This window comes from Frateuria sp. GZRR33 (genome assembly GCF_051900425.1).
In the GTDB taxonomy this organism is placed as follows: Bacteria; Pseudomonadota; Gammaproteobacteria; order Xanthomonadales; family Rhodanobacteraceae; genus Frateuria_A.
In genome coordinates this window covers 115084-227465 of record NZ_JBHZGK010000002.1, presented here as the reverse complement: position 1 = coordinate 227465, position 112382 = coordinate 115084, and the positions used below count along the sequence as shown (strand labels likewise).

The window sequence follows — 112382 nt, the reverse complement described above, 5'->3', positions numbered from 1 at the left end:
GACCAGGCCGGGGCGCCGTTGATGCCTTTCTTGTGCGAGGCGACCAGCTGGCGCGAACCGGTGGTGATGTCCTGCACGTAGACCTGCGAGTTGCCGCTCTCGAAGGAGACGTAGGCGATCTTGGTGCCGTCCGGCGACCACGAGGGGGACAACAGCGACTCGCGCGAGCGGGCCACCACCTGCGGGTTGTAGCCGTCCGAATCGGCCACGATCAGCGAATAGGTGGTGTTGTTGCCCAGGCCCACGGCCGTGATGTAGGCAATGCGGGTCCAGAACGCGCCGCGCACGCCGGTGATCTTCTCGTAGATCTGGTCGGCGATCTGGTGGGCCACGCCGCGCAGGTCCCCGGCCGGCGCGGTGAACGCCTGGGCCAGCAGGCTCTGCTGCTTGTTGACGTCCCACAACTCGTACTCGACGCGCAGCAAGCCGCCGCCGGCGTCACTGATGCGCCCGACCGTGATGTAGTCCTGCTTGAGCAGGCGCCAGGTGGCGAACTTGATGTCGGCGCCGCGCGAGGGCGATTCGACGATCTCGCTCTTGGCCAGCGCGCGGAACTTGCCCGAGCGGTTGAAATCGTTGCGAATGACGTCGGCGACGTCGGTCGGCAGCGGCGCGCCACCGTTCTGCGCGAACGGCACGACCACGATCGGGGTCGCCGTCTTGACGCCGCCGACGATGTCCACGTTGAGCGCCTGCGCACCCGCGGGTCCGGCGACGAGGGCGGCCAGACACAGCACGGCAAGGGCGAAGAGCGATTTCAAGTTGGGCATGAACGTCTCACTGCGGCCTGAAGGTAAGGGTCAATTCGCGACTGAAGACGCTCTCGAACCCCTTGTACGGCAAGGTTTTGGTCCTGAGCACGGCGTTTTCGATCGAGCGCTTGCCCGCGTCGTCGTACGGGCAGCTCGAATCGACCTTCGCACTCATCACATCGCCCCCTACCAACTGGACGATATGCACCTTGCACGGAACATCCGGCATGTTATCCGGACGTAACCAGTTGGGCGTGACCGCATTCTGAATGGCCGCTGCATATTGGTCGGCCAGGGAGCTGTTCTGGGCGTTGTTGCCGGTCTGGCGCTGGGCCGCGTGCGGCACGTCGGACAGGCCCTCGTCCTTGGCGTCCTTGAGATCTTCCAGCTGCTGCTTGGCCTGCTTGGCGCGGTTTTCCGCCTTCTGGCGCGCCGCGGCGGCCGCGTCCATCTTGGCGAACAGCTCGTCCAGCTGCTTCTTCTGCTCTTCCTTCTTCTTGGCCGCCTGGGCGTCCAGCTCGGCCTGGCGCTGGCGCTGCTTCTCTTCCTGCTCCTTCTTGGCTTCCTCGGCCTTCTCAAGCGCGTCGGCCACGATCTTTTCCTGGTCGACCGTGTCCGGATGCTCCGGCGGCGGCGGCAGGGTCTTGATCTCCGGCGGCGGCGTTTTGACGTCCGGCGGCGTCACCGTGGGCGGCGGCGGGATGGTCGGCACGGGCTTGGCCTTCTTCTGCGCCTTCGGCGGCGGCGCGCCGGTCGGGCCGATCAACGTGGCCTCGATCACCGGGCCTTGCAGCTCCAGCGGCTTGGAACAGGTGATCGGGTTCCAGCTCGCCGGCAGATGCAGGGTGCTGAACAGGCTTTCATAGAACGAGCACGGCACGATCGCCAGCGCAAGGAAGCCGACGATGCCAAGGTGCAGGACGGCGGAAAGCAGGACCGCCGTGGAAGTGCCCTTATTTTCCCGCATTGTCCGCGCCCGACCCCTGCGGCTGGCTCATCAGGCCGACCTTGCTGACGCCGGCCTGCTGCAGATCGGCCAGCACCTGGTAGACGCCTTCGTACTTGCCTTCGCGGTCGCCGGCCACCAGCACGCTGACGTCCGGGTTGGCCTTGACGAAGGCGCCGACCTTGGCCTGCATGGTGGCGACGTCGACCGGCTCCTTCTTGGCGCCCTCGAGGGTCAGGAACAGGTTGCCCTCGGCGTCGACCGACACGATCACCGGGTTCTTCTTGTCGGCCAGCGACTTGGCGTTGGCCTGCGGCAGGTTGACGTCGACGTTCGCGTTCATCATCGGCGCGGTGACCATGAAGATGATCAGCAGCACCAGCATCACGTCGATGTACGGCACGACGTTGATCTCGGACTTGAGCTTCATGCGCTTGTGGCGCGCGGCGTTTCGCATGGCCATGGACTTGCCCTCGTCAGGCCACTTCGTCGGTCTGGATCTGCCGCTGCAGGACCGAGGAGAACTCTTCCTGGAAGACTTCGTAGCGCGAGGCCACGCGCTCGACCTTGTTGGCGTAGCGGTTGTACGCCCACACCGCGGGAATGGCGGCGAACAGGCCCATGGCGGTGGCGATCAGCGCCTCGGAGATGTGCGGCGCCACGACGGCGATGGTGACGTCCTTGACCTCGCCCAGGCCCTGGAAGGCACCCATGATGCCCCACACGGTGCCGAACAGGCCGACGTACGGGCTGATCGAACCGACGTTGGCGAGGAACTCCAGGTTGCGCTCGAGCAGGCCGATTTCGCGCGTGCCGGCCACGCGCATGGCGCGCTCGGTGCCCTCCATGACGATGCGCACGTCATAGGTCTTGCGCTGGCGCTGGCGGGCGAACTCGCGGAAGCCCGATTCGAAGATCGTCTCCATGCCGCCGTTGTCGGCGCCACGGCCGCTGACCTCGCGGAACAGGCCGGCCAGGTCGCCGCCGGACCAGAAACGTTCCTCGAACGCCTCGGCGTTTTCCATCGCCGCCTTCATCTGCGTGTACTTGCGGATGATGATGACCCAAGACAGGAAGGAGAACACCAGCAGCAGCAGCATCACCAGCTGCACGGGCAGGCTGGCCTCGGCGACCAGCTTGAAAATGTTCAATCCACCGTTCATGGCTTGGGGGTTCTCCGGGGCGTGCTTTTCAAAGGGCGAAGCGTCAGGGGGCAAGGCCGGGGATGAGGTCGGCCGGGATCGGCGCCGGGCGCATGCGGTTCAAGTCCACGCAGGCGACCCGCACCTGGGCGCGGACCAGCTCCGTGCCGTCCGCACGGCCGATCGCTTGATCGAACAGGATACTGGCTGAACGCGACGCTTTGACGTTCACCGTCACCGACAATTCATCATCCAGCAGGGCCGGACGCAGGAAATCCAGCTCCATGGCGCGCACCATGAAGGCCAGTCCGGTGGCCTCGCGGAAGGCCGACTGGTCCACCCCCTTCGCGCGCAGCCACTCGCTGCGGGCGCGCTCCAGGAAACGCAGGTAACTGGCGTGGTAGACCACGCCGCCGGCGTCGGTGTCTTCCCAATAGACGCGGACGGGCCAAATGAAGGGGGGCATGATGGATATCCGAATGTGTGTGAGTGGATCGCAAGGCCTCCCCCATCCGCCCTTCGGGCACCTTCGCCCGCGCGCGGGGGAAGGATCGGGGGGATCCGGCACCTTGAACCTTTTCCCCGCGCGAGGGAAAGGTCCGGGACGGGGCACCTTGAACTTCCGCAGCGGGAGAGGCTCGGGACGCATCACCTTGGTCTTCCCGCGGCGGGAACGCTCGGGACCAGCGCCTTGATTTTTCCGTCCACGGATGGCCAGGGATGCGGCGCCCTGGTCCCTCCCTCCCCCGTACCACGGGGAGAAGGTGCCCGCAGGGCGGAGGGGGGAGACGTGCCTCAACCCTCGGGCGCAGCGTCGAACATGTCGCCCACCATCGCCTGCCGCGGCGGCGGATTGCGGCCCAGGTGCCGCCAGGCCTTGGCGGCAGCCATGCGTCCGCGCGCGGTGCGGATCAGGAAACCCTGCTGGATGAGGTAGGGCTCGACCACGTCTTCCAGCGTGCCACGGTCTTCGGAAAGCGCGGCGGCCAGCGACTCGACGCCGACCGGGCCGCCATCGAAACTTTCGATGATGGTGGCGAGCAGCCGGCGATCCAGTTCGTCGAAGCCCTGGGCGTCGACCTTGAGCATGTCCATCGCCGCCTGCGCCGCCTCGCGCGTGATCTTTCCGCCCGCGCGAACCTCGGCGTAATCACGCACGCGGCGCAACAGGCGGTTGGCGATGCGCGGCGTGCCGCGCGAGCGCCGGGCGATCTCCGCCGCGCCCTCGACCTCGCACTCGATCCCGAGGATCCGCGCCGAGCGACGCACGATCGCGGTCAGCTCCTCGGGCGAATAGAACTCCAGCCGCTGCACGATGCCGAAGCGGTCGCGCAGCGGCGCGGTGAGCAGGCCGGCGCGCGTGGTCGCGCCAATCAGCGTGAACGGCGGCAGGTCCAGCTTGATCGAGCGCGCGGCCGGGCCCTCGCCGATCATGATGTCGATCTGGAAGTCCTCCATCGCCGGGTACAGCACTTCCTCGACCACGGGCGAGAGGCGATGGATCTCGTCGACGAACAGCACGTCGTTCTTCTCGAGATTGGTCAGCAATGCGGCCAGGTCGCCGGCCCGCTCCAGCACCGGGCCCGAGGTGGAGCGCACGTTGACGCCCAGCTCGTTGGCGATCACGTGGGAGAGCGTGGTCTTGCCCAGGCCCGGCGGCCCGAAGATCAGCACGTGGTCGAGCGCGCCGCCGCGCTTCCTGGCCGCCTCGATGTAGATCGAAAGCTGCTCGCGCACCGCCTGCTGGCCCAGGTAGTCGTCCAGGCGCTTCGGGCGGATCGAGGCCTCCAGCGCCTCGTCGTCGAGCTGGGCGGCGGAGGTGATGATGCGGGCTTCGGTCATGCAGCCATTATGGCAGGCCGCCGCAGGCCCCGTCGCTCACCGACGTGGACTGTCCGGCTCCGCCCTTCCGGTTTTTTCAGTGGGACAGGTAGTACAACGCACGCCCGATACTGGTGCCGGCGAGCGTGGCCATGGCGAAGGCGATCGACAGGGCAAGCACGATCATCCCCAGCCGAACGGCAGGCGGGCTCTTTGCCAGTGCGTCTTCGACGCAAGCCAGATCGACCTTCATCATCGCTCCTTGTCCGTCGTCGGGAGATACCATCCTGCCATTGCCGGTCAAACGGCGCATGGCCGCCGACCGGACCGCTGACGCGGTTGGCCCCGGTTCCTCAAATCTCCACCTGCGCGCCCAGTTCGATCAGCCGGTTGCCTGGAATCTGGAAGAACGCCGTCGCCGGCAGCGCGTTGCGGGCAAGGAAGGCGAACAGTTTGTCTCGCCACAGCGCCATGCCGGGACGGCGCGCATCCGCCACGATGGTCTCGCGCGAGAGGAAGAAGGTCGTGTCCATCAGGTCGAAGGTCAGCCCCTCGCGGCCGCACAGCGACAGCGCGTGCGGGATGTTGGGGTCTTCCGCGAAGCCGAACCGCAGCTCCAGCCCATAGAAGCCGCCGTCCATCGGCGTGATCTCGATGCGCTCGTCAGCCTCGGCGACCGGCGTCTCCAGGATCTGCACGGTGAGCATCACGTTGCGCTCGTGCAGCACCTTGTTGTGCTTGAGGTTGTGCAGCAGCGCGTGCGGCACGGCGTACTGGTTGGCGGTGAGGAACACCGCCGTGCCCGGCACGCGCAGCGGCGGGTGCTCGGCCAGGTTCTCGATGAACGGTGCCAGCGCCAGGCCGCCCTGCTTGATCTCGCGCACGACGAGCTCGCGGCCGCGCCGCCAGGTGGTCATCACGGCGAACAGGAACAGGCCCAGCACCAGCGGGAACCAGCCGCCGTCGGGGATCTTCAGCGTATTGGCGCCGAAGAACGACAGGTCCACGCATAGCAGGCCGATGGTCAGCGGAATCACCGCGGCCAGGCTCCAGTTCCAGCGACGCCACGCCACCAGCATCACCAGCAGCGTGTCGATCGCCATGGTGCCGGTCACTGCGATGCCGTAGGCGCCGCCCAGCGCTTTGGACGATTGGAAGCCGACCACGGTCAGGATCACCATCACCATCAGCGCGCGGTTCACCCACGGCAGGAAGATGTGGCCGATCGCTTCGCGCGAGGTGTGCACCACCTGCATGCGCGGGACGAAGCCGAGCTGGATCGCCTGACGGGTCACCGAGAAGGCCCCGGAAATCACCGCCTGCGAAGCGATCACCGCCGCTGCGGTGGCGAGCACGATCATCGGGTAGCCGGCCCAGTCCGGCACCGCATGGAAGAACGGATTGACCGCCGCTTCCGGCTCGTGCAACAGCAGTCCGCCCTGGCCGTAGTAGTTGAGCAGCAACGAGGGCAGCACGAAGAAGAACCAGGCGGCGCGGATCGGGAAGCGGCCGAAATGGCCCATGTCGGTGTACAGCGCCTCGGCGCCAGTCACGCACAGCACCACGGCACCCAGGGCGACGAACGAGATCACCCCATGCGAGGCAAAGAAGCGCACGGCGTACCAGGGCGAGAGCGCCTTGAGCACCTCGGGCGCCTGCAGGATGTTCCACACACCGATCACCGCCAGGGCCAGGAACCAGATGCCCATCACCGGGCCGAACAACGCCCCGACTTTCGCCGTGCCGTGTTTCTGCAGCCAGAAGAGGAACAGCAGGACCAGCACCGCCAGCGGCACGACCCAATTGCTCAGCGATGGCGCCATCACTTCAAGGCCCTCCACCGCGGACAACACCGAGATCGACGGCGTGATCACGCCGTCCCCGAAGAACAGCGCCGCGCCCAGCAACGCCATCAGCATCACGATCCGGCGCGCCATCGGTGAGCCGCCGACCGCGCGCTGGGCCAGCGTCATCAGCGCCATGATGCCGCCCTCGCCGCGGTTGTCCGCGCGCATCACCAGCGTGACGTACTTGATCGCCACCACGGTGATCAGCGCCCAGGTGACCAGCGAAAGCACGCCCAGCACCGTGCTTTCGGACGGATGCAGGCCGTACTCGGGGCGGAACACTTCCGCCAGCGTGTACAGCGGGCTGGTGCCGATGTCGCCGAACACCACGCCGATGGCGCCCAGGATCAGCGCGGTCTTGGTGCCGTGCAGCTGCTCGGCGCCCTCGACCGGGGGCTCGTTACGGGATGCGTCGTTCATGTCTCTCGCTCATGCCGCCGGACCTTCAGTGGCCCAGCGCGGCGCGTAGCGCCTTGCGGATGATCGCCTCGGCGTCGTCGCCTTCGGCGGCGACCTTCTGCACGAGGCGGGTCACTTCGGCGGGCTTGTAGCCCAGTTGCTGCAGGGCGACCGTGGCTTCGCCGGCCGGATCCAGCGGTGCGCCGGCGCTCTTGCCGGATCCGCCCGGCAGGCTTGCGCCCAGGCCATCCACGCGGTCGCGCAGCTCCACCACGATGCGCTCGGCGGTCTTCTTGCCGATGCCGGGGATCTTGGTCAGCGCGACCACGTCGCCGGCCTGCACCAGTCGCGCGAAATCGGCGGTGGAAACACCCGACAGGACCGCCAGCGCGATCTTCGCGCCGATGCCCGAGACCTTCTGCAGGTTGCGGAACAGCGCGCGCTCGTCCTCGCGCAGGAAGCCGTACAGCGCGACGCTGTCCTCCTTCACCGCGTAATGGGTGAGCAGGGTCACTTCCTTGCCGGTCTGCGGCAGGTCGTAGATGGTCGACATCGGCGCCTCCAGCTCGTAGCCGACGCCGCCGACCTCCACCAGCAGCCAGGGCGGCTGCTTGGAAACCAGCGTGCCGCGCAGTCGTCCGATCATCGCCGCCTCCAGGCCGTACGGGGAATGCCCACGCGCGCCAGGCTCGCGCGCGTGTGCGCATGGGTCACCGCGATCGCCAGCGCGTCGGCCGCGTCCGGCTGCAGCGAGCCCTTCAGGCCGAGCAGGACGCCCACCATGTGCTGGACCTGGGTCTTGTCGCCGCGACCGCTGCCGACCACCGCCTGCTTGATCTCGGTCGGCGCATACTCGTGCACCGCCAGGCCCTTGGCCGCCACCGCGCAGATCGCCGCGCCGCGCGCCTGGCCGAGCTTCAGCGCCGAATCCGGATTGCGCGCCATGAATACCCGCTCGATGCCGCACTCGGCGGGCTGGTGGTCGCCGATGATGGCGGTGAGCTCGTCAAAGATGCGTTTCAGGCGCAGCGGGAAGGTTTCCTCCCCCGCCACCGCGAGCGCGCCGTGGTGCACGTGCGTGAGCTTGCCCACCGCATCCACGTCGATGATGCCGAAGCCGGTGCGCTGGCTGCCGGGATCGATGCCCAGGATGCGGCAGCCGGGGGTGTCGGATCGGGTAGTCATGCGGCAATCGATCGCCGGTTCACGGGCGCCGCCGGCGGCATGCGCACGCGGCTCCCGCCCTGCCGTCAGCCATCGGCCGGCAGCTGAGCGTTGTGATAGACCTCACTCACGTCGTCCAGCGCGTCCAGGCGCTCGAGCAGGTCGGTCAGCGGTTCGAGCACGTCCTCGGGCACGGCCACGCGGTTGTTCGGGCGCATGCCCACGCCTGCGTGCAGCGACTCCAGGCCGGCATCGGCCAGCGCCTGCTGCACCGCCTCGAAGCTCTCCGGCGCGCACAGCACGGTGCTTTCGCCGTTCTCGTTCACCACATCGTCGGCGCCGGCTTCGAGCGCCGCCTCCAGCACCTTTTCCTCGGCTGCCTCGTCACCGCCGGTGGCGAAGGTGAGCTCGCCGCAGCGAGTGAACTGGAACGCCACCGAGCCGGAGGTGCCCAAGTTGCCGCCGTGCCTGGTCAGCGCGTGGCGCACGTCCGCGACGGTGCGGGTGGGGTTGTCGGTGAAGCATTCGATGATCATCGCGACGCCACCCGGACCGTAGCCCTCGTAGCGAAGCTCCTCGCCGCCGCCCTCGGCACCCGAGCCGCGCTTGATCGCGCGCTCGATGGTGTCCTTGGTCATGTTGGCCGACAGCGCCTTGTCCACCGCCGCGCGCAGGCGCGGGTTGGCGGCCGGGTCGGCGACGCCGGCGCGGGTGGCGACGGTAATCTCGCGGATCAGCTTGGTGAACACCTTGGCGCGCTTGGCGTCTTCGGCGTTCTTGCGGCCTTCGATCGACGGGCCTCTACCCATGGCGGGAAACCTGAACAATGGACAAGCGGGCGATTTTACTCCAACCCGTGCCGCAGCCGACAAATTCCCATACCGCCGTGTGGTCGCGCGCCGAAGGCGCTCCTACGGGGAAGCGAATCGCCCGTTCTGCAGGAAGTGCACCACTTGTTGGGCGGCATCGGCCGACAGCACCAGGCCAGTGTGGCTGGTTTCGACCACGCAGTGGTCGGTGAGGCCCGGCAGCCGCGTTTCGGCGACGGCGACCGTGCCATCGTGCTCGCCTTCCATGTGCGCGAGCATGGCGCCCAGGCCGATCGGCACGCGGCCGGCGATCACGCCCACCTCGCGCTCGCCGTCCCAGCGCTCCATGCCGTGCTCGAGCAATTCACGGTTATGCCCCAGCAGGGCCTCGCCGCCCTGCCCGAAACCGGCGAAACCGCGCGCCGCGGCGCTGCCCTGCAGCGGGGAACCCAGGCAAACGATCCGCCCCGGCGGCAGGTCGACCGCTTCGCGGCAGGCCTGCAGCGCCAACAGGCCGCCCAGGCTGTGGCCAACCAGATGTACCGGGCCGGGTGCGTAACGCTGCATGCGCAGGTGCAGGCGCTCGACGATGCGCTCCTGCGAGGACACCACGCTCATGTAGTCGAAGCGGTCGACGGCGAAGCCCGCGTCGGCCATCCGCTTGTGCAGCAGGCCCAGCGCAAAGCCGCGCATCCACAGGCCGTGCAGCAGGATGATCTGGTCGGGCATGGCGCGGCCTGTCGTAGGGTGGGCTTCAGCCCACCTTGGGGCGTACGGCGGGGTGGCAAGGTGGGCTGAGGCCCACCCTGCGGGTACCGGTCAGCCGGCGACCTTGACGTGCAGTTCCTTGAGCTGCGCCTCGGCCACGGCCGAAGGAGCGTCGGTCATCAGGTCCTGCGCGCTGGTGGTCTTGGGGAAGGCGATCACGTCGCGGATCGACTCGGTGCCGGCCATCAGCGCGGCGATGCGGTCGATGCCGAAGGCCAGACCGCCGTGCGGCGGCGCGCCGAACTTGAGCGCCTTGAGCAGGAAGCCGAACTTGGCCTCCGCCTCTTCCGCGCCGATGCCGAGCAGCTCGAACACCGCGCTCTGCATCTCCGGGCGGTGGATACGGATGGAGCCTCCGCCGATCTCGTTGCCGTTGAGCACCATGTCGTAGCCGCGGCTGACCGCCGTGGCGGCGTTGGCCTTGAGGTCGGCGATGTCGTCGACCTTGGGCGCGGTGAACGGATGATGCAGGGCGACGTAGCGCTGCTCTTCCTCGTCGTACTCGAACATCGGGAAGTCGGTGACCCACAGCGGCTTCCAGCCCGCCTCGACCAGCCCGCGGTCCTTGCCGACCTTCAGGCGCAGCGCGCCCATGAAATCGGTGACGGTCTTCCACTTGCCCGCGCCGACGAACACGATGTCACCAGTCTGCGCGCCGGTGGCCGACAGCACCGCCTCCATGGCCGCGTCATCGAGGAACTTCGCCACCGGCGAGCTGACGCCCTCGCGGCCCTTGGCGCGATCCTCGACCTTGATCCAGGCCAGGCCCCTGGCGCCGTAGCGGGCGACGTACTCGGTCAGGCCATCGATGTCCTTGCGCGAGAGCGCCGCGCCGCCCGGCACGCGCAGCGCGGCGACGCGGCCGGCCGGGTCGTTGGCCGGCTCGGCGAACACCTTGAACTCCACGCCCTGGAGCGCCTCGGCCACGTCGACCAGCTCCAGCGCAATGCGCAGGTCCGGCTTGTCCGAACCGAAGCGGCGCATGGCCTCGGCGTAGGTCATGCGCGGGAAGCTGGCATCCAGTTCGACGTCTACCACTTCCTTGAACACGTGGCGGATCAGCCCCTCGACGAAGTCCTGCACGTCCTGCTCTTCGACGAACGCGAACTCCAGGTCGAGCTGGGTGAACTCCGGCTGGCGGTCGGCGCGCAGGTCCTCGTCGCGGAAGCAGCGCGCGATCTGGTAGTACCGGTCGAAGCCGGCCATCATCAGGATCTGCTTGAACAGCTGAGGCGACTGCGGCAGCGCGTAGAACTGGCCCGGATGCACGCGGCTGGGCACCAGGTAGTCGCGCGCGCCCTCGGGCGTGGCCTTGGTCAGGATCGGCGTCTCGATGTCCTGGAAACCGCGCGCGTCGAGGTAGCGGCGCAGCGCCTGCACCAGCTTGATGCGCCGGCGCATCATCGTCTGCATCTCCGGCCGGCGCAGGTCGAGGTAGCGGTAGGTCATCCGCAGGTCCTCGTTGGGGTTCTCGTGCAGCGCGAAAGGCAGATCCTTCGCCGCGTTGAGCACCTCGACGGTGTCGGCCACGAGTTCCACCGTGCCGGTCCTGAGCTTGTCGTTGACTGACAGGCGCTTGCGGATCGTGCCGGTGACCTTCAGGCAGTACTCGTTGCCGACCTCGCCCGCCACCGCAAATGCATCGGCGTTCTCGCGCTCGACCACCACCTGGGCCAGACCCTCGTGGTCGCGCAGGTCGATGAAGGCGACGTGGCTCTGCAGGCGGATCGTGTTGACCCAGCCGCACAGGGTGACGGTCTGGCCGACCAGCGACTCGTCGATGAGGCCGCAGTAGTGCGTGCGCATAGGAACGGGAACTCCGGGGATGGTGCCGATTGAGGCGTGCGAACGGACGATTTTAGCATCGCCCCGTCGGCCACATGCAGCCAGCCCTGTAGGAGCGCACCTGTGCGCGACCGTGACGCATCCGGGTCGCGCACCTGTGCGCCCCTGCACTGATGCATGGCTTGGCTCAGTCGCTCGCGGGCTTGCTCTCGGCGGCCGGGGCCGGAGCGGGGGCCGGCGCCGCTGCCTTGGCCTCGCCGTCGCCGGCCAGGTTGCGCTTCTTGTCCCCGTCCTTCTTGAAGTCGGTTTCGTACCAGCCGCTGCCGGCGAGCCGGAAGGAGGGTGCGCTGACCTTCCGCTGCACGCGCGGCGCCTCGCAGGACGGGCAGGCGGATGGGTCCGGGTCGGACAGCTTCTGCAGGCGGTCGAAACGGTGCCCGCACTGGGCACATTCAAATTCGTAGATGGGCATGTGTGGCTAACTCCGGGCAGGCAGCCCCGTCGGAAATGCTGGTGCGCATTATCGAGTCGCCCGTCGCGTTTTCAATGGCGTACGGCTTGGCGCATCCCGGCGCCGGGAGTAGCCTGCCTTTTGGCGCGCATGGACCTACGCGACACCACGCCTGCGCGCGTCTCCGCTGGACGTTGCCCTGCGTCCGTCGATCCGATGCCGGCATCGACCGTGCATCGCCCGCACCGCTACAGGAGTTGCCGTGAATCATCCCCGCCCCCTTCCCCGCCTCGCGCTGCTTCCGGCGGCGCTGCTGCTCGCCTGCTCCGCGGCGCACGCCCAGGACACCGGCGCCACTGCGCAGAAAGCCAGGAACCTCGGTACGGTGATCGTCACCGGCACGCGGGCCGACAACCGCACCGAAAGCAGCTCGCTCACGCCCGTGGACGTGGTGTCGGCGCAACTGCTCAAGCAGACCGGCACCACCGAGCTGTCCACCGCGCTGGCACGGGTGATTCCCTCGCTGACCTTCCCGCGCCCTTCCGCCGCCGACACCGCCGATTCGCAGCGCCCGGCACAATTGCGCGGCCTGTCGCCGGACCAGGTGCTGGTGCTGGTCGACGGCAAACGCTGGCACCCGGGGGCGATCATCCTCACCAACGGGGTGCTGGGCCGCGGCTCCCAGGCGGTCGACCTCAACACGATCCCGATCGACGCGATCGACCACATCGAAGTCCTGCGCGACGGCGCCTCGGCGCAGTACGGCTCCGACGCCATCGCCGGGGTGATCAACATCGTGCTGAAGAAGGGCGCCCAGGGCGGCGACGTGGCGCTCTCCGGCGGCCAGTACTCGGCGGGCGACGGGCGCAAGTGGCAGGGCTCGGCCAGCGCAGGCATACCACTGTCCGATGCCGGCTGGATCCGTTTCACCGCGCAGGCCGGCCACCAGGACTACACCAATCGCGCCGGTGCCAACCGCACGCGTCCGCAGGACGGGGTCACCCAGCGCTACGGCGATCCGGAAGTCACCGATCGCAACCTGATGCTCAACGGTCAGTACGACGTCGGCGGCGCACAGCTGTACGCCTTCGGCCACTACGGCAAGCGTGACTCGGTCTCCCCGGCTTTCTTCCGCAACCTGGACAACGCCAACGCGGTGCCGTCGCTCTACCCCAATGGCTACCTGCCGCTGGAAAACGCCCAGGCGACCGACCGCTCGCTGGTGGTGGGCATCCGGGGCAAGACGGACGGTGGCTGGCGCTGGGACGTTTCGGGCAACTACGGTGGCAATCGCGTGTCGTACGCCACCTTCAACACGCTCAACCGCGCCTACCTCAACGACTTCGGCAGCACGCCGACGCGCTTCCACGACGGCATCCTGGACGCCACACAGCAGTCGCTGGACGTGGACATCGCCAAGGACCTGTCGGTCGGCTGGCTGCCCAATGACGTGACGCTGGCCTTCGGCGCGGAATACCTGCGCCAGAGTTACCAGATCCAGGCTGGCGACCTGCCCTCGTACTACACCGGCACCTCGGGCTTCTCCGGCGGCGCGCAGGGTTTCGGTGGCTACCAGCCGGCCAACGCCGGCTCGCACAGCCGGCACGACGTGGCCGAATACGTGAGCGTGGAGACCAACCTGACCGACCGCCTGGGCACCTCGCTGGCGGTGCGCCACGAGGACTACTCCGACTTCGGCACGACCACCTCCGGCGCGCTGGCCGCCCGTTTCGATTTCACCGACCGTTTCGCTCTGCGCGGCAGCGCCTCGACCGGCTTCCGCGCGCCCTCGCTGGCGCAGCAGTACTACTCGTACACCTCGTCGCTCTACTTCGGCGAAGGCAACTCGCTGGGTCTGCCGGCCGGCATCTACAACACGGGCCTGGTGTCCTCGACCAGCGCCATCGCCACGCTGCTGGGCGGCGAGCCGCTCAAGCCCGAGAAGTCGCGCAACCTCACTTTCGGTGCCGTGTGGACACCGGTCGACGGACTGGACCTCAGCGCCGACCTCTACCAGATCAAGATCCGCGACCGCGTCACCCTCTCCAGCACGATCTCCACGACGTCGCCGGCGGTACGCGATTACCTCGCCGCCAACGGCATCACCAACACCAATTTCAGCGGCATCTCCTACTTCACCAACGCGGTGAACACCCGCACGCGCGGCATCGACCTGGTCGCCAGCTACCTGTTCGACGTGGGCGACGGCGCCTCGCTGCACACCACGGTCAGCTTCAACTACAACAAGAACGAAGTGACCGACGTGCGGGCGAACCCCGCGGTGCTGGACGCCCTGGGCGTGAGCTTCAAGCGCATCGACCGGCGCGACCAGTTCGGCCTGCTGGCCGACACCACGCCGCGCAGCAAGCTGATCTTCAACTGGCTCTACACCAATGGTCGCTGGAGCCTGGACAGCACGCTGACCCGCTATGGCGGCTTCACCTCGTACAACTCGACCGACCCGACGCTGGACCAGCGCTTCGACTCGAAGTGGCTGTTCGACCTGGCGCTCAACTACTCGATGGATCGCTGGATGTTCACGGTGGGCGCGGACAACGTGTTCGACAGCTACCCGGACCGGGTGATCCAGGCCAGCGACAACAACGGAGCGATGCCGTACAGCGTGTTCTCGCCGTTCGGTTTCAACGGGGCGTACGTGTACGGGAAGATCCGCTACAGCTGGTAGCTACAAGCCGCCCCGGAACAGCTCCCTCTCCCCTCCGGGGAGAGGGTTGGGGTGAGGGGCCGAGGCTCGCCACGGACTTCGGGCGGGCGAAGGATAAAGAAAAGCCATTCCTGCTTGCGCAGGAATGGTTCAAGGCAATAGCAGAATTTCCCGCGAGCCCCGCCCCTCACCCCAGCCCTCTCCCCGGAGGGGAGAGGGAGCAGAGCCGCGCGCCGATGCGGGCGTCAGGCAGCTTTGAAGGTAAGGCGCCCGCCCTCGGCATCCACATGGATGGTGGTGCCTGGCGTGAAGCGCCCTTCCAGGATTTCCCGCGCCAGCGGATTCTCCAGCTGCTGCTGGATCGCACGCTTGAGCGGCCGCGCGCCGTAGACCGGATCGAAGCCCACGTTGCCCAGCAGCGCCAGCGCGTTGTCGCCGATCTCGAGCTTCAGATCCCGCTCGGCGAGCCGCTTCTCCAGGTAGGCCAACTGGATCTTCGCGATCGCACGGATCTGGTCCTTCTCCAGCGGCCGGAACACCACCAGCTCGTCCAGGCGGTTGATGAACTCGGGCCGGAAGTGCGCCTGCACCACGCCCATCACCGCCGCCTTCATCTTGGTGTACTGCTCCTCGGGGTCGCCGCCCGAATCGGCCGCGTCCTGGATCATCTGCGAGCCCAGGTTCGAGGTCATCACGATGACGGTGTTGCGGAAGTCCACCGTGCGGCCCTGGCCGTCGGTCAGGCGCCCGTCGTCCAGCACCTGCAGCAGGATGTTGAACACGTCCGGGTGCGCCTTCTCCACCTCGTCCAGCAGGATCACCGCGTAGGGGCGGCGGCGCACCGCCTCGGTGAGGTAACCGCCTTCCTCGTAGCCGACGTAGCCCGGGGGGGCGCCGATCAGGCGAGCCACGGAGTGCTTCTCCATGAACTCGCTCATGTCGATGCGCACCATCGCTTCGGACGTGTCGAACAGGAATTCGGCCAGCGCCTTGCACAGCTCCGTCTTGCCCACGCCGGTGGGACCCAGGAACAGGAACGAGCCGTAGGGACGGTTCGGATCGGACAGGCCGGCGCGGGCGCGGCGGATCGCATCGGACACCGCGCGCACCGCCTCGTTCTGGCCGACCACGCGCTTGTGCAGCGCCTCCTCCATGTGCAGCAGCTTCTCGCGTTCGCCCTCGAGCATCTTGGATACCGGGATGCCGGTCCAGCGCGAGACGACTTCCGCGATCTCCTCGTCGGTGACGCGGTCCTGCACCAGCTTGAACTCCTGCTTCTCGGCGGCCTGCGCGGCGGCGAGCTGCTTTTCGAGCTCCGGCAACTGGCCGTACTGGATCTCGCTCATCCGGGCGTAGTCCTGCCGGCGCTGGGCCGCTTCCAGCTCCAGCCGCGCCGCCTCGATCTGCTCCTTGATCTTGGTCGCACCCTGCAGCGCGGCCTTCTCGGACTTCCACACCTCGTTCAAATCGGAGAACTCGCGTTCGAGCTTCTCGATGTCGCTCTCCAGATCGGCCAGGCGCTTCTTGGACGCCTCGTCGGTCTCCTTCTTCAGCATCTCGCGCTGGATCTTCAACTGCGTCAGGCGCCGCTCCAGGCGGTCGAGCTCCTCCGGCTTGGAGTCGATCTCCATGCGGATGCGGCTGGCCGCCTCGTCCATCAGGTCGATCGCCTTGTCCGGCAGCTGGCGGTCGGTGATGTAGCGGTTGGAGAGCGTGGCCGCGGCGACGATCGCCGGATCGGTGATCTCGACACCGTGGTGCACCGCATAGCGCTCCTTCAGGCCGCGCAGGATGGCGATGGTGTCCTCGACCGAAGGCTCGCCCACGAAAACCTTCTGGAAACGTCGTTCCAGCGCGGCGTCCTTCTCGATGTACTTGCGGTACTCGTCCAGCGTGGTGGCGCCGATGCAGTGCAGCTCGCCGCGCGCCAGCGCGGGCTTCAACATGTTGCCCGCATCCATCGCGCCCTCGGCCTTGCCGGCGCCGACCATGGTGTGCAGTTCGTCGATGAACAGGATCACCCGCCCTTCCTGCTTGGCCAGGTCATTCAGCACGGCTTTCAGGCGCTCCTCGAACTCGCCGCGGAACTTGGCGCCGGCGATCAGCGCGCCCATGTCCAGGGCCAGCACGCGGCGGTCACGCAGGCCCTCGGGTACCTCGCCCTTGACGATGCGCTGGGCCAGCCCCTCGACGATCGCGGTCTTGCCCACGCCCGGCTCGCCGATCAGCACCGGGTTGTTCTTGGTGCGCCGCTGCAGCACCTGGATGGTGCGGCGGATCTCCTCGTCGCGGCCGATCACCGGATCGAGCTTGCCGCTCTCGGCGCGCGAGGTCAGGTCGACGCAGTACTTCTCCAGCGCCTGGCGCTGGTCTTCGGCGTTCTCGCTCTGCACCTTCTCGCCGCCACGCACCTTGTCGATCGCCGCTTCCAGGTTGGCCTTGGTGGCGCCGGCGGCCTTCAGCGCCGCGCCGACCTCGCCCTTGTCCTCCAGCGCCGCCAGCACGAACAGCTCGCTGGCGATGAACTGGTCGCCGCGCTGCTGCGCGAGCTTGTCGGTCAGGTTGAGCAGGCGCGTCAGGTCGTTGCCGACGCTGATGTTGCCTTCCTGCCCGCGCACCTGCGGCAGCCGGCCGAGGATCTCGCCGACGCGCTCGCGCAGCGCCGGCACGTTGACGTGCGCCTGGGTCAGCAGCGGCGCGGTCGAGCCGCCCTGCTGGTCGAGCAGCGCGGCCATCACGTGCGCCGGCTCCAGGATGTTGTTGTCGCGGCCCACGGCCAGCGACTGCGCGTCGGCCAGCGCCTGCTGGAAACGCGAGGTGAGTTTGTCCATCCGCATGATGTGGATCCTTCGAAAATCCAGGGCGGCCCCCGGCCGCGATGCGCATGAGATAGGGGCGTCTCAGTGGCCTTCAAGACGACCGGCACACCTGTTCGGGGCAGGGGCCGGGCCCGTATCATTTTCGGTTCAGCCCGCAGGGACGCCGTGTGATGAAACCTTCCGGATCGCGTGTATGAGCAGCCTCGCGTGGGCGTGGTTCAACGCGCTGCAATTGCTTTTCACCCTGCTCTGGACCGCCGCCTGGATCTGCCTGGCGCTGTTGGTGCGCCTGCTCACCGGCGGACGCCACTGGCCGCTGCGGATGGCCTCTCGCTGCTGGGCGCCCGGGCTGCTGCACGGCGCCGGCGCGCGGCTGGAAGTGCACGGACTGGATCGGGTCGACTGGTCGCGGCCGCACATATTCGTGGCCAACCACCAGTCGATGATCGACATCTGCGCGCTGTTCCGCGCCGTGCCGGTGCCGTTGCGTTTCGTGCTGAAGCAGGAGCTGGCGAAGGTGCCCTTCGTCGGCTGGTACGCACAGGCGATGGGCATGGTGTTCATCGAGCGCGCCAGCGCACGCAGTTCGGCGCGCCGCCTGCGTGCGGCGGTCGAGGTCGTGCGTGGCGGGGCCAGCGTTTGTGCGTTCCCGGAAGGCACGCGCAGCCGCGGCCGTGTGGGCCCGTTCAAGGGCGGCGCCTTCCAGCTGGCGATCGAGGCCGGCGTGGCGGTGGTGCCGGTGGCGATCGAAGGCAGCGGCAGGGTATTGCCGGCCGCGGGCTTTCATGTGCGCCCTGGAAAAATCGTGGTGCGGTTCGGCAGTCCGCTCTCCAGCCAGGGGCTCGTGCCCCACGAGCGCAGTGCGCTGGCCCGGCAGGCGCGCGAGGCGGTGGTCGCGTTACTGGCCGAAAGCTCTGCTCAGTAGCGCAGCAGCGCGTGCAGCGGCGCCTTGCCCTGCCAGCGCGCCCTGCCCGCGAGCGCCTCCAGCTCGATCACCACGCCCGCCCCCACCAATTCGACGCCGAGCCGCTCGAGCAGCGCCTGCGCCGCGGCCAGCGTGCCGCCGGTGGCGAGCACGTCATCGACCAGCAGCGCGCGTTCGCCGCGGGCCAATGCATCGGCGCGCACTTCCAGCCGGTCGTGGCCGTACTCCAGCGCGTAATCGATGGCGACCACCGGCGGCGGCAGCTTGCCCGGCTTGCGCAGCGGCACGAAGCCCGCGTTGAGCTTTTGCGCCAGTGCCGCGCCGAAGATGAAGCCGCGCGACTCGATCCCGCACACCACCCGCACGCCCTCGCCCAGCCAGGGCTCGGCAAGGGCATCGATGCAGCGCGCGAAGGCGCCCGCATCGGCCAGCAGCGGCGTGACGTCGCGGAACACGACGCCCGGCTGCGGGAAGTCGGGAATGGCGCGGATGAAGGCTTCGAAGTCGTGCATGGCATGGCCCTCGTCGGGAGTCGTGCAGGATCGCCTATTTTCGCCGGGCGCCGCGCAGCGTGCCCAGCAGGATGCCGGCCAAGGCCAGCGCCAGTCCCAGCCAGTCGCCAGCACCAGTGGGGCGCTTGAACAACAGCACATCCAGCACGAAAGCCAGCGCCGGCTGCAGCAGGAGCAGCAGCCCCACCAGCGACGCCGGCAGCAACGGCATTGCGCGCACCATCAACAGCCAGGCGATCACCTGACCGAAGAAACCCAGGGCCAGCAACGCGCTCCAGCTGCGCGCCGTCGTCAGCGCGAAGGTGTCGCCCTCGAAGCCGCCCCAGGCGAGCAGCAGCCCCGCGCTCAGCAGGCTCATCAACCCCAGGAACTGGGCAGCCGACAATGCCGTGTGCCCGGACAGCGCCCGCCGGAAGCTCAGCAGGTACAACGTATAGGCCACGCCGCTGGCAAGCCCGAGCCACACGCCCAGCCGATGCCGCGCGTCGAACAGCGACCAGTGCGCACCGACCAGCAGCCACAACCCGGCCAGCGCCACCGCCAGGCCCGGCACGAACCATCGCCCCAGCCGCTCGCGGTAGACCCACCAGCCGACCAGTGCCATCAGGAACACCTGGAAGTTGGTCAGCAACGTGGCGACGCCGGGGCCGACCCAGAGGATCGAGCGGTGCCAGAAGATCAGGTCGAGTGAGAACCCCAGCGCCGGCAGCAGCGCGAGCGTGAGGTCGCGCCAGCGGATGCGTACCCACCGCCGGGTCAGTACCACCCAGCCGAAAAGCATCGCGCCGCCGAACAGCATGCGGTAGAACGCCGAGACGGTCGGCGCCACCTGTGCCAGCACGACGAAGATGCTGGTGGTGGACAGCAGCATCGCGCCCAGCGCCATGCGGCCGACCGCCGCCGGCGGCGCGCCGGGCGCCGCGGCCTGGGGAGCCTGTGCGGTCACGGCGTATCGGTCGCCAGTTGCGTGTCGCCGTCCCAGTCGCCGATCGATGCGCGCGCCTCGGCCAGCTGCGCCTCGACCTGGCGCACCACCGCTTCGGCGGCCTCGGCGGAGGATTCGGGCACCATCACGGCGACGTAGTCGAGCGCGGGCAGCTGGCCCACCGCCCCGGTCAGGTACTCGCCGGACACGAACGCGGGAATGTCATCGCGTTCCAGCGCATCCTTCACCAGATGGGCGTCGATCAGGCTTTCGGCTCGGTAGGCGATGCGCATGCGGCCACGCTACTGCGCGGCGAACGGAGCGGCAAGCGGAACGCCCCGCCTCGCCTCGGAGAGCGAGCGAAGAGGCCCGGTGCTGGAAGGGAACCCGACGAAGCCCTCCTCCCGGCAGAGGGTTGCGCGGGAGCGGTTTCCCCGCCGCCACGAAAAGAACGCAGGGCCACTCGCAACTCAGGGTAAACTCCCCGGTTTCCGCCCCGTACCCGCCCGAGCCGCACCGATGTCCAGCGAGAACCCCGCCGCCGAAGCCCCCAACCAGGAAAACATGCCGCGGGATTTCGTGCGCCAGATCATTCGCGAGGACCTCGCCAGCGGCAAGCACACGGCGATCCGCACGCGCTTCCCGCCCGAGCCCAACGGCTACCTGCACATCGGCCACGCCAAGGCGATCTGCCTGAACTTCGGCATCGCGCGCGAGTTCGGCGGCTGGTGCAACCTGCGCCTGGACGACACCAATCCGGGCAAGGAAGACCCCGAGTTCGTCGAGGGCATCAAGGACGACGTCCGCTGGCTGGGCTACGAGTGGCACGACCTGCGCCACGCGTCGGACTATTTCGATGTGTTCTACCGCGCTGCGCTCAAGCTGATCGAGGACGGCAAGGCCTACGTCGACGACCTGTCTGCCGACGAGGTGCGCGAATACCGCGGCACGCTGACCGAGCCGGGCCGCAATTCCCCGTACCGCGACCGTTCCGTTGAGGAAAATCTCGACCTGTTCAAGCGCATGCGCGCGGGCGAGTTCGCCGACGGCAGCAAGACGCTGCGCGCGAAGATCGACATGGCCTCGGGCAACATCAACCTGCGCGACCCGGCGCTCTACCGTATCCGCAAGGTCGCCCACCAGAACACCGGCGACGCCTGGCCGATCTACCCGATGTACGACTTCGCCCACGCGCTGTCGGACGCGATGGAAGGCATCACCCATTCGCTGTGCACGCTGGAGTTCGAGGACCATCGCCCGCTCTACGACTGGTGCGTGGACAACGTCGACCTCACCGCGCATCCGGCGCTGTGGCGGTCGGTGGTCGAGGCCGGCCTGGAGGCCAGGCCCGCCAAGCCGCGGCAGATCGAGTTCTCGCGCCTGAATCTGTCCTACTGCATCACCAGCAAGCGCAAACTCGCGCAACTGGTGAACGAAGGCCTGGTCGACGGCTGGGACGACCCACGCATGAACACCCTGCGCGGCCTGCGCCGGCGCGGCTTCACGCCGGCCGGCCTGCGCCTGCTGATCGAGCGGCTCGGCATCAGCAAGCAGAACAGCGTGATCGACTACGCCATCCTCGAGAACTGCGTGCGTGAGGACCTGGACGCCACCGCGCCGCGGCGCATGGCCGTGCTCGATCCGATCAAGCTGACCATCACCAACCTGCCCGGCAATCACGAAGAGACTCTCGTCTTCTCCAATCATCCGAAGGACGAGAGCTTCGGCACACGCGAGGTGCCGTTCGGGAGCACCGTGTGGATCGAGCGCGAGGACTTCGCCGAGGTGCCGCCCAAGGGCTTCAAGCGCCTGGTCCCCGACGGCGAGGTGCGGCTGCGCGGCGTGGGCATCGTCAAGTGCGGGGAAGTGGTCAAGGACGCCGCCGGCGACGTGATCGAACTGCGCTGCACGCTCGATCCGGACTCGCGCGCCGGCCTGCCGGGCGCCGACCGCAAGGTCAAGGGCACCATCCACTGGGTCAGCGCGCGCCACGCGGTCGCCGCCGAGGTGCGCCTCTACGACCGCCTGTTCGACGTACCGGCGCCGGACGACGAGAGCGACGGCAAGAGCTGGATCGAACACATCAATCCCGACGCCAAGCGCGTGGGCCGCGGCTGGCTGGAGCCGGCGGCGGCACATGTCGAACCGGAACAGCGCTTCCAGTTCGAGCGGCTGGGCTACTTCGTCGCCGACCGCATCGACCACCGGCCGGACGCGCCGGTGTTCAACCGCACCGTGACCCTGCGCGACACCTGGGCCAAGCAGGGCTGACGTGCTGCTGCCCCTGCAACTGCATCTGACTCTTCCGCCGTGGGTGGAAGAGGTCGCCGATACCCGCAAGCGCTACCTCTCCGACGAGGAGCGCGTGGGCCTGGCCATCGAGCTCGCCCGCCAGAACGTCAGGCGCAGCCACGGCGGGCCGTTCGGCGCGGCGGTGTTCCACGAGGATGGCCGGCTGGTTTCGGCCGGCATCAACCGCGTCGTGCCGCAGAACTGCTCGGTGGCGCATGCGGAGATGATGGCCTACATGCTGGCGCAGCAGCGGCTGGCGAGCTTCCGCCTCAACGCCGGCACCAACGGCCGCTTCATCCTGGCGACCAGCGCGCAGCCGTGCTGCCAGTGCTACGGCGCCACCGTGTGGGCGGGCATCGACGAACTGCTGATCGGCGCGCGCGCCGAGGATGTCGAATCGCTTACCACCTTCGACGAAGGCCCGCTGCCGGCCGACTGGGTCAGCCAGCTCGAACGCCGCGGCATTGCCGTGCGCCGCGACATCCTGCGCGAGGAAGCGCGCGTGGTGCTCGCCGACTACGGCCAGAGCGGAGCGCACTATTGACCCGGCTGCGCGCCGCCCTGCCGTTGCTGCTGCTGGTGGTCGCCGGCGTGGTGCTGTTCGCCTCCGGCGCGCTGGACCGCCTCAACCCCGAGCAACTGGTCGCGCACCAGGCCGAGATGCACGCGCAGATCGCGGCCAATCCCTGGCTCTCGCGTCTGGCCTACATCGGCCTGCTGACGCTTGCGATGGCGACCGGCATCCCCGGCACGGTGATCATCATCTTCGCTGGCGGCTTCGCCTTCGGCGTGGTCGAGGGGACCACCTGGTCGTCGATCGGGTTGACCCTGGGCTCGCTGATCCTGTTCCTGGCCAGCCGCTATGCCTTCGGCGCGGGCAGCCGCCACCCGCCGGCGCTGGTGGCGCGGCTGCACCAGGGCTTCGAGCAGCACCCGGTCAGCTACACGCTGTTCCTGCGCTTCGTGCCGGTGGCGCCGTTCGGGCTGATCACCGTCTGCCTGGCCTGGCTGCGTTGCCCGATGTGGCTGTTCGTCGGTGCCACCTGGCTGGGTGGCACCGTCGCGCTGGTGTTCGAGACCTCGATCGGTGCCGGCCTGGGGCATGCGCTCAGGCAGAGCGACCGGATCGGCCTGGGCCTTTTCATGCATCGCGAGGTACTGCTGCCGTTGGGCGCGATCGCCCTGCTGGCGCTGGTGCCGCTGCTGATCGGCCGACTCACGCGGCGCCAGCGGCAGCAGCAAGGCTAGCGGGTCGTCTGCAAGGGTGACTCCGGGCGCAGCCGGGCGGATGGCGCTCGCGCACCGGGGCGCTCCTGCAAGGGCTCGGTGGCCGCCGCATGCGCCAGTGACTCCAGGAGGCCCGGCAGTTCGTCCATGGTGGTGAACAGGCGGTGCGCGCCTGCCTCGCGCAGTCGCGCCGCCGGCGTGCGGGCCGCGAAGCCGAGCACCGTCATGCCCGCCGCGACGCCGCCAGCCACACCGGCCGGCGAATCCTCGACCACCACGCAGGCCGCGGGCGCCACGTCCATGCAGCGGGCGGCGTGCAGGAAGAGGTCGGGCGCCGGCTTGCCGCGCGCGACATGGGCGGCACTGAACAGGTGGCCCTCGAAGCGAGGCAGCAGGCCGACCCGGCCCAGGCTGAAGCGCACCTTCTCCGGGCCGCCGTTGGAGGCCACACAGAACGGTAGCGCCAACCCGTCGAGCACGCGTACCACGCCCGGCACAGGCGCAAGTCCGGCAGCCAGCGCGTCGAACAGGCGCCGGTCGTGCTCGGCCTCGAAGTCCTCCGGCAGGGCCCGGCCGAGCCGTTCGGCGGCCAGCGCCAGGCAGTGCGCCATGGTGCGGCCAAGGAACAGCTCGTCCATCTGGCTGTCATCGAGAACCAGTCCTTGCTCGGCCAGCAGCCGCGCGAGCACGCAGTTGGCGATCGGTTCGCTGTCGACCAGCACGCCGTCGCAGTCGAAGATGACCAGACCGGGCGGCCCGACGCTCACTCGAACACCGGCTCGCAACGCACGTCGCAGCGCACCGAGTTGGCCAGGAAACACGTCTGGTGCGCCTGGTGGTGCAGGTGCTCGACCTGTTCGCGCGTGGGCCGGGCGTCCCCGGAAAAATCCACGCGCGGACGCAGCAGCACGTCGCGCATCACGGTCCGCCCCTGCCCGTCGCGTCCCATGCTGCCGATCGCGGCGTCGCGGTAGCTGTCCACGCGGAAACCCTGGCGTGCGGCCAGGCTGAGGAACCACAACATGTGGCAACTCGCCAGCGAGGCGACGAAAGCCTCCTCCGGATCCACCGCTGAGGGATCGGACATCGGTACCGGCACCACGTCTGCCGACGAGGACATCGGCAGTTGTTCGCCGCCATCGAAGCGCACCATGTGGCGCCGGCTGTAGCGGTTGTCCAAGAAAGGCTGGTCCTCGCGGACCCAGGTCAGTTCGGCGGTGTGCTTGCTCATGCGCGTTTCCTTTGGGCCCAGAAACCCTTCAGGGGCGCACCCTGTGCGCGACCATGGGCCATGGCGGTCGCGCGCAGGGTGCGCTCCTACAGAAGCGTCAGGTCCGCTTGCGGAAGTACAGCCATGCGCCCAGCCCAAGCACCGCCGCAGGCAGCAGGTTGGCCGGCAGCGGCGGCACCCCATAGATCGTCGCGAAATTGACCAGCGCCTTCTGCAGGAAGTACCAGCCAATCGCCAGCAGGATGCCGACGAAGATACGCTTGCCCAGGCCGCCCGAGCGCAACGCGCCGAAGGCGAACGGCATCGCGCACAGCACCAGCACCAGCGTGTTGAGCGGATAGAGCACGCGGCCCCAGAAGGTCACCGCGTAGACGCCCGGGTTCTGCCCGTTGCGTTCGAGGTAGCTCATGTTGCGGTAGAGATCGCGCATCGGCAGGTACTGCGGCTGGATCACCGACTGCTCGAGCACACGCGGGTTGAGCCGCGAATCCCAACGCTCGCTGGCGTGGCGGGAGGTGTGCGTGCCGCTCGCGTCGAGCGTGGTGCTGCGCACGCCCTTGAGGATCCACTCGCGCCCGTCGTTCTCCGCCGACTGCGCCCAGTCGAAACGGTCGATCTGGCCGTCCGGCGACAGTGTGAACACGCGTACGTCGGCCAGCTGCACCACGTTGTGGCCCTGCACCTGCTTGATCAGCGTGGCCTTGGCATTGACGATCCGGTTGCCGTCGCGCGCCCACAGACCGGTGTTGCCGGACAGGCCCAGGTGGTTGGCCTTCATGCGCAACTGGATGGCCTGCGCCTTCTGGTCGCCCCATGGCGCTGCGGTCTCGCCCAGGATGGTCACGCCCACGATCAGCACGGCGACCACGCCGGCCGCCGAGGCGGCGATGCGCAGCCGCGACATGCCCGCGGCGCGCAGCGCGGTGAGCTCGCCGTTGCCGGCCAGGCTGCCCAGCCCCATCAGGCCGCCGATCACCGCGGCGAAAATGAAGTACTCGTACAGGCGCCGGGGCACCGTCACCAGCACGTAGCTGATCGCGTCGAAGGTGGTGAACCCGTTGCGTCCGACGAAACCCAGCTGGCGCAGCAACTGCGTCACCACGTCGAAACCGGTCAGCACCAGCCAGGTGGTCAGCAACGAGCCCAGCACCGTGAGGCCGACCAGCCGGTCGACCCGCTTGATCGCCAGGCCCATCACGCCACCGCCTTGCGCGGACCGCGTGGCTTGCGCGGGGCGTGCTGTTTCCAGAACAGCCACCCCGCCAGCGCCAGCGCCAGCAGATGCACCAGCAGCAGAGGCAGCGAGTTGGCCCAGTGGCCCTTGCCGATCTGTGCGCGCCCCAGCGCCAGCAGCAGGTAATAGAAGTAGAAGCCCAGCAGCGCCAGCAGGATGCGCCCGTAGCGCGGCTCGCGCGGGCTCTGCCGCGACAGCGGCAACGCCAGCATCAGCAGCACGAACGCCATTGGCGGCGCGTGGATGCGCCAGGCGAACTCGGCGCGCGCGTCGGGCGAAGGCGAGTTGGCCAGCGCCCAGGTGCCCTGCGAGTGGGCCGGATCTTCCTCGTCGTCGGCCTTCACGTCGGACAGGGCGATGTCGTTGCGCGCGTACTGCATGCGCCACCAGTCGTCGCGGCCGAGCGGGATCTTGTACTGCCAGCCGTTGCGCAACGCCATGAAGCGGCCTTCGCCGTTGCTCTCCTGGTACAGCTGCCCGCCCGCGGCAGTGACCACCTTGAGCTGGCGCACGCCATCGCTGTCCGCGCCTTCGGTGGCCACGAAGGTCTTGCCAAGCACGCTGCCATCGCGGCTGAGCGAGTCGACGAAAATGATGCCGCCCTTGCCCGGCAGCTCGGTGAAGCGGCCGGCATCCAGCCCCGCGGCGATCACCGAGCGGTTGGCCTCGGCCACCAGCGCATCGGCGGTGCGCACCGCCCACGGGCCCAGCCACAACGACACCGCACCGGTGACCAGCACGATGATGCCGGCCAGGATCGCCACCGGCTTGAGCAGGCCGCCCGGCCCCATGCCGGAGGAGGCCAGCACGTGCATCTCGCTTTCGCGGTACATGCGGCCCAGCGCCATCATGACGCCGAGGAAGCCGGCCAGCGGCAGCAGGTTGGTCAGTCCGTCCAGCGTGCGCAGGCCCAGCACCGGGAACATCACGCTGGCCGGGAAGCTGCCGCCGGCGACCTGTTGCAGGACCTTGGCGAACGTCGTGCCGGTAATGATCGCGACCAGCACGATGGTCGTGGCCGCCACGGTCTGGGCCAGCTCGCGCAGGAAGTATCGGTCGAGGATGCTCAGCATGCGATAGGATTGAAGGTCTCGCACCGCAGGCCGGCGCTTAGGGATGCTCTGACCGCCAAGTCTAACGGTTCGCACTCTTTCTTACTTCGCAGGACCCCTCCCGATGACGCTTCAGTTCAGTCTGGTTGCCGCCAGCACCTCGCCCGAAACCGTCGATACCCCCTGCCTGGTGGTGGGTGTCTACGAGAACGGCCTGCTGACCAGCGCGGCCGCACGCGTGGATGGCGCGGCCGAGGGCGCGATCAAGCGCCAGGTCGAAAGCGGCGACGTCAACGGCAAGGCCGGCAGCGTCAGCATGCTGTTCGCGCCGGCCGGCGTGGCCGCCCGCCGCGTGCTGGTGGTGGGCCTGGGCGCGCAGAAGAGCTTCGACGCGGCCCGGTACCAGAAGGTCAACCTCGAAGCCATCCGCGCGCTGGGCAAGCTGCCGGTCGATTCGGCCGTGTCCTTCCTTACCGAAGTGGATGTGCCGGGCCGTGATGCCGCCTGGCGCGTGCGCACCGCGGCACTGGCCGCCGACCACGCGGCCTATCGCTACACCGCCACCTTCAAGCCGCGCGAGAAGAACACGCAGCCGGAACTGAAGTCGGTCGCCCTGGCCGCTGGCGATGAAGCCAGGCCTGGCCTCGACCAGGCCGTGGCGATTGCCGAAGGCGTGCGCTTCGCCCGCGAGCTGGCCAACCTGCCGCCGAACATCTGCAACCCGGTCTACATAGCAGCGCGCGCGCAGGCGTTCGCCGAGGCCAACGAGGGCGTCAGCTGCCGCGTGCTCGACCACGGGGAAATGGACAGGCTCGGCTTCGGCTCGCTGCTGGCGGTCGGCCGCGGCTCGGCCAACAAGCCGCGCCTGATCGCGCTCGAATACAAGGGCGGCGCCGAGGGCGACAAGCCCTACGCGTTCGTCGGCAAGGGCATCACCTTCGATTCGGGCGGCCTCAGTCTCAAGCCCGGCGCGGGCATGGAAGAGATGAAGTTCGACATGGGCGGCGCGGCGGGCGTGCTCGGCGCGTTCGTCGCCGCCGTAAAGATGAAGCTCAAGCTCAACCTGGTCTGCGTGGTGCCCTCGGCCGAAAACATGCCCGACGGCGACAGCTACCGCCCCAGCGACGTGCTCACCAGCCTGTCGGGCCTGACCATCGAGGTGCTCAACACCGACGCCGAAGGCCGCCTGATCCTGTGCGACGCCCTGACCTGGACCGCGCAGACCTACCAGCCAAAGGCGATCGTCGATGCCGCCACGCTGACCGGCGCCTGCGTCATCGCGCTGGGCAAACACGCCACCGGCCTGATGAGCAAGCACGACGACCTGGCCGCCGAACTGCTCGACGCGGGCGAAAACACGCTCGACCGTGCCTGGCGCCTGCCGCTGTGGGACGACTATCAGGTGCAGCTGGAATCGGGCTTCGCCGACGTGGCCAACATCGGCGGCAAGAGCGCAGGCGCGATCACCGCCGCCTGCTTCCTCTCGCGTTTCACCGAAGGCCAGCGCTGGGCGCACCTGGACATCGCCGGCACCGCCTGGGACGAGGGCCGCAAGGGTCTCGCCACCGGCCGCCCGGTGCCGCTGCTGGCGCAGTGGCTGATCGACCGCGCCGGCTGATCGCCACGCACCGGCGCCGCGCGCGCGGCGCCGGCGTTCCCTTCCTCCTGCCGAGTCGACCATGCCTCGCGCCGACTTCTACCTGATCGACAAGCCGCGCTTTCGCGAACAGCCGCTGCTGCTGGTGTGCGAGCTGGCCCGTCGCGCCTACGCGGCGCAGCAGCCGACGCTGATCCTCACCCGCGACTTCGAGCAGGCCGAGGCGGTGGACGAACTGCTGTGGGATTTCGACAGCGACGCCTACATCCCGCACCAGCTCGCCGGGGACGAGGACGACGCGCACACCGCGGTGCTGATCGTGCCGCCCGGTATCGAGACCGCGGACCGCGCGCTGCTGATCAACCTGCGCGAGACGTGCCCGGCCGGCCGCTTCGAGCGGGTGCTGGAAGTGGTGGCTGCCGACCCGGCCGAGCGCACCGGCTCGCGCGATCGCTGGCGCGAGTACCAGCAACGCGGCTTCGAGCTGGCCAAGTTCGACATGTAGGAGCGCACCTGTGCGCGACCGGTGACGGCGGATCTCCCGGCGCGACAACACGTCGCTCGCGCACCGGGCCGATCGGGGCGGCTGGCCGCACACGCACAGCGGCGTCCAGGCGGTATGCTCTTGGTCATCTTCGGACAGGGGCCGGACGATGGACCAGGGGATCGAGGAAGCCCAGGCAATGCCGGCGGTCGCGGCTGGCCGCGCGCGCGGCGGGCGCGCCACGCAACAGGATGCCTGCATCTGCCTGCACGACGCGGCCAGCGACGCGCGGCTGCTGGTCCTGGCCGACGGCATGGGCGGCGACGGCGCCGGCGAACTGGCCTCCGCCGGGGTCATCGATGTAACGCGCCGGTTGTGGCAGCAGGGCCTGTGGCGCGAGCAGCCAGGCCCCCTGTTCCTTGAAACGCTGTGCCAGTCCGCCCACGCCGAGCTGCGCCGGCGCGGCGAAGGGCTGGTGGGGGCCGAACCGCACTCGACGGTGGTCGCGCTGCTGGTCCGCGGGCGACGCGCCTGCTGGGCGCACGTCGGCGACAGCCGGCTTTACCGGTTCCAGGGCGGACGCTGCCTCGGGCGGACCGAGGATCACAGCGTGGCGCAACTGAAAGTGGCCCGCGGCGAGCTCGCCGCCGAGGCGATGGGCGAGGACGTCGACCAGCACATGCTGCTGCGCGGGCTGGGTGGGCCGCAGCCGCCGCAGGTCGAACACGGCCTGGCGACGTTGCGCCCCGGCCAGGCCTTCGTGCTCTGCAGCGACGGCGTGTGGGAGCGACTCTCGACCGAGGAACTGGGCCGGTTCGCCCGCCGGGGCAACCTGCGCGGCGCCGTGCAGGAGGCGCTGTTACGGGCAGTGGAGCGCGGCGGCGCGGACGGCGACAATGTCTCCTTGATCTTCGCCCGGATAGGCTGGGTGCAATGGTTGCGCGCCCATGGCCGCCGGCTGTGGAAACGACTTGCCCGCCGCCGCATGGCGAGCGACGTGGGTATCGGACAGGTATGAGGGAATCGGTGCAAAACTCGCTAGACGCGCGCTTCGCGCACAGCCCGCGACTGGGGCCACTGCTGCTGGTCGGAATGCTGGCCGTCGGCCTGGGCGGCTGCGCCCAGCTGCAGCAGCTGAAGGCACGCATCTCCGGCCGCGGCAAGCCAACCGTCACGGTGACGCCCGCCGCCGCCCCGGCGCCGGCGCCGGCCCCGGCGGACGAGGCGCCGCCGCCCTCGCTGACGTCGATCATCAACGACCAGCTGCAGTCCGGACACTATGCCGAGGGCGAGCGGCAACTGCGCCGCTACCTCGCGGCCTACCCGGACGACCGTGCCGCGCAGGCGATGCTCCGCCAGCTCACGGTCGACCCGGAAGAGGCGCTGGGCCACGCCTCGCGCCCTTACGTGGTACGCCCGGGCGATTCCTACAGCACGCTGGCCGCCCGCTTCCTCGGTGACGGCGGGCGCTTCCTGATCCTGGCCCGCTACAACGACTCGGCCGATCCTTCCATGCTGCGCGTGGGCCAGACCCTGCGCGTCCCCGCTTCGCGACTGGCCGCCGGCACGCGGCCGGAAGGCCCGGTGCAGTCCACCGCCGAGCCGTCGGCGGCACCTGCCGCCGATGGCTCGGGCGTGGCCAAAGCGCGCCGCCTGCAGGACGAAAGCCTCGCGCTGCTGCACAAGGGCCAGCACAGCCAGGCGCTGGAACGGATGGACCAGGCGCTGGACGCCGACCCGCAACTGCCGCCTTCGGGCGCCGATGCCAGGGCGCTCCGCCAGCAGCTGGTTTCGGTCTACCACCAGCGGGCGATCGTGCTCTACCGCGACCAGCAGCTGGACCAGGCGATCTCCCTGTGGAACCGCGTGCTGGCGATCGAGCCAGATTTCGAGCCGGCGACGGTGTACCGCGCACGGGCGCTTGAGCTCAAGCAGCGGTTGAAGCAGTTCTGAGGGCTCGCCGGATCGGTATCCTTGCCTGCCCCGTCCTTGGCGGGGCGGCTCAACGGCGCAGGATCCCGGGCTTCCCCCTTCGAGGGAAGGCTGGGATGGGGATGGGCTTCCTCCCATCCCCGCAGGCCGCGCCCTAATCCCGCGTCGCCTTGTCCTCCACCCGTTCTGCCGTCGGCAGGATGCGGGTGGGCAGTTCCAGCGGTGACGTCGGTTTGGCGGTGGGCCGACCGGGCCGCCGCTCGCGTGCCTGCAAGGCGTTGCACATCAGGTTGAAGGCGGTGAACAGGCGGCCCAGTTCGTCGTGGCGCACCAGCCGGATACGATGCCGGAAGTCGCCCCGGCCAACCCGCAACATGGCCTCGCCAAGCACGTCCAGCAGGCCGAGCAGGCGGCGGAACAGCCAGTAGGCCGCGCCGGTCACCGCCGCCAGCGTCACCAGCAACACGGCGACGATGGCCTGGAGCGTGGTCTTCTGGGCTGCCCGCAGCGGGGCATCGCTGATGCCCAGCCGCAACTGGCCGACCTTGGCCGTCTGGTAGTTGACCGGCACGTCGAACACCAGCATCTCGCCGGAGTCGTCACCGTCCGGCAGGCGCACGCGGTAACTCGCAATGTCGGCCGCACCGGGCAGGAATTGCTCGTTGGTGCGTTTTGGCAGCGGCTTGCCCTGCTCGTCCTGGCGCGTGCTGGCGACCACCTCGCCGTAGCGGTTGGCCACCGCGAGGTAATAGATCTGCTTGTTGCGTGCGATGTCCTGCACCAGCGCGCGCGTGGCGGCACGGTCGTCCAGGAGCAGGTTCTCGGCCGCCTCGCTGGCGACCATGCGGCCGAGCGAGCGCCCGTAGTCCTGCGCCAGGCCGGTCACCGCCGCGTTCTGCCGCGCGTAGATCGCCGCCAGGCCGATCAGCAGGGTCAGGCTCAGCACCGCGGCCAGGATGCCTGCCCAACGCAGGCGCAGCGAGATCAGCCGGGTGGCGATCGGCTTCTCGTGCAGGCGCTCGTACTCGCGCAGGGCCAGGCGCAGGTCGTCGATCAGTTCGGCGCCGCGCTGGTAGCGGTCCTGCGGTGCCGGCGCCAGCAGCGTCTGCACGATGTCCAGCAGGATCGTGGGCGTGAACGGGTCGCGCGGCTGCAGCGTGGGCTGCGGCAGGCGCTGGCGCTCGGCCAGCAGGCGCCGGACGTCGCCGGTCTCCTCCCACGGAAGCTTGCCGCTCAGCAGCCAGAACAGCACCACGCCGAGCGAGAACAGGTCGCTGCGCGCATCGGTCCGCTCGCCGCGCAGGTGTTCCGGCGCCATGTAGGCCGGCGTGCCGCCGATCTCGCGACGCGGTGCGCCGGCACTGCGCGGGTCGCGCCGTTCGGCGATGCCGAAGTCGCTCACCTTGGCGTGCTGCCAGCCGTCGGAGAGCATGATGTTCTCCGGCTTGATGTCCTGGTGGATGACGCCCTGCGCATGCGCGTAATCGAGCGCCCCGGCGATTTGCTCGACCAGCCCGAGGATCACCGGCAACGGCGGAAAGCCTTCGCGCGCGACGCGGCTTGCGAGGGTGTCGCCGGACAGGCGCTCCATCGCGATGTAGGGGCGGCCGTCGTCCATCTCGCCCACGTCGAACAGGGTGACGATGTGCGGATGGGTCAGGTGGCCGACGGCGCGTGCCTCGGTGACGAAGCGCGCCCGATAGGACGGATCGGCCGCCACTGCGTTGCGCAGGCACTTGATCGCGACCTGGCGCTCGATTTCCGGATCGAAGCCGGCGTAGACCACCGCCATGGCGCCGGCGCCGAGCACGCCCTCGATGCGGTAGCGTCCCACCGTCGGCGGGATCGCGCGCTCCTCTGCGGCTGGGGTCAGACCAGCCACCATGCCGCCACTCCCATCGCCACCAGCGCCGCCGCGCCGAGCGCCAGCCAGCCGTGCCGGGAGGCAACCCCGGCCCCGCGTTCGCGGGTGAGGAACGTGAACTCCACCTGCCCGAAGCGGACGCGGTCGCCGTGGCGCAGGGTCGCCTCGTGGACCCGCTTGCCGTTGACGAAGGTGCCGTTGGTCGAGAGGGTGTTCATGACCACGTAGTGGCTTTGCTGGTTCATGATCCACGCGTGCGAGGCCGACACGCTGAGGTCGTCCAGCACGATGTCGTTGTCCCCGCGCCGGCCGATCGTCTGCCGGCCCGAGCGCAGGGATATTCGCGTACCCTGGAGCGCCCCGGTGGCGCCCTCCAGCACCGGCGCGGCGGCGCTGGCGCGGCCGAGCAGGACCGGGGCCGCTTCCCGGGCAACCTGGCGCAGTTCCTCGGCGGAGAACAGCCGGGTTCCCTGCGGTCCGGACGATCGCTTGGAGCGGGAAAGAACGGGAGTCTGGCCAGGGCTGTCCATCGATATGCCTCGGTGGGATATCCGCGCACTATAACCAAGCGTCCGTCATCAAGGCATGGGGACACCCGCTCTCCGCCGTCAAGCCGCCGGGCCGCGAACCCCGTCACAGGGCCGGGCACGGCCAGTTCGCCTCCCTGCCCCAGGCCTGGGCCTGTCGGCCGGTAACCGGGTCCCGCGATGGCTTGCGACCGTCGCCCCGCACCCGTGCACGGATCGTGAAAGGCCCGGCTGCCGCCCGTTTGCGGCACTATAGGCGTCTGGGCGGTTCGCGCGTGCCGATTCGGCAGGCTCCGGACGATCGAGCATCCGCACAGCGATGCGGGCGGCGGTTGGAACCACATCGCCCAGTCCACCGCGTCTTCGTCTGCCGGGCCAGTGGCGGCTGTCGGGCTTGCGGCGGCGGGAGACCTGCGGGTATCGGGCCTTCCTGCGCAAGCCCTTCCGGATGGCCGAGGTGATCTCGCTGCTGGAGCAGCTGGTGCCGCCGGACGCACTCGCGGTGACCTGACGCGGGACGCTAATCGGTCGCGTTGATCACGGCCAGGAAGTCACGGCCGTAACGCTTGAGCTTGGCCTCGCCGACACCGCTGACGTCCGCCAGCTCGTCCTCGTTGGCGGGCATGGCGCGGAGCATCGCCAGCAGCGTGGCGTCGTGGAACACCACATATGGCGGCACGCCCTGCTGCTTGGCCAGCCGGGTGCGCAGGCCGCGCAGGGCGTCCCACAGCGGTTGCTCGTAGGCTTCGATGCCCAGGCTCGTGCCGGTCACCAGCTGGCTGTCGCGGCGACGACGGGCGCTGCGGACGGGGCGGGCGTCCTCGCGCAACAGCACCTGCTGGCCGCCGGTCAGCACAGTCCGGCTGGCGGGCGTGAGGCGCAGCGTGCCGTAGCCCTCGGCGTCGGCTTCCAGCAGGCCCGCGGCGAGCAGCTGGCGGAACACCGAGCGCCAACCCTTCTCGTCCATGTCCGCACCGATGCCGAAGGTGGTCAGGCGCTCATGGCCGAGCTGGCGCATGCGCTCGCCTTCGATGCCGCGCAGGATGTCGATCACGTGGCCGGCACCGAAACGCTGGCCGCTGCGGTAGACCGCGGAGAGCGCCTTCTGCGCGGGAACCGTGGCGTCCCAGGTCTTCGGCGGTTCCAGGCAGTTGTCGCAGTGGCCGCAGGGCCCCTGGAAGTCCTCGCCGAAGGCGCCCAGCAGCAGCTCGCGCCGGCAGCGCGTGGCCTCGGCGAAGGCGAGCAGGCCTTCGAGTTTCTGCCGCTCGATGCGCTTGCGCTCGTCGGCTGAATCGGACTGGGCGATCATCTGGCTCATCGTCACCACGTCGGACAGGCCGTAGAGCATCAACGCCTCGGCCGGCAGACCGTCACGCCCGGCACGGCCGGTCTCCTGGTAATAGCCTTCCATCGAACGGGGCAGGTCCAGGTGCGCGACGAAGCGCACGTCGGGTTTGTCGATGCCCATGCCGAAGGCGACCGTGGCGACCATCACCACGCCGTCCTCGCGCAGGAAGCGCTGCTGGTTGGCCGCGCGCGTACGGGCATCCAGGCCCGCGTGGTACGGCAGCGCCTCGACGCCCGCCTCGGCGAGCCAGGCGGCGGTGTCATCGACCTTCTTGCGGCTCAGCGCGTAGACGATGCCGGCCTCGCCACGGTGGCCGTCGAGGAACTGCATCAGCTGCGTGCGCGGGTTGTGCTTGAGCGCGACGTGGTAGCGGATGTTGGGCCGGTCGAAGCTGGAAACGAACTGGTGCGCCCGCCCGAGCCCGAGCCGCTCGACGATTTCCTCGCGTGTGCGCGGGTCGGCGGTGGCGGTGAGTGCGATGCGCGGAACCTGCGGGAAACGCTCGGCCAGTACCGCCAGCTCGCGGTATTCCGGGCGGAAGTCATGGCCCCACTGCGAGACGCAGTGCGCTTCGTCGATGGCGAACAAGGCCACGTCGATCTGTTCGAGCAGGCCCAGGAAGCGGGCCGTGAGGAGGCGCTCGGGCGCCACGTAAAGCAGTTTCAAGCCACCGGCGAGCAGCCGCCGCTCTACCTCGCGCTGGTCCCCGGCCTCCAGGCTCGAGTTGAGGTAGGCCGCCGCCACGCCCGCCTCGCGCAAGGCATCGACCTGGTCCTGCATCAGCGCGATCAGCGGCGAAACCACGATCGCGGTGCCAGGTCGCAGCAGTGCGGGAATCTGATAGCACAGTGACTTGCCGCCGCCGGTCGGCATCAGCACCAGCGCGTCGCCGCCTTCGGCCACCGCCTGCACGATGGCCTGCTGCTGGCCGCGAAAGCTGGCGTAACCGAAAACGCTGTGGAGGAGATCGAGGGCGCTGGAAGACATCGCGTGCATGCTACCAAAGCGACGTCCCACGGCCGTCGGCGACGCACGCCGTTGCGCGTAGGCGCGCCGCCCCCCGAAAGATGAAGGGCGGTCCCCGGCCACCATCCCTAAGTCGAGCCAGCCGAAAACGCTTTTTCTCTGAAGGAGCACGCCCTGCGCGGGACCGGAGACTGCCGCCCGGGGCGAGCTGCAAGGTCAGGGCCGAGCGGTTGTCCGGGGTTCTAGGTGGGCATGCCCCAGAGTGCGCGGTCGAGGTCCGCATCCAGCCCGAAGCGCGACAGCGGCACGCGGCCGTTGACCACCTCGATGCCCTCGGCGCGCAGCAGGCGGCACTGCTCCCGGAAGCCCCTGCTACCCGGCGGCAGCGCGACCTGACCGCTCGCGCGCAGCACGCGATACCACGGCAGCTCCATGCCTTCGGGCGTCTCGCCCAGCAGCCTGCCGACCAGCCGCGCGCGGCCCGGCAAGCCGGCGCGGGCCGCGATCGCGCCATAGCTTGCAACGCGGCCGCGCGGGATGGCGGCGATGGCGGCGTAGACGCGGGCGTGGCTTTCCTGCATGGCTCGTCACTTGGGCACGATGCGGCGGGAGGTTACCATCCAGGCCGCACCAAGGAGTCCGCCCATGCGCCATTTCGAAGCCGTGCGTTCCCACGTCGGCAGCCAGTACGCGCTGCGACAGAACGATCCCTACCTGATCAGCTTCGATCTGGCCCTGCCGCTGGGGCGCCACCAGGGCATCTACCTGGCGGAACTGGAGGACGAGGGCGGCCGCCGCTACCTGCGCCTGTCCACGCCTATCGGCCCGCTGGCGGGCACCGACCCGCGCCGCTGCCTGCGCTTCAACTGGGAACAGCGGACCGGCTTCCTCGCCGTGGCGGACCTGGATGGCTCGCCATTCCTGCACCTGTGCGAGAACCGCCCGTACGAATTCCTCGACGGCAGCGAACTCGAACGCCTGATCGGCGAACTGGGCCTGCTGGGTGACCAGCTCGAACAGATCATCGCGAGCGGAGGCGACAGCTTCTGATGGAACGCTTTTCGTAGCAGCCCGCTTGCGGGCGATGCTCCCGGTCTACCCGCAAGGCATCGCGCACAAGCGGGCTCGGACGGCACGATGTCCGCCCCGGGCGGCACGATGTCCGCTCAGTGGGCGAAGGCCTGCACCAGCCGCACGAAGCCGTAAGCCAGCAGGGCCGTGATCGGCAGCGTCAGGATCCAGGCCCACACCATGCGCTCGACCACCGACCAACGAATCGCGTTGAACCGCTTGGCCGCGCCCACGCCCATGATCGACGCGGACACGTTGTGCGTGGTCGACACGGGGATGCCGAACGCCGACGCGGTGAGGATCACCGCGGCCGAACTGCCCTCGGCGGCGAAACCATTGATCGGGTGCAGCTTGACCATCTTGTGGCCGAGCGTCTTGATGATGCGCCAGCCGCCGCCCGCGGTGCCCGCGGCCATGGTCAGCGCGCACACCACCGCGACCCACGCCGGCACGTTGAAGCCGCCTTCGGCGGAGCCGGCGATGCGCAGGAATCCCAGCCAGCGCGGCAAGTGGTCGAGCTGGCCTGCGGCAGTTCCGCCGGCCAGCGCAAGCGCGATGATGCCCATGCTCTTCTGCGCGTCGTTCATGCCGTGCGCCAGGCCCATGGCACTGGCCGAGACGATCTGCGCCTTGCCGAAGAAGGCGTTGACGAACGGCGTGCGACCCAACCGCTGCAACCCGCCCTTGCGGTTGGCGAGCCAGGCGAACATCGCGTAGAGCGCGCCCATCAGCAGGAAGCCGATGACGAAGCCCATCAGCGGCGAGACCACCATCGGCACGACCACTTTCGGGATCACGCCCTTGCCAGCCCACCAGCCGCCCTGCGACCAGATCACCGCACCGAAGTTGTCGCCCGCGGCGGCGATCGCCGCGCCGACCAGCGCGCCGACCAGCGCGTGGCTGGAACTGGACGGCAGGCCCAGCCACCAGGTGATCAGGTTCCACACCGTGGCCGCCAGCAGCGCGCAGATCAGCAGTTGCGGCCCCGCGTCGACCACGTGGGTGTCGATCAGCCCGGCGGCGATGGTCTTGGCCACCGCGGTGCCCCACAACGCACCGATGAGGTTGGTCACCGCGGCCAGCAGCACCGCCTGGCCGGGACTCAAAACCTTCGTTGCCACCACCGTGGCGATCGAGTTGGCGGTGTCGTGGAAACCGTTGATGTAGGTGAAGGCGAGTGCGATCAGCACCACCGCGAAGACCAGGCCAAGGCTCATGCGCGCGGCCTCAGGAGTGCTTGAGCACGATCGAGTAGACGATGTTGCCGACGTCGCGGCACTTGTCGATCGCCTTCTCGATCAGCTCGAACAGGTCCTTGGCGAGCATCGCCTTCATCGCGTCATGGCCTTCGACATAGAGCGAGCGGTACGGGGCCAGCAGCATGCGGTCGCCCTCGGACTCCAGCGCCTGCAACCGGTCTTGCAGTTTGCGCACCGGGTCGATGTGCAGGCCGCGGCGCAGTTCGCCGATCATCTCGCCGACCACCGCGGTGGACTCTTCCAGCACGCAGGCGCGCTGGGCGAAATCGACGTCGGTCACGCGCTCGGCCACGATGGCGTAGCGCTCGGCGAACTTCTCCACCGTCTTGGGGATCTTGTACAGCGCCGAGTTGAGCGCCTCGATGTCCTCGCGGTCCAGCGCGGTGACGAAGGTGTTCACCAGCTCCTCGCTGATCTGCGCGGCCAGCGCCTTTTCGCGTGCGCGGGCGCCGGCGAAATCGGCCATCACCGGTGCGCGTTCCTTGTGGGCGAGCATCTGGTGCAACGCCTTGGCGCTGCCGTGGGCCGCCTCGGCACTCTGCTCGAGCAGGCCGTAGAACTTGTCGCCCTTACCGAAAATCGTCTGCAGTGAAAACATGCGCGTGCCTGGAGAGGATGGGGTCAAACAGGCGACATGTTACAGGAGCCACCGTGGCAGCGGCAGGAAAGCGCTTTCACCACCCATGCACGCGCCACTGCGGGCTGGCCGGGCATCCCGTACACTGCGCACCCATGCGACCTCGAAGTCACCCGCCGCGATGCTGACCGATATCGCGCTCGTCATCCTTCTGTCGGTCTTCAACGGCTTCTTCGCCTTGTCGGAAATGGCGCTGGTCGCCTCGCGCAAGAGCCGCCTCAAGCAGATGGCCCAGGGCAGCCGGCGCGCCCGCGTGGCGCTGCGCCACGCCGAGGCGCCGGAGCATTTCCTGTCGACCGTGCAGGTGGGCATCACGCTGGTCATGCTCATCACCGGTGCGCTGGCCGGCGACCGGCTGGGCGAGCACCTGTCCGCCTCCCTGAAGGGCAGCTCCGCCGCATGGCTGGCGCCTTATGCGCGCGTCCTGGGCGTGGCGCTGAGCTTCGTCGTGATCTCCTACATCCAGGTGGTCATCGGCGAACTGCTGCCAAAGCGGCTGGCGCTCTCCGCGCCGGAGCGCATTTCCAGCGTGGTGGCGTTGCCGATGCTGATCCTGGCGCGCATCACGGCGCCGTTCGTGTGGCTGGTCAACGTGTCCAGCGGCGTGTTGCTGCGCCTGCTCGGCGTGCAACGGCAGGGCCAGGGCCGCGTCACCGAAGAGGAAATCCGCCTGCTGGTCGCCGAAAGCGCCGAGCAGGGTGTACTCGACGCGGACGAACACAACATGGTCAACCGCGTGCTGCGCCTGGGCGACCGCACGGTCGACAGCGTGATGACCCCGCGCATGCGCATCGCCTGGCTCGACCAGTCCGCGCCGCGCGAGGAGAACATCGCGACCATGCGCGAGACGCCTTACTCGCGTTACCCCGTCTACCAGGGCGACGAGAGCGACGTGGTCGGCGTGCTGGAGGTCAAGAGCCTGATCGGCGGCATCGCCGGCGATGCGCCCGAACTGTTCCGCCAGCTGGCCAAGCCGCTGTACGTGCCGGCCACGGCGCGCGCCATGGACCTGCTGGAGGAATTCCGCGACGCCGAGACGCCGATGGCGCTGGTGGTGGACGAGTACGGGGACATCGAGGGCCTGGTCACCCTCAACGACCTGCTGGCGGCGGTGGTCGGCGCCAGCCAGCTCGGCCACGGCGGCAACGAGGAACATCCGCCGATCGTTCCGCGCGAGGACGGCAGCTGGCTGATCGACGGTTCGCTCTCCACCGAGGACCTGCGCGAGCTGCTGCACGTCGAGCGCCTGCCCGGCGAGGAGGAGCACGAGTTCCGCACCGCCGCCGGCATGGTGATGACCGCGCTGGGGCACATCCCGCAGGTGGGCGAGGTGTTCGCCTGGCGCGGCATCCGCTTCGAGGTGGTCGACCTGGACGGCGTGCGCATCGACAAGCTGCTGGTCACGCCGGCGCCGCGCATCGAGGCGGCGGACGACGAGCAGTAGGCGGCTTTTCCGCAAGCCTTCCCCTCCGCCCTTCGGACAGCTTCCCGTGAACGGGGGAAGGATCCCGCTGGCCAGCTTTCCGGGCGTGCTTGCCGCACCTCCCCGAGGCCTTGCCGGTTCACGGAAGAAGGTGCCGACAGGCGGATGGGGGCAACCGGAGCGCGCACGTTCCTCCTGCGTGGTTCGGCTTTTCACGCCGGCTTTGCTAGCCTCGGGTGGATGTCTTCACCCAAGCCCGCCAGCGTGAGCGCCCCCTTGCCGGCGCCACCCTTGCCCCGGCCGGACCAGCGCTGGTCCCTGTTCCTCGACGTGGACGGCTGCCTGCTCGACTTCGTCGACGATCCCGCGGCAGTGGAAGTGACACCGCAACTGCGGGCGGTGCTGCATGTCCTGCACGGCCGACTCGACGGCGCACTGGCGCTGGTCAGCGGGCGCGGCGTGGACGATCTCGATCGCCTGTTCGGCGCGCCGCCCTGGGCGCTGGCAGGCCTGCACGGCTACGAGCTGCGTCATGGCGACGGACGCCACCGCGAGCTTGCCGTCGATCCGCGCGACCACGCCCGCATGCGCGCGGCAGTGCAGGCGCTGGCCGCGCGGCTCGACGGCGTGCAACTGGAAGACAAGCAGCACGCCATGGCGCTGCACTGCCGGCGCGCCCCGGACCGCCTCCCCGCGTTGCGCGAAGCGGCCGAGGCGATCGCTGCCGAGCTGCCCGGCTACGCGCTGCAACCGGGCAACCTGGTGATGGAATTCAAGCCCGCCGGGATCGACAAGGGCCGCGCGGTGGAGGAACTGATGCAGCACCCGCCGTTCGCTGGTCGCATACCGGTCTACCTTGGTGACGACCTCACCGACGAGCACGCTTTCGAGGTGGTCAACCGGGCCGGTGGCACCAGCGTGCGGGTGGGTCAACGCGAACCCAGCCTGGCGCGGTTCACGCTGCCTAGCCCGGCCGCCGTCCAGGCTTGGCTGGAACGGGTGCGGGACGCGCTCGGCCACGGACAAGACCTTGCACAGGGAGTTTCGATCGATGCCCACAACGGTGGAGGACACCGCCAATCCTGAGTTGCGCCTGGCCGGCGCCGGCTGCCCTGCGCCAGTGAGGCGCTGTGCGCGCACAGGTGGCGCGCGATGACGCGCACTGGCAGGAAACCGGGGCGGCTGGTGGTGGTATCCAACCGCGTGGCCATGCCCAAGCAAACGGCCACTGGCGGCCTGGCCTCGGCCATGCGCGCGGCATTGCAGGAACGCGGCGGCCTGTGGTTCGGCTGGAGCGGCAAGCTCGCCACGCACAGCGCCGAGGAACTGCACCGGCTCAGCGACGGCGCGATCGATTACGTCACCATCGACCTGTCGCGCGCCGACCACGACGACTTCTACGCCGGCTTCGCCAACCGCACGCTGTGGCCGCTGTTCCACTACCGGCCCGACCTGGTCGACTACCAGCGCAGCCACTTGGAAGGCTATCTGCGCGTCAACGCGATCTTCGCCGACGAGCTGGCCAAGCTGCTCGAACCGGACGACATCATCTGGGTCCACGATTACCACCTGATTCCGCTTGCCGCGATGCTGCGCGAGCGGGGCGTGCGCAACCGCATCGGGTTCTTCCTGCACACACCGCTGCCGGCCGCCGCGCTGCTGATCGCGCTGCCCAAGCATCGCGAGCTGCTCGAAACGCTGGCCAGCTACGATCTGGTCGGCCTGCACACCGCCCGGGACCTGCGCGCGCTGGAGGACTACTTCCTGCACGAAGTCGGGGGCGCGATGCGGCCCGGCGGCCGCCTGCGCGCCGCCAACGGCCGACTGTTCCGCGCCGGCGTGTTCCCGATCAGCATCGACACCGCTGAAGTGGCCGACGTCGCGCGCAAGGCCATGTCCGAAGATGCCGTGCGTGAGTTCAAGCAGAGCCTGGACGGCCGCGACCTGATCATCGGCGTCGACCGGCTCGACTACTCCAAGGGCCTGGCGCAACGCTTCGAGGCCTTTGCCCACGTGCTCGAGCGCTCGCCAGCGTTGCACAGCCACGTCACCCTGCTGCAGATCGCGCCACCCTCGCGCGGCGCGGTGCCCGAGTACCGCCTGATCCGCCGCGAACTCGAGCGCATGGCGGGGCACATCAACGGCAAGTACGCCACGCCGGAGTGGGTGCCGATCCGCTACGTCAACCAGTCCTTTCCGCACAGCCTGCTGGCAGGCTACTACCGCGTGGCGCGGGTGGGCCTGGTCACGCCGCTGCGCGACGGCATGAACCTGGTCGCCAAGGAGTACGTGGCCAGCCAGGATCCGAAGAACCCCGGCGTACTGGTGCTCTCGCGCTTCGCCGGCGCGGCGCAGGAACTGACCGAGGCGCTGCTGGTGAATCCGGCCGATACCGTCGAGGTGGCCGATGCGCTGGAGCGGGCGCTGGCCATGCCACAGCGCGAACGTATCGCGCGTTGGCGGTCGATGATGGACGTCCTGCAAAGGCACGACCTGACCGCCTGGCGAAATGCGTTCCTCCACGCGTTGACGAGCTGATCCGGTCGGGGTTCGCCGCTGCCCCCGGGGGTATCGGCCCGCCCCCGAGCCACACCTGCCTGTCGCCCCTCTCCCCGGAAGGGGCGGCGGGGGGGATTGGGTTGGTGGTTCGAGGACAGGCGCTTGTGCGCCGGATCGCCCACCCGCACCCGCAATCGCACTACGCTAGGCCGGTCACCCAGGGGACCCACCATGAAGCCAAGCCTCGCCGTTCGCCCCACCCTGCTGGCCCTGCTGCTGGCCGCCAGTGCCGCCCTGCCCGCCGCCGATGCGCCGCAGGCGAAATACCCCAGCTATCCAAGCGAAACACCGGCAAGCTTCACCCCCGTCACCGCCAGCTTCGACTACGAACGGCGCGAGGTGATGATCCCGATGCGCGACGGCGTGAAGCTGCATACCGTGATCCTGGTGCCCAAGGGTGCAAGGCACGCAGGCATCCTGCTCACCCGCACGCCCTACGACGCGGACGCGCTGACCAGCCACACCATGAGCGGCCACCTGGCGCCGATGCTCCAGGGCTACGACAACGCCACCGACGTGATCGTCGAGGACGGCTATATCCGCGTGGTGCAGGACGTGCGCGGCAAGTACGGCTCCGAAGGCGACTTCGTCATGAACCGCCCGGTGCACGGCCCGCTCAACCCCACGCCGGTGGATGACGCCACCGACACCTACGACACCATCGACTGGCTGGTGAAGAACATCCCCGAGTCCAACGGCAAGGTCGGCACGCTGGGCATTTCCTTCGACGGCTTCGAGCCGCTGATGGCGCTGATCAACCCGCACCCGGCGCTCAAGGTTTCGGTGCCGATGAACCCGATGGTCGACGGCTGGATGGGCGACGACTGGTTCCACAACGGCGCGTTCCGCCAGCAGAACCTGTCCTACATCTACGAGCAGGAAGCCAGCCGCGACAACTCGATCCGCTGGTGGAGCAGCTTCCACGACGAGTACGACCTGTTCATGCACTACGGCTCGGCCGGCGCGATGGGCGAGGCGTACGGCATGGGCCAGCTGGGCTTCTGGAACAAGATCGTGGCGCACCCGGCGTACGACGCGTTCTGGTCGCAACAGGCGGTCGACAAGCTGCTGGCGGGGCAACCGCTGAAGGTGCCGGTGATGCTGGTGCACGGCCTGTGGGACCAGGAGGACATCTACGGCGCCCCGGCCGTGTACCGCGCGATCGAACCCAAGGACACCGGCGGCAACATGGTCAAGCTGGTGATGGGGCCGTGGTACCACGGGCAGGAAATCGAGGAGGGCAGCGCGCTGGGCGCGATCCGCTTCGGCAGCGATACGGCGAAGTATTTCCGCGAACACATCCTGCGTCCGTTCCTGGCGCAGTACCTGAAGGATGGCGCGCCCAGCGCGGACATCGCCCCGGTCACCGCCTTCCAGACCGGCACCAACCGCTGGCAACGGCTGGACCACTGGCCGCTCGCCTGTGAACGGGGCTGCGCCACGACCAGCCGCGCGCTGTACCTGGAGCCGGGCAACAAGCTCGGCTTTGCGGCCCCGGCGCAGGGTGCTGCCTACGACGAATACCTATCCGACCCGGCCCGTCCGGTGCCGTTCCGCGCTCGCCCGATCCAGCCGGTCGGCTACGACAACGGTCTGACCTGGCAGGAGTGGCTGGTCGACGACCAGCGCGAGGCCTCCAGCCGCACCGATGTGCTGACTTATGTCTCCGAACCGCTCACCGCGCCGCTGACCATCGCCGGTGCGCCGGACGTGCACCTGGTCGCCTCGACCAGCGGCACCGACAGCGACTGGGTGGTCAAGCTGATCGACGTCTACCCCGACCAGGTGGCCGAGCAGCCGGCGATGGGCGGCTACCAGCTCGCGGTGGCGATGGACATCTTCCGCGGCCGTTACCGCAACGGCTTCGACAAGCCGGCGCCGCTGGCCGCGAACCAGCCGCTGGACTACCGTTTCAGCCTGCCCAACGCCAACCACGTGTTCCTGCCGGGCCACCGGCTGATGGTGCAGGTGCAGTCGAGCTGGTTCCCGCTCTACGACCGCAACCCGCAGACGTATGTGCCGAACATCTTCAAGGCGATGCCGGCGGACTACGTCAAGGCGACGCAGCGGGTGTATCACGCGCCGGGCAAGGCGAGCTTCATTGCCCTGCCCGTGGTGAGCCGCTGATCCGGTTTGGTCGCCTGCCGATCGTGAGCCGTTGATCCCGATCCTTCCCCCGCACGCGGGGGAAGGTGCGCGAAGGGCCGATGGGGGCGGCCGGAGCGCGCGCCCTCATCCGCTTTTGGCAATGACACCGCCGCGTTGCCGGTTCATGTCGAGGCAGGGCTTCCCCATCCGCCTGTCGGCACCTTCCCCCGCGTGGCGGGGGATTCGGCGTGGAGGCGTATGGCGGCCGATCAGGCGTGCGCGAACTGTTCCTGGCCGCGGTAGAAGCGGTGGTGCGCGAGATCCAGCAGTGCAAGATCCTCGTGGGTGTCGCCGTAGGCGTAGACGCGCCCGTAGTGGGCCAGGTCGTACGTTGCGCGCACGCGCCGCGCCTTTTCCTCACCGACGCACTGCGCGCCCTGGTAGCGCCCGGTCAAGCGACCGTCGCGGTGTTCCAGCGTGGAGCAGACCAGCGCCAGGCCGTGCAGGCAACACCACGGCGCGAGATAGGCATCGAGCCCGCCGGAGACCACCGCCACGGTATCGCCCTGCTGCTGATGCCAACGGATGCGCGCCATCACCTCCGGGCGCAGCAGCGGCGGCAGCGCCTCGTCGGCAAACGCCGCGCCATGGGCCTGCACGCTGGCGAGCGCGACGCCCGCAAAGCCCACGCGCACCACGGCGGCGCGCACCGACACACCCGAGACCACGCCACACTTGTAGCCGGCGACCCAGGGTGCCAGCAGCAACCTCCCCCAGGCCTGCCGGCGTGCAGGTACGGCGCGGTACATGAAGGCCGCCATGGTTTCCCGCGTGGTGATCGTTCCATCGAAGTCGAACAGCGCAAGATTCGCCACGCATCCGTCCCTTGTTTGCGTCCGTGCATTCTAGCGACGCTGCACGCGCCCCGGGCGACAGGGACCAGCATTGCGGTTTTCGTCCCGACGACAGGTGTCGAGGCCAGCCCTGCGCAGACCAGGAGGGTGCGTGGAGCGGATGGAGGTCCGTTCATCGCGAGGTTCCTGTGCGTGGTGGGCTTCCGCCCTGGCAAAGCCGGGCCGGGCCCGTGGCGGGGCTTCCCCGCCGCGCCTGCTCGGTGTAGAACCGCATCCATCGTTGCTACCGAACGACTGCCGCATGAGCGACATGAGCTTGCTGATCCGCCTGGCCGAAGACGACGACGACTTCATCCTGGGACTGGTCCCGCGCTTCGTGGACTTCCCGTTGCCACCCTGGCGCAAGCGCCACGAGTGCATCGAGGGCATCCGCAAGGATCTGCTGCGGCATCTGGAGGACGGGACCGCCAACGATTTCCTTTTTGTCGCCGAAGATGGCGATGGCACCGTGGTCGGCTTCATCGAATTGCAGAAGACGCAGGATTTCTTCACCGGCCGCACCAACTGCCACATCAACAACATCGCGGTGGCGCCGGCCCATGAAGGCCGCGGCGTGGGCAAGGCGCTGATGGCCCACGCCGAGAACTGGGCACGCGAGCACCGCTGCGCGCTGATCACGCTGGCGGTGTTCCCGGGCAACGAACGCGCCCGCTCGATCTACGAGGCAGCCGGTTACGGCGTCGACCTGCTGCGGATGGTCAAGCCGGTCCGCTGATCAGGACCCTGCGGCGCGGCAAAAGCATCGCCCGCAAGCGGGCCGCTACCAAGTGGTCTCGGGCCGCAGGTAGCGCCCGGCGAGCGCCGGCATCACCAGCAGGTTGAGCACGGTGGAGCTGAGCAGGCCACCGAGGATCACGATCGCCATCGGCCCCTCGACTTCGCGCCCGGGTTCACCGCTGCCGAGCGCCAGCGGCAGCAGGCCCAGCGCGGTGACCAGCGCGGTCATCAGGATCGGCGTCAGCCGCTCGCGCGCGCCGCGCAGGACCGTGAAGCGGTTCCAGTGCGCCCCTTCGGTCGCGACCAGGTGCTCGTAGTGGGCGATCAGCAGAATGGTGTTGCGCGCGGCGATGCCGAACAGGGTGACGAAGCCGACCAGCGCGCCGATCGACAGCACGCCACCGGCCAGTGCCGCGGCGATCACGCCGCCGACCAGCGCAAAGGGCACGTTGGCCAGGATCAGCGCCACGCTGCGCCGGTCAGGGAAAGACAGCAACAGCAGCACGATGATCGCCGCGCCGGCCAGCGCGCTGTGCAGCAACAGTGCGTGCTGCGCGGCCACCGCGCCCTCGGCGGCGCCGCCGAACTCCACGTAGTAGCCGGCGGGCAGTTGCAGTTGCCGGTGCAGCGCCGTGCGCGCCTGCGCCACGAAGCCGACCACGTCCGGACTGGACGGGGTCACCGCCAGCACCAGCCGGCGCCGGCCGCCCTCGTGCTGCACGCTCGCCCTGCCCTTCACCAGGTCCACGGCGGCGACCTCCGACAGCGGCACGCTCTGGCCGTCGGCCGCCGGCAGCAGCAGTGCGCCCACCGCCTCCGGATCGCGCACGGTCGCGTTGTCCAGCGTGAGCCGGATCGCCACCGGCTGCACGCCCCGGTAAACCTCGCCCACGATCACGCCCTGGTGTGCGGCGGCAATCGCATCGAGCGCGTCGGTCATGTGCAGGCCGCGCGCAGACAGCCGGTCCGGATCCGGCGCAATCCGCATGGTCGGCACGCTGGGCGATTCGGCCAGCCGCACGCTGCCGGCCCCGGGCAGCGCCTGCACGATCGCCTGCGCCCGGGCGGCCAGCGCGTCGAGCCGGTCGAGGTCGGCTCCGTAGAGGCTCAGCGTGACCGGCGCGGTTTCGCCCGAAAGCGATTCGCTGATGCGGTCGCCCAGGAAGGTCACTACTTCCGAGCCCAGCCCCGGATAGCCGTCCAGCAGCCTGCGCAGCGCGTCCTCGATCCGCACCTGGGCGTCCGCCGCGAGGCCGGGCTTCAATTCCACATGCAGCTCGCCGCGGTTGGGCGGCCAGGTATCCTGCACCGCCTCGGCGCGGCCCATCTGCAGCGACACGCTGGCGACGCCGGGGATCGCCAGCACGCCGCGGCTGATCCGCTCGCCGATGCGGTCCATTTCCGCCAGCGAGGCGCCCGACGGGCCGGTGATCTGCAGTACGAAGTGGCCTTCGCGGAATTCGGGCAGCAGCTCCGCGCCGAAAAATGGAAGCGCCGCCACCGCCAGCGCGCCGACCACCAGCGCGGCGAGCAGCAGCGCGCGGCCGTGCGGCAGCGCGCGCTCGAGCAGGCGGTGCTGAGCAAGCTTCATGCGCTTGAGCCAGCGCGGTTCGCGATGGCGGCGGCCAGGGCGCAGCAGCCACAGGCACAGCGCCGGCGTCACCGTCAGCGCCATCAGCAGCGAGGCGAAGGTCGCCAGCAGGAAGGCGCCCGCCAGCGGCGCGAAGAAGCTGCCCTGCAGGCCCGGCAACAGCAGGATCGGCACGAACACCAGCCCGACCACCACGGTGGCCAGCACCACCGGCCGGCGCACTTCGAGCGAGGCGGCCAGGATGGTATCGATGCGCGGCATGCCCTCGACGGCCGTGCGCAGGCGCCGGTCGATGTTCTCCACGTCGATGATCGCGTCGTCCACCACCACGCCCAGCGCCACCGCCAGGCCACCCAGCGTCATCGTGTTGATGGTCCAGCCGAACCAGCGCAGCGCGAGCACGGCCAACGCCAGCGACAGCGGGATGCTGACGAAGGAGATCAGCGCGGTACGCCAGTCCTTCAGGAACAGCACCAGCACCAGCAACACCAGCGCGGCGCCGAAGGCCAGCGCGTCGCGCATGTTGGCCAGCGCGACCTCGACGAAGGTCGCCGGGCGGTGCAGCGCCGGCACCAGCGTCACGCCCTGGGCGGCGAGCATGGGCTTGAGATCGTCCAGCGCCCTTTCGACCGCACGGGTCACTTCCAGCGTATTGCTGCCGTACTGGCTGGTCATCGCGACCAGGATGCCGGGGCGGGCGTCGATGCGCGCATCGCCGAACGCCGGCGCGGCGGCCACGCCGACGCTGGCCACGTCCGCCAGCGTGACGTTGCGCCCGGCGTGGCGGGTGAGCACGGTGCGGCCCAGTTGGGCCGGGTCGCTCAAGGCCCCGTCGGCCTCCAGCACCACGCGCTGGCTGGGCGTGTCGATGTAGCCGGCGCCACGCACGCCGCTGGCCGCGGCGGCCGCCGCGCGCACGTCCTCCAGCGTGAGGCCGTAGGCCGCCAGGCGGTCCGGGTGCACGCGCACATCCCATTCGCGCACGCCGCCGCCGAACACGATCGCGTCGGCCACGCCGGGCACGGCCAGCAGGCGCGGCTTGACGGTCCAGTCGGCAAGGTCGCGCAAGGCCAGCGGATCGAGCTTGTCGCTGACCAGGCCGATCTTGAGCAGGTCCATGGTCGAGGAAGTCATCGGACTGAGCGACGGCGCGTCCACGCCGGCGGGCAGGTTCGCCGCCGCCTCGCTGACACGCTCGGCCAGCAGTTGGCGGTCGCGGAAGGGATTGCTGCCGTCCTTGAACACCACGTCGATCACCGCCAGGCCCTGGATCGACTGCGAACGCACGGTGTCCACCGCGGTGGTGCCGTTGACCGCATTCTCGATCGGCTGGGTGACGCGCTGCTCGACCTGCAACGCCGTGAAGCCCGGCGCCTCCACCTGCACGGTGGCCTGCGCCGGCACGAAATCGGGAAAGACGTCGTAGCGCGCGACGAACAGTCGCTGCACGCCCAGTGCCAGCAGCAGCACGGCCAGCAGCACCACCCAGCCGGCGGCGCGCAACGCGCTGCGGACGATCGCGCCGAGCACGACGTCAGTCGTCCGAGGCGTCGGCGGCGCTGCCGGGCACGGGCGCGGCATCGACCGCGACCAGTGCCTCGGCGCCCTGCACCACCACGCGCTCGCCGGGCCGGAACGGCGGGCCGACCAGCCAGCCGGCCGGCGTCATCGCGCTCGGGTGCACCGCGCGGCGCTCGAACCGGGTGGCCCCGGTGGCGACGTAGGCCCAGTCCAGCCCGTTCCAGCGCACGATCGCCGCGCGCGGCAGCAACACGCCGCGCACCGGCCTGCCCTCGCCGTGCAGTTGCGCGGTCAGCACCATGCCCGGCACCAGCGGGCCGGCATCGGCCTGCAGCAGCCAGCCGGCGGCCAGGCCGGAAGTGCTGCGCGGCAGGCGGCCGAGCACCTGCGCGAGCGCGTCGGCCCCATGCGGCATCTGCAGCGTGGCGGCACGCACCTTCAAGGTCGCATCCGGGCGGCCCAGCGGCTCGGCCCGGAGCAGCACCTGGTCGCCGCGCACCAGCGCGTCGAGCAGCCGGTCGCGGCGCGCGGGGGCCATGTCCGCAAGGTCGTCGCCCCAGGCGCTGCGCAGCGCCACGCGCGCCTCGCGCAGTCGCGCCTGGTCTGCCGCCGCCTGCGCCTGCGCCGACTCCAGCGCCTTGCGCGACGCGTTGCCCTCCGCGGCGAGAAGGGCCTGCGTGCGTGCCAGCTCCGCGCGGGAGGCACGCGCCGCCGCCTGCGCCGCCTCGAGTTCGTCGATGGCCTTGGCCAGCGGCGCCGGGTCGAGCACGTCGGCCACTGCGCGTGTCGTGGGGGGCATCTCGCCCTGGGCAAGGGTCGCCAGGCGCAGGCCAAGCCGGGCCTGGGATGCAGCATCCAGTTCGGTCGCGGCGGCGCTCGCGGCCAACAGGGCGAACAGCAGGGCGATCGGTGCAAGGCGGTTCATGGGCGGTCTCCCTCGGCGGGCCGGAGCGCGGCCTCGACCGGATCCAGCGGGGTGCGCAGCGCATCTTCGAGCGCGGCCTCGGCCTGCCACGCGGTATCGAGCGCGGTCAGCGTCGACTGGCCTGCGGCGAGAGCGGCAAGGCGTTGTTCCAGCAAGGCGGTGCGGTCGATGGCGCCGAGCGTGAACGCATGCTCGGCCTGATCGCGCGCGCGGGCGGCCGCCTGCTCCCCCGCCCGCGCGGCGTCCAGCGCCGGCAGCGCCGCAGCCAACCGAGCGCGCGCCGCGTCGATGGCGCTGGCGATGTCTGCCTGCACTGTGCGCACGTGCGCCGCGGCCGCCTCGCGCCGCGCGCGCGCCTCGGCGATCGGTCCCTGGTTCTGGTCGAACACCGGCAGGCTGAGGCTGGCGTTGAAGGTCAGTTTGCGGATGCCGTGGTCATAGGTGTAACCCGGCCCCAGCGAGAGCTGCGGGTACTGCGCATGCACCTGCTGGTGCAGCTCGGTCTCGCGGCTGGCGTAGTCGACCAGCGCGCGTTCCACGTCGCTGCGCGCCAGCAGGGCGTGGTCGGCCAGCGTATCCAGTCGCGCGGGCGGCGGCGCGGTGGGCCGGTCGAAGTCGTTCCAGCGCAGGTCCACCCCCTTGAGCGCAGCCACCGGCAGGCCGATCGCACGTGCCAGTTGCGCCTGCGCCCCCGCGACGCGCTGGCCGGCCGCGGCCTGGTCGCTGCGTGCCCGTGCCAGCGCCTGCACGGCCTGCAGGGCGATCTGCGGGGCATCCTCGCCCAGCGCCACGCGCTGGCGGGCGGCCTGTTCGAGCGCGCTCGCGGCGGCTACCGTGCGGGTGGCCAGGGTCGCCTGCCGGTGGGCGATCAGTCGCTGTTCCAACGCATCGCGCACGGCACTGCGCACGCTCCAAAGCTTGCCTGCGTAGTCCAGCCGCGCCGCGCGCACGCCCTGGTCGGCCAGTTGCATGCGCAGGCGCCGGCGCAGGCCGCCATCGAGCAGAAAATCGGTGCTCAGGCCCCACAGCCACGGCGCGCCGTCGGCCTGCGCCTGGGTATAGCGCTCCAGCGCCAGGCCCAGCGTCGGGTTGGCGCGCGCCTTCGCCGTCTGCACCGCGGCGCTGGCCTCGGCCAGGTGCGCGCGCGCCTCGGCCACGTCCGGGTTGAGCGCAAGCGCGGCGAGCACCAGTTCGGCCCGGCCATAGCGTTCGGGCGGCCATTGGCCGCGATCACGCGAGGGCAGCCACGGTCGCAACCGTGCCGCCAGGGCGGGATCGTCCAGCCGACGCGCCTGCCATTGCACACGCGTGGCGGCCGGATCGACCGGCGCGGCACGGTAGGTGGCGCAGCCCACCAGCTGAATCGCCATCGCGGCGCTGGCGGCCAGGCAAAAAAAAGGATGGCGCATGGGCGCCATCCTTGCAGAACGTGCTTAGCGCTCTCTAAGGCCGCCCGAGGGCGGCCCCGGCGCCTTCCGGCCTCAGGCCTTGGCGCGCTCGCGCTGATCCAGGCGCTGGGCCAGGCGGTCGATGTTGGGCAGCGACAGCAGGTGCGCGTAGATCCAGCCCATCACGCCTTCCTTCAGGAACTCGTGCGCGGTCTTCTCGTCGAGCTGGCGCAGCTTTTCCTCGTTGACTACGAACAGGCCGTTGAGGTTGATCGCGTTGCCGTCCTTCTCCAGGCGGATATTGCGCGGCTCGAGCAGATCGTGCTTGCGCAGCAGGTCCATGAACGCATGCGTGCGCGTCACGTGCTGCTGGAACTCGCCCAGGAAGCCGACGGCGTTGGCCAGCATCTCGCTGTCGCTACCGTCTTCCTTGAACAGGCGCTCGCCTTCCTCGCTGCCGAAGCCCTCGTAGGACTCGTCCAGGAACACGGTGAAGTCGTCGCCCTCGGTGCCTTCGGGCTTTTCAGCCAGGATGAACGGGTAGCGGCGCACGAAGGCCGGGACGTAGACGCCCTGCGCCCAGCGGCCCTCTTCGTCCACCAGCAGGTTCTCGTTCTGGCGCAGGCCCAGCAGCGCCATCGGGCCGGCGTCTTCCATGCTCTGGCCGGCGAACAGGATCGGTACGTCGCGCGCGGCGATCGGGAACTCCGCGGCCGTCAGCGGCACGGAGTGCGCCGCGGCGGCGAACTTCACGCCGGGAATGCTCTTCAGGCGCAGATCCTTGTGCTGGGTGCGGTTGAGCGGCACCGGGCGCTCGTAGAAAAGTACTTCAGCCACGTCTTCTTACCTCTGCCCCGCCGTGCCGGGGTCGCCACCGATGGCTCCCCCTCCCAAACCCGGCGTCGGGTCGCGAATCCGTGACTATATCAGCGGCCACGCGCCCGGGCGAATGGCCCCCGACCCCGGCGATCTGCCAAGCGCGTCAAATGCTTACCGCGCGCCGGGCGCCGAAATTGGGCTATGCTCGAAGCACGAGCGCATCGCTGCACCACCTCCGCCGCATCTCATGAACTGGCTGAAGGAAACCGCATGCTGATGGATCTGCCACGCCGGGATCTCAACGCGACCCGGGTGCTTTCGCTGGACGCCGCCGGCCGGATCCTCGACTGGATCAGCTGGCAGGACGCCGTTTGCCTCTACGTGCGCGAGGCCGTGGCCTGGACCCTGGGCGACCCCTGCCTGACCGTCCATGGCGGCCACAACCGCGCCCGCGGCGAACGCAGCAGGCTGGACCTGCACCCGATCATCGCCAGCACCGGCCATTGCCGCGACCACGCGATCGACCCGGCGCCGGCGCTGACCAATACCGCCTTGTTCGCCCGCGACCGCCATCTTTGCCTGTATTGCGGCAACCAGTTCTCCCGCGGCGAGCTGACCCGCGACCACGTCGAGCCGGTCTCGCACGGCGGCAAGGACGAGTGGGAGAACGTGGTCAGCGCGTGCCTCAGCTGCAATCTGAAGAAGGCCAACCGCACACCGCAACAGGCCCACATGCCGCTGCTGGCCGTGCCGTACCGGCCCAGTTGGGTGGAGCATCTGATCCTGTCCAACCGCAACATCCTGGCCGACCAGATGGAATTCCTGGTCAACCACCTGCCGCGCGACCGGCGGCGGGCGATGAGCTAGCGAAACTTCTCGCCCTGATCCGCGTCCGCGTCGTCGCGATCCGCACTGGCCTTGGCCAGTTCGCGCTCGATCTCCCTGATCTCCTCGCAAGCCTCGTCCGACTCGTCCTCGGCGCGGGCGCGATGGCCGGCGCGTTTCGCCTGGCGGGCCTCCTCTTCCTTGTTGTGAGCGAGCTTGCGGTAGTTCTCCCGGATGCGCTCGAGTGCTTCCTCGTCGAGGTTGTCGACGTCCAGCAGGCTGTTGCGGGCTCGCGTGGCGCGTATCAGCTCGTCCAGCTTGATCTGGAGGGCGGCACTGTCGCGGTTCTGGCTGTTCTGGATCAGGAACACCATCAGGAAGGTGATGATGGTCGTTCCGGTGTTGATCACCAGCTGCCAGGTGTCGTTGAAGTCAAACATCGGTCCGGTGATCGCCCACAGGACGATGACCGCCGCGGCAATCAGGAAGGCGGTGGGCTTGCCCGAATAACGGGCGGTGGCCTCTGCGAAGCTGCGGAAGGCCGTGGATAGCTTGGACATGGGTGGCGTCTCTGGCCGTGGTCGCCGCCAGCTTGCGAGCGATTTCGTGTGCCCGGTGTGCACGGCGCCCGCTTCCGTTCACGTCGCCGCCCTTGCCCCGCCCTGCGGCTGGGCCAACAATATGCGGATGATCGACCCATCCCGTTATCCCCACCTGGCCCGCATCGAGGCGCCGGACGACCTGCGCCGCGTGCACGATGCCGAGCTGCCCGCCGTCGCCGACGAGTTGCGCCAGTACCTGATCGAGTCGGTCGCCAGCTCCGGCGGCCATTTCGGCGCAGGACTGGGCGTGGTCGAGCTGACCGTGGCGCTGCACCACGTGTTCGACACGCCGCGCGACCGGCTCGTGTGGGACGTGGGCCACCAGTGCTACCCGCACAAGATCCTCACCGGCCGGCGCGACCGGATCACCACGATCAAGAAGAAGGACGGCCTGGCGCCGTTCCCGCGCCGCGAGGAAAGCGAGTACGACACCTTCGGCGTGGGCCACTCCTCCACCTCGATCTCGGCCGCGCTGGGCATGGCGATCGCCGCGCAACGCAAGGGCGACGACCGCAAGGTCGTGGCGGTGATCGGCGACGGCGCGATGACCGCCGGCATGGCCTTCGAGGCCCTCAACCACGGCGGCGACGTCGAGCCGAACATGCTGGTGGTGCTCAACGACAACGGCATGTCGATCAGCGAGAACGTCGGCGCGATGACCAAGATGATGGCGCGCGCGATGGCCAGCCGCCGGCTCAATGCCGTGCGCGAGCGGGCCAAGAAGGCGATTCCGAGGCAGTCGCTGTTCGGCCGCTTCTTCAAGAACTGGGAGGAGCACGCCAAGGGCATGTTCCTGCCCTCGACGCTGTTCGAGGAACTGGGCTTCCACTACACCGGCCCGATCGACGGCCACGACCTCCCGGCCCTGCTGCGCGCGCTGCGCACGGTCAAGAACCTGCCCGGACCGCAGTTGCTGCACGTGATCACCACCAAGGGCAAGGGCTACGCGCCGGCCGAGCAGCAGCAGATCGAATACCACGCGGTCGGCCCGTTCGACCCGGTCGCCGGCGTGGTGAAGAAGAACGCGCCGGCCAAGCCGACCTACACCGACGTCTTCGGCGATTGGCTGTGCGACATGGCCGCCGCCGACGAGCGGCTGCTGGGCATCACGCCGGCGATGCGCGAAGGTTCCGGCCTGGTGCGCTTCTCGAAGGAATACCCCAAGCGCTACTTCGACGTGGCGATCGCCGAGCAGCACGCGGTGACGCTGGCCGCCGGCATGGCCTGCGAGGGCGCCAAGCCGGTGGTGGCGATCTACTCGACCTTCCTGCAGCGCGCCTACGACCAGGCGATCCACGACGTGGCGCTGCAGAACCTGGACGTGACCTTTGCGATCGACCGCGCGGGGGTGGTCGGCCCGGATGGCGCCACGCATGCGGGCAGCTTCGACCTGTCGTTCCTGCGCTGCCTGCCGAACATGCTGATCATGGCGCCCTCGGACGAGAACGAGTGCCGGATGATGCTGTCCACCGGCTTCGCGTATGCGGGTCCGGCGGCGATCCGCTACCCGCGCGGCACCGGCCCCGGCGCCGCCGTGCGCAAGGAGCTGGACACGCTGCCGATCGGCAAGGCCGAGCTGCGCCGGCGCGGCCGTGGCCTCGCCATTCTGTCCTTCGGGGCGATGCTGGCGCCGGCCGCGGTAGTCGCGGCGGAGCTGGATGCCACGCTGGTCAACATGCGCTTCGTCAAGCCGCTGGACGAGGCGATGATCCTGGAACTGGCCAGGACGCACGACGCGTTCGTGACGCTCGAGGACAATGCGATCGCCGGTGGCGCGGGCTCGGGCGTGGCCGAGTGCCTGGCCGCGCACGGCATCGTCAAGCCGGTGCTGCACCTTGGCCTTCCGGACGTCTACCTGGAGCATGGCAGCCGCGAGGAAGTGCTCTCCATGGCGGGGCTGGACCTCCCCGGCATCCGCAATGCGATCCGCGCGCGCTTCCCGTCGGTGGCGAGCGCGGCCGCCAGCGCAGGCTGAAGGGCGCTCGCGCGCAGAAGCGCGCCTGCAAGGACGACCCGCACCCCACCGTGCCGCTGGCGATCAAGGCGCGCGACCACCACTGACGCGGTCGCGCTGTTCGAGGTCCTGCGCGGTGAATACCTCGTGGTAACCGGCGGCTTCGAGCAGGCCGCGCGCGGCCGCCCCCTGATCCCAGCCGTGCTCGAACAACAGCCATCCATCCGCCGCCAGGTGCGTGCGCGCATCCCGGACGATGCGCCGGATGTCGTCCAGGCCATCGTGTCCCGAGGCCAATGCGCTGGCCGGTTCGAAGCGCAGGTCGCCGTCGCTCAGGTGCGGGTCGCCCGCGGCGATGTACGGCGGATTGGAAACGACCAGGTCGAAGCATTCGCCGGCCAGCCCGCCGAACCAGTCGCCGTGGGCAAAGGATACGTTGCGGATCCGGTTGCCTTCGGCGTTGCGCCGAGCGACGGTCAGCGCCGCGACGCTGGCGTCGGTGGCGAGCACCCGCGCGTGCGCGCACTCGCGCGCGATCGCCAGTGCGATGGCACCGCTGCCGGTACCCAGGTCCACCACGCGCGGCGAGCCTTCCTGCGGGAGCCGCGCCAGCGCCAGTTCCACCAGCAGCTCGGTTTCCGGCCGGGGAATCAACGTGGCTGGCGTCACCTCCAGCTCCAGCGTCCAGAAGCCCCGGCGGCCGGTGAGATAGGCCACCGGCTCGCCTTGCTCGCGACGGGCCAGCAGGCGCTCGAAGCGCTCGGCCGCAGCCTGGTCCAGGCCATCGTCGGCGTGCGCTATCAACCAGCTGCGTGGCTTGTCCAGCACATGCGCGAGCAGGATCTCCGCATCCGCACGCTCGCCCAGGCGGGTTGCGGCCCGTGAAAGGAGTTCGCGCGGGGACGTCATGGCGGATCCGGAGTCGGCAGGAACCCGCAGTGTAAATCCCGACCGCATCCGTTCCGGGCGCCCGGACGTAACTACGTTGTTTGCCGGAGTCATGCGTGCACCTGGGGTCTTCATCGTGGCGGCGGCTGCCTGGCCACCTGGCTTTCCTGATCGGCGCCTGCCTCCTCGGCGGATGCCAGACACTGTTCTTCGGCGGGCTCAACGCAGTCACCGGGGCACGCGGCGTACAGGCCACCCGTGGCGTGGTCTTCGATCCGGCGCGCGGCCTCGCGCTGGATGTCTACCGGCCGCCCGGCGCATCGGGCGCGCCGGTGGTCGTCTTCTTCTATGGCGGCAACTGGAAGTCCGGCCAGCGCCAGTGGTATCGCTGGGTGGGCGAAACCCTGGCACGCCACGGCGTGGTCGCGGTGATACCGGACTACCGCAAATGGCCCGGGGCAAGGCTGGACGGCTTCATGCATGATGCCGCCCGCGCGGTGGCATGGACCCGCACGCATGCGCAGCGGTTTGGCGCCGATCCGCGCGCGCTGTTCGTCATGGGGCATTCGGCTGGCGCGCACATCGGCGCCTTGCTGGCGACCGATGCCCGCTGGCTAGGCGCCGAGGGCATGCTGCCGCGCGACCTGAGGGGTTTCATCGGCCTGGCCGGCCCGTACGACTTCCTGCCGCTCACGGACCCCGACTTCGTCGACATGTTCGGCGACACCCGGACCGCGCAGTTGCGTTCGCAGCCGGTGCACTTCGTCACGGGCGATGAGCCACCGATGCTCCTGTTGCAAGGTGGGGCGGACGACATCGTGGCTTCCCGCAACGCTTCGTCGCTGGGGCAGGCGCTGCGGCGTCACGGCGAGCCGGTGACACTCGAGCTCTACCCGGACGTGGGGCATGCCGGCATCCTGCTGGCGCTGGCGCAGCCGTTCAGGAGCAAGGCCCCGGTGTTGGTCGACCTGCTGGCGTTCGTCCGGGCGGAGGCACCCGTCCAGCCGCTGGCGGTCCCCACGGCGGAGTGACGGTCGTCCAAAAAAAAGCCGGGCGTTGCCGCCCGGCTTTCGACTCCAAGCGTCAGGCTGGTGTCAGTGCAGGATCGCCTGGGGGTCCTGCTTGGCCTTCAGCGCCGTGCACAGCAGCGTGTCCTCGGTGGTCTGCGCGAGGCCGCGCTCGGCACCGGTGACGTCCTTGGCTCGGGTCTTGAAGAACGCCTGCAGGCGATCGGCTTCCTCCTGCGAGCAACCACCGCCACCCATCAGGCCAGGCAGGCGGCCGCCGGCGAAGCTGCCGGTGCGCTCGACGATGCGGTCGTAATGGGCGACCGCCCATTTCCACATCGCGTCACGCTGCGCGCGCGTCTCGCGGCTGCCCCGGAGCAGGGCCGCCATCTCGCCGACCTTGACCTGCTTGTCCAGCGCGAAGTTGCGCACCTGCTCGGCCAGGGCCGGGTCCTCGACCGCGCTCAGGCCAGCCAGCATGGCGTTGCGCTGGGCCGGATCGGAGGTCTTGGGCAGCTCGGCGATGAGCGCGTCGACCGCACTCTTGCCGTGCTCCTGCACCGCCACCGCGAGCGCGGTGTCGAGCAGGTCCGGGTCGGCGGCGTCGAGGTTCAGGTGACCGTCCGCCTTGCGCTGGAGCGCCGCCTCACCCTGCTTGAGCAGTTCGGCGCGCACCTGCGGCAGCTTCACGTCCAGCGCGAGGAAGCCTGCCAGCGTGCTGCGCAGCAGGGAATCGTCGTCCGGCTCGTTCGCCTTGCGGTGGTAACCGAGCAGCTCCATGCGCGGCAGGTAGGCGGACTTGGCCCAGGCATCGAGGGCATTGCGTTGCGCGTCGTTGCCGGCCAGGTAGCGGTTGATCCACTCGAAGCTGGCCATCGGCGCGGTTGCCACCGCACGCACGCGCGAGGCGGTCAGCGGCTTGAGCGCCGCCAGCAGGTCGCCCGCATTGATGTCGCCATGGTGGAAGCTGGCGTCGGCCGCGTCGGCATAAGCCAGTTGTTCGGCGTCGGTCAGGTGGCTGATCTGGTCGCCAAGGCGCGCGAGGTCGCCCTTGTCCATGCCGAAGCGGTAATAGCCGCTGGCGTTGGCGTTGGGCATCACCCAGGTGTTGGCGCTGGCACCCGGCAGCGCGATCGTGCCGGCGGCCTTTTCCAGCAGCTCGCAGTTGACCTTGCTGCCGTCGGCGGTGCCGTAGCGCACGCACACCGGCACGCCCCAGACGTGCTTCGCGTCGCCCTTGCTGCCCACCGGCAGGTAGCGGCTCTGGCTGAGCTTGAGCACGGTCTGGCCGTCCTTCTGCATCAGCTGGGTCTGCACGTAGGGCACGCCGGGCTGGTTGAGGAAGCTCTTGAAGGCCTGCTTGAAGTCCTCGCCCTTGTCAGCGGCCTTGGCGATCGAGTCGACCAGGTCGTCTGCGGTGGCGGTGGAGAACTTGTGGTCCTGGATGTACTGGCGCATGCCCTGCTGGAAGGTCTTCTCGCCGACGTAGCCCTCGAACATGCCGAGCACGCTGGCGCCCTTCTGGTAGGTGATCGAGTCGAACGCGGTCTCGATGTCGCCGTTGCCGGTGATCGGCTGGCGGATCTTGCGCGCGGTGACCAGGGCGTCGTTGTCCATCGCGTACTGCGCGCCGCGCACGCGGTCGAGGTCGGCGCGGTACTCCGGATGCACCTTCATCGTCACCTTCTGCTGCATCCAGGTGGCGAAGGCCTCGTTGAGCCAGATGTCGTTCCACCAGGCCGTGGTGACGGTGTCGCCGGTCCACTGGTGGGCCAGCTCGTGGGCGTTGACGTTGAACGAGCCGCGCACGTACTGCGCCGGGGAGTCCGGATCGAGCAGCAGCAGCCAGTCGCGGAAGGTCACCAGGCCCGCGTTCTCCATCGCGCCGGCGGAGAAGTCCGGCGCGGCCAGCAGGTCGAGTTTGTCCCACGGGTAGCCGAAGGCGTAGTAGTCCTCCAGCGTGTGGATGATGCTCGGCGTTTCCGAAAGCACATGCTGCATGCGGTGGCCTTCGCCCTTGGCGGCGATGCCGCGCAGCTGCAGCGGGGTGGCGCGGTAGGCGTCCGGCGAGATGTCCGGGCCGGCGACGATGTCCCAGGGGCCCACGCCGAAGGCGACCAGGTAGGTCGGCAGCGGCTTGGTGGTGGAGAAGGTCAGCGTCTTCCAGCCCTCACCCGCGGCCACTTCCTTGACTTGCTTGGTGTTGGCCACCGCCTTCTCGTCGCTGGGGATGGTCAGGCTGATGTCGAACGGCGTCTTGAAATCGGGCTCGTCGAAACCGGGGAAGGCGTAGCGCGCGCTGATCGGCTCCATCTGCGTCATCGCGTAGGGCTGGCCTTCGTGACTGACCTTGTACAGGCCCTGCAGCTGCTGGTTGAGCGGCGCGGTGTAGTCGAAGCTCAGGGTCAGCTCCTGCGGCTTGAGCGTGTCGGCGAAATCGACCCTCACCACGCCCTCCTTCGGCGCCGCTTCGACGTACTTGGCGCCGTGCGTCTTGCCGGCGGCATCGGTCACGGTGACCTTCGAGACCTTCAGATCGTGCCCGTGGAGCCAGATGTGGTCGGAGGCCTGCTTGAGGTCCACCTTGATGCGCGTGGTACCGGAGAATTCCTGCTGGCGCGGGTCGACCTTGAAGGACAGCGCATAGGATTCGGGCACCGCCCAGCGCGGCAGCTTGCCGTGCGGCACGGAGTCGGACGTGGCGGCAAAGGCGGCACCGCAGCAGGCGGCCAGCGCGGTGAGCACGAGCGGTTTGACGAGTCGACGCATGGTTTGTTTTCCCCAGGGACTGTGAAGGCAAGTTCCCGAACCTAGGCCGGGCATGACTTGTGACACAGTGCCAAAAGGCATGGCCGGGTTCGATGCAACGTGAAAGCCTCGGCTCGGCGGGCGACGCGCAAGAAAAAAAGCCCGGCCATCGCTGGCCGGGCTCCGTACTGTCCTGCGATCCCGCGGCTCAGCCGGCGACGTCGGCCTGCTCCAGCGCCACGGCGACCGCATGGACCACCGCCGCGATGCGGATCGCGCTCTGGATCGGCTGCGCCGAGAGGCCGTGCTTGCGCAGGGTCTTCTCATGCGAATCCACGCACATGCCGCAACCGTTGACCGCCGCCACGGCCAGCGAGGCGAGTTCGAAGTCGATCTTGGTGCCGCCGGGATTCATCATCGCGTTCATGCGAAGCCCTGCGCGCAGCGTGCCGTATTCGGGCTCGCTGACCAGGTGCACGAAGCGGTAGTAGATCGTGTTCATGCCCATGATGGACGCGGCCACGCGGGCGCCGTTGAGCTCCTCGGCACTGGCATGCTGCGAGGCCTCCTCGGCCACTGCCTGGGTCAGCGGCTTGTAGCGCGAGGCGATCGCCGCGGCGAGCGCGACCACCATGATCTGTTTCTGCGCCAACCCCGGCGCACCGCCCTCGCTCAGCACCGAATCGAGGTTCAGGCGCAGGTCCTTGGCGTAGTCGGGAAGCTGGCTCTTGAGGTCGGCAAGACTCATGGGGACACCTTCTTGAAGTCCAAAAAAAAGGCCGGCGGCGAAGCGGGCTTCGCCGCCGGCTGGGGAGTCCGCGCGTCCGTGGGGAGGGGGAGGGATCCGGACGCGCGGTTACTGCAAGCGAGAGGCGATCAGGCGACCTTGAGGGTGTCTTCGCCCTGGTGCCAGTTGCACGGGCACAGCTCGTCGGTCTGCAGGGCGTCGAGCACGCGCAGCACTTCCTGCGGGTTGCGCCCGACCGAGCCATCGGTCACGTAGACGAAGCGAATGATGCCTTCCGGGTCGACCAGGAAGGTCGCGCGCTGCGCCACACCATCGGCGGTCAGGATGCCCAGCGCGTTGCTGAGATCCTTCTTGATGTCCGCCAGCATCGGGAACTTGAGGTCGCGCAGGTCCTTGTGGTCCTTGCGCCAGGCCAGGTGCACGAACTCCGAGTCGGTGCTGGCGGCCAGGACCTGGCAGTCACGGTCGGCAAACTGCTCGTTGACGTCCGAGAAGCCCTTGATCTCGGTCGGGCAGACGAAGGTGAAGTCCTTCGGGTAGAAGAACACGCACAGCCACTTGCCCTTGTAGGTGTTGTTGTCGATCGTGCTGAAGGCCTTGTCCAGGTTCTCGATCGAGACGGTGGCCGGGACGCTGAACTGGGGGAACTTGTCGCCGATGGTGAGCATGGGCTTCTCCTTAAGGTGCGGGTGGTTAGGCGATCGGTGAGAGCATCATGGGCGCCGTCGATGGCGCGTCATGAGGGCAAGGTTACGCACCGCCCCGGCATTGTTCAAATTGATTGTTGCCATCACACTCATAGGCACGATCTATCGGAGTGGACCATGAACCTGCGCGACCTTGCTTACCTGGTGTCGCTGGCCGAACACCGCCATTTCGGGCGCGCGGCCGAGGCCAGCTTCGTCAGCCAGCCGACCCTGTCCACGCAGATCAAGAAGCTCGAGGACGAGCTCGGCGTGGCGCTGGTCGAGCGCACGCCGCGCAAGGTGCTGCTGACCGAGACCGGCCGCGAGATCGCCCGTCGCGCCCGCGGTGTGCTGGCCGAGGTCGACGAGATCCGCGCCATCGCCCAGCGCACGCGCGACCCGGAGGCCGGCCGGCTGCGGCTGGGCGTGTTTCCCACGCTCGGGCCCTACCTGCTGCCGCACCTGGTGCCCGCGGTGCGCCAGCGTTTCCCGCGGCTGGAACTGCTCCTGATCGAGGAGAAGACCGAACAGGTCATCCGCATGCTGCGTGAGGGTTCGCTGGACGTGGGCATCCTTGCCCTGCCGATCCACGAGGAAAGCCTGCATGCCGAATTCCTGTTCGAGGAACCGTTCGTGCTGGCAGTACCCAACGACCATCCGCTCGCCCACCGCAAGGCGCGCCTGAAGCTGGCCGACCTGGAGGACGAAAGCCTGCTGCTGCTCGAAGACGGCCACTGCCTGCGCGACCAGGCGCTGGAGCTGTGCCAGCTTGCCGGCGCCGGCGAAAAGGTCGGTTTCCGCGCCACCAGCCTGGAGACGCTGCGCCAGATGGTCGCGGCGAACGTGGGCATCACCTTGCTGCCGACGCTGGCAATCAAGCCGCCGGTGGCGAGGACCGACAACGTGCAGCTGCTGGAATTTTCAGGCCACGCGCCGAGCCGTCGGATCGCGCTGGTGTGGCGCAAGAGTTCTTCGCTCGGGCCGTTCCTCGAGCGCTTCGCCGACGTGGTGCGGGGCCTGCCCACGGAACTGCTCAAGCCGGAGCTGGCGGAGCCGGCCACCACCACCCGGCGCAAGCGCGCCTGACGCGCTTCCACAGGGGGATTACCGATGCAGCGACTGCTGTGGCTGGGGTTGTTCGTGCTGCTGGGTTGGGGCGCGCTGGGCTGGTGGCAGCAACGCCCGCTGCACCCGCCGCCCGGCGTACTCGCCGCGCAGGCGCCCGAACAGGTGAACCTGGACGACGGCGCCCTGCTCCAGCGTGGCGACACCGTGTTGCGGACGCGCGCCCACATCGCACTGACCGCACGCGTGCTGTCGCGCGAGGACTATCGCTGGGATGCCGGTGCTTCGCTTGCACCGACCGACCTGGCGCTGGGCTGGGGCCGCATGTCCGACAGCGCCGTGCTCGCCGGCATCGATATCAGCCAGTCCGGTCGGTTCTTCTATTGGCACGTGCGCGACTACCCGATCCCGCGCCGCGAGATCGAGACCTCGGCAACCAACATGCACCTCATTCCGGCCGACGACGACGTGCGCTACGCGATGAAGCACGTACGCCCGGGCGAGCTGGTGCACCTGGAAGGGTTTCTGGTCGACGCCAGCCGTCCGGACGGCTGGCACTGGCGCACCTCGCTGCGCCGCGACGACACCGGCAACGGCGCCTGCGAACTGGTGTATGTGGAAGCGTTGGAGCCGGTCGCGCCGTGAGTGCCGCATGGGGCATCCACCCTGTGCGCGACCGTGAAGCGCGCGGTCACGCACAGGTGCGCGCTCCTACAGGCGCCTGGCCAGTGCGGCCATGCGCTGCGCATCGGCCAGCACGCCGTGCAGGATGCGCAGTTCACGCTCGTCGGGCTGCGCGCGCTGGAACAGGCGGCGCAGGCGCAACATGATCGTGGTCGGTTCACGGCCTTTGTGGAACTCGATGTCGTCGAGCGTCTGCCCCAGGTGCTCGAAGAAGCGCTCCATGTGCGCCGCATCGGCCGGCGGCTCGTCGTGCTCGGCTGGCGCGGCCACCGGTGTGTCGCCGAGCATCGCCAGGCGCTGCTCGTAGGCCATCACCTGCACCGCCTGGGCCAGGTTGAGCGAGCTGTAGTCCTCCACGCTGGGGATGCGAACCATCGCGTGGCAGCGCGCCAGCTCCTCGTTCTCCAGGCCGGTGCGTTCGTTGCCGAAGACCAGCGCGACCTGCTCGCCGCGGGCAGCAGCCGCGAGCGCCTGGGCGGCGCCCTCGCGGGGCGTCAGCTCAGGCAGGTTCACGCCGCGCCGCCGCGCCGACAGCCCCAGCGCGAAGGTCACGCCCGCCAAGCCGTCGACCAGCGCATCGTTCACGCCCGCCTCCGCCAGCACCTGCACCGCGTTGGCCGCCAGCGCATCGGCCTCGCGGCTGGGAAACTCCGCCGGCGCGACCAGCTCCAGCCGGGTGAAGCCCATCGTGCGGATGGCGCGGGCCGCGCTGCCGATGTTGCCCGGGTGCGAGGTGCGCACGAGCACGAAGCGGAACAGTCGGGCGAGATCGGCGTGGTCGGTCATGGCGGCTGAGGCAACAGGCGGGACCGCCAAGGATAGCCGCCTTCGGACGCCCCAACGCCGGCTCTGCTAGAATCGCCGGCCGCATTTGTGCTCTTTTCCCAAAGCCGAAGCCATGCCAAGACCCGCCGTCACCATCGCGGCACGTGCCGCGCGCGCCGCAGGCAACGTGATCCTGCGCTACATGAACCGCATCGACGGCCTGCACGTGGTCGAGAAGCACCGCATGGATTTCGCCTCGGAAGTCGACCGGCTGGCCGAGGCCGAGATCGTCAAGGAACTGCGCCGCGCCTATCCGGACCACGCGATCCTCGCCGAGGAAGGCGGTGCGACCGGCAAGAGCCCGCTCACCTGGGTGATCGACCCGCTCGACGGCACGCACAACTACCTGCGCGGCATCCCGCACTTCTCCGTGTCGATCGCGCTGGTCGAGAAGGGCGTGCCGATCTATGGCGTCGTGTTCGATCCACTGCGCGACGAGCTGTTCACCGCCAGCAAGGGCGACGGCGCCTACCTCAACGACCGCCGCATCCGTGTCTCGCGCCGCGAGAACCTGGGCGGCGCGATGATCGCCACCGGCTTTCCCTACCGCCAGCGCGAGCACCTGGACGCCCAGTTGGCGATGACCCGCGCCCTGCTCGGCCAGGCCGAGGACATCCGCCGCTGCGGCTCGGCCGCGCTGGACCTGGCCTACACCGCCGCCGCGCGCTACGACGGCTATTTCGAGATCGGCCTCAAGCCCTGGGACATGGCCGCCGGCGTACTGCTGGTGCACGAGGCGGGCGGGCGCTACGGCGACTTCGCCGGCCGCGACGGCATGCCCGCCAGCGGCAACCTGATCGCCGCCAACCTCAACGTCGCCAAGGCGATGACCGACGCGATCGGTGCGCAGGCGACGCCGGCATTGCTCAAGGCCTGAGCGCCCCAGGCATCCGCACGTGAGGGCGCCTGCGGGCGCCCTTTTTCGTGGCCCACAGCCAGCCGCGGCCTGGCTTGAATGCATCCCTGGCCTCCCCTTCCCCTCGAAGGGGAGGGTTTCAGAGCGCGTGCAACTGGCCCCCTGTGCCTGATGCAAGCCCGCCTCCCACCAGCGCTCGCCTGCCTGCGCAGCAGGCGAGCGCCGCTGTAGATCTTTCCAGCCGGAGCGTTTTTTCCACCCCCGGGAACGCAGGGTTCCCGGCCCGCACGCACCTCGCGCTGGCATCCGCATTGCAACGCCCCTGCTCGTCCGAAGGGCCCGCGACGCATCGCATCGCCCTTGCGGGCGAGGGAACGTCCGTCGCCATCGAGGCACCACCGGTGCCGATGGGCGGAAGCGGGTCCGCACCCCGCCGGACCCGTCGTTTTCCGCTGGACGCCGGGAAGGCGGCCAGCCGAGCCTTGCAAAACAACGATCGGATGTACCAACGGAGATAACCCATGAGCCGGCAACAGTCCCCAGGCAATCAATCCAACAGCAACAAGACCCAGCACGCCGCCAACGGCACGATCGACGGGGCGCGCGGCAAGCTCAGCGTGCGCGAGGCAGGCCGCAAGGGCGGCCTGCGCGTGCGCGAGTTGATCAACCGCGGCCGCCAGGTCGAGGCACGCCAGAGCGAACAGCGCCCGAACTGAGGGCGCACCACGACAGGAGGGCTTCACATGGCATCACAGAAAAACCAGGGCGACCACGGCAAGCAGGCCGGCGGCAGCCAGCACGACAAGGGCGACATGACCGTGCGCGAAGCGGGCCACAAGGGTGGCGAGATCGGCGGCCACAAGGGCGGTCAGCGCACGCGCGAACTGATCGAGGAAGGCAAGCAGGCCGAAGGCCGCGGCGACAGCCGCAAGTGACCCACGGCGGCGTCAGGGCCGCCTACCGAGGAGCATCGACATGGCAAAGCAAAGCGACAACCAGCACGACAAGGGCGACATGACCGTCCGCGAAGCCGGCCAGAAGGGCGGCCACAAGGGCGGCGAGATCCGCAAGGAACAGCTCGGTCCGGACGGCTACTCCGAGCTGGGCCACAAGGGCGGCCAGCGCGTGCGCGAACTGATCGAGGAGGGCAAGCAGGCCGAAGGCGAGAACAGGAAGTAGCCTCCCGGGCCTGACGTAGGGTGGGCTTCAGCCCACCATGCCGCACCGCGCGGGTGGGCCGAAACCGACCCTACGCCACCTAGGCCTGCCCGCCGCCCTCGCGCAGGAACTCGCGCAGGAACGGTACCGTGATGCGCCGCTTGGCGGCCAGCGAGGCCTGGTCGAGCCGATCGAGCAGGTCCAGCAATGCCGCCAGGTCGCGGGCGTAGTGGCTGAAGAGCCAGTCCAGCACGGCCTCGTCCAGTCCGATGCCGCGCGCCGCGGCCTGCTCGCGCAACACGGCGCGGCGTTCGCCGTCGTCGAGGGCCTTGAGCGCAAACTGCGTACACGCGCCCAGGCGCGAGCGCAGGTCTGGCAAGCCGATGCCCAGTTGCGCCGGCGGCGCCTCGGCGGCGAACAGCATCGCGCCGCCTTCGGCGCGCACCTGGTTGTAAAGGTCGAACAACGCGTGCTCGGCGGCGCCCTCGCCGGCCAGCACGCCCAGATCGTCGATCGCCAGCAGCTCGCTGCTGCCCACCCCGCGCAGCGCGCCGATGTGTTCGTGCATGGCCGAGAGCGGCAGGTATTGCACGCGCCTGCCAGCCGCACTGGCCGCCTGGCAGGCGGCCAGAAGCAGGTGGCTGCGTCCGCTGCCTGCCGTTCCATGCAGGTAGACCCAGGGCGCCCCGGGAACCTCGGCCAGCGTCCGCACGGCCGCCAGCGCCGCGGCGTTGGCGCCGGCGTGGAAGTGTTCGAAGCGCTGCCGGCGCGGCCAGCGCAGCGCGAGCGGCAACTGCGGGATCATGGCGACTGGTCGCCCGCGCTGCCGCGGGGCGCGGACACCCTCGCGCCGCCCTGCCCGGTCCCGTCGGCGGTGTTCACCGTGACGTCGACCTCGGCGATGACCGGATCGTCCGCGCCCGGCTGCGTGTAAAGCTCGCTCAGGCGGTAGCGTTCGAGCAGGTAGCGCAGCAGCACCATGATCACCGAAGCGGCCGGCAACGCCAGCAGCACGCCGAGGAAGCCGAACAGGTAGCCGCCGGCCAGCACCGCGAAGATCACCGCCACCGGGTGCAGGCCGATCTTGTCGCCCACCAGCTTGGGCACCAGCACGTAGCCTTCGAGCAACTGGCCCACGACGAACACGCCGCAAACCATCAGCGGGTGCGCCCAATCGCCGTACTGCACCAGCGCGGCAACGATCGCCGCGCCGAAGCCGACCATGAAACCGAGATACGGCACGAAACTGAGCAGGCCGGCCACCATGCCGATCAGCGGGCCGACCGAGAGCCCGACCAGGGTCAGCGCCACGCCGTAGAAGATCCCCAGCCCGAGCATCACCAGCAGCTGCCCGCGCACGAATGCGCCCAGCACGGCATCGGACTCGCGCGCCAGGTGCGCCACCGTCGGCTGTACCGAGCGAGGCAGCACGCTGTCGATGTAGGCGATCAGCCGGTCCCAGTCACGCAACAGATAGAACGCCACTACCGGCACCAGCACCACGTTGGTCAGCCACATCACGGCGCCGAGGCTGGAGCGCGAGACGGTGCCCAGTACGGTGGTCGCCACCGCCCCGATCGAACCGATGTGCGCGCGGATAGCGGCCATCAGGCGGCTGGTGTCGAACGCGTCCGGGTCGAGCCTGAGCTTGCGCTGCAGCCAGGGCAGCGCGGTGTTCTGGATCCAGTCGACGTAGCGCGGCAGGTTGTGGACCAGGTTTTCGATCTGGTCGGAGATCAGCGGCACCAGCAGCAGCAGCGCGCCGACCAGCAGCAGGATCAGCACGAAGAACACGACGCTGACCGCCCAGGTGCGGTTCATGCCAAGCCGCTCGAGCCGGTCGGCGAGCGGATCACCGAGGTAGGCCAGCATGCCGGCGACGGCGAAGGGCATCAGCACCGGCGCCAGCAGCCACACGAGGAAGCCGATCACCAGCACGATCGCGAGCAGCTGCCAGCGGCGGGAGATGTCGTGGGTCACGAACGGGCCTCACAGTGGTGGTACGTGGTCCTGCCGGAACGCGCGGTCGCGCGTCCTGCCATCCCCCGGTCGCGCATGCTGGCGCGCGCCTGCAGGATCAACGGTTCAGTGCAGCCACTGCAGGCTGGCGTCCGCCCCGGCGTGGGGCGTGCCCTGGATCACCCGCCCGCCTGCGGCCAGGCTGGCAGCGAGCGCGGCCGGCGGCATGCTCGCCTTGATGCCGAGCAGGAAACCCTCGTTGTCGGCCGCCAGCGTGTTCACCTCGCGCACCGAGGGGTCGGCCTGCAGCATCGCCAGCAGATTGGCGTAGGCCTGCGCCGATTCGACCCGGCTCACCCACAGCTTGCCGGTGCTGATGCCCGCGCCGATCACGTTGAGCTGCTTGCCCAGGCGATCGGCCAAGCCATTGCCGGCATCCGCCAGCAGCGCGTCGGCACTGACCGCCTGGTCGCTCCACGGCATCGCTTTGCCGCCGGAGACCAGCGTCCAGTCCGCGCTACCGCCCTTGAGGTTGCCGACCAGGATCAGGCCGGTGTGGTAGCGCTGGGTGATCATCGCCAGCGCCGTCGGATCGGCATTCGCCACCGCCGACGCTTCGGGCACGTGCGACGGATCCGGATAGGCCAACTGGTAGCCGCGCGCCGCGGCCGCCTGCGCCAGCGCGCCCAGCGCGTCCTGGCCGAGCAGGCTGCCGTCGCTGCCGTGCACCAGCACCAGCACCGGGGGCTTGACGCCTGCGGCCGGCACGCCGATCTGCGCGATAAGACGACGCACCGCGCCCGGATCGAAATTCACCTGCAGCACGATGCCGGTGCCGGCACGCTGGTACTGGAACTGCTGCACCAGGCCCGGCGCCCCCTTCAGCGCGTCCTCGTAGCCGGGCTTGCTGCGCAGGTCCTGGCCACCGGCCACGCGCTCGAGCACCTGCGCCAGCGCGGTGGCGAAGGCTTCGTCGCGTTGCGCCTCGCTGGTGTCGGTGACCGGCACCACTACCGCGTACGGCGAGCCTGGCACGGGCGCCGGCACTTGCGCCCATGCCGCTGGCGCAAGCAGACCCAGCAGGAGAAAGGCGAAAAGCAGGCGTGGCAGGCGCATGGGCTCGGGTTCGTCCGTGGCGGCTCGGATAACCGGGGAGTCTGCCCAATCCGGCTCCCAGCGTCCATCCGCGCGGCCGATGCAGGGTGCGCGGCTGCATTTCCCGGGACGCCGGACCGCCGTGCGGCGCCGTGCGGCGCCGCGCCGCGCCGCCGGGAGCGTGCTGGTAGAATTGCACGCTTTCCCCAAGGCCCTCTTCGCCATGTCCGACGCCCTCACCTACCGCGCCGCCGGCGTCGATATCGACGCGGGCAATGCCGTGGTCGAACGCATCAAGCCACTGGTCAAGCGCACCTTCCGTCCGGAGGTGATGGGCGGGCTGGGCGGTTTCGGCGGTCTGTTCGATCTCGCGGGACGCTACCGGGAGCCGGTGCTGGTTTCCGGCACCGATGGCGTCGGCACCAAGCTCAAGCTCGCCCAGCAGTTGGGCCGCCACGACACGATCGGCATCGACCTGGTCGGCATGTGCGTCAACGACGTGCTGGTGCAGGGCGCCGAGCCGCTGTTCTTCCTGGACTATTTCGCCACCGGCAAGCTCGACGTGGACACCACCGTGGCGGTGGTCGGCGGCATCGCGAAGGGTTGCGAGCTGGCCGGCTGCGCGCTGATCGGCGGCGAGACGGCCGAGATGCCGGACATGTATCCGCCGGGCGAGTACGACCTGGCCGGGTTCACGGTCGGTGCGGTGGAGAAGTCGCAGCTGCTTTCGGGCGACGCGATCGTGGCCGGGGACGTGATCCTCGGCGTCGCCTCCTCCGGTCCGCATTCCAACGGTTATTCGCTGGTCCGCAGGATCGTCGAGCGCGCCGGCAGCGCGCTCGATCTCGATCTGGATGGCGTGACGCTCGCCGACGCGCTGATGGCGCCGACCACGATTTACGTCAAGCCGATGCTGGAGCTCTTGAAGACCCAGCCCGTGCATGGGATGGCGCACATCACCGGCGGCGGCCTGAAGGAAAACATCATCCGGGTCGTGCCCGATGGCCTGGGCCTGGCGCTCGACGCCGATGCGATCGTGCTGCCGCCGGTGTTCGACTGGCTGATGCGCGAAGGCAAGGTCGCGCGCGAGGAGATGTGGCGCACGTTCAACTGCGGCGTCGGCTTCACCGTGATCATGCCGCGCGATGCGGTCGATGCTGCCGCGGCGCTGCTCGCGAAAAATGGGCTGGCCAGCCGCGTGATCGGCGAGGTGGTCAAGGCGCAGGGCGACGAGCGCGTCCACATCGGCTGATACAGAACTTCCCTGAGCGCAGGCGCGCAGCGCCGAAGCCGACCCGCCGCCGGCTTCGGACCGCCAGAACCACGCCCACGGCGAACGGCACAGACACACATGCCCCACCCACTTCGCATCGCCGTCCTCGCCTCCGGGCGCGGCAGCAACCTCGCCGCGCTGCTGGCTGCGCGCGAGCGCGGCGAGCTGGCCGCCGAGTTCGTGCTGGTCGCCAGCGACAAGGCGACCGCGGGGGCGCTGCGGCTGGCGGACGACGCAGGCATACCCACGCTGGTGCTGGATCCGAAGGCGTATCCGGACCGTCGCGCGTTCGACCTGGATCTGTTCGGCCAGCTCGCCGCCCGCGGCACCGAGCTGGTCGTGCTGGCCGGCTTCATGCGCATCCTGGATGGCGAGGCGATCGCGCCCTGGGCGGGGCGCATGCTCAACATCCACCCGTCGCTGTTGCCCAGGTACCGCGGCCTGCACACGCACCGGCGCGCGCTGGAAGCGGGCGACCGGGAACACGGCGCCAGCGTGCACTTCGTCACCGCCGAACTCGATGGCGGCCCGGTGGTGGCGCAGGCCGTGCTGCCGATCGAACCGGGCGAGGACGAGCACCGCCTGGCGCAACGGCTGCTGCCGCTGGAACACCGCCTGCTGCCGGCGGTGGTCGCGCTGATCGCCGAAGGCCGGCTGGCCTGGCGCGATGGCACGCCCTGGCTGGACGGCGCGCCGCTCGCCGCCCCGATGCGGCTTGCCGAACGCGGGCTCGTGCCGGCCTGAACCCGATGTTCAGCGAGCGGTGGGCACACTCGGGCGCATGACCTTCCGCCACCTCCTGCGCCTCGCCGGCGCCCTGCTGCTGGCCAGCGCCAGCGGCCTTGCCCTCGCCGCTCCGCCCAAGGCGTTCACCGCCACCTACCGCGTCCTGCGCGACGGCTCGCCGATGGGCGAGGCCACCGTCAGCCTCAAGCCGCTCGGCAACGGCCAGTGGGAGTACAGCAAGCACCTGCGCGGCACGTCCGGGCTCGCCGCGCTGCTGGGTGCGAACCTGGACGAGGTTTCGCGCTTCCGCTGGAAGGGCGACGTGCCCGAGGCCCTCAGCTACGACTATCGGCTGGACGCGGCGATCAAGTCCAAGCAGCGCCACGTCGCGGTGGATTGGGGCAAGCACCGGGTCACCGTGGACGAAGGCAAGGGCGCGATCACCTATGCGACGCAGCCGGGCATGGTCGAGCGCAATACCACCGCGCTGGCGATCGGGATGGCGCTGCGCGACGGGCAGAAGCAGATCGCGCTGCCGGTGGCGGTCAGGCAGAAGGTGGAGACGCAGCGGTTCAAGGTCACCGGCAGGGAGAAGGTGACTGTGCCGGCCGGGGGCTTCGACGCCGTGCGGGTGGATCGTACGGACGCCGACCGCGGCTTCAGCGCCTGGTATGCGCCGGATCGCTATCCGTTGCCGGTGAAGCTGTCGCAGAAGGACGGCGGCAATCTGACGATGGAACTGGTGAGCTTCCGGTAGCGCTCCAGGCACCGCCTCGCCTTGATGGGTCAGTCGCCTGCTCTTGAACGAGCTGCTGCCGCTTTACCGCGGGCGCTCGGAGCTGAGGCAAAAGGGCTTGCGCGTTTGGGTCAGGAGGGCCGAACTTTGCGCCCTCTCCCTCCGGGGGGCTGAGGTGGGGGGCGGGGCTGCCCTTCGCGCTCTGACTTCAGTCCACTACGTATGCCGCACGCGCGGCTGGTGGGCTGAGGCCCACCCTACGGGATCTCGCTGAGTCGCCCACGAGCCCTATTGCAACGAGCAAAAGCGTGCGTGGGAACGTCAGCTCGGCAAACGGCGGATCCTTGCGCCGAGCACGCCGAGCTTCTCCTCGATGTTCTCGTAGCCGCGATCGATGTGGTACACGCGATCGACCGTCGTATCGCCACGCGCGACCAGCCCGGCCAGCACCAGGCAGGCGGAGGCGCGCAGGTCGGTGGCCATGATCGGCGCGCCACTCATGTGGTCGACGCCCTGGATGATGGCGGTGTTGCCTTCGAGGCGGATGTCCGCGCCCAGGCGCTTGAGTTCCTGCGCGTGCATGAAGCGGTTCTCGAACACCGTCTCGGTGATCACGCCCACGCCTTCGGCCACGCAGTTGAGCGCGGTGAACTGCGCCTGCATGTCGGTCGGGAACGCCGGATACGGCGCGGTGACGATGTTGACCGCCTTCGGACGGCGGCCACCCATGTCCAGTTCGATCCAGTCGGCGCCGGTGGAGATATGCGCGCCGGCCTCCTCCAGCTTGGCCAGTACCGCGTCCATCGTGCCGGCGCGGGCGCCGCGGGCACGCACCTTGCCGCCGGTCATCGCCGCGCCGACCAGGAAGGTGCCGGCCTCGATGCGGTCGGGCAGCACTTCGTATTCGGCCCCGTGCAGACGCTCGACGCCATGCACGATGAGCGTGGCGGTGCCGATGCCTTCGATCTGCGCGCCCATCGCGGCCAGGCAGTGCGCCAGGTCGACGACTTCCGGCTCCTGCGCGGCGTTCTCGATGATGGTGGTGCCTTCGGCCAGCGTGGCGGCCATCAGGATGTTCTCGGTGCCGGTGACGGTGACCATGTCCATGGCGATGCGCGCACCCTTCAGGCGCTTGGCGCGGGCACGGATGTAGCCGTTTTCGACGGTCACCTCGGCACCCAGCGCCTGCAGGCCGCGGATGTGCTGGTCGACCGGGCGCGAACCGATCGCGCAACCGCCCGGCAGCGATACTTCAGCCTCGCCGAAACGGGCGACCAGCGGGCCGAGCACCAGGATCGAGGCGCGCATGGTGCGCACCAGGTCGTACGGCGCGACGTGGCTTTCGATGGTGCGTGGGTCGACGTGCATCTTCATGCGGTCGTCCAGCACCAGGTTCACCCCCATGCGGCCGAGCAGTTCGATGAAGGTGGTCACGTCGTGCAGGTGTGGCACGTTGGAGATGGTCACCGGACCGTCGGCCAGCAGGCAGCCGGCGAGGATCGGCAGCACGGCGTTCTTCGCGCCGGAAATGGCGACTTCGCCGTGGAGCGGCTCGCCGCCGCTGATCAGGATCTTGGCCATGAGGGGGTCCTTCGTGGAAAGCAGGAAGCCGGCGCAGCCTCAGCGGCGCGCCGCGGCTTCCTCGGGAGTCAACGTCTTGAGCGCCAGTGCATGGATCGCCCCGCCCATCAGATCGCCCAGCGTGGCGTACACCATGCGGTGGCGCGCCAGCGGCAGCTTGCCGGCGAACTGGCTGGCCACCACGGTGGCCTCGAAATGCACGCCGTCGTCACCGCTGACCTGCGCATTCGCGCCGGGCAGGCCGGTTTCGATCAGTGCCTGGATGCGGGCAGGGTCCATCGGAGGGGTCCATCGTCGGCGCGCGGGCGCGGTTGCATCAACGGTTGATGAACCCAGTGCGCGGCCATATGACGTTAAAATGCGGATATGCCATGGTAATGGAATTCCCGTGGCACAGAAATGCCAAAGGCCGTCGGCCGCCCCAGCAGAGACCCCATGAACGCTCGCATCGCTCCGCCCGTCGCCAACCTGGACCCGGACGCCATCGCCCGCAGCGGGCGCACGGTGATCGCCACCGAGGCGGCCGCGATCCGCGCGCTCGAACCGCGGGTGGATGCCAGCTTCGTCGAAGCGTGCCGGCTGATCCTGGCCTGCCGCGGACGCCTGGTGGTGAGCGGGATGGGCAAGTCCGGCCACATCGGGCGCAAGATCGCCGCCACGCTGGCCTCGACCGGCACGCCGTCGTTCTTCGTGCACCCGGGCGAGGCCAGCCATGGCGACCTGGGCATGATCCAGCCCGACGACGTGGTGCTGGCGCTGTCCAACTCCGGAGAGACCGACGAGCTGCTGTTCATCCTGCCGGTGATCAAGCGCCAGGGGATTCCGCTGATCGCCATCACCGGCAACCCGAAGTCCTCGCTCGCGCACCAGGCGGACGTGCACCTGGACGCCAGCATCTCCAGCGAAGCCTGCCCGCTCGGTCTGGCACCGACCGCCAGCACGACCGCGGCGCTCGTGATGGGCGACGCGCTGGCGATCGCGCTGCTCGAAGCGCGCGGCTTCACTGCCGAGGATTTCGCCCGTTCGCACCCGGCCGGAAGCCTCGGCCGCCGCCTGCTGCTCCACATCAGCGACATCATGCACACCGGCGAAGGCATCCCGACGATCGCGCCGGATGCCAGCCTCACCGAGGCGCTGATGGAGATGACGCGCAAGCACCTGGGCATGACCGCGGTGGTCGATGCCGACCGGCGGCTGCTGGGCGTCTTCACCGATGGCGACCTGCGCCGCGCGCTGGACGACGAAGGGGTGAACCTGCGCGGCGCCACCGTCGATGCGCTGATGACCCGCGGCCCGAAGACGATCACCTCCGACAAGCTGGCGATCGAAGCGGCTCAGCTCATGGAGAAGCACCAGATCCACGCGCTGCTGGTGGTGGACGAGCGGCAGCGCGTGGTTGGCGCGCTGAACATCCACGACCTGCTGCGCGCCAGGGTCGTCTGACCTGTCTCGACCAACCAGGCAATCCAGTCAAGGTCGCTTTTGACGTTCCCCACGACAGTTCCGAACCGTGCCCACTTCTTCCTACCTCACCAACCTCCCCGCCGACCTGCTTGCCCGCGCCGCCGGCATCCGCCTGGCGGTGTTCGACGTGGACGGCACGTTGACCGACGGCCGCCTGTACTACGGCGAAGACGGTCGTGAGACCAAGGTGTTCTTCGTGCAGGACGGCCTGGGCCTGAAGCGGCTGCAGGTGCATGGCGTGCAGGTGGCGATCATCAGCGCGCGGATCAGCCACCCGGTGGCGCTGCGTGCCGAGGAACTGGGCATCACCCACGTCTACCAGGGCCAGGGCGACAAGCGAGTGTGCCTGCTGGAACTGCTCGACGCGCTGAAGCTGGCGCCCGAGCAGGTCGCCTTCGTCGGCGACGACCTGCCCGACCTTCCGGCGATGCGTATCGCCGGGCTCGCCGTGGCCGTGGCCAACGCCCACCCATGGGTGATCGAACAGGCGCAATGGACCACCAGCCGCGCCGGCGGCCAGGGCGGCGCGCGGGAGGTCTGCGACCTGATCCTGCACGCCCAGGGCAAGGCCGGCAATGAGAAGGAGCGCTGGCGGTGAGGGAGTGGCTGCGCGATCGCCGCCTCGCGGCGGCCATCGTCGTGGTCGCGCTGCTCGCTGGCGTGGCCCAGCTGTTGCTGTGGTGGATCGGCCCGCCGCCGAAGGCCAACGAGTTCGTCGGCCCGCCACGCTCGGGCTACACGCTGACCGACTTCAGGCTGACCCAGTACGGCACCGACGGCCTGCCCAGCTTCCTGATCCACGCGCCGCAACTGGAACGGCGCGAGGGCGACGAATCGCTGTACATCAACGCGCCCGAATTCCGCCTGCCCTCCAACCAGCCGGCGGTGCCCGACTGGCTTGGCCACTCGCTGTACGGCTGGGTCAACCACGACGGCACCCTGCTCAAGCTGCAGGGGCCGGTGCACCTGGAGCGGGCCGCGTTCGACGACACGCCGCGCACGACGATCGACACGTCCGACGTCACCGCCTGGCCGAAGCAGAACCGTCTCGAGACGGCCGCGCCGGCGCAGCTGGTGCAGGGCGGCACTAGAATCCACGGCGTCGGCATGCGTGCCGACCTCAACGACAAACACCTGGAGCTGCTCGATGACGTCCATGCCACGTTCCCGCCCCGCCAGCACGCGCGCTAGCACCCGCGCCAGCTGGGCGCTGGCCCTGCTGGGCCTGCTGGTGCTGGCGCCGGTACAGGCCAAGCGCACCGACCGCGACCAGCCGATGGACGTGCAGGCCTCGCACTTCGACGGTTTCCGCAAGCCCGATAGCACCACCACGCTCAAGGGCAACGTGGTGATCACCCAGGGCTCGCTGAAGGCCACCGGCGACCTGGCCAAGGTGCACTTCGATGCGAACGCCGAGATCGACAGCGTGGTGCTCACCGGCAGCCCGGCGCACATCCAGCAGCTGGACGACAACGGCAACCTGATGCAGGGCGCGGCCGCCACCATCGACTACCAGGTGGCCAGGGACTTCGCCGTGCTGCAGGGTCACGCCTCGATCACCCAGCAGGGCCGCGGCGAGGCGCACGGCGACCGCCTCACCTACAACACGCAGACCAGCGAGATGACCGGCGACAGCGGCGGCGACGGTCGCGTGCACATGATCTTCAAGCCCCAGCCGAAGTCGCAAGCGGCCACACCCGCCACAAGGCCGGCATCCGCTGCCAGCGCGCCCGCCCCCGCCACCAGCAGCGGGCAGCCCTGACCGATGCTCGCTGCCGAAGGCCTGCAGAAACGCTACCGCTCGCGCCAGGTCGTGCGCGATTTCGGTTTTTCGATCCGCCAGGGCGAAGTGGTCGGCCTGCTCGGCCCCAACGGTGCCGGCAAGACCACCTGCTTCTACATGGTGGTGGGCCTGGTCGAGGCCGACGGCGGCACCATCCGGCTGGACCGGCAGGACATCACCGGGCTGCCCATGCACGCCCGCGCCCGGCTGGGCATCGGCTATCTGCCGCAGGAGGCCTCGGTGTTCCGCCGGCTCTCGGTGGCCGACAACATCATGGCGGTGCTGGAGCTGCGCGAGGGCCTCACCGCCCGCCAGCGCAACGAACAGCTCGAAGGCCTGATGGACGAGCTGAAGATCGCCCACATTGCCGGCCAGAAAGGCATCAGCCTTTCCGGCGGCGAGCGCCGCCGCGTGGAGATTGCCCGCGCGCTGGCCGCACAGCCGCGCTACATGCTGCTGGACGAGCCGTTCGCCGGCGTCGACCCGATCTCGGTGGGCGAGATCCAGCGCATCGTGCGCCACCTGAAGGAACGCGGCATCGGCGTGCTGATCACCGATCACAACGTGCGCGAGACGCTGGGCATCTGCGACCGCGCCTACATCCTGAACGACGGTGAGGTGCTCTCGCGCGGCACGCCCGCGCACATCCTTGCCGACGAGAAGGTGCGTGAGGTCTATCTGGGGCGCGAGTTCAAGCTCTGAAGCGGTGATGTGACGCAGGGCCCGCCAGCACCTGCCATCGCTATGGTCGCGTCACACCCGCCGGGGTAGGATGATCCCACGTCCCTCCGCACCGGCTGGCATGAAACCCGGACTCCAGTTCCGACTCAACCAACAGCTCACCCTGACGCCGCAGTTGCAGCAGGCGATCCGGCTGTTGCAGCTGTCGCAGCTGGAGCTGGAAGCGGAACTTCGGCAGATCGCCGAAGGCAACCCGCTGCTGGAGTTCGAGGAAGAATCGGCGGAGCCCGGCGAAACCGAAGAAGAAGGCTTCAGCGCCGCTCCGGCCGAGGCGCCCACCGTCGACCACAACGTGGACGACGGCGCCGACTGGGGCGAGACCGATGGCCCCGCCGAGGCGCCCATCGATTTCTCGCTCGGCAGCAGCGCGCCATCGGGCAGCCGCGGCGAGGAGGACTTCGAACCCCAGAACGCCGCGCCAGAAACCCTGCAGGAACACCTGCTTTGGCAGTTGAACCTGTCGCCCTTCAATACGCGGCAGCGCCTGATCGCCACCGTCATCATCGACGCGCTCAACGCCGACGGCTACCTCGCCGAAGGCATCGAAGGCGTGCTCGCGGCGTTGCCGGCGGACCTCGACGCGGGCGCCGACGAGGTGGAGGCGGTACGCCGGCAGCTGCAGCGGTTCGATCCCACCGGCATCGCCAGCCTCGACCTGCGCGATTGCCTGCGCGTGCAGCTGGAGCAGTTCGATGCGGACACGCCCCAGCGCGGGCTCGCGCTGCAGATCGTCGCCGGCGAACTCGAACTGCTCGCACGCAACGACGTCGCCAAGCTCGCGCGCAAGCTGCGCGCGAGCGAGGAAGAAGTCGCCGCCGCGGCGCTGCTGATCCGCAGCCTCGACCCGCGCCCGGGCGCCGCACTCGACGCCACGCCGGTCGAGTACGTGGCGCCGGACGTCTACGCCTACAAGGAAGGCAGCCGCTGGAAGGTGAGCCTCAACCCCGACTGCCAGCCCCGGCTGGGCCTCAACCAGCACTACTGCAGCCTGATCGCGCAGGCGCGCGGCGAGGATGCCAGCTGGATGCGCGGCCAGCTGCAGGAGGCGCGCTGGTTGATCAAGAGCCTGGAATCGCGCGCCGAGACGCTGCTGAAGGTCGCCGACGCGATCGTGCGCCGACAGAGCGCCTTTCTCGACTACGGCCCCGAAGCGATGCACCCGCTGGTCCTGCGCGAGGTCGCCGAGGAAGTCGGCATGCACGAATCGACCATCTCGCGCGTGACCACGCGCAAGTACATCCATACCCCGCGCGGCACGTTCGAACTCAAGTACTTCTTCTCCAGTGGCGTCTCGACCGAGGACGGTGGCGGCGCCTCGGCCACCGCCATCCAGGCGATGATCAAGAAACTCGTCGACGCCGAGGACGCACGCAAGCCGCTGTCCGACCAGGCCCTGGCCGAGGAGCTCAACCGCAAGGGCATCCAGGTGGCCCGCCGCACCGTCGCCAAGTACCGCGAGGCCCTGCGCATCCCCAGTTCCAGCGAGCGCCAGCGCGCTGGCTGACCGTCCCCTGAAACCCAGCACTTGGAACCGGCCCGAACGATCCCATACGAATGAGTGAACCGGCATGCCGCCACGGCATGCGAACCCGCCGCCCCACGGCGGCCCGTAACAGAGGAGGCGCCCCATGCAGTTCCAACTCACCGGCCAGCAGATCGAAGTCACGCCCGCCCTGCGTGCGCATGCCGAGTCCCGGCTCGATCGCCTGACCCGCCTCGACGAAAGGTGCCTGGGCCTGACCATGGTGCTGTCGATCGACAAGCTGCAGCACTGCGCCGACGCCACCTTGAGCACCACGGGTGCCGCGCTTCATGCGGCGGCGTGCGGTGCGGACATGTACGCCTCCATCGACATGGTGTTCGACAAGCTCGCCGCGCAGTTGCGTCGCCATCGCGACAAGGTGACCGACAAGCACCAGCAGGAGGCGCGGGAAGCCCGCCAGATCGGCTGAGCGCCCCCGCCCGGCAAAAAGGCCCGCCCCGGTGGCGGGTCTTTTTTTGCCCGAAGCGACGTGCCCAACATCAAGCCCGCCGCCGCGGCCGCGGGAGGCTGCCGACAGGCGGCTGGGAGCGACTTTGGCGAGCGATATCCGTGTCAGCCCGCCGCAGGGCTTCACCCATCCGCCCCGCAGGCACCTTCCCCGTGAACCGGCAAGGATCCAGCACGCAAGCCAGATACCGCGAGCGCATCGATCGTCCCTGCGACACCCTCTCACCCCCGCCCTCGCCCGCATAGCTGGCACAATGGCGCCCATTGCCATACGGCTGGGAAACCTCTTGGAACGCCTGACCGCACGACAACTCTTCGACGGTGTCCACGAGCGCATGGGCCTGCGCTGGGTGTCGGGCATGCGTGGCGAAGGGCGCGTACTCGAGCCCGGCGCCACCGCCACCCGGCGCCCGTCGCTGATCGGCTACCTGAACGTGATCTACCCCAACAAGGTGCAGATCATCGGTACCGAAGAGCTCAACTGGCTCGACAGCCTGGACTCGCGCCAGCGCTGGGAGGCAATGCACAAGATCGCCGCCTACCAGCCGGTGGCGTTGATCGTGACCAAGGACCAGACCATCCCCTCCGACCTGCGCGAGGTGGCCGAGGAGACCCACACGCCGCTGTGGATCAGCGCCAAGCGCGGCCACGAGCTGCTGACCTGGATGCAGTACCACCTGGCGCGCCTGCTGGCGCCGCGGATCACGTTGCATGGCGTGTTCCTGGAGGTCTTCTCCATCGGTGTGCTGATCACCGGCGAGTCCGGTTCGGGCAAGAGCGAGTTGGCGCTGGAACTGATCAGCCGTGGCCATCGGCTGGTGGCCGACGACGCCACCGAGTTCACCCTGATCGCGCCCGACGTGATCGACGGCACCTGCCCCGAACTGCTGCAGGACCTGCTCGAAGTGCGCGGCCTGGGCGTGCTCAACGTGCGCGAGATGTTCGGCCACACCGCGGTCAAGCATTCGAAGTACCTGCGGCTGGTCGTGCACCTGAAGCCGCTGCGCGAGGGCGAGGACATCGATGCGGCGACGCGCCTGACCGGCGATACCAGCCACCGCGAGATCCTGGAAGTCTCCGTGCCCATGATCACCATTCCGGTCGCCCCCGGCCGCAACCTGGCGGTACTGGTGGAAGCGGCGGTGCGCCACCATATGCTCAAGAGCAAGGGCATCGATCCCGCACAAACCTTCATCGATCGCCAGGCGCACCAGATGCGCCGGCTTCCGCCGTGGTGAGCTCTCCCATGACTACGAACGAAACCGCGTCGACGACCGGCCTCAACGATCCCAACGCCGTGCATCTGGTGGTGCTGACCGGCATGTCCGGCGGCGGCAAGACGGTCGCGCTTCGCGCGCTGGAGGATCTGGAGTTCTACTGCGTCGACAACCTGCCCAGCGGCCTGTTGCCGCAACTGGTGCAGTCGGTGCGCCGCGATGGCGGCGGACGCCGTCGGCGCATCGCGGTAGGCGTGGACGTGCGCAACCGCGGCGAGGATTTCGAGCACATGCCGCTGGTGCTTTCCGACCTGGCGGCGGCTGGCGTGCACGTGCACCTGGTCTTCATCGACTGTCGCGACGAAGTGCTGATCAAGCGCTATTCGGAAACCCGCCGGCGCCATCCGCTGGCGATCCGCGGTGTGTCACTGGCCGACGCGATCGCCGAAGAGCGCCGCCTGCTGCGCCCGCTGATCGGCATCGCCGAGAAGGTGATCGACTCGAGCGACCTCAACGTGCACCAGTTGCGCCGGCTGATCGCCACCGGCTACGCCGCGGCTACCGAAGGTCTCACGCTGATGGTCCAGTCGTTCGCCTTCCGCCGTGGCCTGCCGCTGGACTCGGATTTCGTGTTCGACGCGCGTTGCCTGCCCAACCCGCACTGGCAGCCGAAGCTGCGCCCGCTCTCGGGCAAGGATGCGCCGGTGCGCGAGTTCCTCGAGGCCGACCCGATGGTTGGCGAATACTTCGCCGACACTGCCCGCTGGCTCGACGCCTGGCTGCCGCGCTTCGAACAGGACGACCGCAGCTACGTCACCATCTCGGTCGGCTGCACGGGCGGGCGGCACCGCTCGGTGTACCTGGTCGAGCGCCTGGCCCAGCACTACCGCGCCAGGCGCGAAGGCGTGCTGACCTTCCATCGCGAGCTCGAATGATCATGTCCGCTTTTTTTCATGCCTGCAGGAACGCACCTGTGCGCGACTGCCATGCTGGCCCTGCGACGGCATCCGGACACGCCGTCGCATCCGGGTCGCGCGCAGGTGCGCTCCTGCGGGGCGGACGTATGGGCCGCGGTGGCGGCCGCCCGGCGGGGTTGCGTCCATGAGCGTCGGCGTTCTCCTGATGACCCACGAGGCGGTCGGCAAGGCGCTGATCTCTGCCGCTCACCACGTCATGCCCAAGCTGCCGCTCAGGGTCGATGCGGTGGAGGTACCGGCGCACGCCGACCCGGACGTGATGCGCACGCTCACCGCCCATCACGCCCGTGAGCTCGACCAGGGCGACGGCGTGCTGGTGCTGGCCGACCTGTATGGCGCCACGCCCTGCAACATCGGCCTTTCGCTCACGGCGCTGGGGGTACGGTTGCGTTGTGTGTCCGGGCTCAACCTCCCGATGCTGCTGCGCGTGCTCAACTACGCCGAGAAACCGCTGGACGAACTGGCACAGGTGGCTGCCCATGGCGGCCGCGGAGGAATCTTCATCGACCATGCTTGAGCAGGAAATCACCGTCTCCAACAAGCTCGGACTGCACGCGCGCGCCTCGGCCAAGCTGGTGCAGCTCGTGCAGGGCTTCAAGTCCACCGTGTGGCTGGTCAGCAAGGGCCGCGAGGTCAACGCGCAGAGCATCATGGGCGTGATGATGCTTTCGGCCGGCCTGGGCACCCCGCTCACCGTGCGCGCCGACGGGCCCGACGAAGCGCAAGCGCTCGCCGGCGTCGTGGCGCTGTTCGAGCGCAAGTTCGACGAGGGCGCATGAGGCAACTGCTGCCCGGCACCGCCGCCTCCAAGGGCATGGCCCTGGGCCGCGCACGCCTGGTACAGCCGAGCCGCTACCTCGTTGACACCCGCCCGCTGGCCGAGGACGAAATCGAGGGCGAACTGGAGAACCTGCACCGCGCGCTCGACACCGCGCGGCAGGAACTGCACGAACTGCGCGGCCGCCTGCACGGCGCGCTGGCGCGCGAAGTCAACGAATTCATCGACGCCCACAGTCTCCTGCTCGACGACAAGGAACTGCTGCGCGGCCTGGACGACCTGATCCGCGTCGGCCATTACCGCGCCGGCGTGGCGCTGAAGAAACAGCGCGACCGCCTGGCCAAGGTGTTCGAGGCGATGGACGACCCCTACCTGCGCAGCCGCCGCGAGGACGTCGACCAGGTCATCAACCGGGTCATTTCCGCGCTGCAGCGCCAGACCAGCCGCGAGGAGCGCAAGCTCGCCGCCCGCGTGGGCGAGATCCTGGTCGCCGACACCATCGCACCGGCCGACATGGCGCACCTGGTCGGCAACGGGTTGCTGGGCGTCGTGGCAAGCTCGGGCAGCGCCTACTCGCACAGCGCGATCCTGGCGCGCAGCCTGGACCTGCCGATGCTGGTCGGTACGCGGGACGCGCTGGCCACCATCCACGACGAAGACCTGATCCTGCTCGACGCCGAACGCGGCGAAACCATCGTCCACCCCACCGCGCAGGATCTCGCCCGCTACCGCGCCTGGCAGCGCGAGGCCGCGGCCGAAGGCCGGCGCCTGGCCAAGCTCGCCAACGCCCCCACGCGCACCCGCGACGGCGTGCCGGTAAAGCTGTTTGCCAACGCCGAGACCGCCACCGACATCGCCATGGCGCGCGCCCGCGGCGCCGATGGCGTGGGCCTGTACCGCACCGAATTCCTGTTCCTCAAGCACAAGGGCCTGCCGTCGGAAGACGAGCAGTTCAACGCCTACCGTGATCTGGTGCTGGGCATGGGCGGCCTGCCGGTCACCATCCGCACGCTGGACCTGGGTGCCGACAAGGCCGACGCGGCGGGCCTGGCCCTGCGCGGCGAGGACAACCCGGCACTGGGCGTGCGCGGCGTGCGCCTGTCGCTGCGCTATCCGGCCGTGTTCACCACGCAGATCCGCGCGATCCTGCGCGCCGCGTGCTACGGCCCGGTGCGCGTGCTGGTGCCGATGGTCACCCAGCCGGACGAGCTGATCGCCGTGCGCACGCTGTTCAAGCTGGCACGCGAGGACCTCAAGCACGAGAACGTCGACCTGCCGGAAAAGCTGCCGCTGGGCGCCATGGTCGAAGTCCCCGCCGCCGCGCTCAACGTGCGCGCGCTGCTGGAACACGCCGACTTCCTCGCCATCGGCACCAACGACCTGGCGCAGTACGTGCTCGCCGCCGACCGCGGCAACGACGGCCTGGAAAACATCTACAACCCGCTGCAACCGGCGCTGCTGCGCCTGATCGCCTACGTCATCGCCGCCGGCCGCCGCGCCGGCAAGCCGGTGAGCCTGTGCGGCGAGATCGGCGGCGACGTCGGCTTTACCGCCCTGCTGCTGGCGTTGGGCCTGTGCGAATACAGCATGCACCCCAGCCAGATCCTGCACGTACGCGACCGCCTGGCCACCCTCGACCACGCCGGCCTGCGCCGCGAGGCGCCACGTCTGCTTCGTGCGCACACCCACGAGGATGTCGAGGCGCTGCTCGCGCAACTCGCGGGCCAGGAGCCCGCCGGCTCCTAGCGCCAAAGCGCAGACCTGCGGTCATTCGACCGGCCTGGGCACGTCACCGGGAAGTTCAGGCACCCGCGCCTCGGCAGCTCATGCCGGTGATTCCGGGGCCCGGATGCGCTTATTCATTTCGGCATGGCCTGCTCTCGACGCACAGGACAAGCAGCGCAACGTCGTGACCCGATCGCTGGTTATCCCCAGACGCTGATGCCGCCGCAAGAAGTCCCATCTCGCAAAAGAAAAACCCCCGACGGATCGGGGGTTTAGGATCGAAAATACTAAGAAGGGTCGATGGTAGGTTTTAGAAGGGTTCTTGATACCTGAGCGTCGTCTTCAGGTGACGCAGTTCTAGGCAGCGAGCTAACGTAGCTCTCCAAATCTAACGCGCACGAGCTCGTTTTGTCTCGTTTCGAAGACTGCACGCAGCAGTACGCAACAACCTTGTCGAGTCCCGGAGAACCGGGAGATCCCTGAATAATTCGTTGCCCAGTTAAGGTATACGCAGATTATAAAGCCGAGGGTTGTCTGTGAAATCTTGTTTTGCTGTGTTGAGTAAGCTTTCGAGACTGATGTTTCTGCCTCCACCGCCCTGCTTCAACGTGCGAAGCGCTACGTGCCAAGCAGCTTGACCGGTGGACTTCGACTGGAGGCGGGATAGATCACCACCGGCACGGCTCCACACTTCCTGATCGTTTGGTCCGAATGGGTAGAGCTCAATCAATATCTGTTCAAGAGCTGACCAGTAGTCCGTTTCTTGTACTTCGTCAGCAACTTTCGGGCCGCACAAGGACTTCCTACCACCTTGGCTAAGAGCCACAGGAAAGTTTGCTTCGACATTGTCAGCCTTGAAAACTGGATGCTGGGCATCGGCAAGCAGCTTAGGCACCGCCTCGGATACATAGTGAAAGAGGTCGAAAAGCCGAATGAAGCCGCTTGCGCTCTTGTCGGCAGCCCCGCGCAAGCCTGCCAGCAACGCAGTTGTGAATACGCTATTCCTAGCCCCATGGATTACAGCTGACTCCTCATCAGAGCGGCACGATGCCATCAAGGCGCGTCCACGCCCGACCGCCAACCTCGAGAACGCGTTCTCGCTGTATCCGAATTTTAGATCTCGCCCGCTTCCATCGGTCATGGTCTTAGAGATTGCCGCACCTCCAGCATGACAAGCATCGATGAAGACAAGTAGTCGCGACGCTTTGATTTTATTGAGGGCAACCGATAATTCCACCGAACTAATCGATGTGGTCTCTAGACTAGCTAGGTCGCTATCAAATGTGGCGAGTACGCTTTCCTCACTACTCAGGCCACTCACTATCGCGCCGTGGCCGGAGAAGAACAGGCAAGCCGTGTCTTCAGCGCTCGCCTTATCAGCCAGTTCATCTAGCGCCTTCAACACGGCAGCTCGAGTAGCGTCGACGTTTAGAAGAGTAACGACATTCCGGGGATCATAAGCACAGTAGCCCGGCGACGTTAGGGTCGCAGCGATATCATTGACGTCATTGAGGATCGCGTCAGGGAGGTTAGAGATCTTCTGGTAGGTTGCCACGCCAATGAGAAGAGCGTGCCCTTGCGGGTATCCAATTGCTTTCATCTTTCAGCTAAGAGAGTGTGCGATGGTTAACGCCAGCTAACGATATCGGGGTCGCTAGCATATAGGCGAAGCTTGTAGTTTCCAGGAAAATCTTTGCACATCACCGTGAGGAGCTCACGCGCAGTTGGACGGCCACCATAACGGATCTGGTGCAACGCGCCATGCCAACGCGCCGCTCCATTTTGAGAGATTCCGGGCAACTCGGAATTTTTCCCCCCGGCACGTGACCAAATCTCGCCACTGTCCGGCCCGCTGGGATAGAGCTCGCAAACCTCGCTCTCGAAAGCGATCCATTTCTCGGCAGCGCTAGGCTTTGAGATTCCTAGCAACCAACACATTGTAAAACCGAGCAGGTCTGCGCACAGACGGAGCGCCGGCATTAGGTCTGATCGCCGGTGAGCGCTCTTGTACTCCGCCAGGCAGCTCGCTACTCGTGCCCAGTGGCGGGAGGAAACAAGTGCGCCCATTTGCTCAGCATCCGCCGGGTGAAGGTTGCGGTCCCTTTCCAAGAGATCGCGGAGCCAACTGATGAAAGCTTGTTCTTGGAAGGATGGAAGGGCGCCGATGATCTTTAGGCGTGCATCCAGTGTTACGGATGAACTTCCGAGTGTCGAGCTAAGACTCCCATGCGCCAGGATGACACCCTCTAGAGGCGCCTCAGGGGGAGCAACTGCTACGCCCTTCGCAGCCATGTCCAACCACCCGTTTGCGGTAGCCTGTAGGTAACGGTCTCGTTGTGAAGGAAGGAGGGACCACAGCTTCGCCCTTTGAGGATTACTGCTCAGGTCGGCCAAAGGCGTCTGTGACAGTGCCTCGATAAGGCTGGCATCGACTGGCCTCCCTTTGTTCAGTTGATCTAGTAGGTTGTCGCGCACTGCAACGGCGTTTTCGGGTGCATCCCATAGAGCGGATTTCCTTTTCATCGCGGCGGCCCACAGCTGTTGCTCGGTGAGATCGTCGCAGCGTAAGGCAGACAGGATCTGAGGATGATCGGCGGCTACGTCCGCACACAACTCAATCAAGCGCAAGTCTTTATGAGTAAGCGTGCATAGCAGCATCTCTTGAGGTGTTGCGTAACGGAGCGCCGACCGCAGCCCAGCAGAGTGACGCGGGTTCCTGTCCACTCCGAGCTGCTTTTTAGTGGCATCAAGGGGGGAAAGCGACGAAGCAAGCACAGCTCCGTGTGCATTAAGCCAGTTCTTCTGCAACAGGCAGGAGCACAAGTCGTCTAAAGCTCCAGCTTTGAACTTTCTAGGCAATGCGTCTGCCAGCTGCTGCTCAACCTCTGCATCAGCCGGGAGAATTCCCAAGACCGTTGCGAAGGCATCTTGGCTACGTCCAGCCCATCTCCAAATCGCTGGAAAGATTGCTCGCTCATCTCGGCTAGCCGCAGCCAAAAGGCCTGCTGTCACAGCCCCGCGCCATTGGGGCACTGCAAGTTCTTCATCGGCCAATGTCCGCACGATCTCAATGAGGTCCCCGTCATCTGCTGAGGCAAATTCGAGGCCGCTGACCAAGCGTTCTACCGCCGACCATAGCCGATGCGTGTTGGCAAATCCGACAAGCGCCAAGTTCCTCATTTGCAGCAACTGCCTGCATCCCGCCCCTGGAATCAGGCGGGCGCTACGAGCGAGTAGCTGATCCTTAACTTCTGCTCCATGCGCAGGCTGCACTGAGAGGCCGTCTACCAAGCGTATGGCAGTCAACAGATCTACGAGGCTTTCGTTGCCGGCGAGAAGTGCATGCAGCTGTTCAAATCGGCCGAGCTCCCTGAGCGTACAAATCTCGAGCGATAGGCTCTTAGCGAGCGTCAGAATATGGTGGACATCGCGCCGGCCGCTCAGAATTCTGGCACATTCGGAATTGGGGTCTTGGTCGTCTCGCTGAACTGTGCGGTACTTCGTCCATCGAGCTTGCAGCTGCTCGGGCGTGCATACAAGCAACGGCGTGGGTCGCTCTACCAAGTCGTTCGGGCCGAAGCTCAGCCGGAAGGCGAAAGTGCGTCTCAAGCTTGGCCAGAGGTTCCGCCAGAGAGAATCGATAACGCTCTCAAATTCATCCACTCCTAGGCGGACAACTGGAGCTAATCCCGTAGAGGCGAGCGCGTTGGCAGCTCCGACCAGTTCCGCAGCAGGCGTGTGCGCGCTGCACGGAGTTTCAAGCTCAAGAGCCTCTCTTGAGGCGGAGCAATCGGCGACCGAGCGAGCCAGCCGCTCGAATAGCCCGGCCAGACAGCCAAGTTCAGAGACATCATCCAGAGCGGCGATCAACGCGTGAGTCAGAACCATTCCGCCCCGCGACGCTTCAGGATCCACGAAGGTGCGCGCAATAACGTAATAGTTATCAATAGGGAAGCCCCGGACGAATGGTGACCACGCCTGGACGCTTGGGGGTACCGTATCAGGGAGATCGAGCCTTGATGCGACAGTGGTGGCTATTGGGGCGTCGGTGCTTGACCACCGGAGCCCGTGGCCTCGACCTTCGATCTCCCCATAAACGGCCTGCTCGACTCGCATAATTGCTTAGGTCTCGCGGGCCATCAGGCGGTAGATAGGCAACGTGATGTCCATGCTCTTTTCCCCATTTGGTAGCACCACATAGCCGAACTCTTCAGGGCCGCGAATTGCATACTCTTGGTCTGCGTCCGTCTTGCTAAGAGGTCTTTCCAGCGCCGATAGACCTATCACAGTGAGCGACGACCAATTGCTGCGAACGAACGACCACAGCATCGGCAGCCGGGCCGCCAGAAGGTCAGCTGGCAGCTCTTCCGTATCAAGCTCATCCCAGCAGCTCAACAAAATCGTCAAACGAGGCGTGCGAAGAGGCTGGTCTAAATGAAGCTGAGCCAAGTAGAGCAGCATTTGCAGGAGCTCAACTGTCCGCGCCTGGTCCGACAATTCCGAAGCGGCTGCCTCGGCGCCGGACTCAGCCGCGGCGAACGAGCGCAATGGACGTGAGAACAAATCGTCTTCAGACCGGAATGTATGCAGTCTTATCAGAAAGACCCAGTCGGACGCCTTTACCACTCGCTCGCGCCAAGCGGGCGGGATCCGGCGCTGCATGACCAAGTGGCGAACCTGTTCACCGCCGTAATCCGGCCAAACCAACTCGGCTTCGCGGCCCGCTTCATCCTTGATCGGCCAAACGCTCTCGACGTACGTGCTAGCCGGTGTGTGATCAGTCGACTTACCCTCGGTCAAGCAACTGAGGGCGGTAGTAAACGCCTCCAGGTTTGTCGGCGCACCTGACATCCGGAGGGCGCATGCTTTCACCATCAAACGCTTCAAAAACTGGGCCCCGTAGTGAGTTTTGCCAACGTTTGACTCACCGACTAGCAGGATGGTTTGTTGAGGGGCCACAGACTATCTCCTACCGAATAGAAAGAGAGGATCGTGACCAGACGCTCCTGTCGCGGGCAGGTCAACCCCAAGCCGCGTGCTGCCAAGAATCCATTGGAAGAGCCCCCGGAAACCATCACCAGCGTCGAGATCGCCGCGTGGATGCACGCTCACCGTAAATTCCGGGACGCTGGATGAGTCTGGAGCGACCGCTTTCCTAATCTGAGCTTCCATGGCTGGCGCTACATCTACGTCGCCCTTAGTCCATACGAGCGCTAATCGCCGACCACGGGACTCGGCTACCGCACGCTGGGCAAGCAACTGAAAATCGTTCCGCGCCGCCCCCATCTTGGGGCCAGCGAGTGCTTCACGGTCGGCAATCAGCAGAGTGACGTCTGCGTGCCGAGCGATCCAACGTGCTCCATCGGCGTCGGGCGCCTGCTCGTTGACAGCCCACTTCTGGAACCACTCTCCTGGTGCATCAGCGAAAAGAAAGTCGCGTAGCGCTCCATCCTTTCTGCGAAAGGCAAGGTGAAGCATGCCTGGTGCTCGAGCCGCTCGGCTAGACGTGTGGGACGGGAAGCTCGGAGGCTGACCCGGCTTCCACCGCAAGCAGGCTGCCACCGCCTCCCAGCCTGCCAAAGTGTATGAATTACTAAACGAATTGCCCTCGGCAGTTAGTGCGCCTCGACCCAGCAGAAGATAGAACGCCCCCAAGATGGTCGTCTTACCTGCGCTTTCTGGGCCTACGACACCAACTGTGATGGGCTTGACCTTCCCGCTCAAGAAGTTCAGGTCGGCCTCTCCCATCGCTAAGCCGCTCCATGGGAGCAGCATTTGGTCACCCTCCACCACCGCAATTGCGGTGTCATTGCTGACAGCCTTCCACTCAGGGCACCTGTCGAGCCTCATATGGCCCAGCGTGCAGGTGGTGTTGTCGTCAGCAAAACATTTGGGGTGAGGACACCTATGCATATGCACCCTACTTTTTCTTGGGTCGCTTGGAAGCACCGCCACAGGTAGCTCGTGCGCTTTGAAGCTCTCGAAACAAGTATGTGCCCCACTCAGACGGGGTCATCTTGAACGAAGCGTCCACACCGCTTAGGGCGCGAAACGCCGTTGGATCGGCGGTTCCGGAATCCTGCGGGTGCCCAATCATCGATAGCAATGGTCCTCGCCCAGCTGGCGCAGGTGCGTACTGAGCCGCAAGCGCGCGGAAGGGCTCCATGAGCTTGGTGGCCCGTGCTTCATGCACTAGTCTAAGAATCTCCCGCTCACCCCTGCATTCGTCACTGGTTGCAGCCGGTAGACAGCGAATAGCTTCCCGCAGGAAAGCCGACACGCTCGCAGGCGAGTAGGTTGGAACCTGCTCGTGTAGGTCGAACGCCATCATTGCGGACGCCTCGAAGGGCGGAACGTCTAGATAGCTTGCATGAGTACTTGGGGAATACAGCGCCTCTTTCCACCAAAGAAGGTTCGTCCGGCGCTGGAGTCCTGCCGTCGCGCCACTGAAGCTGGCCAAGGCCCTGTCGACGTGCGTGCTGACCGCTTGCGCCAGCGTAGACAACGGGCCCGAGAAGTCGATGGGAGCTGGCGCAAGCTCTTCAGCCATCTCATCGAGCACCTCCGAGATCGCAACACTCATCCTGCTAGCAAATTCCTGCGACCAGGCGCTCGCATTGTTTTGTGGTGAGTAAGGATTAGGGTCCGCAGGCCCCCACGGCCCGGCAGCAGAATGCATCTTTGCCTTGAGATCATCCCGACCGACCGTGGGTACCGCATAATCCACAGGCAATGGATCGGGCGGGGTATACTTCATCGGGTCGACCGTAATCGTCTCAGGCGTTGCCCACTCTGCTTCAGCACGCGCATCGACCTTTATCTCAATTTCGCTAACCGCCTCGCGCCAAATCTCGCCCTCGTCGGAAGCTTCTGAATGTGCAAGAGCATTGCGAGCGGTGTTCACAAAGGCGACAGCAATTCCGTCGTCAGCTCGCGCCGCTTGTACGGTTGCGTCGAGCAATATGGCCCGCAATACGGCGACAGGACGGCCGGCAAATGCGTTTGCAACAGTCTGCCACTGATTGCGAAGTGCGGTCATTGCCTCATCTAGAACTGGCTCCGTAGCCGGAATGTTGGGGTCAGCCGCCACCATCGTGAAGCTGATGGCCTTTGATGGTGATTTCCGGAGAGCTGCAGACAGTTCTTTTGTGGCAGCTCGCAGCTTGTCTAGCTTCGCGTCATCGCCTTTTAAATCAATTATTCCAACTTCAAGAAATCTCAGAAGAAATTCATGCTCCATCACTGCTCCTGATTTGTCGTACTACCCCGGAATAATTGACGAAATCCCAATTATTCGCCGAATCCACCTAACAGCTTGAATCGAACACCCCACGGCTGACGCTCGCCGGTCAGCATAACTTGCATCCTCGACCTCCGCGCCGGAACCAGCGGAAGCGCATGTTCTGATGGCCCAGTGCGGCTCGGCGGCACTCCGTCCGCGATCGAGTGCGCGCTCGATGAACCCGTGCCCGAGCTCGGAACTGCAACAATTCCCTCCCCGCGGATTGTCCTGGGACCCTGTTCCTAGCTGAAACTACCTAGAGAGGTCGACGCAGCCGCATCTCCTCCGCAAGCAGAGCACAGCCAACGCTCAGTTTTCGCCGAGTTGCGGAGCGGCTTCGACCTGAACGGTTTGGTTACCTACCTCACTTCTTCTTGGGTGGCGGGGGCGGGGGCGGAGGTGGCGGCGGCGGACGCTTGTTTGTCTCCCTGATCAGGCCTCCCTTCACCTGACGGCGTTCCGTGCCTTCGTTGAGCGGCGATCGCTTGTCTGTCATCTGGATTCCCTTGATGTAACGATGATGGTGCTTCGATAACAAACGTCCCGAGCGGCTTGCTGAGGTAAATCGCATCCAGCTCGTACAGCACGCTGGAATCTTCGTAGTTGTAAACAGTTACGTTCGTAAGAACGACCTCTTGCAGTTCTTTCGTCTCGGAGAACGAACGAACCAAGCCGCGATACGTCTGCCCAGTGGTCTTATCTCGGACATAGACCCAATACACATCCGGAGAGTTCAGGAAATAACTGAAAAGATTCTCGTCTCCGTACTTACTGGATATGCCAACACTTTGCGCCAGACGATGCAAAACCTTCTTGTTTACGCAAGTCGTAGCAAAGAGCGCAACCGCAGGGGATAGACCTGTCGCCCAGGCAACCTCCGTAAAGCTAAGGTCGCGGCCAGAAATGAGTGTCCCCCACAATTGAAGAGACACCCTCGGCTGCAGGAATGGCATGTGCCTATCAAAGGCACTAACAATCCAAACAATCCCTTGTAGCAAGACGTACGAGCTAACTCCAAACACGAACGTGTAAACAGTGTACTTGAAGGTATTCCAGCGCTCAGCATGGACGAGAAGCTTGTCGCACACAATTGTCGCGATCAAGCCCGGGAATGAAATTAGACCAATCAGGACCGCGAGTTGGCTCATACATTAAATCTATGATTGAGGACTACGTGAACGCGCGCTCACCTGGATGAGGCTAAGGCGAGAAATTGTAGCTTTACTGGATAAAACCTCGCGGACCACTTGATGAAGGAATATCACAGCCATAGTAGGCGGCAACGCCACGGTCCACAAACGTCCGCACGAGCGCATATCGGCGAGCTATCTCAGTCAACGTCACTTCACCCTGACTCCCAGCGATGTGATGCGTAGCGACGCCATAAGATTAGCGGGATCGCAGTCCAAGTGAGTGTTCCATCAGATGAGCTTGTGCAAGGCGTAGCGGACCACGCCCCATACCTCGAATTCGTCGCCTTCGGCGATGACGCGATCCTCGTAGTGTGGGTTTTCAGCTTTCAGGTACGGGCGCCCGTTCGCCATATAGCGCAGGCGCTTGCAGGTGGCCTTGCCCTGATAGACGGCAATCACGATCGAGCCATTGCGGGGTTCGAGTGCGCGATCGACCACCAGCTCGTCGCCATCATTGATGCCCGTGCCGGTCATAGAGTGGCCCTTGGCGCGCACCAGGTAGGTTGCCTCCCGATGACGCGGGTCCATCACCACCGTGTTGAGATCGATCGGGTTCTCTTCGTAGTCCTCGGCGGGTGACGCAAAGCCGCACGGCACCTCGGTGAAGTGCCGCAGCGGCCAAGGGCTTTCCTGGGCGACGGCGCCGATGTGCTCGACGCCATCAGCTTCTTCCCGCCGCAGGCGTTCGATCAGGCTGAGCACCACGGGCACGTGGGGTTCGGGGACGCGGATACGCTGAGAGGGCGCGACGGGTCGGCCGGCCCCGGGGCGGGTGCCCCCGCGGTTGTTGCTGGACATGCTCATGCTGGTTTGATTTCTGGGACAGAAATCAAAGCTACCACGCCCTCCGGCTCAGGACGCGAGACTTGGCGCCCAACCGGCCACGCGCGTGAGATCCAAGGCCATGACGTGCTTTAGGTCGGTACTGCCCTGCGCCTGCACCCTCGGCTGGGTGATCACCGTCCCACCGCATGGGAGAATGAGGGCATGACCGTACCTACCGACGCCTTTCGCCGCTTCCAGGCCGAACTTGCGGCTCTTGAGTCGAATAGCCGCTCACCCAAGACCCATATGGAACAGGCGAAAGAAGAATTTCTTGCCCTCAGGAAGCGATACGGCCTGACGGTTGCGGACGTCGTAACCTTCTTTCCGGAAGAAGAAGGGATCGCCTATCTGCAACAGCTCATCGCGGCGCGCACGCGATAGCACTGGTATTCGGACCTCGCGCCCCCCATGGCTCTGCAAGGCCACCCGTTATCATGGCGTGATGCACACACGCCTCCTGCTTGCTCTCGTCCTCCTCCTGCCCGCCAACCATCTTTACGCATGGGGCCGCGACGGCCATAACGTCGTCTCCCAAATTGCCGACGGTCACCTGACGCCCGCCGCCCGTGCCGAAGTCCAGCGGCTGCTCGCATTGGAACCGGGTGCCACGCTGGAATCCATCGCCTCGTGGGCCGACGAGCACCGCAGTCCCGCCACCAGCAAGTGGCACTACGTCAATTTCCCGCGCGGCTCGGACCTCCATTACTCACCAGATCTGTGTCCAGGCGGCGATCAATGCCTCGTTGCTGCGCTCAAACGCCAGGAGCTCGTCCTGGGCAATCGCCATGCCTCGGACGAGGACCGGGCGAAAGCGCTGCGCTACGTGGTCCACCTGGTGGGTGACGCCCACCAACCTCTGCATGCCGGCTACGGTGACGACAAGGGCGGGAATACGTACCAGGTGCGCTGGCAGGGTCGCGGCTCGAACCTACACCACGTTTGGGACACGGGGCTGATCGAAACATTTGGGCAAGCGCCCACCGAACTGGCTCAGCGTATCGAGCGAGACCTGCCCCAAGTGGCGACCGGTGGAGATGTCGAGGATTGGGTTCACGAGAGCGGCGCGCTGTTCAGCTTGCCAGGCTTCTACCCACCCCGCAAGATCAGTACGGAATACGTTCGGACATGGCATCCCGTGGTCGAGCAGCGTCTGGAACAGGCAGGATTGCGACTGGCCGCAGTGCTCAACCGGTTGCTGGGCTAACGACAGACGCAGCCGCCATCCACTGCCGCTGCATCGCGAAGCGGCATCCAAACTCTACGCGGCGGCCGTGGCTTCGAATGTTCGCGGCGGATGTTGCTCCAGCAGCAACGATTTCTCGGGAATCACCAGCTCCACCGTCACTTCAGACCCCGTGCGCTCGTGGTAGTCGCGACCGAGCTTGCGCGCATGTTTGATGGCGCTGGCTAGCGCAAGTGCGTCGGCCAGGCAGGTCGCACCTTGACGCACACGCCAGCCAACGACGCCTTCTTCGACGCAAAAGACAGACCGCATAAGCCACACACCAGGTAAGGAAGGGCCCCGGTCATCGGTCCGCGCCTGGACACCCATGGTCGGCTCGCGCCTGACTCCCTGTCGCCTTGGTCCTGACTCGCGGGGCAGCCATAGCTTGTTCGGCGCCACCGTGCTTGCCTATCAGGCGCCCGCGACCCAATCTGTAAGGCAATGCCGACAACTGCCCGGGTGCGCTGCCAAGGCATGGCAGCGCCCACTATCGCAGTCGAACGGCGTCGCATCGCTGGTGCTCGATGTCGACCCAGCCTCGATTCCCCTCAGATGGGGTGAGACTTACCGAGCGGCAGCTGCAGTTGCACCTGCCATGGGCCGCCACCGGTTCGCTCGAGCAGCACGACCGCCCTACACGCTGCACGAATTCCCTCGCCACCGCCAGGCAATGCTGCGTTGAGCGCCGCCATCACTTCTTCGCGTGCATCTCGTACATGGCGCGCGACCGATAGGTGCGGTGCGTATCGCGGGAACGGATCCTCAGGCAAGCGCCGCTCGAAGATCTTTTCTACAGCCGCGCGTAGGGCGACGAACGACGCCATCGGTTCGGGGTCGAGGAACACAGTCGTCGGGAAGAGAGAAACGCGCGCAAGGGTGTAGTGGAAGCTCGGCACAGAGGCGACCGCGTCCGCCAGCATCGCCTGGTCGCGCGGGCTAAGCGCCCTGAGCGGGAGGAAGGGGTAACGGAGGGTGATGTGCGCGTCCAGCCCACGCCGCACTGAGGGGTCCCAGCGCTCTCGCAGAGGGCCGACAACCGGGTCGGCCTCAGGCGTCAGTACGGCCAGAAACGCCGCCATGCGCATGCACTTCGCGGTAGGCCGAGAGCGCCGCGGCCTCGTCGAACTCACCCGGGCCGTACAACCCCGCGACGTCGCAGAACTCGACAAAGGCCTGCTCACAGGCCTTGCAGCCACATTCTCCGGCGCAACGGCTCGGGCACCCATGGACACAGGTGCACGGCAGCTCGCGGTCCGGGGCAGCTTCGATCTGCGATGGGTCCGGGAAATAGCCTTGCGTATGCGGGTAGCGGCGGCGGCCTTCGGGTGTGGGCTCAGTCATGGCTCGATTTTACGCGGTCGTCTCGACGCCGTCCGGTCACGCGGCGAGCCTGTGTTGGTAGTACGGCCGCGCCCGGTCATCCAGAATGGCGTACAGGGCCTCGCGTGGCGCCACGGCTGGATTCAGCCAGGCATCGACGTGCTCGGGCTTGATCGGGACGATGCAGCGGTCGTGGCCTGCGGCCGCAACTTCCGGGGGTGGTTCGTCCGTGATGGCCGCGAAGGTGAAAAGGTCCGATCCGTTGTCCGCGCCCTTGGAAACGTTCCACAGACAAGCCACCAGCATGTCCTGAGGCGGCTGCGGGTCAAAGGCGAGTACCACGTTCTCCTCCCTTTCTCCCTCTGCCAGCGCTCTACCCTCGAGCCGGTGGCGGGCCACATTCTCATAAAAGCGTGTGACCACCAGAATGCCATGGCGGTAGCCAAAGAGTTGGCTCCAGGATTCCTCCAGCTTGTCCCGCCGGGCGTTGTAGGTGCCGGGATACTTGCGCTCCACGGCCGCGCTCCAGTCTGGCATGCGGCACTGGTAGCGCATGGGCACCACAAACCGCTGGCCATCGCGCTCGATCAGCACAGGCGCATACGAACCCGGGAAGATTCGAGCATCGTCATCGACCAGGTCACGCCGCTGGAGTGCCGCCAGGTTGGCTTCTGTCGCCGCGATCTTGTTTGTTGCGATGCGCTTGTCTTCGGCCGCCTTCTTGGTGGGCTTGGGGCCCGCCAGCACTGCTTCCGCCTTGGTCAGACGCTCCCGCTGGGCCGCCAGATCCTCCCGGTAGCGCTGCTCCAATTCGCGATCCCCCTCAGCCACGAGCTTGGCAAGCTCAAAGCCCACCTCGCTATCCGGGTGCCGGAAGCTTTCACGAAGGGCTTTGGGGATCTTCGACCACGTGCCGTCCCGGCGGCGTTCCCAGAACAGCTCGGTAAAGCGCTGAAGGCTGACCGTCGCGCCAAAGTGGCGCACATAGCGGACGTAGTCGGCCTTGATCTGGGCGGAGTAGCACATGGCGGACGCTCCGGCGTAGGGAGGGATCAGCATACCGGCCGGGGCGTCGAGGTCGCGCGGAGGTGCGCACCTCGCCAGTCATCAACCAACGAGCTTGCCTGCCAGTCTCATCGGGCGAGACGCGCCCTCGATCTACTGCCACCAAGTACCAAAGGTGGCTCCCATTGAACGCTCTCCCTGATCGTTACAGCGCTCTCCCTGATCGTTACCAAGCGTCGGACGATCTCGTACTGCGCGGCCCGAGCGACGGGCGCGCGCTAGCCCAACGGTTATCCAATCGCTACGCCGAGCGCGTCACCGGCTCCTTCGTGGTGCCGGGCCGCGAGGGCTCGTTTGCTCCCTTGCCTGCGGGCCTTCCGCCGGCACTTGCCGGGGCCCTGCGATCGCGCGGCATCGAGGCGCTCTACAGCCACCAAGCCGAGGCCTGGGACGCGACTCAGCGCGGCGAGCAGTTGGCGATCGTGACGCCGACCGCATCCGGCAAATCCCTCTGCTACACCCTGCCGGTCCTCAGTGCCGCGATGAAGCAAGGTGCCAAGGCGCTGTACCTGTTTCCGACCAAGGCACTGGCCCAGGACCAGGTTGCCGAGCTGCTGGAGCTCAACAAGGCCGGCGAGCTGGGGGTCAAGGCCTTCACGTTCGATGGCGACACCCCCGGCGATGCCCGCCAAGCGATCCGCCTGCACGGCGACATCGTAGTGAGTAACCCTGACATGCTGCACCAGGCAATCCTGCCGCATCACACGAAATGGGCGCAGTTCTTCGAGAACCTGCGCTACGTGGTGATCGACGAGGTGCATACCTACCGCGGCGTGTTCGGCTCACACGTGGCCAACGTGATTCGCCGGCTTAAGCGCGTGTGCGCGTTCTACGGCGTCACCCCTCAGTTCATCCTGTGCTCGGCGACCATCGGCAACCCCAAGGAGCACGTCGAGGCGCTCATCGAACACCCGGTCACCGCCATCACCCAGAGCGGTGCGCCCTCGGGCGACAAGCACGTGTTGCTGTGGAATCCACCCGTGGTCAACCCCGATCTTGGTCTACGCGCCTCGGCACGTTCGCAGACCAACCGGATCGCCCGGCTGGCCATCAAGGCGGGCATGAAGACGCTGGTGTTCGCGCAAAGCCGCACGATGGTCGAGGTGCTAACCAAGTACCTGAAGGACGTCTTCGATCACGACCCGCGCAAGCCGCCGCGCATCCGCGCCTACCGCGGCGGCTACCTGCCCACCGAACGCCGGGCCGCCGAGCGGGAAATGCGTGCCGGAAGCATCGACGGCATCGTGAGCACCTCAGCGCTCGAGCTGGGCGTGGACATCGGCAGCCTGGATGTCGTGGTGCTCAACGGCTACCCCGGTTCCATGGCGGCGACCTGGCAGCGGTTCGGCCGGGCCGGCCGGCGTCAGCAGCCGGCGCTGGGCGTGCTGGTAGCCAGCAGCGATCCCCTGGACCAGTACCTGGTGCGCCATCCGGAGTTCTTCGAAGGCGCCCCACCCGAGCATGCGCGCATCGCGGCCGACCAGCCGCTGATCCTGCTCGACCATATCCGCTGCGCGGCCTTCGAGCTTCCGTTCGTGGGCGACGAGGTATTCGGGCCGGGTACGGCCACGCCCTGGCTGGAAGTGCTCGGCGAGGAGGGCGTGCTGCACCGCGAGGGCGACCGCTGGGAATGGATCGCCGACAGCTATCCGGCCAACGCCGTCTCGCTGCGCAGCGTGGCCGATGGCAACTTCGTGGTCGTCGATCGCACCGGCGGCAAGCAGACCATCATTGCCGAAGTCGACTACACCGCCGTGCCAGTGACGCTCTATGAAGGGGCGATCCACATGATCCAGTCGGTGCCCTACCAGGTCGAGCGGCTGGACTGGGAGGGCCGCAAGGCCTTCGTGACGCGCACCCACGTGGACTACTACACCGACGCCATCGACTACACCAAGCTCAAGGTGCTCGACAGCTTCGGCAGCTCCAGCGCGGGGCGCGGCGAGGCCCACCACGGCGAGGTGCACGTGGTCCGGCGCGTGGCCGGCTACAAGAAGATCCGCTACTACACCCACGAAAACATCGGTTACGGCCCGGTCAACCTGCCTGACCAGGAGCTGCACACCACCGCGGTCTGGTGGCAGCTTGCCCAGCGCGAGCTTGAACAGGCCTTTGATGGCCGGCAGCAGGCACTGGACGGTTTCCTCGGGGCCGCCTATGCCTTGCACATTGTCGCCACCGTGGCAGTGATGGCTGAGTCGCGCGACCTGCAGAAGTCGGTGGGAAGTGCCGACGGGGCGTGGTTCGTCGCCTCGGACATCGCGGGCCGCGGCCAGCTGCGCGGGATGGATGGACAGCCAACGGCACTGGCGTCCGATGCACCCTTCACCCCGACGGTTTATCTCTACGACGCCTTCCCCGGCGGCGTGGGCCTGAGCGCGCCGTTGTTCGAGCGCCGCGAGGATCTGGTGCGCCTGGCCATAACGTTAGTTGAGCGCTGCGACTGCGCCGCCGGCTGCCCGGCCTGCGTCGGACCGATCCTGGCCGCGGACGAAGCGGCCGGGGACACGCCCAAGGCCTTGGCCTCGCGGGTCCTAGGCCTGCTGGGGGCCCTGTGAGCGCGCTTGCCGACCGGCTGCGTCAACTGCGCGCGCAATCCGGGCTGTCGATTTCCGCGGCCGAGGTGGCGCCGCCGAAACCCAACTTGGCCGCCGACGTGCTGCGCCTGATCCAGGGCCGTTCGCGGCTGCAGCGCGCGGAACCCCGTACATTTTCAACGGATCGCTTCGTGCCTGGCGAAGAGATCGCAAGCGGACTGTTCCTCACGGAAGCGGTGGTGGACTGGCTCCCGCCGCCGCCCGTGATCGACACGGCGTTCGCCCGCTGGAGTGAGCCGGTCGCCAGCGGCCGACTGGTTCATTTCGATACGGAAACAACCGGGCTCGCCGGCGGCACTGGCACGCGTGCGTTCATGATCGGCGCGGCTCATTGGGAGGCAGACGGCCGGTTCCGGTTGCGCCAGTTGACGATCACCACCATGGCCGCCGAGACGGCGATGTTGCAGGCCTTCGCCGAATGGCTTCGCGAAGACACTGTACTCGTCAGCTATAACGGAAAGTGCTACGACGCGCCGCTACTCGCTACCCGCTATCGCCTAGCTCGGCTGCCCAACCCGCTCATCGGCCTCGGTCACCTTGACCTGCTCCACCCCGTCCGTCGGCGCTGGAAGGGTGTGTGGGAGAACTGTCGCCTCGCGACTGCCGAACGGCAGCTCCTCAAAGTGGTACGCGACGACGACCTCCCAGGATCAGAGGCGCCAGCTGCCTGGTTAACCTTCCTTCGAGGTGGACCTGCAACTGACCTGCGTCGCGTAGCTCAGCACAACGCCCAAGACCTGCGCAGCTTGGCGGGTGTACTGCTGCACGTGTCAGCTCTTGGAGAATACGTGCCTACGAAATGTAAGCCTGCTACGCACCAAATCGATGACCAAGAGCAGGCTTGCGTAGGGACTAGTGCCCCCTCTTCTCACGAAGCCGCTCTGCAAACCGTCCGATGAAGTCTGCCATGGCGCCACGAAACCGCAGCGCCTCTGGAGGCAAGGCAACCCCGAGTTCACGAGCGATACTGGTCGCGTATCGCAGCTGTGCGTCCGTGGGTGGCTTCAGGTCTGCGTCCAGGCAATCGGTCAATGCCTGCGCGAAGCTCGTTGCAAGTCGCTTTTGAAAGCCCTCTGCTCTCCCTGCCTCCAGAGAACGTTCGTACTGGATCTGCCACGCCTCTTGGATTGACGGATCCAACGGGATCCCAACTTCGATGTCTTCGCTGAAGAGCAGTTGCAGAGGCATGGTGGCTCCGGTGCAACCAAAGTTGGTTGCCTGTACGCGATGCTACGAAACTCGTAGTATCGCAGGCAAGCCGGAACTACGAGCCTCGTAGGGTCTCCCTACCAGGCTCAAGATGTGCCACGCGCGACAGACGTACGGCTGGTTTTTCAGCGCCGGCTCAAGGAGGTACGGCTCGCGCGCCAGCTCTCACAGAAGGAACTTGGCATCCATGCAGGCTTGGATCCCTTCGTGGCTAGTACACGAATAAATCGATACGAGCTGGGGGTCCACCAGCCGGACCTGGCTAGCATTGAACGGCTTGCTCGAGCTCTGCGGGTGCCCACTGCCTACCTGTTCACCGACGACGACCGCCTAGCTCGGCTGATACTGGCCTTTGAACGGCTATTGCCAGTCGAGAAGGATCGCCTCCTGAAATCTATTGAAAACGCATGATGTACGCGGATTAAAGAAAGGTTCCCCCGGGACGGTGCCCCCAATCAATTCGTTCACGCGACCCGGCACGGGAGCATAAGTGCGGTCTAGCTAGCTCAATTCCGGTTGCCTAATTCCGCAAGACCTCTTTTCTATACCCTTTCTGTCGTCGCGCCTTGTGTCTCTCATGGAGGGGAAGCATCAGCAGATACAGTGCAACGCCCCATCCCGGAGACCGCGAATGACTATGCCAGACGAACGCACTCGCAGCATGCTGCAGGCAGGGGCCTTCCTGAAGGAATTGAGCATGCATCCGCGCGTCCCGGCTGCCATCCGCGAGGAGGCTCGTCGGCTCGCACGGCACTACCCAACCGAAAGCACGCTGCGTCTACTAGCAAGCCTAGCTGGCGGGTCGAACATTCTCACACCAAACATTGACCCCGCCTGGTTAGAGCAATACGCGCCCGGGGCACCCACCAACTAGCCTTAGGATCACCTGATTCGCTCGCCAAAAGAGTCGTCTTCAGCTATCACGCGACGCAAATGGCTGCTTGGGAGCCCCTCCCCCAAGAGGCAAGCCTGTCAGGCGCACTTGTTTGGTTCAGACCTCTCCCGATCTATTCTCAGAAGCGAGGCATCAAGTTCGAACTTCGTGAGCCCCCTTTTGTGAGCGTTGTACTGCCACGTGACAAATTGAGTAAGGCCTAAGGCGCTTACGCCTGGCCCTGCCGGACATCCGCATCAGCACGATCTGACCCGAAGCCCAATGAAGCTCCCGCCATCACTTCACCGAGCGCCCTCGATTGATTCTCGGTAGGTCAGCTTCCAACTGCGCCTCGGTCATGCCGTGCTTGTAGGCGTTGTATTGCCAGCGAACGAATCGCTCCAACAACGCGCTGTTTTGCGCCTTGAGCTCATCAATCTCACTCTGCTGGCGAGCAAGCCGCCGCGCTGCAATGGCAAGGCTGCTGGGCATCGGAGCGCGAGCACCGCGGATCTTTAATCCGTCGCGCCTCGCTTTATAAGCGATCTTGATTGCGTCATTCGAGTGCAGCGTCTGCCTGGAAGGCCTGCGACCAAGGAGTTGAGCGGCCTCAGCACATATCCTCTCCCAGGTGATTTTCGCGTCTGGCCACCCGCGAATACATTCCACGATGACCTTTACCTCACGAGACTTGAGGTGCTGAGCCATAGCTACTTCTCTTCGAGCGCGGGAGAGTGGCCAAGGCGGTGACCCGGGGCCTCAAGCGTGTCATGCAAAAGCTTTTCTTTGATGGCACGGCCCAGATGACTGTAGTCACCGCCATCGCTCAGCTTGATTAAAGAACCGTTCGGATAGGCCGGATCGTCGAGAATAGCCACCAACTGTGCGAGCCGGCGACCTAGCTTTTCATGATGTTCCAACCACCGGTCGGCACCCATGTATCCCTTGTCCACGGCGTCGCGCGCAGCGGCCAAGTCAATCTCAACCTCCCGCTTGCGCAGGCGAATTCGCTTCTCCTTTTCCATGTCTCCCTTGATGCATACTTGCTCATGGCAGTTCAAGCAATCGCGAAATCGGTCGCACGGGCTGACCACATAGTCGTGGACACAGACTCCGTAGTCTGTTGCGTGGACGGCCCCACGCTCTACCAGCGCCAGGTCGTTCATCGAGATCGGCGCATGAGCCGACACTTGGCCGTCCGGACCAAATAGCTCCCTCCCTGGGTCGATCGTCTCGGCCTCAGCGACCCGCTCGAACTCGTCCATATGGTTGTAGACGCGGTTCTGCTTCTTGTCAGCTCTTCCAGACCATTTAGCGATGAGGTCTTGCGACATCCCGCCACGATTGGCGATCGTATTGAGAAGGTGACGCGCCTGGTGTGACGTTAGCTTCAAACGCTCCCCATCACTATCGTGGTAACCATAACGGTCAAAAATCGATCGATGCTCGGACTCAACGCCGGGACGCGGCCCCAGGTCACTATTGAAGACGGTTCCCGTTGGTGACCACAAGATCACAGGGCTCGCCCCCCGCTGGGCGTGAAGCTGATTTTTGGTCATGCAAAAGAGGGCGTTGCTGAATCTAACGTTCGCCCTACGACTCACCCACGGGAAGTCTTCGGGCTGCTTCGCCTTTATCCAATGCGCAAGATCGCGAAGCGTATAGCCCTCCGGCCGTCTAGATAGCCCCGCGCCCCACAGCGATTTGACTCCCAACGCTGCACAAACTTGGTCGCCACTAAGCGGCATGTCCTGTGCTACCGGAGGACAACCAGGATGACCGAAGAATTCGTCCGGATGTGATTCCAACCAACGTGCCAGACACCGCGCCGGCTCGGTGAGTGCTCGAACGCGAGCGATGGCCTCTTTGGCGATGGGGACCATAACAGACGGAATCCATCTGATGTCACCCTCGTAACCCTTGCCGGAATAGAACCTCCAACCGTAACGATTGATACCGTTGAAATCCGGCTCCTCCACCTCGCAGTCAGCCGGAAGCTCAAGCACTTCTGTGATACGAACAGGCGCGCAGAGCGTCATCGCAAAAGTTGACGCCGTGAAAATGTCTCGTGGATCGTCGGGATTATTCGAAAAGATTTCCGCTAGCGCGTTGAGGGCATCCTGCGATGGTAGTTTTGCCGCCTGTTTAGCCCGTGCGTCCGGACCGGTCTGGATCGTAACGTCTCTAGGCTTGCGCGTGGACCGCTTCCACTGACCAACCGCTGCTCTCACGAGACGATTCTTATCAAGAAATACTGCGAGCCGCTCCAGCTCTCGTGCGGCATGGTAGGCAGCCGCTTCCGAGTAGTGCTCCCTCGACAGTTGCTCTGCGCGATCGAGCACATCTGCGTCTACCAGATCAATATCGACCCTTTCTCGGCAAGACAGCAACGCAGCCTCAATTGCCCTGATTGCCTTCAATTCGTTCTTTGTTCCGGTTGGCTTCATGCCTTGCTGATAGCGAAAGTAGGCCTTGGCAAACTCCATGATTCCGCTATCAAGTAGGTCATCGGCTGAAACGCCCCGTGAGGGAACACTCATCTTGGTAAACAGGGCTCCAGGCCACTTCCAGCTCGCCCAGTTCAAGTCACGACCAAACACCGTAAGATCATCTCGACAGAGCCGGATGAACGCCTCACGGTTGTCGGCGACCCTACGAACCGACGGCGGCACGAAGTGGACAATGTTTCCGCTCATACACTCCCTCCGGCAGCGAGCTCTTCACGTCGCTCCTCGCAACGGCGTATCACCTCCGCCACAGCAAATATCGTTCGGTCATTGATGGCGGCGATCGTTTCGTCCCCTGTCTCCTCTAAGATGCGTGCTCTTTCAGCCAGCAGCTCAGAGTAGACGGCCTCATGCGGGCCATCCAGCCAAGGCTGAAAGAACATGCAGGTGTAGCAAGGGATCGGCACATTAGCCCCGCAGCTCCCGTACTTCCCGCATGTTGCCGTCCCACGACCGCGATGACGGATCCGGCTGGTAGGGTCATCACCTCGCTTCGCGTCACCCTCTGAGTCAACGACGACGCCTTGGAAGGCTTGCGCATAGGGCGCTAGCTGATGGCCTACAGCGGCATCAATGGCCGCCACATGCTCCGGGATGTTCTTGACGTAAACGTCCGCATTCTGGGTATCCGTATGGTCGAGCAACTCTGCGATACCGCTCAGCCCAATGCCTTGGCGGGCAGCTCGCGTTCCGGTTGTGTAGCGAAAGCGGCGCGAGGTTACGCTTAGCAGCCTGCCCGTCCGTTCAGAATAGCAGCCGGATGCTTCGACAACTTTCTTCAGGACTTGGTTAATTAGATCTGGGCTGCAGTGAAGCCGGTCCGTGCCCAGGAGCGATTGGAACTCGGCGAAAGAGGTGATCGATCGGAATGCATCAGCATCGGGAAATAGAGGCAACAACTGCCGCTCATCCGCATCCAGTGCACGTCCAACGGCAAGCTCTGCATCGCGGATACACTGTTTTCGCTGCGCACGCAAAATGGTCCATAGCTCGCCTGAGGCGCGAAACGTATTGAACCTATCGCGGAAACCGGCTCCTCGTTGCTTTGCACGAGGGATACGAATCAGCCCCTGACCCTCGTCATTGGCCTTACGGGCAGACATCTCCACGTCCATTACCTTCATGTGGGAGATTTGCCGCGACCTACGCCCGCTACAACTGAGCAGAAGGGCCATCGCGAGTTCGGTGGCGGTAAGTAGCTCCTTTTCAAAAGCCCTCGCAGCCCCCTCGTTAAAGGCGATCAACTCGTTCTCCGTGAGATCGCCTTTCTCTGGATCCCTGCGCTGAACGGCATCGCCTTTGATATTCCCTCTGAGTGTCCAACCACGAAGGAGATCAACGATTGAGGCATCCACTCCTGGATAGCCGAGCTCATTCCACTTATAGAGGAAGCTCCGGAGCCCACCTAAGTGATGCTCCGAAGTGCGATCTAACGTCGACCTAAAATTGATGAGCGTCGTAGTGCTCAGTACACCACCCACGACATCAACCATGTGGTGATATCGCACTAAGTAGTTCTTGGCGTGATGCGCTGACGCGGTTCTTGCAAAATGCAGAAGCGTCGCCACGAAGCCGTCCGCAATACTTGGGTCAAGCTTCTCCAACAGAGAACCCACATTGAGGTTGATGCCTTTGGATAGCTCCCACCTGGGGCTTGTAACGACAAATGCGTATCCATAGAGCGAATGGTACTCACGTCCCGGAGTCAGCAGATCACTCAAAGCCCCCGATTCCGGGCCGCTCGATGTCTTCAGTGGTTGCGCTTTTTTCGTGATCACTTGTCAATTCCTTTCGGCAGCCGGACCGTTTCGTTCTGGAGCTGAAGTTGCGTCTCGTGAGCCTTTCGCTCGACGAATCGACGGTTGTACGTTGCTGAGGTACCGGAACCCTCCTTCCAACCTTGTGCATAGGAGCGCATAGCTTCCTGCTGCTCCGGAGATGGTGGGGCCTCTTGTCGGTCCATATATTCGGAGAAGCGTTCATTCCAGCCGTGTCGAAGCAAGTGCCCGTGGAGTCCCTTGAGCTCAGGCGAAGCAGCGGCGACAGACCGGATCATCTTCTGGTAGCTGGAAATGGAAAGGGGATCCCCCAGCGTCGCTCCACTCTTATGAGTGACAAAGAGAAAGACATGTCGTCTTGCCCCCGGCACCTTGTTGCGATGCTTGACTATGTAGGTGTGCAATCGAGCGACAAGCATGTCGCTCAAAGGGATTCGACGATCGAGCGTCTTAACCAAGGGCTGGCGTTGGCGGGGATCCGTTCTTTCGTCCGGGCGACGGGCAATCACGATCTGGCAGCGGCCCCAGTCGATATCGGTCGTGCAGAGGCTGAGAAGCTCTCCACCACGGATGCCTAGGTAGAACAACAGATCCATCATCAGTGCGTTTCTTATACGCACGCTGGTGTGGCGAAAAGGCGACCTTTCCCCTTCGGGATCCACTACCTCACGGAGCGTCGCTACTTGTTCAGAAGTCGGCCCCATCTTTACATCAGCGCATCGCCTTCCGATGGGCCGGCGACTCGTCAGTCCACGATGGACCAGCTCAATTTGGCGCGCGGCCGACTCGTCCAGTGTGGAACCCAGCAGGGTGTGGGATAGCCAGCGTAGGTAGTTGGCCACATGCGTCAGGCGGACGTACTCGCTCCCAGTTTGTACCCGCTGCTTTGCCTTGTTATGCCGAAGAGGTACTACCACTGCGCTGCCATGCTTGCCAAACCGCTTTTGGCAAACGTCTCTGATCGCGTCCAGCTCCGCGGGGCTCAAGAAGCGCCGATCTCTGATCCGGCCCTCCTGATCAATACCGCACTGGCTGCAATGGGTAAGGAACACGTTGATGGCAGCACATGCAGCATCCATGCTCGCTACCGACAGTGATCGATTGCGCACCTGTGTCGTTACAAACAGGTTCGGATAGAAGAGGGGCATGCCCGAGCGAGGATCAACAAGCACTCGGCACCTTTCACCATCTCCCATGACGAAACCTCGAGTTCTGTATCTCAGTTGCATCTCCGCCCCAATTAGTAGCTCGCAACAGTTCTCAAGGCGCAGCTTAGGAGACGAGTCGGGACGGAGCGTGGTACGAAATCGTCCAGTCCAAAAAAGAAAAACCCCCGACGAATCGGGGGCTTGAGAGTCAAAACCGTACAAAGACGGTCTAAGGTGTCCTCTAGAACGGGATGTCGTCGTCGTCGAAGCCGCCGCTGCTCTCGGCCGGCGCCGGGGCGTTCTGGCGCGGAGCGTTGCCGTAGTCGTTGCCACCGCGGGGCTGGCCGCCGCCGTAGCCGCCCTGGCGCTGGCCGCCGCCCTGCGGGCGCTCGCGGAAGCCACCGCCACCGCCGCCACCGCCTTCACCGCCCATGCCGCCGAGCATCTGCATGTCGTTGGCGATGATGTCGGTGGAGTACTTCTCCACGCCGCTCTTGTCGGTGTACTTGTCGGTGCGCAGCGAGCCTTCGATGTAGACCTGGCGGCCCTTCTTCAGGTACTCGCCGGCGATCTCGGCGAGCTTGCCGAACAGCTTCACGCGGTGCCACTCGGTACGTTCCTGCTTCTCGCCGGACTGCTTGTCGGTCCACTGCTCCGAGGTGGCGACGCTCAGGCTGCACACCGCGGTACCGCCGCCGGTGTAGCGCACCTCCGGATCGGCGCCCAGGTTGCCGACGATGATGACCTTGTTGATGCCGCGTGCCATGGAAATTCCTCGCTTTGCTGGCGGCCGGCGCACGCCCGCCTCGTCATGGGTTCGCCGGGGTCGCCGGCGGCTCGACCCCTATCATAGCTTCCCGCCCCGGCTGCGCGCGCCGGCCGCTGTCCGCATCCGCCCCGGCGTGTTGACCGTATCTGCCTGCATGCCGGTTCGCCGGCGACCCTGGGCCGCCGGAGACCGCCTTGCCAACGTTTCGCACCGTGCCCCGCCTCGCCCTGGGCCTGTGCCTGGCCCTGCCGCTGGCGGCCGCATTCGGCGCCACGCCCGCCGTCCACCTCGAAGCCCGCGCCTACGCTGACGATGGCCGCCTGCTCTACCGCGAGTCGCACTGGGTCTTTGCCACGCCGGAGGGACGCACCCGCCTGGTGCTGTATCGCTGTCCGGACGGCGGGCCGTTCGCGCGCAAGTGGGTGCGCGACCATGGGCTGCCGGCGTCGCCCGACTTCGAACTGGAGGATGCGCGCCGCGGCTACCGCGAGGGCGTGCGCCGGCGCGCGGATGGCCGCCGCGAGATGTTCGTGCGGCGCGATGCCGGCAGCGCCGAGCGCAGTGTTCTGCTGGATGAGGCACCCGCGCCGGTGATCGACGCGGGCTTCGATGCCTTCCTGCGCGCGCACTGGAACCTCGCCCCGGACGCCAGCCTCAGCGTGCCGTTCCTGCTGCCCAGCCGGCTCGGCACGCTCGACTTCAGGGTGCGTCGCCTGCCGGACCAGGTGATCGACGGCCGCCCGGTGCGGCGCTTCCGGCTGGGGCTCGACAGCCTGATCGGCTTCGCCCTGCCGCATCTGGACGTGGCCTACGACGCGCGCAGCCGGGCGCTCTGGCGATTCCGCGGCATCGCCAATATCCGCGACGTCGAGGGGCGCAACCTGACAGTCCGGATCGACTTCGCGCCGCCCGAGCCGGTCGACGACGCCAGCGCCGCCGTGCAGGACGCCGCGCGCCAGCCCCTGACGGGCCGCTGCCGGCTGCGCTGATCAGAGCGCCGGCGTGGCGCCCCGCGGCAGGGCCGGGAGACGACCGACGAGGTGCCCGGCGGCCACCCAGGCCTGGAGCCCGCCGCGCAGCGGACGCACGCGCCGGTAGCCCTGCGCCATCAGGAGCTGCGCCGCACGGGCGGCCGACACTTCGTTGGGGCAGTTGCAGTAAAGCACCAGCTCGCGCTCGTGCGGCACGCCCGCCAGTACGGCGTCCAGCGCCGGCGGATCGAATGCCAGTGCGCCGGGAATCGCGCGGTCGTCAAGCTCGCGCGAGCCGGCCGCGCGCACGTCGAACACCAGCGGCGGCCGCGCCGAGCGCAGTGCCTGCGCCAGCTCGTCCACCTCGATCCGGGCCATGCGCAACGCCACCAGCAGTCGCCGGCGCTGCCACCACTTGAACAGGATGTAGAGCGCGAGCATCGCGCCCAGCAGTTGCAGGGCCAGCGCCCCGGTACCCTCGAACGCCGCCAGCACGCGCTCCACCTCGCCGGAGAACGCATAGCCCAGCGCCACCGCCACGCCGGCCCAGAGCAGCGAACCGAGCGCGTCGAACAGCAGGAACAGCCGCGGCGCCAGGCCCCACGCGCCAACCAGCGGTGGCGCCACGGTCGACAGCCCCGGCACGAACTTGGCCACCAGCAGCACCGCTCCACGCCAGCGCTGGAAGCGCAGTTCCGATTGCTTCACGCAGGAGTCGGGCGACAGCGAGATGCGGCACAGCGTGCGCATCACCCCCGCGCCGTAGCGTCGGCCGGCGGCGTACCAGGCGAAGTCGCTGAGCAGGCACCCGGCCAGCGCCACCAGCAGTACGCCCCACAACGGCAGCTTGCCGGCCGCGGCCAGCGCGCCGGCCACCACCAGCGTCGGTACGGCCGGCAGCGGCAGCCCGGCCTGCTCGACCAGCACGTTGAGGAAGACCAGCAGCAGGCCGTATTCGGCGATCAGCGCGACGATCTGGTGGGCCACGGGCGGGCTCGCGTGGAGTGATGCCGCGCCATATGGGGGCGGCCACGACGTGGCGCAATCCCGGGCAACCGGCGGGCCGGCAGCGGCCGAAAGGGCTGCGGCCGGCGCCCTACTGCCCCGGGCTTGCGGCGGCGGCCGCCTGTTCGGCGGCACTGCGCGCGGCGATGCGCCGGGCACCGAACGCCACCAGCGGCAACCACAGCAGCGTGGTCGCCGCCGCGCACAGGAACACGCCGCTCACGCCCAGCCGGCCCAGCGCGATACCGCCGATGGCGCCGCCGACGAAGGCGCCGACGAACTGGCTGGTCGAGTACGCACCCATCGCCGCGCCGCGCAGGTGCGCTGGTGCCAGCCGCGACACCAGGCTGGGCAGTGCCGCTTCCAGCAGGTTGAACGCCGAGAAGAACGCCGCCGCCGACACGCCGAGCCAGGCCAGATGCCCGCCCGACTGCGCAAAGCCGAGCAACGCCAGCCCGATGGCCGCCACGCACACCAGCACAATGCGCAGGCTCTGGCCGATCTCCTTCATGCGGTGCATGGCCGAGCCCATCACCAGCGCGGCGATCGTCATCACCGGCAGGTACAGCTCCCAGTGGCGCTCCGCCGGCAGGTGCAGCCGCTCGGCCAGCAGCAGCGGCAGGCCGACGAAGCTCGCCGTCAGCAGCAGGTGCAGGAAGAACACCGAGCCATTGAGCACCAGCAACCGGCCGTCACGCAGCATGGCCAGCACGCCGCCGAGGCTCGCCGCGGCGGGCGCCTGCGCACGCTGCGGCGTGGGCACGATCAGCCACAGCAGCACCAGCGAGGCCAGTGCCAGTATCGAGGTGGCGCCGAACAGCCCGGGCAGCCCGGCCACCGCCTCCAGCGGCGGCCCCAGGATCAGTGCCAGCAGGAACGCCACGCCGATCGACACGCCGATGATGCCCATCACCTTGCCGCGCTGGTCTTCGCGGGTGAGGTCGGCGGCCAGCGCGGTGCCTGCGCCGGCCACCGCGCCCATGCCCTGCAGCGCGCGGCCGGCCACGATCCCCATCAGCGTGTGCGACATCGCCGCCACCAGCCCGCCGACGGCAAAGATGAGCAGGCCGATGGTGATCGCCGGCTTGCGCCCGATCCGGTCCGACAACAGGCCCAGCGGGATCTGCAGCAGCACCTGGCCCAGCCCGTACACGCCCAGCGCCAGGCCGATCAGCAGGCCGCTCGCGTCCGGCATCTGCTTCGCGTAGAGCGAGAACACCGGCATGATCAGGAACAGCCCGAACAGGCGCAGGCTGATGACGCAGGCCAGGGTCAGCGCACTGCGGCGCTCGAGGGGCGAGAGCTTGCTCACCGGAAGGGGAACGGGCGGGAAGTCATCGGCCCATTATAGGGATCGCCTCGGAATGCCCGGTTGCGGCGCCATGTCGCGCCGCCGCACACGGCAGAGCTGGCCCTATAATCGCCCGTCTTGCCACCCGGACGCCCATGCAACCGATGCCCGCCGACGCCAGCCGAACCGCCGACTTCGCCGCCGTGCGTGAACTGGCCGCCGCCGACATGCAGCGCGTGGACGCGCTGATCCGTGCGCGGCTGGCCTCCGACGTGGTGCTGATCAACCAGATCGCCGACCACATCATCGCCGGCGGCGGCAAGCGCCTGCGCCCGATGCTGCACGTGCTGGCCGCCGGCGCCGCCGGCTACGCGGGCGCGCAGCACATCAAGCTGGCCGCGGTGATCGAATTCATCCATACCTCTACCCTGCTGCACGACGACGTGGTCGACGAGTCCGACCTGCGTCGTGGCCGCAAGACCGCCAACGCGCTGTGGGGCAACGCCGCCAGCGTGCTGGTCGGCGACTTCCTGTACTCGCGCTCGTTCCAGCTGATGGTGGAATTGGACGACATGCGCGTGATGCGCATCCTGGCCGATACCACCAACACCATCGCCGAGGGCGAGGTGCTGCAGCTGCTCAATATCGGCAATGCCGACGTCGACGAGGCGGCGTACCTGGCGGTGATCGAGCGCAAGACCGCGGTGCTGTTCGCCGCCGCCACCGAACTGGGCGGCCTGCTCGGCGGCCTGCCGACCGACCAGGTCGCCGCGCTGCGCCGCTACGGCATGGAACTGGGCTACGCCTTCCAGATCGCCGACGACCTGCTCGACTAC

General features: G+C 67.4%; 110 protein-coding genes (2 of these 110 only partly in view). 47 read left to right on the top strand and 63 right to left on the bottom strand.

Annotated elements, in window-relative coordinates; translation table 11 throughout:
* The 14 genes from tolB to ACFWZU_RS03370 all read right to left on the bottom strand — a co-directional run.
* Positions 1–770 carry the 5' portion of a Tol-Pal system beta propeller repeat protein TolB gene (gene tolB / locus ACFWZU_RS03435; RefSeq protein WP_439700009.1) on the bottom strand. 547 nt of this gene lie to the left of the window's left edge, so the window shows 770 of its 1317 coding nt (coding positions 1–770); it begins with the start codon at positions 768–770; its stop codon lies beyond the left edge, outside the window.
* 7 nt (positions 771–777) lie between these two features.
* On the bottom strand, positions 778–1719 hold the full coding sequence (gene tolA / locus ACFWZU_RS03430; protein WP_439700008.1) for a cell envelope integrity protein TolA: 942 nt from the start codon (positions 1717–1719) through the stop codon (positions 778–780).
* Entirely contained in the window at positions 1706–2155 is a 450-nt protein-coding gene (gene tolR / locus ACFWZU_RS03425) for a protein TolR (RefSeq protein WP_439700173.1), read from the bottom strand. The genes tolA and tolR overlap by 14 nt, the downstream gene beginning before the upstream one ends.
* Positions 2156–2174: 19 nt before the next feature.
* Positions 2175–2861, bottom strand: coding sequence for a protein TolQ (tolQ, locus tag ACFWZU_RS03420; RefSeq protein ID WP_439700007.1), 687 nt, complete (start codon positions 2859–2861; stop codon positions 2175–2177).
* Between the two features lie 43 nt (positions 2862–2904).
* Positions 2905–3306: a tol-pal system-associated acyl-CoA thioesterase gene (gene ybgC, locus ACFWZU_RS03415; protein ID WP_439700006.1), complete on the bottom strand. Its 402-nt coding sequence runs from the start codon at positions 3304–3306 to the stop codon at positions 2905–2907.
* Positions 3307–3635: 329 nt separating this feature from the next.
* A complete protein-coding gene (gene ruvB, locus ACFWZU_RS03410; protein WP_439700005.1) occupies positions 3636–4682 on the bottom strand; it encodes a Holliday junction branch migration DNA helicase RuvB in 1047 nt (348 codons plus the stop codon).
* Positions 4683–4758: 76 nt separating this feature from the next.
* Entirely contained in the window at positions 4759–4914 is a 156-nt protein-coding gene (locus ACFWZU_RS03405) for a hypothetical protein (RefSeq protein WP_439700004.1), read from the bottom strand.
* 100 nt (positions 4915–5014) lie between these two features.
* Complete coding sequence (locus tag ACFWZU_RS03400) at positions 5015–6928, bottom strand: potassium transporter Kup (protein ID WP_439700003.1); 1914 nt, start codon at positions 6926–6928, stop codon at positions 5015–5017.
* 25 nt (positions 6929–6953) lie between these two features.
* A complete protein-coding gene (gene ruvA, locus ACFWZU_RS03395; protein WP_439700002.1) occupies positions 6954–7553 on the bottom strand; it encodes a Holliday junction branch migration protein RuvA in 600 nt (199 codons plus the stop codon).
* Positions 7550–8092 (bottom strand): crossover junction endodeoxyribonuclease RuvC, encoded by a 543-nt coding sequence (gene ruvC / locus ACFWZU_RS03390; protein ID WP_439700001.1) that lies wholly within the window; start codon positions 8090–8092, stop codon positions 7550–7552. The genes ruvA and ruvC overlap by 4 nt, the downstream gene beginning before the upstream one ends.
* 65 nt (positions 8093–8157) lie before the next feature.
* Positions 8158–8880 (bottom strand): YebC/PmpR family DNA-binding transcriptional regulator, encoded by a 723-nt coding sequence (locus ACFWZU_RS03385; RefSeq protein ID WP_439700000.1) that lies wholly within the window; start codon positions 8878–8880, stop codon positions 8158–8160.
* 102 nt (positions 8881–8982) lie between these two features.
* Complete coding sequence (locus ACFWZU_RS03380) at positions 8983–9609, bottom strand: esterase/lipase family protein (RefSeq protein ID WP_439699999.1); 627 nt, start codon at positions 9607–9609, stop codon at positions 8983–8985.
* Positions 9610–9699: 90 nt separating this feature from the next.
* A complete protein-coding gene (gene aspS, locus ACFWZU_RS03375; RefSeq protein WP_439699998.1) occupies positions 9700–11454 on the bottom strand; it encodes an aspartate--tRNA ligase in 1755 nt (584 codons plus the stop codon).
* Positions 11455–11620: 166 nt separating this feature from the next.
* Entirely contained in the window at positions 11621–11905 is a 285-nt protein-coding gene (locus tag ACFWZU_RS03370) for an FmdB family zinc ribbon protein (RefSeq protein WP_439699997.1), read from the bottom strand.
* Between the two features lie 241 nt (positions 11906–12146).
* Between ACFWZU_RS03370 and ACFWZU_RS03365 the strand changes: the two genes are divergently transcribed.
* A complete protein-coding gene (locus ACFWZU_RS03365) occupies positions 12147–14570 on the top strand; it encodes a TonB-dependent receptor plug domain-containing protein (protein ID WP_439699996.1) in 2424 nt (807 codons plus the stop codon).
* Between the two features lie 224 nt (positions 14571–14794).
* Here ACFWZU_RS03365 and clpB read toward each other — a convergent pair whose 3' ends face one another.
* Positions 14795–17386 carry an ATP-dependent chaperone ClpB gene (clpB, locus tag ACFWZU_RS03360; RefSeq protein ID WP_439699995.1) on the bottom strand — a complete coding sequence of 864 codons (2592 nt, stop codon included), beginning with the start codon at positions 17384–17386 and terminating at the stop codon, positions 14795–14797.
* A 175-nt stretch (positions 17387–17561) separates the two neighbouring features.
* On the opposite strand from clpB, the gene ACFWZU_RS03355 reads away from it, so the two are divergent.
* The gene (locus ACFWZU_RS03355) at positions 17562–18293 is read left to right on the top strand and encodes a lysophospholipid acyltransferase family protein (RefSeq protein WP_439699994.1); all 732 of its coding nucleotides are present in this window, start codon (positions 17562–17564) and stop codon (positions 18291–18293) included.
* Here the strand turns inward: ACFWZU_RS03355 and ACFWZU_RS03350 are convergent.
* From ACFWZU_RS03350 to ACFWZU_RS03340, 3 genes are read right to left on the bottom strand one after another with little or no spacing between them, the layout of a single operon-like run.
* Entirely contained in the window at positions 18287–18805 is a 519-nt protein-coding gene (locus ACFWZU_RS03350) for an adenine phosphoribosyltransferase (protein ID WP_439699993.1), read from the bottom strand. The genes ACFWZU_RS03355 and ACFWZU_RS03350 overlap by 7 nt on opposite strands.
* Before the next feature lie 34 nt (positions 18806–18839).
* Positions 18840–19751 carry a DMT family transporter gene (locus tag ACFWZU_RS03345; RefSeq protein WP_439699992.1) on the bottom strand — a complete coding sequence of 304 codons (912 nt, stop codon included), beginning with the start codon at positions 19749–19751 and terminating at the stop codon, positions 18840–18842.
* On the bottom strand, positions 19748–20023 hold the full coding sequence (locus ACFWZU_RS03340) for a putative signal transducing protein (RefSeq protein WP_439699991.1): 276 nt from the start codon (positions 20021–20023) through the stop codon (positions 19748–19750). Before ACFWZU_RS03340 ends, ACFWZU_RS03345 begins: the two co-directional genes overlap by 4 nt.
* Positions 20024–20249: 226 nt before the next feature.
* Here ACFWZU_RS03340 and ACFWZU_RS03335 point away from each other — a divergent pair, with 226 nt between their 5' ends.
* The 3 genes from ACFWZU_RS03335 to ACFWZU_RS03325 are packed head-to-tail and all read left to right on the top strand — an operon-like array spanning position 20250 to position 23270.
* A complete protein-coding gene (locus ACFWZU_RS03335; protein WP_439699990.1) occupies positions 20250–22001 on the top strand; it encodes a glutamine--tRNA ligase/YqeY domain fusion protein in 1752 nt (583 codons plus the stop codon).
* A gap of 4 nt (positions 22002–22005) precedes the next feature.
* Entirely contained in the window at positions 22006–22566 is a 561-nt protein-coding gene (locus ACFWZU_RS03330; RefSeq protein ID WP_439700172.1) for a nucleoside deaminase, read from the top strand.
* A complete protein-coding gene (locus ACFWZU_RS03325) occupies positions 22563–23270 on the top strand; it encodes a TVP38/TMEM64 family protein (RefSeq protein ID WP_439699989.1) in 708 nt (235 codons plus the stop codon). Before ACFWZU_RS03330 ends, ACFWZU_RS03325 begins: the two co-directional genes overlap by 4 nt.
* Here ACFWZU_RS03325 and ACFWZU_RS03320 read toward each other — a convergent pair.
* The 4 genes from ACFWZU_RS03320 to lptF all read right to left on the bottom strand — a co-directional run bounded on the left by ACFWZU_RS03320 (position 23267) and on the right by lptF (position 26787).
* Positions 23267–24016: an HAD family hydrolase gene (locus ACFWZU_RS03320; protein WP_439699988.1), complete on the bottom strand. Its 750-nt coding sequence runs from the start codon at positions 24014–24016 to the stop codon at positions 23267–23269. The genes ACFWZU_RS03325 and ACFWZU_RS03320 overlap by 4 nt on opposite strands.
* Positions 24013–24480, bottom strand: a complete 468-nt coding sequence (locus tag ACFWZU_RS03315) for an OsmC family protein (protein ID WP_439699987.1) — start codon at positions 24478–24480, stop codon at positions 24013–24015. The genes ACFWZU_RS03320 and ACFWZU_RS03315 overlap by 4 nt, the downstream gene beginning before the upstream one ends.
* 97 nt (positions 24481–24577) lie before the next feature.
* Positions 24578–25675 carry an LPS export ABC transporter permease LptG gene (gene lptG, locus ACFWZU_RS03310; protein ID WP_439699986.1) on the bottom strand — a complete coding sequence of 366 codons (1098 nt, stop codon included), beginning with the start codon at positions 25673–25675 and terminating at the stop codon, positions 24578–24580.
* On the bottom strand, positions 25675–26787 hold the full coding sequence (gene lptF / locus ACFWZU_RS03305; protein ID WP_439699985.1) for an LPS export ABC transporter permease LptF: 1113 nt from the start codon (positions 26785–26787) through the stop codon (positions 25675–25677). The genes lptG and lptF overlap by 1 nt, the downstream gene beginning before the upstream one ends.
* A 103-nt stretch (positions 26788–26890) precedes the next feature.
* On the opposite strand from lptF, the gene ACFWZU_RS03300 reads away from it, so the two are divergent.
* The 4 genes from ACFWZU_RS03300 (at position 26891) to ACFWZU_RS03285 (ending at position 30800) form a co-directional block, all read left to right on the top strand.
* Positions 26891–28384, top strand: a complete 1494-nt coding sequence (locus tag ACFWZU_RS03300) for a leucyl aminopeptidase (protein WP_439699984.1) — start codon at positions 26891–26893, stop codon at positions 28382–28384.
* Positions 28385–28445: 61 nt separating this feature from the next.
* Positions 28446–28868 (top strand): DNA polymerase III subunit chi, encoded by a 423-nt coding sequence (locus ACFWZU_RS03295; RefSeq protein WP_439699983.1) that lies wholly within the window; start codon positions 28446–28448, stop codon positions 28866–28868.
* Positions 28869–29016: 148 nt separating this feature from the next.
* The gene (locus ACFWZU_RS03290; protein WP_439699982.1) at positions 29017–29865 is read left to right on the top strand and encodes a PP2C family protein-serine/threonine phosphatase; all 849 of its coding nucleotides are present in this window, start codon (positions 29017–29019) and stop codon (positions 29863–29865) included.
* A gap of 8 nt (positions 29866–29873) precedes the next feature.
* Positions 29874–30800, top strand: a complete 927-nt coding sequence (locus tag ACFWZU_RS03285; protein WP_439699981.1) for a LysM peptidoglycan-binding domain-containing protein — start codon at positions 29874–29876, stop codon at positions 30798–30800.
* A 133-nt stretch (positions 30801–30933) separates the two neighbouring features.
* On the opposite strand, the gene ACFWZU_RS03280 is transcribed toward ACFWZU_RS03285, so the two are convergent.
* The 4 genes from ACFWZU_RS03280 to ACFWZU_RS03265 form a co-directional block, all read right to left on the bottom strand.
* Positions 30934–32664 (bottom strand): protein kinase domain-containing protein, encoded by a 1731-nt coding sequence (locus ACFWZU_RS03280; RefSeq protein ID WP_439699980.1) that lies wholly within the window; start codon positions 32662–32664, stop codon positions 30934–30936.
* Positions 32649–33173, bottom strand: coding sequence for an FHA domain-containing protein (locus ACFWZU_RS03275; protein ID WP_439699979.1), 525 nt, complete (start codon positions 33171–33173; stop codon positions 32649–32651). Before ACFWZU_RS03275 ends, ACFWZU_RS03280 begins: the two co-directional genes overlap by 16 nt.
* Positions 33174–33690: 517 nt before the next feature.
* The gene (gene recQ / locus ACFWZU_RS03270; protein WP_439699978.1) at positions 33691–35505 is read right to left on the bottom strand and encodes a DNA helicase RecQ; all 1815 of its coding nucleotides are present in this window, start codon (positions 35503–35505) and stop codon (positions 33691–33693) included.
* 221 nt (positions 35506–35726) lie between these two features.
* Complete coding sequence (locus ACFWZU_RS03265) at positions 35727–36065, bottom strand: MGMT family protein (protein ID WP_439699977.1); 339 nt, start codon at positions 36063–36065, stop codon at positions 35727–35729.
* A 64-nt stretch (positions 36066–36129) separates the two neighbouring features.
* Here ACFWZU_RS03265 and ACFWZU_RS03260 point away from each other — a divergent pair, with 64 nt between their 5' ends.
* A complete protein-coding gene (locus tag ACFWZU_RS03260) occupies positions 36130–36534 on the top strand; it encodes a hypothetical protein (protein ID WP_439699976.1) in 405 nt (134 codons plus the stop codon).
* 116 nt (positions 36535–36650) lie between these two features.
* Here the strand turns inward: ACFWZU_RS03260 and ACFWZU_RS03255 are convergent, their stop codons facing one another.
* The gene (locus tag ACFWZU_RS03255; RefSeq protein ID WP_439699975.1) at positions 36651–37772 is read right to left on the bottom strand and encodes an inorganic phosphate transporter; all 1122 of its coding nucleotides are present in this window, start codon (positions 37770–37772) and stop codon (positions 36651–36653) included.
* Between the two features lie 10 nt (positions 37773–37782).
* Entirely contained in the window at positions 37783–38412 is a 630-nt protein-coding gene (locus ACFWZU_RS03250) for a DUF47 domain-containing protein (protein WP_439699974.1), read from the bottom strand.
* 160 nt (positions 38413–38572) lie between these two features.
* Here ACFWZU_RS03250 and ACFWZU_RS03245 point away from each other — a divergent pair, with 160 nt between their 5' ends.
* The 4 genes from ACFWZU_RS03245 (at position 38573) to ACFWZU_RS03230 (ending at position 44560) form a co-directional block, all read left to right on the top strand.
* Positions 38573–39895, top strand: coding sequence for a hemolysin family protein (locus ACFWZU_RS03245; protein WP_439699973.1), 1323 nt, complete (start codon positions 38573–38575; stop codon positions 39893–39895).
* Between the two features lie 243 nt (positions 39896–40138).
* The gene (gene otsB, locus ACFWZU_RS03240; protein WP_439699972.1) at positions 40139–40960 is read left to right on the top strand and encodes a trehalose-phosphatase; all 822 of its coding nucleotides are present in this window, start codon (positions 40139–40141) and stop codon (positions 40958–40960) included.
* A gap of 66 nt (positions 40961–41026) precedes the next feature.
* Entirely contained in the window at positions 41027–42412 is a 1386-nt protein-coding gene (gene otsA / locus ACFWZU_RS03235) for an alpha,alpha-trehalose-phosphate synthase (UDP-forming) (protein ID WP_439699971.1), read from the top strand.
* A gap of 192 nt (positions 42413–42604) precedes the next feature.
* A complete protein-coding gene (locus ACFWZU_RS03230; RefSeq protein ID WP_439699970.1) occupies positions 42605–44560 on the top strand; it encodes a CocE/NonD family hydrolase in 1956 nt (651 codons plus the stop codon).
* Between the two features lie 230 nt (positions 44561–44790).
* Here ACFWZU_RS03230 and ACFWZU_RS03225 read toward each other — a convergent pair whose 3' ends face one another.
* Positions 44791–45396, bottom strand: a complete 606-nt coding sequence (locus tag ACFWZU_RS03225; RefSeq protein WP_439699969.1) for an HAD family hydrolase — start codon at positions 45394–45396, stop codon at positions 44791–44793.
* 280 nt (positions 45397–45676) lie between these two features.
* Here ACFWZU_RS03225 and ACFWZU_RS03220 point away from each other — a divergent pair, with 280 nt between their 5' ends.
* Positions 45677–46150: a GNAT family N-acetyltransferase gene (locus ACFWZU_RS03220; protein WP_439699968.1), complete on the top strand. Its 474-nt coding sequence runs from the start codon at positions 45677–45679 to the stop codon at positions 46148–46150.
* Positions 46151–46195: 45 nt separating this feature from the next.
* Here the strand turns inward: ACFWZU_RS03220 and ACFWZU_RS03215 are convergent, their stop codons facing one another.
* From ACFWZU_RS03215 to ACFWZU_RS03200, 4 genes are all read right to left on the bottom strand, one after another.
* Positions 46196–49273, bottom strand: coding sequence for an efflux RND transporter permease subunit (locus tag ACFWZU_RS03215; RefSeq protein WP_439699967.1), 3078 nt, complete (start codon positions 49271–49273; stop codon positions 46196–46198).
* Positions 49274–49277: 4 nt separating this feature from the next.
* On the bottom strand, positions 49278–50189 hold the full coding sequence (locus tag ACFWZU_RS03210; protein WP_439699966.1) for a hypothetical protein: 912 nt from the start codon (positions 50187–50189) through the stop codon (positions 49278–49280).
* The gene (locus tag ACFWZU_RS03205; RefSeq protein ID WP_439699965.1) at positions 50186–51598 is read right to left on the bottom strand and encodes a TolC family protein; all 1413 of its coding nucleotides are present in this window, start codon (positions 51596–51598) and stop codon (positions 50186–50188) included. Before ACFWZU_RS03205 ends, ACFWZU_RS03210 begins: the two co-directional genes overlap by 4 nt.
* A 72-nt stretch (positions 51599–51670) precedes the next feature.
* Entirely contained in the window at positions 51671–52414 is a 744-nt protein-coding gene (locus ACFWZU_RS03200; RefSeq protein WP_439699964.1) for a SapC family protein, read from the bottom strand.
* A 252-nt stretch (positions 52415–52666) separates the two neighbouring features.
* Here ACFWZU_RS03200 and ACFWZU_RS03195 point away from each other — a divergent pair, with 252 nt between their 5' ends.
* Complete coding sequence (locus tag ACFWZU_RS03195; protein WP_439699963.1) at positions 52667–53263, top strand: HNH endonuclease; 597 nt, start codon at positions 52667–52669, stop codon at positions 53261–53263.
* Here ACFWZU_RS03195 and ACFWZU_RS03190 read toward each other — a convergent pair.
* Complete coding sequence (locus ACFWZU_RS03190) at positions 53260–53781, bottom strand: low affinity iron permease family protein (RefSeq protein WP_439699962.1); 522 nt, start codon at positions 53779–53781, stop codon at positions 53260–53262. The two genes, ACFWZU_RS03195 and ACFWZU_RS03190, sit on opposite strands and share 4 nt — an antisense overlap.
* A gap of 127 nt (positions 53782–53908) precedes the next feature.
* Here ACFWZU_RS03190 and dxs point away from each other — a divergent pair, with 127 nt between their 5' ends.
* Positions 53909–55798: a 1-deoxy-D-xylulose-5-phosphate synthase gene (dxs, locus tag ACFWZU_RS03185; RefSeq protein ID WP_439699961.1), complete on the top strand. Its 1890-nt coding sequence runs from the start codon at positions 53909–53911 to the stop codon at positions 55796–55798.
* Between the two features lie 63 nt (positions 55799–55861).
* Here dxs and prmC read toward each other — a convergent pair whose 3' ends face one another.
* Positions 55862–56686, bottom strand: coding sequence for a peptide chain release factor N(5)-glutamine methyltransferase (gene prmC, locus ACFWZU_RS03180; protein WP_439699960.1), 825 nt, complete (start codon positions 56684–56686; stop codon positions 55862–55864).
* 95 nt (positions 56687–56781) lie between these two features.
* Between prmC and ACFWZU_RS03175 the strand changes: the two genes are divergently transcribed.
* Positions 56782–57696, top strand: a complete 915-nt coding sequence (locus ACFWZU_RS03175) for an alpha/beta hydrolase (protein ID WP_439699959.1) — start codon at positions 56782–56784, stop codon at positions 57694–57696.
* A gap of 63 nt (positions 57697–57759) precedes the next feature.
* On the opposite strand, the gene ACFWZU_RS03170 is transcribed toward ACFWZU_RS03175, so the two are convergent.
* The 3 genes from ACFWZU_RS03170 to ACFWZU_RS03160 form a co-directional block, all read right to left on the bottom strand.
* The gene (locus ACFWZU_RS03170) at positions 57760–60441 is read right to left on the bottom strand and encodes a M1 family metallopeptidase (protein ID WP_439699958.1); all 2682 of its coding nucleotides are present in this window, start codon (positions 60439–60441) and stop codon (positions 57760–57762) included.
* Between the two features lie 187 nt (positions 60442–60628).
* A complete protein-coding gene (locus ACFWZU_RS03165; RefSeq protein WP_439699957.1) occupies positions 60629–61168 on the bottom strand; it encodes a carboxymuconolactone decarboxylase family protein in 540 nt (179 codons plus the stop codon).
* Positions 61169–61296: 128 nt separating this feature from the next.
* Positions 61297–61836: a peroxiredoxin gene (locus ACFWZU_RS03160; RefSeq protein WP_439699956.1), complete on the bottom strand. Its 540-nt coding sequence runs from the start codon at positions 61834–61836 to the stop codon at positions 61297–61299.
* A gap of 156 nt (positions 61837–61992) precedes the next feature.
* On the opposite strand from ACFWZU_RS03160, the gene oxyR reads away from it, so the two are divergent.
* Positions 61993–62940, top strand: coding sequence for a DNA-binding transcriptional regulator OxyR (gene oxyR / locus ACFWZU_RS03155; protein ID WP_439699955.1), 948 nt, complete (start codon positions 61993–61995; stop codon positions 62938–62940).
* Positions 62941–62964: 24 nt separating this feature from the next.
* Positions 62965–63564: a hypothetical protein gene (locus ACFWZU_RS03150; protein WP_439699954.1), complete on the top strand. Its 600-nt coding sequence runs from the start codon at positions 62965–62967 to the stop codon at positions 63562–63564.
* A 66-nt stretch (positions 63565–63630) separates the two neighbouring features.
* Here the strand turns inward: ACFWZU_RS03150 and ACFWZU_RS03145 are convergent, their stop codons facing one another.
* Positions 63631–64389 carry an RNA methyltransferase gene (locus tag ACFWZU_RS03145; protein WP_439699953.1) on the bottom strand — a complete coding sequence of 253 codons (759 nt, stop codon included), beginning with the start codon at positions 64387–64389 and terminating at the stop codon, positions 63631–63633.
* Positions 64390–64501: 112 nt separating this feature from the next.
* Here ACFWZU_RS03145 and ACFWZU_RS03140 point away from each other — a divergent pair, with 112 nt between their 5' ends.
* The 4 genes from ACFWZU_RS03140 (at position 64502) to ACFWZU_RS03125 (ending at position 66463) form a co-directional block, all read left to right on the top strand.
* Positions 64502–65305 (top strand): inositol monophosphatase family protein, encoded by an 804-nt coding sequence (locus ACFWZU_RS03140; RefSeq protein ID WP_439699952.1) that lies wholly within the window; start codon positions 64502–64504, stop codon positions 65303–65305.
* A 500-nt stretch (positions 65306–65805) separates the two neighbouring features.
* Positions 65806–66000: a hypothetical protein gene (locus ACFWZU_RS03135; protein ID WP_439699951.1), complete on the top strand. Its 195-nt coding sequence runs from the start codon at positions 65806–65808 to the stop codon at positions 65998–66000.
* A gap of 27 nt (positions 66001–66027) precedes the next feature.
* Positions 66028–66219: a hypothetical protein gene (locus ACFWZU_RS03130; RefSeq protein ID WP_439699950.1), complete on the top strand. Its 192-nt coding sequence runs from the start codon at positions 66028–66030 to the stop codon at positions 66217–66219.
* Between the two features lie 40 nt (positions 66220–66259).
* On the top strand, positions 66260–66463 hold the full coding sequence (locus ACFWZU_RS03125; protein ID WP_439699949.1) for a hypothetical protein: 204 nt from the start codon (positions 66260–66262) through the stop codon (positions 66461–66463).
* Positions 66464–66542: 79 nt separating this feature from the next.
* Here the strand turns inward: ACFWZU_RS03125 and hda are convergent, their stop codons facing one another.
* From hda to ACFWZU_RS03110, 3 genes are all read right to left on the bottom strand, one after another.
* Complete coding sequence (hda, locus tag ACFWZU_RS03120; RefSeq protein ID WP_439699948.1) at positions 66543–67247, bottom strand: DnaA regulatory inactivator Hda; 705 nt, start codon at positions 67245–67247, stop codon at positions 66543–66545.
* Positions 67244–68422, bottom strand: a complete 1179-nt coding sequence (locus ACFWZU_RS03115) for an AI-2E family transporter (protein ID WP_439699947.1) — start codon at positions 68420–68422, stop codon at positions 67244–67246. The genes hda and ACFWZU_RS03115 overlap by 4 nt, the downstream gene beginning before the upstream one ends.
* Before the next feature lie 105 nt (positions 68423–68527).
* Positions 68528–69517 carry a DUF2066 domain-containing protein gene (locus ACFWZU_RS03110; RefSeq protein WP_439699946.1) on the bottom strand — a complete coding sequence of 330 codons (990 nt, stop codon included), beginning with the start codon at positions 69515–69517 and terminating at the stop codon, positions 68528–68530.
* A 202-nt stretch (positions 69518–69719) separates the two neighbouring features.
* Between ACFWZU_RS03110 and purM the strand changes: the two genes are divergently transcribed.
* The 3 genes from purM to ACFWZU_RS03095 all read left to right on the top strand — a co-directional run bounded on the left by purM (position 69720) and on the right by ACFWZU_RS03095 (position 72252).
* Complete coding sequence (purM, locus tag ACFWZU_RS03105) at positions 69720–70748, top strand: phosphoribosylformylglycinamidine cyclo-ligase (RefSeq protein ID WP_439699945.1); 1029 nt, start codon at positions 69720–69722, stop codon at positions 70746–70748.
* A gap of 99 nt (positions 70749–70847) precedes the next feature.
* On the top strand, positions 70848–71513 hold the full coding sequence (purN, locus tag ACFWZU_RS03100; RefSeq protein WP_439699944.1) for a phosphoribosylglycinamide formyltransferase: 666 nt from the start codon (positions 70848–70850) through the stop codon (positions 71511–71513).
* Positions 71514–71550: 37 nt separating this feature from the next.
* Positions 71551–72252, top strand: a complete 702-nt coding sequence (locus tag ACFWZU_RS03095; RefSeq protein WP_439699943.1) for a DUF3108 domain-containing protein — start codon at positions 71551–71553, stop codon at positions 72250–72252.
* Between the two features lie 300 nt (positions 72253–72552).
* On the opposite strand, the gene murA is transcribed toward ACFWZU_RS03095, so the two are convergent.
* Both murA and ACFWZU_RS03085 read right to left on the bottom strand, forming a co-directional pair.
* Complete coding sequence (murA, locus tag ACFWZU_RS03090; RefSeq protein WP_439699942.1) at positions 72553–73812, bottom strand: UDP-N-acetylglucosamine 1-carboxyvinyltransferase; 1260 nt, start codon at positions 73810–73812, stop codon at positions 72553–72555.
* Positions 73813–73851: 39 nt separating this feature from the next.
* Entirely contained in the window at positions 73852–74091 is a 240-nt protein-coding gene (locus ACFWZU_RS03085; protein WP_439699941.1) for a BolA family protein, read from the bottom strand.
* 156 nt (positions 74092–74247) lie between these two features.
* Here ACFWZU_RS03085 and ACFWZU_RS03080 point away from each other — a divergent pair, with 156 nt between their 5' ends.
* The 12 genes from ACFWZU_RS03080 (at position 74248) to ptsP (ending at position 84508) form a co-directional block, all read left to right on the top strand.
* A complete protein-coding gene (locus ACFWZU_RS03080) occupies positions 74248–75255 on the top strand; it encodes a KpsF/GutQ family sugar-phosphate isomerase (RefSeq protein WP_439699940.1) in 1008 nt (335 codons plus the stop codon).
* Positions 75256–75322: 67 nt separating this feature from the next.
* Positions 75323–75874: a KdsC family phosphatase gene (locus ACFWZU_RS03075; RefSeq protein ID WP_439699939.1), complete on the top strand. Its 552-nt coding sequence runs from the start codon at positions 75323–75325 to the stop codon at positions 75872–75874.
* A complete protein-coding gene (lptC, locus tag ACFWZU_RS03070; RefSeq protein ID WP_439700171.1) occupies positions 75865–76467 on the top strand; it encodes an LPS export ABC transporter periplasmic protein LptC in 603 nt (200 codons plus the stop codon). The genes ACFWZU_RS03075 and lptC overlap by 10 nt, the downstream gene beginning before the upstream one ends.
* Positions 76433–77038, top strand: coding sequence for a lipopolysaccharide transport periplasmic protein LptA (gene lptA / locus ACFWZU_RS03065; RefSeq protein ID WP_439699938.1), 606 nt, complete (start codon positions 76433–76435; stop codon positions 77036–77038). Before lptC ends, lptA begins: the two co-directional genes overlap by 35 nt.
* Before the next feature lie 3 nt (positions 77039–77041).
* Complete coding sequence (gene lptB, locus ACFWZU_RS03060; protein WP_439699937.1) at positions 77042–77761, top strand: LPS export ABC transporter ATP-binding protein; 720 nt, start codon at positions 77042–77044, stop codon at positions 77759–77761.
* Positions 77762–77861: 100 nt separating this feature from the next.
* Positions 77862–79304, top strand: a complete 1443-nt coding sequence (locus ACFWZU_RS03055) for an RNA polymerase factor sigma-54 (protein WP_439699936.1) — start codon at positions 77862–77864, stop codon at positions 79302–79304.
* Between the two features lie 124 nt (positions 79305–79428).
* Positions 79429–79752 carry a ribosome hibernation-promoting factor, HPF/YfiA family gene (gene hpf, locus ACFWZU_RS03050; protein ID WP_439699935.1) on the top strand — a complete coding sequence of 108 codons (324 nt, stop codon included), beginning with the start codon at positions 79429–79431 and terminating at the stop codon, positions 79750–79752.
* A gap of 373 nt (positions 79753–80125) precedes the next feature.
* Positions 80126–81028 carry an HPr(Ser) kinase/phosphatase gene (hprK, locus tag ACFWZU_RS03045; protein WP_439700170.1) on the top strand — a complete coding sequence of 301 codons (903 nt, stop codon included), beginning with the start codon at positions 80126–80128 and terminating at the stop codon, positions 81026–81028.
* 8 nt (positions 81029–81036) lie between these two features.
* Positions 81037–81942 carry an RNase adapter RapZ gene (gene rapZ / locus ACFWZU_RS03040; RefSeq protein WP_439699934.1) on the top strand — a complete coding sequence of 302 codons (906 nt, stop codon included), beginning with the start codon at positions 81037–81039 and terminating at the stop codon, positions 81940–81942.
* A gap of 166 nt (positions 81943–82108) precedes the next feature.
* Complete coding sequence (locus ACFWZU_RS03035; RefSeq protein WP_209616384.1) at positions 82109–82501, top strand: PTS sugar transporter subunit IIA; 393 nt, start codon at positions 82109–82111, stop codon at positions 82499–82501.
* Complete coding sequence (locus ACFWZU_RS03030; protein WP_439699933.1) at positions 82494–82763, top strand: HPr family phosphocarrier protein; 270 nt, start codon at positions 82494–82496, stop codon at positions 82761–82763. Before ACFWZU_RS03035 ends, ACFWZU_RS03030 begins: the two co-directional genes overlap by 8 nt.
* Complete coding sequence (gene ptsP, locus ACFWZU_RS03025; protein WP_439699932.1) at positions 82760–84508, top strand: phosphoenolpyruvate--protein phosphotransferase; 1749 nt, start codon at positions 82760–82762, stop codon at positions 84506–84508. Before ACFWZU_RS03030 ends, ptsP begins: the two co-directional genes overlap by 4 nt.
* 478 nt (positions 84509–84986) lie before the next feature.
* On the opposite strand, the gene ACFWZU_RS03020 is transcribed toward ptsP, so the two are convergent.
* From ACFWZU_RS03020 to ACFWZU_RS02990, 7 genes are all read right to left on the bottom strand, one after another.
* Positions 84987–86087 carry a caspase family protein gene (locus ACFWZU_RS03020; RefSeq protein WP_439699931.1) on the bottom strand — a complete coding sequence of 367 codons (1101 nt, stop codon included), beginning with the start codon at positions 86085–86087 and terminating at the stop codon, positions 84987–84989.
* Between the two features lie 26 nt (positions 86088–86113).
* Positions 86114–88603 (bottom strand): effector-associated domain EAD1-containing protein, encoded by a 2490-nt coding sequence (locus ACFWZU_RS03015; protein ID WP_439699930.1) that lies wholly within the window; start codon positions 88601–88603, stop codon positions 86114–86116.
* A gap of 6 nt (positions 88604–88609) precedes the next feature.
* Complete coding sequence (locus ACFWZU_RS03010; protein ID WP_439699929.1) at positions 88610–89446, bottom strand: hypothetical protein; 837 nt, start codon at positions 89444–89446, stop codon at positions 88610–88612.
* 3 nt (positions 89447–89449) lie between these two features.
* Complete coding sequence (locus tag ACFWZU_RS03005) at positions 89450–90235, bottom strand: TRAFAC clade GTPase domain-containing protein (protein WP_439700169.1); 786 nt, start codon at positions 90233–90235, stop codon at positions 89450–89452.
* Positions 90236–90407: 172 nt separating this feature from the next.
* A complete protein-coding gene (locus tag ACFWZU_RS03000) occupies positions 90408–91727 on the bottom strand; it encodes a GTPase-associated system all-helical protein GASH (RefSeq protein ID WP_439699928.1) in 1320 nt (439 codons plus the stop codon).
* Positions 91728–92128: 401 nt separating this feature from the next.
* Positions 92129–92917 carry a hypothetical protein gene (locus ACFWZU_RS02995; RefSeq protein ID WP_439699927.1) on the bottom strand — a complete coding sequence of 263 codons (789 nt, stop codon included), beginning with the start codon at positions 92915–92917 and terminating at the stop codon, positions 92129–92131.
* Positions 92918–93190: 273 nt separating this feature from the next.
* The gene (locus ACFWZU_RS02990) at positions 93191–93760 is read right to left on the bottom strand and encodes a LexA family protein (RefSeq protein ID WP_439699926.1); all 570 of its coding nucleotides are present in this window, start codon (positions 93758–93760) and stop codon (positions 93191–93193) included.
* A 189-nt stretch (positions 93761–93949) separates the two neighbouring features.
* Between ACFWZU_RS02990 and ACFWZU_RS02985 the strand changes: the two genes are divergently transcribed.
* Together ACFWZU_RS02985 and ACFWZU_RS02980 are read left to right on the top strand one after the other, a co-directional pair.
* Entirely contained in the window at positions 93950–94168 is a 219-nt protein-coding gene (locus ACFWZU_RS02985) for a 2-hydroxyacyl-CoA dehydratase (RefSeq protein ID WP_439699925.1), read from the top strand.
* Between the two features lie 61 nt (positions 94169–94229).
* Positions 94230–94991, top strand: coding sequence for a S1/P1 nuclease (locus tag ACFWZU_RS02980; RefSeq protein ID WP_439699924.1), 762 nt, complete (start codon positions 94230–94232; stop codon positions 94989–94991).
* Positions 94992–95045: 54 nt separating this feature from the next.
* Here the strand turns inward: ACFWZU_RS02980 and ACFWZU_RS02975 are convergent, their stop codons facing one another.
* The 4 genes from ACFWZU_RS02975 to ACFWZU_RS02960 all read right to left on the bottom strand — a co-directional run bounded on the left by ACFWZU_RS02975 (position 95046) and on the right by ACFWZU_RS02960 (position 97358).
* Positions 95046–95237, bottom strand: a complete 192-nt coding sequence (locus ACFWZU_RS02975) for a hypothetical protein (RefSeq protein WP_439699923.1) — start codon at positions 95235–95237, stop codon at positions 95046–95048.
* Between the two features lie 323 nt (positions 95238–95560).
* Positions 95561–96091 carry a 2'-5' RNA ligase family protein gene (locus ACFWZU_RS02970; protein ID WP_439699922.1) on the bottom strand — a complete coding sequence of 177 codons (531 nt, stop codon included), beginning with the start codon at positions 96089–96091 and terminating at the stop codon, positions 95561–95563.
* Positions 96060–96353 carry a hypothetical protein gene (locus ACFWZU_RS02965; RefSeq protein WP_439699921.1) on the bottom strand — a complete coding sequence of 98 codons (294 nt, stop codon included), beginning with the start codon at positions 96351–96353 and terminating at the stop codon, positions 96060–96062. The genes ACFWZU_RS02970 and ACFWZU_RS02965 overlap by 32 nt, the downstream gene beginning before the upstream one ends.
* A 36-nt stretch (positions 96354–96389) precedes the next feature.
* The gene (locus ACFWZU_RS02960; protein ID WP_439699920.1) at positions 96390–97358 is read right to left on the bottom strand and encodes an SOS response-associated peptidase family protein; all 969 of its coding nucleotides are present in this window, start codon (positions 97356–97358) and stop codon (positions 96390–96392) included.
* A gap of 230 nt (positions 97359–97588) precedes the next feature.
* Here ACFWZU_RS02960 and ACFWZU_RS02955 point away from each other — a divergent pair, with 230 nt between their 5' ends.
* Both ACFWZU_RS02955 and ACFWZU_RS02950 read left to right on the top strand, forming a co-directional pair.
* Complete coding sequence (locus tag ACFWZU_RS02955) at positions 97589–99955, top strand: DEAD/DEAH box helicase (protein WP_439700168.1); 2367 nt, start codon at positions 97589–97591, stop codon at positions 99953–99955.
* Positions 99952–100893, top strand: a complete 942-nt coding sequence (locus tag ACFWZU_RS02950) for a ribonuclease H-like domain-containing protein (protein WP_439699919.1) — start codon at positions 99952–99954, stop codon at positions 100891–100893. The genes ACFWZU_RS02955 and ACFWZU_RS02950 overlap by 4 nt, the downstream gene beginning before the upstream one ends.
* Here ACFWZU_RS02950 and ACFWZU_RS02945 read toward each other — a convergent pair.
* Entirely contained in the window at positions 100847–101182 is a 336-nt protein-coding gene (locus tag ACFWZU_RS02945) for a hypothetical protein (RefSeq protein ID WP_439699918.1), read from the bottom strand. The genes ACFWZU_RS02950 and ACFWZU_RS02945 overlap by 47 nt on opposite strands.
* Positions 101183–101296: 114 nt before the next feature.
* On the opposite strand from ACFWZU_RS02945, the gene ACFWZU_RS02940 reads away from it, so the two are divergent.
* The gene (locus tag ACFWZU_RS02940; RefSeq protein ID WP_439699917.1) at positions 101297–101614 is read left to right on the top strand and encodes a helix-turn-helix domain-containing protein; all 318 of its coding nucleotides are present in this window, start codon (positions 101297–101299) and stop codon (positions 101612–101614) included.
* Positions 101615–101780: 166 nt separating this feature from the next.
* Positions 101781–102077 (top strand): BPSL0761 family protein, encoded by a 297-nt coding sequence (locus ACFWZU_RS02935; protein WP_439699916.1) that lies wholly within the window; start codon positions 101781–101783, stop codon positions 102075–102077.
* A 297-nt stretch (positions 102078–102374) separates the two neighbouring features.
* On the opposite strand, the gene ACFWZU_RS02930 is transcribed toward ACFWZU_RS02935, so the two are convergent.
* The 5 genes from ACFWZU_RS02930 to ssb form a co-directional block, all read right to left on the bottom strand.
* A complete protein-coding gene (locus ACFWZU_RS02930; protein ID WP_439699915.1) occupies positions 102375–102785 on the bottom strand; it encodes a hypothetical protein in 411 nt (136 codons plus the stop codon).
* Positions 102786–102787: 2 nt separating this feature from the next.
* On the bottom strand, positions 102788–104773 hold the full coding sequence (locus tag ACFWZU_RS02925) for a hypothetical protein (protein WP_439699914.1): 1986 nt from the start codon (positions 104771–104773) through the stop codon (positions 102788–102790).
* Entirely contained in the window at positions 104770–106362 is a 1593-nt protein-coding gene (locus ACFWZU_RS02920; RefSeq protein ID WP_439699913.1) for a site-specific integrase, read from the bottom strand. The genes ACFWZU_RS02925 and ACFWZU_RS02920 overlap by 4 nt, the downstream gene beginning before the upstream one ends.
* Entirely contained in the window at positions 106359–107510 is a 1152-nt protein-coding gene (locus ACFWZU_RS02915) for a tyrosine-type recombinase/integrase (RefSeq protein ID WP_439699912.1), read from the bottom strand. The genes ACFWZU_RS02920 and ACFWZU_RS02915 overlap by 4 nt, the downstream gene beginning before the upstream one ends.
* A 241-nt stretch (positions 107511–107751) precedes the next feature.
* Positions 107752–108276, bottom strand: a complete 525-nt coding sequence (ssb, locus tag ACFWZU_RS02910; RefSeq protein ID WP_439699911.1) for a single-stranded DNA-binding protein — start codon at positions 108274–108276, stop codon at positions 107752–107754.
* Between the two features lie 215 nt (positions 108277–108491).
* On the opposite strand from ssb, the gene ACFWZU_RS02905 reads away from it, so the two are divergent.
* Positions 108492–109268 (top strand): hypothetical protein, encoded by a 777-nt coding sequence (locus tag ACFWZU_RS02905; protein ID WP_439699910.1) that lies wholly within the window; start codon positions 108492–108494, stop codon positions 109266–109268.
* On the opposite strand, the gene ACFWZU_RS02900 is transcribed toward ACFWZU_RS02905, so the two are convergent.
* A complete protein-coding gene (locus tag ACFWZU_RS02900) occupies positions 109269–110237 on the bottom strand; it encodes a DedA family protein/thiosulfate sulfurtransferase GlpE (RefSeq protein WP_439699909.1) in 969 nt (322 codons plus the stop codon).
* Positions 110238–110346: 109 nt separating this feature from the next.
* Positions 110347–111567: an MFS transporter gene (locus ACFWZU_RS02895; protein ID WP_439699908.1), complete on the bottom strand. Its 1221-nt coding sequence runs from the start codon at positions 111565–111567 to the stop codon at positions 110347–110349.
* A gap of 134 nt (positions 111568–111701) precedes the next feature.
* On the opposite strand from ACFWZU_RS02895, the gene ACFWZU_RS02890 reads away from it, so the two are divergent.
* Positions 111702–112382: the 5' portion of a polyprenyl synthetase family protein gene (locus ACFWZU_RS02890; protein ID WP_439699907.1), read on the top strand. Its footprint extends 321 nt past the window's final position; 681 of the gene's 1002 nt are visible here — the first part of the coding sequence; it begins with the start codon at positions 111702–111704; the stop codon falls past the right edge of the window.

Coding starts and splice junctions, on each gene's coding strand:
- ACFWZU_RS02945 (WP_439699918.1), bottom strand. CDS start 101,182: ATGCCTCTGCAACTGCTCTTCAGCGAAGACATCGAAGTTGGGATCCCG.
- ACFWZU_RS03250 (WP_439699974.1), bottom strand. CDS start 38,412: ATGTTTTCACTGCAGACGATTTTCGGTAAGGGCGACAAGTTCTACGGC.
- ACFWZU_RS03220 (WP_439699968.1), top strand. CDS start 45,677: ATGAGCGACATGAGCTTGCTGATCCGCCTGGCCGAAGACGACGACGAC.
- ACFWZU_RS03125 (WP_439699949.1), top strand. CDS start 66,260: ATGGCAAAGCAAAGCGACAACCAGCACGACAAGGGCGACATGACCGTC.
- murA (WP_439699942.1), bottom strand. CDS start 73,812: ATGGCCAAGATCCTGATCAGCGGCGGCGAGCCGCTCCACGGCGAAGTC.
- ACFWZU_RS03145 (WP_439699953.1), bottom strand. CDS start 64,389: ATGACCGACCACGCCGATCTCGCCCGACTGTTCCGCTTCGTGCTCGTG.
- ACFWZU_RS02990 (WP_439699926.1), bottom strand. CDS start 93,760: ATGTCCAGCAACAACCGCGGGGGCACCCGCCCCGGGGCCGGCCGACCC.
- ACFWZU_RS03230 (WP_439699970.1), top strand. CDS start 42,605: ATGAAGCCAAGCCTCGCCGTTCGCCCCACCCTGCTGGCCCTGCTGCTG.
- ACFWZU_RS03020 (WP_439699931.1), bottom strand. CDS start 86,087: ATGAAAGCAATTGGATACCCGCAAGGGCACGCTCTTCTCATTGGCGTG.
- lptB (WP_439699937.1), top strand. CDS start 77,042: ATGCTCGCTGCCGAAGGCCTGCAGAAACGCTACCGCTCGCGCCAGGTC.
- ACFWZU_RS03340 (WP_439699991.1), bottom strand. CDS start 20,023: ATGCGCATCGCCTACCGAGCCGAAAGCCTGATCGACGCCCATCTGGTG.
- ACFWZU_RS03255 (WP_439699975.1), bottom strand. CDS start 37,772: ATGAGCCTTGGCCTGGTCTTCGCGGTGGTGCTGATCGCACTCGCCTTC.
- ruvC (WP_439700001.1), bottom strand. CDS start 8,092: ATGACTACCCGATCCGACACCCCCGGCTGCCGCATCCTGGGCATCGAT.
- ruvB (WP_439700005.1), bottom strand. CDS start 4,682: ATGACCGAAGCCCGCATCATCACCTCCGCCGCCCAGCTCGACGACGAG.
- ACFWZU_RS02995 (WP_439699927.1), bottom strand. CDS start 92,917: ATGAGCCAACTCGCGGTCCTGATTGGTCTAATTTCATTCCCGGGCTTG.
- ACFWZU_RS03170 (WP_439699958.1), bottom strand. CDS start 60,441: ATGCGTCGACTCGTCAAACCGCTCGTGCTCACCGCGCTGGCCGCCTGC.
- ACFWZU_RS03300 (WP_439699984.1), top strand. CDS start 26,891: ATGACGCTTCAGTTCAGTCTGGTTGCCGCCAGCACCTCGCCCGAAACC.
- ACFWZU_RS03380 (WP_439699999.1), bottom strand. CDS start 9,609: ATGCCCGACCAGATCATCCTGCTGCACGGCCTGTGGATGCGCGGCTTT.
- ACFWZU_RS03280 (WP_439699980.1), bottom strand. CDS start 32,664: ATGGTGGCTGGTCTGACCCCAGCCGCAGAGGAGCGCGCGATCCCGCCG.
- ACFWZU_RS03350 (WP_439699993.1), bottom strand. CDS start 18,805: ATGCACGACTTCGAAGCCTTCATCCGCGCCATTCCCGACTTCCCGCAG.
- ACFWZU_RS03005 (WP_439700169.1), bottom strand. CDS start 90,235: ATGGGAGAGGCCGACCTGAACTTCTTGAGCGGGAAGGTCAAGCCCATC.
- ACFWZU_RS03205 (WP_439699965.1), bottom strand. CDS start 51,598: ATGCGCCATCCTTTTTTTTGCCTGGCCGCCAGCGCCGCGATGGCGATT.
- ACFWZU_RS03095 (WP_439699943.1), top strand. CDS start 71,551: ATGACCTTCCGCCACCTCCTGCGCCTCGCCGGCGCCCTGCTGCTGGCC.
- ACFWZU_RS03290 (WP_439699982.1), top strand. CDS start 29,017: ATGGACCAGGGGATCGAGGAAGCCCAGGCAATGCCGGCGGTCGCGGCT.
- ACFWZU_RS03030 (WP_439699933.1), top strand. CDS start 82,494: ATGCTTGAGCAGGAAATCACCGTCTCCAACAAGCTCGGACTGCACGCG.
- ACFWZU_RS03150 (WP_439699954.1), top strand. CDS start 62,965: ATGCAGCGACTGCTGTGGCTGGGGTTGTTCGTGCTGCTGGGTTGGGGC.
- ACFWZU_RS02930 (WP_439699915.1), bottom strand. CDS start 102,785: ATGGCTCAGCACCTCAAGTCTCGTGAGGTAAAGGTCATCGTGGAATGT.
- lptF (WP_439699985.1), bottom strand. CDS start 26,787: ATGCTGAGCATCCTCGACCGATACTTCCTGCGCGAGCTGGCCCAGACC.
- ACFWZU_RS03335 (WP_439699990.1), top strand. CDS start 20,250: ATGTCCAGCGAGAACCCCGCCGCCGAAGCCCCCAACCAGGAAAACATG.
- ACFWZU_RS03195 (WP_439699963.1), top strand. CDS start 52,667: ATGCTGATGGATCTGCCACGCCGGGATCTCAACGCGACCCGGGTGCTT.
- recQ (WP_439699978.1), bottom strand. CDS start 35,505: ATGTCTTCCAGCGCCCTCGATCTCCTCCACAGCGTTTTCGGTTACGCC.
- ACFWZU_RS02970 (WP_439699922.1), bottom strand. CDS start 96,091: ATGGCGGCGTTTCTGGCCGTACTGACGCCTGAGGCCGACCCGGTTGTC.
- ACFWZU_RS03385 (WP_439700000.1), bottom strand. CDS start 8,880: ATGGGTAGAGGCCCGTCGATCGAAGGCCGCAAGAACGCCGAAGACGCC.
- ACFWZU_RS03260 (WP_439699976.1), top strand. CDS start 36,130: ATGCGCCATTTCGAAGCCGTGCGTTCCCACGTCGGCAGCCAGTACGCG.
- ACFWZU_RS02935 (WP_439699916.1), top strand. CDS start 101,781: ATGGAGGGGAAGCATCAGCAGATACAGTGCAACGCCCCATCCCGGAGA.
- ACFWZU_RS03355 (WP_439699994.1), top strand. CDS start 17,562: ATGAGCAGCCTCGCGTGGGCGTGGTTCAACGCGCTGCAATTGCTTTTC.
- purM (WP_439699945.1), top strand. CDS start 69,720: ATGTCCGACGCCCTCACCTACCGCGCCGCCGGCGTCGATATCGACGCG.
- ACFWZU_RS03130 (WP_439699950.1), top strand. CDS start 66,028: ATGGCATCACAGAAAAACCAGGGCGACCACGGCAAGCAGGCCGGCGGC.
- tolQ (WP_439700007.1), bottom strand. CDS start 2,861: ATGAACGGTGGATTGAACATTTTCAAGCTGGTCGCCGAGGCCAGCCTG.
- tolR (WP_439700173.1), bottom strand. CDS start 2,155: ATGCGAAACGCCGCGCGCCACAAGCGCATGAAGCTCAAGTCCGAGATC.
- lptG (WP_439699986.1), bottom strand. CDS start 25,675: ATGGGCCTGGCGATCAAGCGGGTCGACCGGCTGGTCGGCCTCACGGTG.
- ACFWZU_RS03085 (WP_439699941.1), bottom strand. CDS start 74,091: ATGGACCCTGCCCGCATCCAGGCACTGATCGAAACCGGCCTGCCCGGC.
- ACFWZU_RS03275 (WP_439699979.1), bottom strand. CDS start 33,173: ATGGACAGCCCTGGCCAGACTCCCGTTCTTTCCCGCTCCAAGCGATCG.
- ACFWZU_RS02960 (WP_439699920.1), bottom strand. CDS start 97,358: ATGTGCTACTCCGCCCAGATCAAGGCCGACTACGTCCGCTATGTGCGC.
- ACFWZU_RS03135 (WP_439699951.1), top strand. CDS start 65,806: ATGAGCCGGCAACAGTCCCCAGGCAATCAATCCAACAGCAACAAGACC.
- ACFWZU_RS03080 (WP_439699940.1), top strand. CDS start 74,248: ATGAACGCTCGCATCGCTCCGCCCGTCGCCAACCTGGACCCGGACGCC.
- ACFWZU_RS03140 (WP_439699952.1), top strand. CDS start 64,502: ATGCCAAGACCCGCCGTCACCATCGCGGCACGTGCCGCGCGCGCCGCA.
- ACFWZU_RS03245 (WP_439699973.1), top strand. CDS start 38,573: ATGCTGACCGATATCGCGCTCGTCATCCTTCTGTCGGTCTTCAACGGC.
- tolA (WP_439700008.1), bottom strand. CDS start 1,719: ATGCGGGAAAATAAGGGCACTTCCACGGCGGTCCTGCTTTCCGCCGTC.
- otsA (WP_439699971.1), top strand. CDS start 41,027: ATGACGCGCACTGGCAGGAAACCGGGGCGGCTGGTGGTGGTATCCAAC.
- dxs (WP_439699961.1), top strand. CDS start 53,909: ATGATCGACCCATCCCGTTATCCCCACCTGGCCCGCATCGAGGCGCCG.
- ACFWZU_RS02980 (WP_439699924.1), top strand. CDS start 94,230: ATGCACACACGCCTCCTGCTTGCTCTCGTCCTCCTCCTGCCCGCCAAC.
- ACFWZU_RS03055 (WP_439699936.1), top strand. CDS start 77,862: ATGAAACCCGGACTCCAGTTCCGACTCAACCAACAGCTCACCCTGACG.
- ACFWZU_RS03400 (WP_439700003.1), bottom strand. CDS start 6,928: ATGAACGACGCATCCCGTAACGAGCCCCCGGTCGAGGGCGCCGAGCAG.
- ACFWZU_RS03265 (WP_439699977.1), bottom strand. CDS start 36,065: ATGCAGGAAAGCCACGCCCGCGTCTACGCCGCCATCGCCGCCATCCCG.
- purN (WP_439699944.1), top strand. CDS start 70,848: ATGCCCCACCCACTTCGCATCGCCGTCCTCGCCTCCGGGCGCGGCAGC.
- ACFWZU_RS02965 (WP_439699921.1), bottom strand. CDS start 96,353: ATGACTGAGCCCACACCCGAAGGCCGCCGCCGCTACCCGCATACGCAA.
- ssb (WP_439699911.1), bottom strand. CDS start 108,276: ATGGCACGCGGCATCAACAAGGTCATCATCGTCGGCAACCTGGGCGCC.
- lptA (WP_439699938.1), top strand. CDS start 76,433: ATGCCACGTTCCCGCCCCGCCAGCACGCGCGCTAGCACCCGCGCCAGC.
- ybgC (WP_439700006.1), bottom strand. CDS start 3,306: ATGCCCCCCTTCATTTGGCCCGTCCGCGTCTATTGGGAAGACACCGAC.
- ACFWZU_RS03110 (WP_439699946.1), bottom strand. CDS start 69,517: ATGCGCCTGCCACGCCTGCTTTTCGCCTTTCTCCTGCTGGGTCTGCTT.
- ACFWZU_RS03315 (WP_439699987.1), bottom strand. CDS start 24,480: ATGAGCAAGCACACCGCCGAACTGACCTGGGTCCGCGAGGACCAGCCT.
- clpB (WP_439699995.1), bottom strand. CDS start 17,386: ATGCGGATGGACAAACTCACCTCGCGTTTCCAGCAGGCGCTGGCCGAC.
- ACFWZU_RS03370 (WP_439699997.1), bottom strand. CDS start 11,905: ATGCCCATCTACGAATTTGAATGTGCCCAGTGCGGGCACCGTTTCGAC.
- ptsP (WP_439699932.1), top strand. CDS start 82,760: ATGAGGCAACTGCTGCCCGGCACCGCCGCCTCCAAGGGCATGGCCCTG.
- hpf (WP_439699935.1), top strand. CDS start 79,429: ATGCAGTTCCAACTCACCGGCCAGCAGATCGAAGTCACGCCCGCCCTG.
- ACFWZU_RS02915 (WP_439699912.1), bottom strand. CDS start 107,510: ATGCCCCTCTTCTATCCGAACCTGTTTGTAACGACACAGGTGCGCAAT.
- ACFWZU_RS03035 (WP_209616384.1), top strand. CDS start 82,109: ATGAGCGTCGGCGTTCTCCTGATGACCCACGAGGCGGTCGGCAAGGCG.
- ACFWZU_RS03000 (WP_439699928.1), bottom strand. CDS start 91,727: ATGGAGCATGAATTTCTTCTGAGATTTCTTGAAGTTGGAATAATTGAT.
- ACFWZU_RS03160 (WP_439699956.1), bottom strand. CDS start 61,836: ATGCTCACCATCGGCGACAAGTTCCCCCAGTTCAGCGTCCCGGCCACC.
- ACFWZU_RS03210 (WP_439699966.1), bottom strand. CDS start 50,189: ATGAACCGCCTTGCACCGATCGCCCTGCTGTTCGCCCTGTTGGCCGCG.
- ACFWZU_RS02985 (WP_439699925.1), top strand. CDS start 93,950: ATGACCGTACCTACCGACGCCTTTCGCCGCTTCCAGGCCGAACTTGCG.
- ACFWZU_RS02925 (WP_439699914.1), bottom strand. CDS start 104,773: ATGAGCGGAAACATTGTCCACTTCGTGCCGCCGTCGGTTCGTAGGGTC.
- ACFWZU_RS03015 (WP_439699930.1), bottom strand. CDS start 88,603: ATGCGAGTCGAGCAGGCCGTTTATGGGGAGATCGAAGGTCGAGGCCAC.
- hda (WP_439699948.1), bottom strand. CDS start 67,247: ATGATCCCGCAGTTGCCGCTCGCGCTGCGCTGGCCGCGCCGGCAGCGC.
- ruvA (WP_439700002.1), bottom strand. CDS start 7,553: ATGATCGGACGACTGCGCGGCACGCTGGTTTCCAAGCAGCCGCCCTGG.
- prmC (WP_439699960.1), bottom strand. CDS start 56,686: ATGACGTCCCCGCGCGAACTCCTTTCACGGGCCGCAACCCGCCTGGGC.
- ACFWZU_RS03190 (WP_439699962.1), bottom strand. CDS start 53,781: ATGTCCAAGCTATCCACGGCCTTCCGCAGCTTCGCAGAGGCCACCGCC.
- ACFWZU_RS03295 (WP_439699983.1), top strand. CDS start 28,446: ATGCCTCGCGCCGACTTCTACCTGATCGACAAGCCGCGCTTTCGCGAA.
- rapZ (WP_439699934.1), top strand. CDS start 81,037: ATGACTACGAACGAAACCGCGTCGACGACCGGCCTCAACGATCCCAAC.
- hprK (WP_439700170.1), top strand. CDS start 80,126: ATGGGCCTGCGCTGGGTGTCGGGCATGCGTGGCGAAGGGCGCGTACTC.
- aspS (WP_439699998.1), bottom strand. CDS start 11,454: ATGCGCACGCACTACTGCGGCCTCATCGACGAGTCGCTGGTCGGCCAG.
- ACFWZU_RS03405 (WP_439700004.1), bottom strand. CDS start 4,914: ATGAAGGTCGATCTGGCTTGCGTCGAAGACGCACTGGCAAAGAGCCCG.
- oxyR (WP_439699955.1), top strand. CDS start 61,993: ATGAACCTGCGCGACCTTGCTTACCTGGTGTCGCTGGCCGAACACCGC.
- ACFWZU_RS03165 (WP_439699957.1), bottom strand. CDS start 61,168: ATGAGTCTTGCCGACCTCAAGAGCCAGCTTCCCGACTACGCCAAGGAC.